Here is a 94,348-nt window from a genome sequence, read left to right on the forward strand (position 1 = left end):
GAATTTTTCAAATCATCAAAATTTAAAATTTCTGCATTTTTAATAATATCATTAAGTTCAATTTTCTGATTCTCTGGCTTTCCACAACTAATAAAAAGAACAACTATAATGACATTAATTTTAATAAATATTTTTTTCATAATTTATTTTATTACACCTAGAATGTTCAAAAAATGGTAATTAAAGAATTACCAAAACAAAAAAGATTATCCTAAATTCTATCAAAAGATTTAAGAATCATCAATTTACTCTGTTCTAGTAAAACCCTCATCAATTCTTTCTTCATTTGTTATGATTCCTCAAAATAAAAATTTCCATATTATTTTCAATTTTATTTAAATTAAATTTACTCAACTTCGATTTGATTATCTTCAATCTTAACTCCATCTTTCGCTAAACTATCATAGAAAAGACTAGTTAATTCTGAAGTAAGATAATCATCATTCAAAAGCTTAATGAATAAATTTTTCGACACACGAGTATCCAAATTAATTTTTGTCATATCTGTATTAAACTTGATTTTTCCTCGTAATGCTGGATGAGTATTACTAAAAACTATTATCTGGCTATTGGGAATATTATTTATGATTACTGGAGAACTACGCCTCACCTTAGTAAGCCTTCTGGCAAAACCAATATCATCTATTAATTCTTCCAAAACTTCTATATTTGATAATACTTCCATATTCCTTATAGCATCTATACCTAATAAAGCCTCGCGTTGTATCACATTTACAATACCAAAATTTCTTTCTATCGTAGTTAGTTTTAAGATTATTATGGCTTGGTTTACTGACAACACTTGAAAACCTGGGCTAATTCTTAGTAGATTATCCCTGAATCTTTCAAATCTTTCGGCTGCTCTTTTTAAAATAAATCCACCTCTACCAATTATCTCAACAGGAGAAAGTTTTTTATATAAACTAACTTGATTTACTTCATTACCCAAAACAATTATTAAAGTATCAATATTTTCAATTGTTTCATCCTTAAAATTAAAAATTGGAATATTATCATTACCTATAACCTTGTCTAAAAAAGTCAATTCTTCTGGAACTTCTAAATCATATTCATAAAAACATTTACCTCTTTCATCTGCAGTAGACAACAATAATACTTCAAAATCATCTTTGTTTATAATCTGACTTTCAATACTATCAAGAAACATTTGTTTAATTGAAGGTAAATCATCGTCGTCAATATTAAGTTTTTTCGGCTCTATTTCGTCTTTAACTACGGCATACACAATAACTTGTATTTCACTATTTGCTTCAAATAGAAATGCTAAATTTTGATTTAGTTCTTGTTTATTCATGATCTAATTTTTTTTGCGTAATAAATTCTTTGATCTAATTTTATATATTTTACTTTATCTGATTTTTGCAATTTCTCTCTTGTAATTAGCACTATATTATTTCGCTTTTCTTCCCGAACAAAATCACCCGAAATTTTATAAATTCTAAACTGTAATATTGCTAATGTTGGATTAGCGTAAAACAAATCTGTACGAATATAGACAACACCAATAATAACCAATAATATAACTAAGACTATTTGATAACGTACACTTTCAAAATTAAAACACACCAAGGGTACTATATATGTTGTTAAAAAAGTTAAATGTTCATAATCTATATTTTCTATTTCAGTGATTATAAATGGGAGTTCCGATGTACCTCGAAATTTATACCAAAAATCACAAAAAGAAAACAGTCCAATTATGGCAGCAAACAAGCATATCAATGGAATAACATTCATTTCTATCAACTCAAAAGTTCCAACATACTTCCAGTTCTTATGAAAATAAATAGGTATCTGTATAGTTATGATGATTATCAAAACAAACATCAGCCATAAAGACAAAAAATACATTCCTACTTTTCTTTTCATTTTGTTGCTTTTATTTATTATTCCGTGTATTTAAAATTCTAAAGCACAAATGTTAACCTTATAAATTAGACTTTTTTACGGAAAACCGTTTTTCAAATTAAAATCAGCATTTATCAAAAAAGAATTAAGAAAATTAGCAAGTAAGCCTAACCTAGCTAACGTCTTTATGCTAAATATTTTTTTGGTGATTAATAATTTCAATCACTCTATGTCTCTTTATTACAACAAAAATTTTTTTTTATTTCAAAAAAAAGACCAAAACCACCCCCAAAATCAAAACAAAACCACGCCTAATAACATTTTCATGTTTTTTACTGAAATTAACTACAAAAAAACTAAATTTACTAATACACACTGATAAACAATTAAATACAACATAAAACACAATGTCAATTTGATTTTTTGTCCTGATAAATAAGCGTTTTATTATTTATAAATATCCCCACATCTAGATAATAATAATTCAACAGAACTTAATTACTATGAAAAAAATTACACTAATTCTCGTTCTAGCAATTTGTTTTGCTCCAACCTACTCTCAATCTAATCCAACTATTGACATCCTTTTTAGAAATAGTTATAAAGTATTTGAACTTCAGAGACTCCCAAACGGCATGTACAGAGATTCGAAACTATTTAGCGGAAATGATTATCATCCGATATCAGCTGCTAATACAGGCATGGGATTGGTCGCTATATCTATTGCCGATGCTATGGGCTGGATTACTAACGGACAGGACTTGGCTTTGGCAACGCTTAAAACCGCAACTGGACATACTCAGGGCTTTACTCCCGACAGAACATCTAATGGATATTACAGGCATTTTATGGATATCGATACGGGGCAACAAGCTTGGGGTTCAGAATACAGTACTATCGATACCGATATTTTAATGTCGGGAGCATTATTTGCGATGAAGTATTTTAAAAATGATGAAATCACAAAGTACACATTAGAAATGTGGAATTCAATTGATTTTGAAGCTGCCATTTCTGATGCTTCAGGAGGAGCTATTTATTTATCAATGAATGCAAACGGAAGTGGTATCTCAGGTTCTGCCTGGCCTTATAATGAGTACATGATTGCTGCTTGGTTAGCCAAAAATGCCTCTCAAACCCCTACTGGACCAGGGAATGTATTGTGGAATAATCATTACAGTTCTCCAACTCAATTACCAAAAGTAAACTATAATTCTATTCCTGTCTTATCCGATAATGCCACACGTTTTATGCCTTCATTTACACATCAGTTCAATTATTACCTCTGTAATTACTTTACGACATCTAGCGACTATATGCTGTTTTTTAAAAATGCACAACAAGCCGATTTAGAATGGTGGAATAATCAGGGAGGAAATACCTATCAATGGGGATGCGGTGCTGGCTCAGCAATTTCGTCCTCCTATCATGCAGATGCAATAAATGATAATCCTGATCAGATTGTATCACCTCATATTATTGCTGGATTTATTCCTGTAAACCCTAATAGTAAAAATGATTTAATTGCATTATGGGACAACAATAAAGGCAAGTATCTTTTACCAAATTCAACCGATCCTATTTTATGGAGACATAGTGTAAGCAATACAACCTGGATACCTAATGAAATCATTGGTGTTGATTTTTCTACCATGCTATTCGGGATTGCTACATTACCAGAATATTTGGGAGCTAGTTTTTTCTCAACCAATAATGCATTTTTCCCTTTACCAACACCATCTCTAAGCGTATCAAGCTTCAATTCTAATACCATAAAACTTTATCCAAATCCGTTTACAAATACTTTTAAAGTAGAGTTAGAAGAAACGCAAGAGAATGTTTCAATAAACATAAATGACTTAACAGGTAAATCAGTTTACAATAAAACTTTTTCGGAATTAAAAGATCTTGATATTCAGCTAAACATGAGTAGTGGTTTATACGTTATCGATGTAAAACAAAATGGAGAATCGAGAAAGTTTAAAGTAGTAAAAAAATAATATTGAATTATATATTTCGTAAAGTTCAACTTTTGCACCTGATCCTTTTTTGCTCTTGATCATAAAAACAAGAAAAATCATAAAAATAAAAAACCCCAAAACTTTCGTTTCGGGGTTTAACTTTTATGGAGAAAAACTCTAAAGTCTTTACTCTTAATCCTAGAAAAAATAAGGATTACAAAATATAATTTAAACGAGGATTGCACCGTTTTTAGCTTCGTAAATCATCATAGGATAAAAAATTGTTTAGCAATTTCTAATACAAGAATCAACTCCCCTATCCAATCACTGCTAAACTTAAAACTACATTTTATTATTTAAAACTTCGAAACTATTTTAATTCTCATTGAGGATATATCCTAAATGTACATTTAAGATTTTAATAATAAATTAACACACAACAAACACATTTCAAAAAGAAACAGGTAATTATACTTATTGTAATGTGTAGCATTTCTTCTAATTTTAAATACACTATAAACAACTCAAATACAGTATTTTAAAATTCATAATCATCTATTTTAAGCAGAGACGGTAAAAATAATTCTAAAGGCAGACTAAGTAAAATTTATGTTCTAAAATTTAAAAAGTAATCTCCTGCTGTTATTTCGGTTTCCCATGGATAAAAATTCGGCATTCATACCATTTTTTTCTTTTAAACTATTGTGTACTAGTAACTTTATTATGAAATAAACCCCAACTGGATTTATTTTCAAAATATGTTTTTTTAATTAATACTTCATAAGTATCAGCCTCACTGTTTTCCCGTAGCTATAAAGTTATGCGTGTTATACTATATCAATAAGAAATAAAAAGTGGAATTCAGAAACCACTTTAATAAACGAGGCGTAACCTGAAAAGCCATATGAGTAGGGAACAAAAAAAATAAAAAAAATGGAAAATTCAATCGACTTAGAACAAAAAACATGCCCTTATCAAGCTCAAAATGCTCTACAAGCTCAACAAGCAAGTACAGTAGCATTAATTCCAGACATTACAACGCCACTTGTATCAACAACTAATCAGCCACCAGTTGTGGGGCCTATTAATCTCGGGCTTTTAAATAATCTTATTGGTACCTGGAACAGTCCTACCGGAGAGGCTGCAACGGGCTATAATGTTATGCCCTTGCCGCAGACAGATGCTCCAAATGGATACATCACTAAAAACTTCCCTTATTTTGAAGAAATTACATTTACGCCTATAGCAGGTGGAGCACCAAATCGCGCGGGAAATTTTACACAAACAAGTGGAGTGTTGTTTTATGAACAACGAGTATACATTGCAAACAATGCCCAGACAACTGGAAGCCAGCCAATTGAAAACACTTTAATTCATGCCGAAAATGGCACTTGGTTATATCATTTTATACGACAACAAATGGAAGGCCCTTATGGTCCTGGCAATGTTCAAAACCCTTCAATTCCTGCACAAGATCCAAAAGTTCAGTATAACAAACAAATTTCGGTACCTCATGGAGTTTCCGTTTTAATGGTAGGAGGTCCAGTTGTTACCGGAACAGGAAATCCGGCTTTCCCAACCGCAAATAGAACTCAATTACCGTTTACAGATCCCAATATTATTGACCCATCAACCTATTTAACTAACCAATTAAAATCACTGAACGACAAAGGCATTACAGTTGTTAGCTATTCTAGTATTAATGTTAGCTCAAATGAAATATTAGGAGGCGGAATAAATAATATCCATTTTGAGGCTTCTTTTGGAAAAGTAGTTTCAATGGATACTACCTGGTATATTGAAACATTGAGTAACGGAACTGTTCAATTACAATACATTCAAAATATTATTTTACAGTTTGAGATTAATGGTTATCCAAAACAGTTTTCACATATTGATGCTAACACTTTACAGCTTGTGGAAACGTATGTACAGGTCGATGCAAAATTACCATGGCAAAATACAGGAATTACTGTACAACCGGGGAAACCAATAAGTATAAATTACGATTCAGGCCTATGGACTGCTGATCCTGCTACAAACAATGGTAATTTATATGACGCAAATGGATACTCAGGCTATAAGATAGATCTACCCTTCTATCCACTTCAAGGTGTAAATATGGGATCGCTTATAGGTCAAGTTGGTACAAATCCTCCATTCTTGATAGGAAACGGCCCTGTTACAACTCCTGCAGGACAAACTGGACTATTAAGTTTATGTATTGACGATGATTTAAATGCTAAAGGCGGAGCTGGATTAGCCGATAACGTTGGTAGTTTACAGGTACGCATAAAAGTTTAAAATACTAAAAAAGGCACTTTAAAATGAAGTATTTATAACCCAAAGATAAATACGTCTCCAAATCTACAATATCAGAAAAATGAAACCTACAAAAGAATTTACAGTGGCAGATTATCTGCTCACGCGTCTCAAGCAATTAAATGTTACCGAAGTTTTCCAAATCCCAGGCGATTATGTAAAACACTTTACGCAGGCCTTAGAAGACTTTGAAGGTATTAAAACCATTGGAGCTTCAAATGAATTAGATGCTTCTTATGCAGCAGATGCTTATGCTCGTACCCGAGGTTTAGCCGCAGTTTCCTTACAATATGGAGTAAGTACTTATAGTGCATTAAACGCTATTGCCGGAGCTTATGTAGAGCGTAGCCCAGTTATTGTAATTAGTGCTACTCCCGGAGCAGATGCCCGGCAAATAGGCAGTATGTACAACGTACTTTATCATCATTCTACAGGTAATCTCAATGCCGATCAGGAAATTTACGAAAGAGTAACTGTTGCAGCCGAGACTCTAAGCAGTTCTGTAAATGCTCCCGAAAGAATCGATAAATTAATCATTGCAGCACTTACACACCAGCGACCAGTGTACATAGCGTGTTTTAAAGAAGTTTGGGGCGAACCTTGCCCTAAACCTTCGAATAAAAAACTAACACCACTGATAATAAAAAGTGAAGTAGCAGCACTTAACAATGCCGTTTCTCAAGCTTGGACTCAAATTAGTCAAGCAAAATCTCCTCTTATTCTTGCAGGTGTAGAAATCTTACGACACGATTTATCAAATCAATTAGAAGAACTTATTAAAGAAAGTGGCATGTTGTACACTACAACTTCACTAGGAAAAACAGTTCTGGATGAGAAAGGAGATAAATTTATAGGAACATATTCTGATCAAGCTTCAATACCCGAAGTTATCAAACTGGTTGAAGCTTCTGATTGTATTCTATCACTGGGAACTATCATTACCGATGATTATTTATGGTTGGTCGAAAATAAATTTTCGGATATGATTCAGGCAACCACTCAAGAAATGAGAGTTGGTTATTTTACGTATAATAATGTAACCCTAAAAGACTTTATCGAAGCATTAATAGAACGTTTTAAAAAAGCCGCAACATATCCTTTAAAAACTGTGGCGCCAGCTCAACCAAAATTCCCAGAACCCTGGATATCCAATTCAGATCCTAAATATGATAAAACACCCGAAGTAATAACGTTTAACCGTTTTTTTGAACATACGGTATCTTTCTTAAAAAAGAACAAAATGTTAGACGATATTGTTATGACTTTTGGTGTAAGTACCTCTATGTATGTGGCAACTAATATCTACGGATTATCTAAGAATGCATATATTTCTTCGGCTGCTTGGCAATGTATTGGTTTTGAAACTGGCGCTGCATCTGGTGCACAACTTGGCAGTGGTAAACAAGCCTGGACTGTAGCAGGCGATGGTGGTTTTATGACGGTAGCACAATCACTTTCGACTCTTGTAAAATACAATATCAACTCAATACTCTTTGTAATGAGTAACGGAGTATATGCCATAGAGCAAGTATATGTAAATATAGATGCATTTAAAGCAGGACCATCTCATAAGTTTGATGCATTTGATATTCTTCCAAAATGGGATTATCAGGCACTAGCCAAAGCATTTGGTGCAAACAGCTACCGAGCCGAAACAGTTACTGAGCTAAACGAAGTACTACTTAATCTCAAAAAGAAAACCCACCTCCCAACCTTAGTCGAAATTGTAATTCCTCAAAAAGATCTGGCACAGCAAATGGCAAGATTGGGTAATGAATAAAAGCAACCACAAAACAATCGAATAAAAATTTTAAAAACATATAATCATGAGTACAAAAACATATTCAATTTTTGGAGCTGGTGCAGCTGGACTCTATACCGCTTGGAGATTACTTGACGGAACTTCCAAAAACAAAAAAAACGAAAAATTACTTGTCAAAGGGGATATATTAGAACTCTATGACTGGGGGAAATATGATTTTTCTAAAAAAAATCCAGGAACCAGAGAACCAGGTGCACGTGTTTGCACATGGCACTATAAAGACAATAAAGATAATTCGTACCTAGAATTGGGTGGTATGAGATATTTGTATTGGGACGGAACCCCTAAAGGACCGGGGCATCGCTTAGTAACTAAAGCCATAGAAAAACTAGATTTAAAGAAAGATTCAATTCCTTTTAATGAATCTGCAGACCCACTAATGTCTTTGCGTTCTAAAAACATGTATATATCAGATGTTACTTCTAACCAGCCAGCTCCTTATGCTGCAAACAATTACGGCGAAGATGCTCCACCAGATGATGGATTTACAGTCATACAATCTGTAGCTATTACTCAAGATTCTGGACCAGTTACCCGAAGAGAGTGGTGCAAATTTTATGAAGATGGAAAAATTAATATTGAAATGCCTGAAAGTTCAATCTTCAAAAAAGGAGATTTGCTAAAAGAAATTGGGTACTGGAATCTCGGTTATGATATGCTTGGACAAGAAGGATTCAGCTATTTATCTGATGGTAATGGCTATAGTTCAAACGTAGTAAACAGCAATAGTGCACAGTCCTTTAATGTCAATGACGAGTTTACTCCAGGAACAGAATACAAAACTTTAATAAAAGGATATTCGAGCTTATTTGATTCCTTATTTGAAGAAGTCGAAAAACTAGCAAAACAAAAAGGGATTACTCTCAATTATTATCCAAATACGCGATTGCGTTCTATTTTACATACCAAGTCAGGAATACATTTTACAACAGCAAAACGTGAATCTCCTGATAAACTTGCAGAAAGTAAAAAATGTGATGCTGCATTTCTTGCAATGCCAAGAGCTGCCATAGAATTAGTAGCTGAAGCAACTAGATATTCCGACACAGAAGGTATGGATGTATTAAATCACGAAAAAGTTCAGTTGTATTTAGAATCTGTAATCATGGAACCTTCATACAAAATAGGTATGTTTTTTAAGACTCCGTGGTGGAGAGAAACGCCAGACGGAGGTCCAACTTATCCTGCCAAACTAACAAGTTACTTTCTAACACTGGAGGGAATAGCTAAATTAAAAAAAGAGAATTTCCCTGCTGAATATCTAAATAAAATAAATAATCCAGCTATTATAGGTATTCCGTTTAACGATAAAGCCAGTTTTATTGCTGCTGTAGAAAATGCAATCCAGGAGCGCCTAACTTTTAAACAAGAAAGCCAAATTTTAACTGTAGCCGAATTAGATACCATTGGGCCGAGTATTACAGATATGCCTATCCGACAAGTAGTTTATTTTGGTGATAATGCCAGAAATGAAAAAGGAGATAAAGTATATGGTATTCTTGCCAGTTATGATGATATCCAATATTCAACATTCTGGAAAGCTTTAGAACTCGGTCCAAAAGCAACACGTAAAATTCCTGAATCCAGAGATTGCCAACCACTCGAAGGACCGAGAAAGGCCACACCTGTAATGGTAAAAATGCTTCGCTCACAATTGGCGGCATTACATTTTGGACCACAGACAGATTATTCTGCTGTACCAGAACCTTTAGAAACTAAGTATATGGATTGGTCGCTCCCTCCTTTTAATGCGGGTTACCATGCCTATAAATCACATTATAATTTAGGTGATGTGCAAAGAAAAATTAGAAAACCATCACAACTTGTTCCAAAAACAGATTGCGATATTTTTATAGTTGGTGAAACGTACTCAAATGATCAGGCTTGGGTAGAAGGTGCTTTTTGTACAGCCGAATCTGTTCTTAATGATTTTTTCGGCATTGAACCAATTATAGATGAAAAATACTATCCATTTATTTCTCCAGAGTAATACTCTAAAAACTGTAACTATGTAAGAAAGCCCAAAAACTTTTTACACTAACAAATGAGGTGACAAAAGAGAATCTCTAAGAGGTAATACAACACCAGATCTAATGGGTTGGAAAAGATCGTTCTTTTCCAACCCATTAAATATAGTTACTATGAATAATTTTTTATAGTCTCAGAAAATGGACAAAAAAGTTAAAATGCCATTACAAGATCTCCAACAATGGATACAACAACTTATACTTGATCCATACCAACAAACAGGAATCATGCCTAGTAGTTTACTTTCTAATGCATCAAATAAATCATGTCTGACAAGACTAAGAGTAGAAATAAGAAAAGTCATAAAAGCAAAAAACCCGAAACTTTCGTTTCGGGTTTTAAAATACTGGCGGAGAAAGAGGGATTCGAACCCCCGGACCTGTTACAGTCAACAGTTTTCAAGACTGCCGCATTCGACCGCTCTGCCATTTCTCCAGTATGTCGCTTTCATTTCCTGATTGCGAGTGCAAATATAAGACGCTTTTTTGATTATAACTAATCGAATTTCCAAATACAATAAAATTAAATCGTTTGCCAGAATTTAAGCTACCTAGAAATCATGTGAAGTAGTAAAAGTTTATCAATCTAAAAGCAATAAGTTCAACATCAAATTTATGTTTAAAAAACTAAGAGACTGCTATTTTACTTATCTATTCTTTGCTTTTACAGATTGTCTTTGGGTTCTAATACACACTAAACTATTATAATTTTCTTTTTGTAATAAATTTTCTTTTTTTTTCTTAATCCCTAACTTTTGAACAAGATTCAAGAAAACTAGAAAAGTCATAAAAACAAAAAACCCGAAACTTTCGTTTCGGGTTTTAAATACTGGCGGAGAAAGAGGGATTCGAACCCCCGGACCTGTTACAGTCAACAGTTTTCAAGACTGCCGCATTCGACCGCTCTGCCATTTCTCCAGTATGTCGCTTTCATTTCCTGATTGCGAGTGCAAATATAAGACGCTTTTTCGGTTCTCAAAACTTTTTTAGAGCTTTTTTGACGATTATTCTAAATTAATTTTCAACTACCTAATTATCAGTATTTCTCTTTTAAAATAATTTTGCGCTAATTTGCAAATTAGTCCATAATCGGGATTGGTTTTTTATTTTCATCAACCGCAACAAACGAAAAAGTACCTGAAACTACCGTCTCGCGAAGTTCAGAGTACATTTGTTCCATGAAAATATCTACATGAATTTTACAACTTGTTCTCCCAACACTATCAACTTTTGCAACTAATTCAATTAATGTTCCAGCCGGAATTGCTTTTTTAAAGTCAATTTGTCCAGTTGAAATCGTTACCACTTTCTTTCGGCTGAATCTGGTAGCACAAATAAAAGCAACTTCATCCATAAGATGAAGAGCAGTTCCCCCAAATAAAGTATCATAATGATTCGTTGTACTCGGAAAAACAGCTTTAAATATACGTGTCTCAGATTTTACAATTCTTTCTTCAAATGTGTCCATATACTTTAATAGCTTACGTATTCTGTTATTTCAAGTCCGTAACCTATCATACCAACACGTTTAGTTTGTTCTGTATTTGATACTAATCTAATTTTAGAGATATCAATATCATGTAGGATCTGTGCTCCTATTCCATAATCTTTACTATCTATAATTACTTTTGGTGCTTTCATCACTCCTTGAGATTGTAATGTCTTAAGCTCAGCAATACGGTTTAATAAATTTACAGCTTGCATATCCTGATTAATAAACAATACTGCACCTTTACCGTTCTCATTAATAACCTTAAACATATCATCCAATTGTTGTTCTGGATTATTAGTTAAAGTACCTAATAAATCATTATTTACTTGAGATGAATTAATTCTGGTAAGGATAGATTCACCCAAACTCCAAGTTCCTTTTGTTAAAGCGATATGAATTTGTTTATTTGTTGTTTGCTCATAAGCTCTTAAACGGAAAGTTCCGAAACGAGTCTCTATATCAAAATCTTCTTTTTTTACAATCAAACTATCGTGTTGCATTCTATATGCTACCAAATCTTCGATAGAAACCAATTTTAAATTGAATTTTTTAGCAACTTCTACAAGTTGAGGTAAACGAGACATAGTTCCGTCTTCATTTAAAATTTCGCAAATTACACCCGCTGGTTTAAATCCTGCTAGTCTTGCAAAATCGATAGCTGCTTCAGTATGTCCTGTTCTTCTTAATACACCACCTTGTTTAGCTACCAAAGGAAAAATATGTCCTGGTCTTGCCAATTCATATGGTTTTGTATTAGGATCTGTTAATGCAAATACAGTCAGAGATCTATCGGCAGCAGAAATTCCTGTAGTTACTCCATTCCCTTTTAAATCAACCGAAACTGTAAAAGCAGTTTCCATATGATCTGTATTATTGGTAACCATTGGTTTTAAATCCAACTCTTTGCAACGACTTTCTGTTAATGGAGCGCAAATTAATCCACGACCGTGCGTTGCCATGAAATTAATCATTTCTGGTGTTACCTTTTCGGCTGCAGCAAGAAAATCACCTTCATTTTCGCGATCTTCATCATCTACTACAATGATTACTTCACCTTGACGAATAGCTTCAATAGCCTCTTCAATGGTGTTGAGTTGTATTTTATTTGTTGACATAATTAGGTTTTGTTTTGAGAAGGAATAAACTTCTCAGAGAGTTTTTTAAATAACTTGTTCAATGGAGCCAAAATAGTATCCATATTAATTAAACCAATATCGTTTGTAGCACGATAAGTTAACAAAACGGCTAATGGTGTAAGTATAAAAGTAGACATCCAAGCTCCCATAAAAGGAGTTAATCCGTCTTCTTGTGAAATTCTTTTTCCAAAAGTATTGATAAAGTGAAAAGTAATAAATATCAAAACTGCAAAAACTATTGGTAATCCAAGTCCTCCTTTTCGGATAATTGCTCCTAGTGGTGCACCAATAAAAAACATTAAAAAACAAGCAAAAGCAATCACGAATTTCTCGTAAAGCGCCGTAAGATGTCGGTTAATATTTCGTTGTTTTTCTTTTAATTCATTTTTTGTAGCGTCAATAGAATACATTGCGCTTGTAAGATTACTACTTGCCACTTTAAGTATTTCCGACTTTTTATCATTGGCATAAAGTGATAAAATATCGTTTGGCAAAGGTTTTTTCTTTTTATCTAATTTAGCAGTTGGTATACCTTTGGCAATACCCACTTTTTGATTGATGTTTTCTGAAAAAGAAAGTATTTCGGTATCTAAATTTTTACTTAATGAATCCAGCGTATAACGCAATTCACTAGCATTTAGCATTCCGTTTGTATTACCTATTTCCTGACTATCATCTACTTTATTTAATTCGGACAAATCGATGTTGATGATTTGCTTTTTAAATTTCCCTTTTATAAAAGGCATTTTACTTCTGTCTTCGTATTTCTTAGGCGTTACATCTTGGTAATAGTAACCATCATTAAGAACTAACTGAAGAATACTAGATTTATCATTACTTATTAATTCACCAGTTTTAGATTTAATAACGGTTTTATTTTCACCACTATTATTTGCTTTTTCATGAATGGTTACTCCTGTAAGCTTATTTCCGTTTTCGCCTGATTTTTTATTTACCTTAATATTATAAAAACCAACATCGCTAAATTGTCCTTCGGCTATAGCCATTGCAGGCTTAGCTTGCGCGATGCTTTTTCTAAAATTAATAAATTTATATTCAGCGTAAGGAATTACATTGTTTGCAAAGAAGAAGGCAACAATACTTAAAAAACAGATAAACACTATTAAGCCTCTCATAGCTCGCTGTAGCGAAATACCCGAAGCTTTCATTGCTGCAAACTCATAGTTTTCAGCCAGATTTCCGAATGTCATAATCGAAGCCAGTAAAACCGATAACGGTAATACCAACGGGATAATTCGAGGCATCGAAAACAATAAGAATTTAACAACTAAAATTAAATCCAAATCTTTACCCGCCAACTCGGCTATAAATAGCCAAACGGTTTGAAGAATGAATATAAAGAATAGAATTACAAATACAGTAGTAAATGTAAGAAGGAAAGTTTTTAGTAAGTATTTGTCTAGTATTTTCAACCCGTAATTAGTCTAGTTTATTGATGTAGTAATTTGGATATTTACTTTGCGCAAAGGTAAACTGATTTTTTGATAATGGCTGATTGGTTTTAAAAGAATTAACGGTTAAAGTAGTTTTTGTTCCGTTTTTACCCATTTCGATTAAATTATAAATATGCTTTGTTTGCACATCAATCCCCAAAAGAATCTCTTTACGCTGGTCTTTAGCGCTTGTTGGATTTAATTTTATGTATTGAATTTTTCTTCCTTTTACGTTCTGAACAATATCCATTGCATACTTATAACCAGAATTAAAAAAAGTCAACATTTTTGAAGGTGTAATTGCATTATCATCTTTTTCGTTAACTTTAGAAATCGTAATTTCCTCGTCTTCAGGAACAATTGTATATGTTTTTTGTCCGTCGAATATTTTGGTAACACCCATAAAATTCAATACAAACTGATTTCCTTTTATAGTTACATTTCCTTTGCTATCCTGATTAATGTTTTCTTTGGCATTATTCAGAGTATATTTAAAATCGATTACGATATTATCGTAGCTTTTTACTTTTGCAGTTACCTGATCCAATAATTCTTTGGCTTTTTTATCTTGGGCCTGAACAGAAAAAGTGACAAGGAATAAAAAAACAATTTGAAAAACCTTTTTCGTAAGGCCGTTTACATTATTTTTTTTGAAGTTTTGAATCGTTGATTTCATGATTTAATTGTTTTGTTCATTGTTAAAAAATTGATCAAGAGAACTTAAATCTAAAATATTTACACTTCTGGCTTTACTACCTTCAAATGGACCTACAATTCCTGCAGCTTCTAATTGATCTATCAATCGACCTGCACGGTTGTAACCCAGCTTTAATTTTCTTTGTAATAATGAGGCCGAACCTTGTTGGGCATTCACAATTATCTCGGCAGCCTCTCTAAATAAAGTATCTCTTTCGGAAATATCCATATCAAGATTAATGCCAGTTTCTTCTCCTACAAACTCTGGGAGCAAATAAGCAGTAGAATATGCTTTTTGTGAACCAATAAAATCAGTAATTTTTTCAACCTCTGGTGTATCGATAAAGGCACATTGTACACGAACAACATCGTTTCCGTTGGTATATAATAAATCTCCACGTCCTATTAACTGATCCGCTCCTTGCGTATCTAAAATAGTTCGCGAGTCGATTTTTGAGGTAACTCTAAAGGCTATTCTCGCAGGAAAATTGGCTTTTATCAAACCTGTAATTACGTTAACCGATGGTCTTTGTGTCGCGATTATTAAGTGTATACCAATAGCACGAGCCAATTGCGCTAAACGAGCAATAGGAACCTCAACTTCTTTTCCTGCTGTCATAATTAAATCGGCAAACTCATCGACTACCAAAATAATATAAGGTAAGAATCTATGTCCTGCTTCTGGATTTAATTTTCTAGCTTTAAATTTATCATTGTATTCTTTGATATTTCTAACCATTGCATCTTTTAATAAAGAATAACGGTTATCCATTTCAACACAAAGTGAATTTAATGTATTTACAACTTTTGCATTATCGGTAATAATTGCATCTTCGGTATCTGGAAGTTTAGCCAGATAATGTCTTTCGATTTTATTAAATAATGTTAACTCCACCTTTTTAGGATCCACCAAAACAAATTTTACTTCGGCTGGGTGTTTCTTATATAGTAATGAAGTAAGAACTGCATTTAATCCAACCGATTTTCCTTGTCCCGTAGCTCCAGCCATCAATAAGTGAGGCATCTTGGCTAAATCGACAACAAATGTTTCATTAGAAATTGTTTTACCCAAAGCAATTGGTAATTCCATTTCGGCTTCTTGAAATTTAGCCGAACCAATAACGCTTTTCATCGAAACCATCGTTGGATTCTTATTAGGAACTTCTATACCAATTGTTCCTTTTCCTGGAATTGGCGCAATAATACGAATCCCTAATGCCGATAATGACAATGCAATATCGTCTTCCAGACTTTTAATTTTCGAAATTCTGATTCCAGCTTCTGGTACAATCTCATACAATGTTACCGATGGACCAACTGTGGCTTTAATCTGTGCAATTTCGATTTTATAGTTTCGAAGTGTATCTACAATTCTATTTTTATTTTCTTCTAATTCTTCCTGATTGATTGTAATTCCTCCAGTAGAATATTCTTTTAATAAATCAATTGTAGGGAATTTATAATTAGATAAATCCAAAGTAGGATCAAACAAACCAAAATCGGCAACTAAACGTGATGCTAAATTTTCTTCGATTATATCTTCTTCCGGAGCTTGTTCTATTACAAAAGATTCATCGTGCGAAGCAACAACTTCAGGTGCTTTAGACGCAACATCCATTTTGATTGGCTTTATAACCGGATCCAAATTTATCTCTGATGAATGAGCAATGGTTGGTTTTAAAGCTTCTTTATTAATTTCGAATTGAGAATCTGGAGTTTTTAAATGGATATTATCTAACTCTTCATTTTCATCAATCGCAAATTCTTCTAAATTATAAGCACCTTTATCTGTATTTAATGAAGATGATGAATTTAAACCTGAACGAAGTTCTTTTTTGGTATTATCAAAAAAGGCTTGAATCTTATCTGGTGATATTTTTATTTTGAAGATTAAATAAATAATCAATCCAAAAAGCAAACTTAACAAAGTTCCTGTTTTACCTATATAATCTTGTAAAAACAAATTAAGCTCATACCCTATCGTTCCGCCTAACTCTGGTGCCGATGTAGCAAAAAAACCAAACAATACCGATATTATAATAATGACAAATAAATCCCAAAACCAGATGTTCTTAAGCTTTCTTAGCGAAAGCTCCAAAATCAGAAACATTCCTGTTAAGAAAAACAAACGAACAAATATAAAAGAGGCTAATCCGAATCCTTGGTAAACCAATAAATCGGCTAAATAAGCCCCGAATTTTCCGAGCCAGTTTTGCACAGGTTCGCTTCGATCAGTAAGTGCTGTTAATGCGCTCTGATCTGATTGTCCGTAGATATAAAAGGAAATAAAAGCAACTAATAATGCAACGGAAAATAATACCAAAAGGCATCCCAAGACAATTTTTTGTTGCTTGGTCATTTTCTTAGACGTAACTGTCTCAGATTTGGATTTATTTTTATTGTCTACAGTTTCTTTTTTTGTTGTTTTTGCCATTCTTATTTTGGGTGCTAACCGCTTAAATATTTTGTATATATGGTATATATATTGTTAATCCGATTGCTATTGCTGTCATTGCTGCAAAAAACACTGCGCCTGCAGCAATATCTTTAATAAAACCTATTCTTTCGTGATAATTAGGATGAATAAAATCGGCTACTTTTTCCACAGCCGTATTCAATCCTTCCACGCTTAATACTAAACCGATGGCTAATATTTGAAAAAGCCATTCGGTATTTGTAATATGAAAATAAAATCCAGCAATTGTCATTATGATTCCTAATGAAAATTGCACCATTACGCTATGCTCTGTGCTTATAAGCTTTGCAGCTCCTTTATAAGCATAGGTAACGCTTTTTAATCTTCCTTTAAAAAAAGAATTATCTTTTTTAAATTCCATTCTTTGGATTTTATAGTGCAGCTAATGCAGCTTCGTAATTAGGCTCATTTGCAATTTCTGCAACTTGTTCTGTATGTGTAACTTTTCCATTTTCATCAACAACAATAATCGCTCTTGAGTGTAAACCTGTTAATGGTCCGTCAACGATTTCTAATCCGTTTGCTTTACCAAAAGCTCCTTCTTGAAAATCTGACAAATTAACTACATTCTCTAATCCTTCTGCACCACAAAAACGTTTTTGAGCAAATGGTAAATCTCTAGAAATACATAAAACTGTAGTGTTCTCAAGATTACTTGCATTCTCATTAAACTTTCTAACTGAAGTTGCACAAGTTCCTGTATCGATACTTGGGAATATATTTAAAACTAATTTTTTACCAGCAAAATTGCTCAATGAAGCAACCGAAAGGTCATTTTGTACTAATTTAAAATCAGCTAGTTGTGAACCTACTTTTGGTAATTCTCCTGATGTATGAATTGGATTTCCTCCTAATGTTATTGATGCCATGTTGTTTGTTTTTTTATGAGGTTCAAAAGTAAGGATTAAAATTTGAATCTAAAAGAATTTGTTATCGGTTTAGGGATTGTTTCCTAGTGTGCGTTTGTCGTTGTATACATAACCTTTATCAAAGTTTTTTCACTTTGACAAAGGCCGAATCAAAACTTTGCGTGATTTTGATTGTGTTGACGCACTGCAGTGTGCCTCTACCTGTGCGCGGGGAAAACTTTGTGTCATTTTGATTGTGGTAGACGCACTGCGGTGCGCCTCTACCTGTGCGCGGGAATCCTTTGTCAAAGTTTTTTTTACTTTGACAAAGGTTACGATGAAACTTTGTGTCATTTTGATTGTGGTAGACGCACTGCGGTGCGCCTCTACCTGTGCGCGGGAATCCTTTGTCAAAGTTTTTTTTACTTTAACAAAAGGTTACGATGAAACTTTGCGTCATTTTGATTGTGGTAGACGCACTGCGGTGCGCCTCTACCTGTGCGCGGGAATCCTTTGTCAAAGTTTTTTTTACTTTGACAAAGGTTACAATGAAACTTTGCGTCATTTTGATTGTGGTAGACGCACTGCGGTGCGCCTCTACAGTTACGATATCATTACTAATTTTATTTAATAGTATATACTCTATTCTAGATATAGCTTATACTCTATTTCTATTCTCTTTCTTCTATTCTCTTTCTTCTATTCTCTTTCTTCTATTCTCTTTCTTCTATTCTCTTTCTTCTATTCTCTTTTCTCCGCGAGAGGGATGGTCGCTGGCTACCGAAGTAGCGCAAACAGCCCGACAGCATTAAGGAAAGGGGCGTATGTAGATTTTGCTTGGTTTGCCCCTTTTTTTAATGGTGGCTCGCCCAAAGCTTGATTATAGGCAATAAAAAAACGCACCCCGTTAAGAATGCGTTTTTAATAATAATTATTTTTTTTAACCTTTTAAGCCTAATAATTATTTATCGATTGATCCTAAAACACGTTTCATAAACGTATTTAATGCTTCTTTTTTATCAGTTCCCTGAACTACCATTTTATGCACTTCTAATGCTCCGTACATATTAGAAATCAATTCGCCGATTACATCTAATTCTTCATCTTTTAATGATGGAATTTCGGTCATTGCCTCCAAAACTTCAATAGTTTCGATGATATAATCCTGATCGTTTTCTTCTATAAACTGCGTTAATTGTTTTATTACTGGTAATTTCATTTTTTTATTGTTTAAAGTTTAAGGTTTTAAAAAGTTTAAGGTTCAAAGTTTGCGAGTAAAAATTGCTCGATGAAGTTTAACTGTTAAGTTCGTCAACTTTAAACATTAAACTAAAAAAACTTTAAAGAATCTCGTTTACTAACTCGATTAATACTTCTTGTTTGTTGGTTTGTGTTTCGTTTACCAATTTACCATTTACAAATGTTGCAAATGTTGGTAAGTTACTCACATTAGCTAATTTTCTTGATTCTGGTGAATTTTCGGCATCTACCAATACAAAAGTTAAGCCTTCGTTTTCTGTAGCTAATTTTTTGAATTTTGGTTTCATTATGCGGCAATTTCCACACCAAGAAGCCGAATATTGCACGACAACTTTCTCATTTTTAGCAACTAAATCTGCTAAAGTATCTTCATTTAATTCGATTAACATTTCTTTTGTTTTTTAAAGGTTCAAAGTCGCAAAGGTTCTAAGGTACTAAGTTTTAGACCTTAGAACCTTGTGACTTTTTATTTTGAGATTGTAATTTATTAAGATTGTATTGTGTTCGAGTTTAAATCTTAGAGACTTTGCAACTCTGAACCTTAGAACCTTAAAAAAAATTAGTTTGCGCTTAAATACTCAGCTGTACTTAATCTATCTGCGCTCATTGCTTCTTTTCCAGCTTCCCAGTTTGCAGGACAAACTTCTCCTTTTTCCTGGATATGTGTGTAAGCATCTACCATACGTAAGTACTCGTTTACGTTACGACCTAATGGCATATCGTTAACACTTTCGTGGAAAATTTTTCCTGTTTCATCAATTAGGTAAGTAGCTCTGTAAGTTACGTTTGAACCTTCGATGATAACTGAATCTGTTTCTTCGCTGTATTCTGTAGAATCAATATCTAAAATTCCTAAAATGTTAGATAAGTTACGGTTTGTATCAGCTAAGATTGGGTAAGTTACCCCTTCAATTCCACCATTATTTTTTGGAGTGTTTAACCAAGCAAAGTGTACTTCGTTTGTATCACATGAAGCTCCGATTACGATTGTATTTCTTTTTTCAAATTCTGGTAATGCAGCTTGAAAAGCGTGTAATTCTGTTGGACATACAAAAGTAAAATCTTTTGGGTACCAAAACAAAAGTACTTTTTTGTTCTTGTTTACTGCTTCTTCAAAAATATTGATTTTTAAATTATCTCCCATTTCTGAGATGGCATCAATTGCAATACTTGGGAATTTTTTTCCTACTAAAGACATATCTTTCGTTTTTAAGTTAATTATTTATTTGATGCAAAAGTAATGTATAAACCCATCCGGAAGCAATAGGATGTGATTATAAAAATTTATCCATTAATAAACTTTAGCTATGATAGAAAAATGTGTTTTTATAATTTATTGAAGCTCAATATTTACCGGTAATTTCCCTATACAATTAGAATTTTCTAAAAGTTGAATTCCTGCATTTTTTTGAAACGTAATAAAATCCTGATATACTTCGATAAGTCCTAACGCTTGTTTTGCATTAGGAATTATTGGTAAAACATACGGGTTCCCGAAAACGTAAAGTATACATTTTTTGGTTTTCAATAATTTCCCTAAAAGTTCTAAAACCGATTCTTCTATATCGAAATTGTTAAGCGGTTTTGCTTTTGGTACAAATAATGAAATGATAATCGTATCGAATGGTTCTAAATCCTGTTCGATTGAAGAAATTGTAGTATTACCTACTTCGATTGTAAATTCTGGACTCGCTAATTGTGTATTTAATGTTTTAAAGAAATCATTGTCTACGCTTTTGTATAAGCTTAATTTGGCAAGTGTATTATTTGCATGTGCTTTAAAAACAGTTTCGGTAGTAGAATTATCTATAATTTTTGTGATACTGTTTTGTGCTATTTTTTCGTTTAATAAAGCTGTTTTTTCAAAATCTAAAATTCCTGAACCTGCTTCTGCCTGATTTAGGATTCCTGCTTTTTCTTTACATTTCCAGATTCTATTAAAACTTTCTTCGATACGTTCTGGCGAAGCATTTTCTAGAATTGCCTGAATTCCTTCGGGTACATTTTCGGCAAAACACAACACATCGTTTCCTGCATTAAATGCCTCCCACTCTAGTTGTCCTTTTACATCATATAATTTTGATACGCTGTGCATATTTAATGCATCCGAAATCACTAATCCGTCATAACCTAATTGTTCTCGTAATAAGGTTTCGATAATAGGTTTTGATAATGTTGCTGAGGTATCTTTTCCTGAATTTAAAGCTGGAACTGCAAGATGTCCTATCATAATAGAATCGACATTATGCTCGATTCCTTTTATAAATGGATATAATTCGTTTTCTAGTAATTCTTCTAAAGTTTCTTTTAGAACTGGTAATCCCAAATGTGAATCTACATTGGTGTTTCCGTGTCCGGGGAAATGTTTTAAACAACCTAAAACTCCAACATCTGACATTCCTCTTAGGTATTCTAAAGCAAAATGGGAAACTTTTTCTTTGTTCTCTCCAAATGAACGATACCCTATAACTGGATTATCTGGATTATTATTTATATCGGCCAATGGTGATAAATTATACTGAATCCCTACCGATTTAAGGTCTTGCCCTATTTGTTTTCCTACTTCGTAAACCAAATCTGATTTGCTCTCTGGCAAAGCTCCAAGGGTAATTGCATAAGGATATTGTGGTGTTTTTTCTACACGCATTGCTAATCCCCACTCGGCATCGATACTTATTAAAAGTGGTGTTGGAGCACATTTCTGGAAACGCTCTATTCTCTCTTTTAACTGTTTGTAACTATCATCGTTAAAAACGATTTTTTTGTTGCCTTCGTAGTTTGTTGCAGCACTGGCTCGACTATGAAAAAACGTCAATCCGCCGATATTATATTCTCGTATTAATCGTTCAGTTTCCTGAATATTTTCTTCGGTATCATTTATAAAAACTGCAGGAAAGAAAAACTGTCCTACTTTTTGTTGCAATGTTTGTGGTATTTTGCTCATTAGTTAATTGTTTTTTTCATGCATACACTATTATCCATAACATCATATGGAGGATAATTTGGTATTATTGAATATTCTGCTTTTTTGTATAACGATATCGCTTCTGGTTGGTTTATGCCAGTTTCTAATATGGTTTGTTTGTATTCTATTTCGGAAGCCCAAAGTTCTAATTCGGCTAGAATTCTATATGCGATTCCTTTTTTGCGATAATCAGGATGCACAAACATTCTCTTAATCTCGACAGTTTGATCGTCATATCTCCTAAAAGCGCCACAACCTGCGGCCACTCCATCTTCATAATACACAACTACATGTTTTATTTTATCGGTTTTATTAAACTGATTATAAAAATCGTGATCATCTCCATCTCTAATTTTTAAATCCTGATCTAGTAAATAAACCAGATTTGTAAAATCGATATTGTCAGATGTTGTTCTTTTTAATGTAATCATGATGATAAAAAACTATAAAATTCTTGTTTTATTTAAGCTTCTTTTTCTTCTGTTTTGCAAGTAGTGCTTTGGTTTGCAATGCTTTTTCTAGTCTGTTTTTAAACCTAAAAAGTTTTGGCATTCCTTCAATTCTATCTTCGAGCGTAATTTCTTCGTAAATTAGAATGGCTTTTTCTAACACTCGAATTTCATTATCTACATCATTTTGGTTTTTATAAATAGTTGCCAATCTATCATAAGAGTGATTTCCTCTAAAACCTTCATTACTATTTTCTTCGTATAACGCAATTGCTTTTTCAATCTCTCCTGCTTTTTCAAATTCAATTGCTTTCAGGTTACGTTCAACCTGTATGTTTTCATTGATTTCCATGGGCGTTATATTCTAATTAAATCTTATTCTATCTTCTTACCAAAGTCTTTTGGAAAGAATAAAAATCGGGAAAGTATTACTCCCGGAATTGTTGCCAAAAATACCCATATAAAGAAATTTCCGTATCCTAAATATTCCTGAATATATCCGCTTACCATTCCTGGTAACATCATTCCTAGTGCCATAAATCCTGTTGCAATAGCATAATGTGACGTTTTTGATTCTCCTTCGGCAACATAAATTAAATACATCATAAAGGCTGCAAATCCGAAACCGTAGCCAAACTGTTCTACAATTACTACAGCATAGATATAATAAATAGAGGATGGATGAAAATAGGCCAACAATATAAAACCAATAATAGGCAAATGCATTGTTAGGATCATAGGAAGCATCCATTTAGTAAGTCCATGCCTTGAGATAGCAATTCCGCCTAAAACCCCACCAAGCATTAATGCAATTAATCCGAAGGTTCCGTAGATTAAACCAATATCTTCGGTATCTAATCCCATTCCGCCTTTTTCAATTGTTTTATTGCTTCCTTTGCTAGCTACTAATTGATTTACAAAATCTATCCTGGGTTTATTTAGGCTTTTATATTCTTTTGCATCTTTATTTTCTACCTCTTGTAATAGATTTTTCGAATTTCTTTTCTCAACCTGAATTGGTAATTTCGAATACACTAATTTTAATTCATCATCAGATAATTTTTCTCCTGTCTTAATTTTTGAATTATAAATTGCTAAAGCTTTACCTTGACTTTCATCTGAACTTGTTTCGACTAATTCATATTTTATTGGATCTACTAAAAATGGCGTTAGCATTTTCATTAATTGAGATTCTCCTAATCTAAATAATAAGATAAATGCAAGTACTAGTACAATTTGTTTTTTTCTGAAGAAACTTGCAAAAACGGAAGCAAAACTTTGATCTGCAATTTCTTTAGCAGTTCCTGCTGCATTAGTTTCTGTTCTTGGTGTCGAGAAATAATTGTATGTCGTTATAAATGTCATCAATAAACCAACAAAAATCATCGTATATGACCATGCTTTGCGATTATCTCCGTATTTGTGCTCCAGATAACCTGCTAAAAGGACTATCAATCCGTTTCCTGCCAACATCGAAAGTCTGTAGAATGTGCTTCGGATTCCGAGAAAAAAAGATTGTTGCTCTTTGGGTAAAACCAATAAATAAAACCCATCGCTCGCAATATCATTAGATGCCGAGGCAAAAGCCGCAACCCAAAATATGGCTAAGGTTAATATGAAGAAATTATTTAGCGGAATGGTGAATCCGACAATTAAAAACGCAATCGATATAATTAATTGCATCGATAAAAACCACTTTCTTTTGGTTCCGTTCAACTCTATAAACGGGCTCCATAATGGCTTAATTACCCAAGGCAGGTATAATAAACTGGTATAAACACCAATATCTTCATTTGTAATCCCTAAGTTTTTGTACATAAGTACCGAAACCGAAATAATTACCGCATAAGGCAATCCAGATGCAAAATTCAAGAATGGAATCCAAAACCAAGGTTTATTTTCTGTTTTCATCTGTTATTTCAGCTACGTTTATTTTAAATCCTTTTTTTAAATCTATAATAGTTGGAGTACTTTCGTTTGCATAATAATCGATAAATGTGATTGCGCAAGCTTTGTACTTTTTCATTGTTCGCTCTGAAAGAACAAAATAAATAGAACCATCAATTTCATGAACTGTCAATTTATCTATAATTTGTGTAGCGTCATTTATATCAAGTTTTGCCTCACTTTCGGCACCATAAACTACAATGTAACGTACTTTGGTATTCAGCGGATAGGTAACTTTAAATGAATAATTAACACTATCTTTTGTAAACTCGCTTACTGTAGGAACATCAGCTACAACCTTTCTAAGATTAGGAACTGCAAGCGGAATTGCAGGATATTTATATTGATTCTCTGCCAAAAGGCGTACTACATCCTGATTTTTGTTTATAAGCAGTTTAGCACTAAAATAAGCACTTCCGGTTACGTTACTAAAACTTCTGGCATAATCAACCTGATTAGGAATTTCTGTTGCAAGATTCCAACTTTTATCACTATCGGCTCTAATTTTATACGGACTATGGCCGATATAAATAGCAACATTATTAGAGTTTTCTGACCACCATTTTACTAGTTTAGAATAATTAGCTCTCGGATTATTCATACTCCAATACAGTTGAGGTATTATGTAATCGATCCATTTGTTATCCATCCATAAAACAGGATCTGCGTATAAATCATCATAATTAGATGTCGATTGTGTATCTGAACCTTTTGGATCTTTAGATTTATTTCGCCAAACCCCAAAAGGGCTGATCCCAAATTGTACCCAAGGTTTACAAGTTTTTATCGTTGTCGAAATAGTATGAACAAAGCTGCTCACATTAGCTCTACGCCAATCGGCTAGACTAACACCATTCCCGTATTTTTTATAAGAAGCTGTATCGTTAAATTGTTTTCCAGGAACTGCATAAGGATAGAAATAATCATCAAAATGTATTGCATCAATATCATAATTCTCTACAACTTCTTCTACAATCGTAGTTAAATGCTTCTGAACTTCGGGCAATGCAGGGTCATAATATATTCTTCCTCCATATTCTATCATCCATTCTGGATGTTTGATTATATCATGATTTGGGCTTAAACTATCTTTTTTTAAGTCGAATGCAGCTCTGTATGGGTTCATCCAGGCATGAAACTCAAATCCTCTTGCATGTGCTTGTTCAATCATCCAAGCCAAAACATCGTAATTTGGTTTTGGTTCCTGACCTTCTTTTCCTGTCAAATAACGTGACCAAGGTGCTAACTCTGAAGGATAAAAAGCATCTCCAACACTTCGTATCTGTACAATTACAGCATTAAAATTTAGTTTTTTGTAAGTATCTAGAATTTCGAGGTAATCAGCTTTTTGTTTTTCTCCTCCATCTATTTTACTTTTAGGCCAGTCAATATTAACAACGGTTGCAATCCAGACTCCTCTAAATTCGTTTTTAGGATGTTGTTCTTTTTTTTGAGCGGTTACACTCCACCCTGAAAATATAAAAAATAAAAAAAATAATATTATGTGCTGATTTTTATGCATTTCAATCTTAATTTATACAGAAACCAAAAATAGTTTTTTTAGTGAAGTTTACAGGATAATTTATTAATAAAAATTTATAACTTACAGAAATGTAAGCATTAATAAACCTAAACAGAATCTACATTTAATTAAACAACTATATATGAACCAAATATAATTGTTTTCGTTAAGAGTTAAATCTGATTTTATAGTCGTACTTCCATTATGGTAAACTCCTGCCCTGACTTAAAAAAGGTTATCTGAGTATCTATTAATCCAAATTTCTCGTAAAAAGACTTTTTGTTTACTCTCGCATTACACCAAACTCGTTTTATACCATTAGTTTTAGCACGTTGCAAAATATATTCTAAAAGCTTTGTTGCATAACCTTGCCCTTGTTGTTCTGTTAAAGTTGCTAGTTTCCTAAATTGCATTTCCTTATTATCCTCAAAACAAGAAACGATAGCAACGAGTTCAGATTCATTATATAACCCAAAATGTACACCTAAATCGTCTTCCTTTAGTTGTACAAATTCAAAAGGCATATCGGGCCACATCACTTTATGCCTGATTCCCCAAGTTTCTGAAGCTTGAATTTCCTTGATTATCATAATTACTTTTCTTTAACTTGGACAAGAACCCAAATTTAGAATTTATTATTACAAGTGAATCTGGTTTGACTCACAAAGCTTTTATAATTTTTTACAGAATTCACCTATATTAAACTTCTAACATATATGTACTTTTACTTTATAAATCATATTAATAAAAAACACATCCTACTATATTTCAAACAAATACAAAACACTTTCTTAAAAAAACCATAAAAAATAAATAAGATATATCTTTCGATTTCAGTTTATAATATTTAATTTTAATGTCTAAATAATAATTACACTAACAATTCACACGTATGAAAAAGTTCTTTTTAATCACACTATTATGTATCAGTGCAAACAGTTTTGCCCAATTAATACAATTTGGCCCTATAGTTTCTTCTAACATAACTTCTATACTAACAGATGATTATAGCTCCGATAGTTCAGGAACTTCGGTAGGTTTTGGAGGATTTGCCAGAGTAAATGTATTAATGCTTTATGGACAAGCTGAATTTGGATATGCACAATCTAAATTTACTGTTTCTGAAACAGGAATTGCCGATACCGATTATAAACTATCAGGAACTGAAGCTACTCTTATTGTAGGTTTTAAAATTGTTCCTCTAGGAAAACTAGGAAACGTAAGGATTTTTGGTGGTTACAATTGGAAAAATTATTCTAATATAGATATGAGTAATGACCTAAACTATATCGACATTGTTAAGAACAACAATAGTTTCCTTGGCGGAGTTGGTGTCGATTTATGGAAATTCACGCTAGATTACAGATATTTAGCAGGAGTTACAGATATTGATGCATCTGGTTTAAAAGCAAAAACAGCTGTTTCAAATATCAGCTTAGGATTCAAATTCTAAAAAGAATAACCTTATCATATAAACGAGAACTTAACTTTAAAATTAGGTTCTCGTTTTTTTTACCCTTTCACAAAAAAAATTAAATATTTTACTGTTTCTCATAATCTCTGGAATAATTTTCTTTTGTATTTTTATAAAATAAAACAACTATTTTTAACCTTAAACCATACTATAATGGGAAAATTTGTAATCACGAAAAGAACTAACGGAGAGTTCCAATTTAATTTAAAAGCTGGTAACGGACAAACAATTCTAGCAAGCGAAGGATATTCGGCAAAAGCAGGTTGTTTAAACGGAATCGAATCAGTAAAAACCAATTCACAAGACGATTCAAAATTTGCCAGAGAAACAGCTAAAAATGGTAAACCTTATTTCAACCTAAAGGCAACCAATGGTCAAATCATCGGAACAAGCGAAATGTACGAAAGCGTGGCTGCAAGAGATAACGGAATCGAATCGGTAAAAACCAATGCACCATCTGCAACTACAGATGATCAAACTAGTTAAAAATAGTTTAAACATATCTCTTAAAATATTAAAACCACTCTTACCGGGTGGTTTTATTTTTAGAACCTACCGAAGTGTTGGGACTACCTCTACGCTATATCTTTCTGTTTTGGCAAGAAAAAAGATGTGACTATGATCTAGGCTAGAGCTTTCGCTTCTGTTAAAAAAATAGTCCAAAAAACTCAATATCAGTCTTAATCCTTAACTAAACGTTAAAATATATAAAATTCTTTTTTAAAATAAAAACTAACTATCAGTTAGTTAAATAATTTTTTAGAGTACATTTACTAATAAAATTAATATAAATTATGAAAACAGGAGTAGTAAAATTTTACAATGAAGCAAAAGGATTTGGATTCATTACAGAAGAAGGTACAGGACAAGACATTTTTGTTCATGCATCAGGCTTAAAAGAACAAATTAGAGAAAGTGACTCTGTTCAATTCGAAGTAGTTGACGGAAAAAAAGGTAAAAACGCAGTTGAGGTTACAGTAGCTTAATACTCACATCAATTACGATTACCTATTGGTTTAAATATGAAGATAAAAGAATAATATTCGATATACTCTCAATAATAAAACCCAACACATTACTCACAACAGTTTGAAAAACAAAAAAATCCTGTAAACATTGTTTACAGGATTTTTTTTGTGGAATAAACACAGGAAGGATATAGCAATTATCCCTTTTTTTATTCTACTGATTTAAAATCTTAACCAAAATCAGTAAAAGTGTGTAACATCTATTTTTTTAAAAGGTCATTTAATAAAGCCGAAACAGAAAATTCGGTTTTATTAAATCCTAAAAATTAAAATTTATGATAAAATTATTTTTATTATTCCTAGTCCTTACCTCTACCCCATTAGTATATTCACAAAATATTGAAATAAATAAAAAACAAGAAAACATAAAATATACTAGCAGCAGTGAAATCACTTTTCCTGTGAAATTAAAAAAGAACACATCCTACTTAATTACTGTTTTTCAAAATAATATTGATGTAAAAGTCGATTTGATCGACCCTGAAAATAATATCGAACAAACAACCGATTTAGCCGATGGAAATTCTGGTTATGATAAAATAGATTTTATAGCCAAACAATCCGGTGATTATAAAATTAGAATAACCGGAATCAATAATAAAGTTGAACCAAGTGGTGAAATCAATGTTTCTATCGCCACATACAGCAAAGCACAGCTTCAAAATAGAAGCGAAATACAAAAAAAGCTTCTGAATGAGAACAACAAAAATATCTATACACTTGACATTAAACAATTTTGGGAAATGTATGATAATTTAAAATTTTGCAAGACAACCAGCGATAGTATCCATACAATACAAACCCAATATCTAGATAGAGCTACAAATGGATTAAAGCAATTTGCAAAAGTTCGGGATTTTTCGGCAGAAATGTTCTTAAAGAGAATCTGGAAATACAAGAATTATTATAATTCGATAAGACAAAATTCATTCATTGTCTATGAGCTAAACAATTCTATTGACAGCATTGCCAACAATTTAAAAAAGATATATCCTAATACTAGTAATTTCAAAGTAGCATTTGTTATAGGTCCAATGCTTGCTGCCGGTACTATCTCATCCAACGTTTTACTAATTGCTGCAGAAATGCAAACTGGCGATAAAACGTCAGATGTCAGGGAGATTACAAATCCTAACCTTAAATCGGATATAGTATCAACCAACAACACAATCGAAATTAAAGCTAAACTTGAGGAAACTATTGCCCATGAACTAATCCATACGCAGCAAAAAGAAAGAAATAAAGAGGCTTGCTCTTGTCCATTATTGGAAAATATAATCAAAGAAGGCGTTGCTTCTTTTATCGCCGAAAAAAATCTGGGACGACCTAATAAAACCACTGAATATGCAATATATGGTCAAAAGAATGAAAAGGCATTATGGTATGAAATGAAAAGCGAACTATGTACAAATAACTATAAAAACTGGTTATTTAATGCTTCTTCCAGCAAGGATAGACCTGGAGATTTAGGGTATTATATTGGTTATAAAATCGTGGAATCTTATTATAATCAAGCTACTAATAAGCAACAAGCTTTCATTGAAATGATAGAAATGGATAATCCTTTACTATTCCTCGATAAAAGTAAATATGATTTAAAATTCCTAACTGCAACAAACTAATCCTAAAGCTAGACAAAATAAGGGAAGTTCTTAAAGAAACTGACTAACTAACAATCGTAAAGCTAATTAAAATAGAATTCTTACTTACTACCATAATTTGCATTTGGAAAAAAAATTATCTAATCAATTTATTTTTCTGACACTGTAAACAAACAATATTTACAGAATTTTTTTGTGGAATTAATTTCATTACACTAACATGCAACGAACACAAATAATTGAAAATCTTTACTTTAAATACAAATAAATTTTTTTTAGAACTAAATTTCAAAAGAAAAGAGGTAAATTTATTCTCCTTAAAAAAATAAAAATTATGAAAGTATTAAAAGTAATCGAAGTTCTTTCTAGTTCAGACACTAGTTGGGAAGATGCAACTCAGAAAGCAGTTAGCAAAGCATCCAAATCTTTAAAAAACATTCGTTCTGCATATGTTCAAGAACAGAGCGTAACAGTATCAGATGGAAAAGTCACTGAGTTTAGAGTAAATCTAAAAATAACATTCGAACTCGAATAGTGCAAATGAATTATTAACACAAAACAATTGAATTAAAGTGCCAACTAAAAACAAAAAAATCCTGTAAATTGTGTTTACAGGATTTTTTATTGGAATTAACAATCAGGCTTCTATAATAATTTCATTTTTAATATTTAGGCATATTATTATTTAACGATATTATCCGTGTTGGCCTGAATTCGTTGGAGGCGTAATTTTTATTTTTTCCTCGTCGGTATCACCTCCAATAATTGCTTTCATATTCTTAAATTCTGCTACTTTAAATTTATCCAAGGATAATTTCTTAACCGTTTTAACTTGTTGCTTTTTCATAGTTTTTAGTATAAGTTTTTTTATTTTAAGTGAATATACTATCTCCTGTAATCAGTTAAAAACTCTTGTAGTCTGAATTTATAAATTTCGCCCATAAATTTCAACAATCTACATACTACAATATATAAGATATTTACCCAAAAGCGCATTATTTATAGTAGTTTGAGAAATCTATAAGATTAAAATAGTTTGTCAACACTTTTAAATATATAAAAGCAATTTTACCAATTATTGCTCTCCATTTTTTATAAAATAAGATGGCTGATATCCTGTTTTCTTAAAAAAGGCTTTTGAAAAAGATTCTGAATTACTAAAACCTACCTCCTCTGCGATAGCTTTTATCGAATAATTTCTAAACTTTTTATCCTCTCTTAATCTTGTAATAGTATCTTCTATTCTTAAATCATTAATATATTGACTGAAGTTTTTATTTTTGTATTGATTAATAGTTTTGGATAAGTAAGTACTATTGGTTTCTAGTCTTTTTGCAAAATCTGCCAGATTTATATTTGGTTCTAAATAACCTTTGTTTTTTTCGAATTCTGCGATTTTTTCCAAAATTTCATTTGCTTTCTCTTTTGGCAAAACAATTGTTTTTTGGGCATTCTCATTTGGCTCAATAACGATATCTGAAACAGGCTTTTCTATTTCGTTACTTTTATTTTCTGTATTATGTATATCGAGTAATTCATTTACTCTTTTTTCATAAAGTTGTTTTTCTTTTTTTGTTTTTAATAAATAAAAAAGAGAAAATCCAAGTCCTATAAGAACGATGAAACCAATACCAATGTAAATTCTTTTTTCCTGATTTATTTTTAAAATTACTTTTTCCTTTTGTAATAATAAATGAGGTGTATCATAATTTTTGTTTATCTGCTCTCCTAAAATAATATCATTTTTGCTTATATAAGAATCTATCTCGAGCAAACGATTCAAATAATATAACTGCTTTTCATTATTTTGTAATTTCTTGTATATTTCAATTAATTGGATACAATTATTGCGTAAATCTGCTGTGTTTAAACCACTCTTAACCAATATGGAATCTGCTGTTTCGAAATCATTTATAGCTTTATCTATGTCTTTTTCATTTTCCAAATTGTTTTTACCTCTGTAATAATAACTAATTGCTAAATTCAATTTATCACTGGTTGGAGTTAGCATTATAATGGCTTTGTCTAATAAAATAGTACTCTCCCGAAATTGCTTTTTGTAACTATAACAAATTCCTTCATACATTATCAAATATTTATAAAATCGATTATCCGACTTTATTTGTTTCTGCAAATCTTTAATGTAATATAGTGCGGTATCTATTTTTTTTAAACGAATATAAATATCTGCTAAAACCCAGGTTGTATATACATAATCGATAGAATGTATGTTCTTAGATTTAAAATGATTATAATTTCTTATTATAAGTGGTAAGGCTTCTTCTGATTTTCCAAGTTCAATTTTAATTAATGCGATTTGCTGATTAACCAATAAATTTTGTTCAATATTTCCTTTCTGTAAAGAATATTTTTCTGCTTCCAGGATATTAGCCAATGAAGACTTTAAATCCATTTTTTTCATCAAAAAATTACTCTTCAATATATATCCTTTAGCAGGATAATTAAAATCATTACTGTTCTTAGTTAATGCAATGATAGTATCAGCGTATTGTAACGCAGCTGTATCATTGGCAGTAGTCATAGCCGCCATATACAATCCATTAGCCCGGATTATTTTATCCCTTTGTAGTTTAGATTTTTTATAATACACATTAGCGTAAAGGGCTTTCGTATTTTTATCTATAAAATAATTCTCAAAACGTTCATCCAATTCTTTAAAAGATATATTCTTGAGTGAATCTGGAATAACAAAAGTTTCTTCCTTTTGAGAGAAAAGCGCAGTTGTAAATAATAGTAAAATAATTAATATAGAATTCTTCATATTCTGGCTGCTATATTTTTATAATATCTGTTCATAAAATCATAACACATCATTTCATAATGTCTTTGTTTTGATCTAAAAATGCGATTGATATTCATATGGATAAGTGATGAAATAAAATCTTCTAAACTAGTTGACGATTTCATACTTATTATTTCTTTTATTACCTCGATTTCTTTTTGGGTTATTTTCACTAAGTCAATTAATCCTTCTAAGTAAACGGGCTCTTGTTTTTCTTGTAAATATAATATGATTTCATTTCTGTAAGTTCGATACAAAAAATCTAACTTCTTATTATTTTCTTTCTCAATGTGTTGTTCGCTCTTATAATCTTCTTGCATTGTCTTTACAAAACTAATTCGATTATTTAAAGGGATATTGAAACATTCTAATAAATCATTAATCATTTGTAATGAAGCAAATATCCTGGCGATTTCATCTTCCTGAGGTGTGGTATTAGTGATTAAATTTACTGTTTTTTCGCTGTGATAATAAAATAATTTTTCAACAAGTTCTATAGTTGATTCACCGTAACGTTCAATCTCTCTTTTATAAGTTGCCGTTACAATATCGCTCACTAAATCTTTTTTGATTAATTCACTAAAATGCGTCTGCATTAACTTTATTATTACTTGAATATTATCTAGATTCTCTATTTGAAAACGCAATCTTAAATGATTATTAGGATCATTATATCGTATAAAAAACCACTGAACGATAAGTCCTTTTTGAACCAATTCATCAACAATTGGCAAGATACTTTCAGCTAAAATAAGGTCTGCCGAATAATGTCCACAATAAATTTTATAGTATAACCATTCTTCTCCCAGAATAAAACTTCTTTTTACTTTTTGCGTATGCATCGTTACTTAGGTTTTATTTTTTATACCAACAATAAATTGATTTGCATAGCTGCCCATTTCCCCCTTAACTACTTTGCCAGAAGGGAATAAAAATTCTTCTAAAATAAATTGTGTTTTATTTTTAACTGTTTCAACTAACATTTCAATACAAGTATCATTTTCAATATTGATTACTAATGTATTGTCTCCATCGATTAATGACAGATATTGAAACCCTTTTATATTCATAGAAAGAATAGCTGAACGAACTAAATCTGGAGTGGAATTTGTTTTATCATTCACTATTTTAAAAAAATCCGGACATCTGTTTTTATTAAAGATCCATTTAGCTTTAGAGATAATACAATTCCCGACCGTTACTCTTGGCAAGTAATCAAAAAGCTTCTCAAATTTATTATTAAATCCTATTACTGATTTACAATTTTCAAATTGCATATCGCACAAAAATTGATAAATGGGTAATGCTTTATACGAATAATTATGAGCATTTGTAAGTCTTGTAATCACTTCTTTGTTATGTTTTTTACTCCACAAAATCAATCTGCCTTTTTTTACAAATACCATTAAATCCTCAATATTTATTTGATTTGAGGGTTGTACGTTTGATTGACCTAAATACGGTATTTCGTAGGTTCTAAAACTTGGTCTTCTTAATATATTTCCAGTTCTAGATTCTGGTAAATGAATTATTTCTGCGATGATTTTATTAGCAAAACTTTCAGATTCAAATTGTGTGATTTCATTTGCCAGACTATTTACTCCTTCATTTCCATAACAAAATCGGGCTAATAAATTTGCTGCACTAGAACCGCCTATACTCTGGATTACAATCCACTCTTTACCTGCCTCTTCAACGATTTCAAAAACAGATGAAAATGTATTTGGCATGTTTTCAGTCGAGAAATCTTCATTTTTAAAATCAGAATACTCTAAAGCAATACTAGTTTTACCGTTCTGTAAGGCATTTTGCAATTTATTGTAGATGATTTTGTCTACTTTATTCAAACTTATTTGATGATTCTCGCTATTTGTTTTTTGTTTTATTTCTATACAATCTAATAGTGGAGTCGAATCAGAATTATTATTTTGTAAATATCCTATTCCCGTTTCTATGTCTAATGCCTTAACCAACGGAATCATTTCATATTCATACCTTTCGATAAAAGCTTTTTTAAAATTTTCTAATGGTGTGTTTTTGGGTCTTTCTGAAATTTTATTCAAAAATTTTATAGCATTATATAATTCAGATGTATATTTTTTTTCTAGTTCAAATCCTTTAGACTCGAGAAATAAATCGGCTTGAAATAAATACTTTTTATCAAAAGAGATTTTTGTTTTGGATAGGCTTTCTTCTATGTCTGTATAATAAGATATATCGTTTCCTAATTTTGTGTCAATATCCTGTAATTGCTTCTCTACTTCATTAATCAAAGTTTCAAATTTAATTGCAGCTTCACTTTCTTTTTTGGCTCCGCTTATTAAATCATTAACAGAAGTGTTTCCTGTAAGTTTAGGTTCTAATTCTGAAACCAAAATCTGATTAGAAATTAATTCTTCAATAAATTCTAAAGCTTCATTTTTGGTGATATCTTCAATCATTAAGTAGTCAGCCAACTCCTCTTTAGATATTCCGTTACTGGCTTTTTGTACAATTAAATCCAGATAATCCGTTCGCTTTAATGCTTCAAGAGAATACTTGCGGTTATTATTTTCTAATGTATATTCTACATATCTGTAAAAATCCCCTAATTGATAAAGCGTGCTATTTGGATAAAAAAGCAATTGATCCTGAATAGTCAAATCTGCGGCTAATTTGCTATATAAATTAGCAACAAATTGCATATCTAAACGTGTCTTTCGATAAAAACAATTTTCCTTATCTACAGAATTACTATCGACACTTATTTTTGTTACGTCGCCAATATTCCCAGAACCACATGCAGCAAAAAGCCCAAATGGTGTACATCGAGTAGACATTCGAATAAGATATTTTAGTACAGAAAGTTTAATTTTTTCACTTTTATAAATAGCATAATCTTCTTGCTTGCACCATTTTTGGATTTCCGAATATAATTCGGGCGATGCGAAATATAGTGCTTCGTTTATCTGAGAATCTTTTACTAATTCTTTTATAACATCAGGTTCAATTGAAAGTTCTTTTGTAAGATTTTTATAAAAATCAATTGAATAAGCTGGCGTACGTATTATTAAAGAAGAAAAAAAGGAAAAATTCATCTGCAATTTTGATATATCAACAATAAAGTAAGAATATTAATAATTAAAATACCGAAATTAAGCATTTATTTTAGACCATCCTCTCATTTTATATTAAAACCTGATTAATATACGCAATAAAACACTTTTAAAACACCCTTTAAAATCAAGCAATTACATTTTTTTATTCCAAAAATTTATAAATCCAGACACGATATTTATAAATGTCGACTACCATAGTTTGCATCTAATAAGTTGTTAATCTAGTTTTGATTACAGAAAATCACAAAAAACAGGATCTAACTTTATGTTTAGAATTACAAGAATACTAATTGCCGCAATCCTGTTTTATAGTCCTTCTTTGTTAGCACAAGTAAAAATAAAGGGGAAAGTGGTAGATATTAAAAATAATCCCATTGAGTTTGCTGAAGTTTTATTGATAGATAATGATTCAACCGCAATAAAAAGCGAAATGACCAATAGTAATGGTGATTTTATACTACTTACAGAAGTTGGTAATTATTTATTACAAATAAAACAAATGGGTACCGTTTTATGGAAAAAGAAGGTAAACATTATAGACAATATCGATTTTAAATCTATTCAGGTAATTGAGAAAGAAGAGAAACTTAGTGAAGTAGTCGTAAAGACCCAAAAAAAGATTATGGTTCGAAAAGTAGACAGATTAGTTTTCAATGTCGAAAATTCTATCTCGGCGATAGGAGGCGATGCTATTGATGCCTTAAAAGTTACTCCTGGAATAAGAGTACAAAACAACTCTATTGCAATGATTGGCAAAAGTGGTATGGCTGTAATGATTGATGATAGGTTAATACAACTTTCTGGAGAGGATTTGATTAATTTTTTAAAATCGATTCCTTCAGATAATATAAAAAGCATTGAGGTTATTTCTACACCACCAGCAAAATATGATGCTCAAGGAAATAGTGGGATTTTAAATATTAAGTTAAAAAAAGTATTAAAAGACAGTTGGAACACAACATTGCGCAGTACATATCTACAACAAACGTATCCGACGGGTAGCCTTGGCGGAAATTTTTCATACAAAAAAAACAAACTGAATTTGTTATTTGATATTAATTATAGAAAAGGAAGTGCATTAGACAAAGAGGATTTAACCTTTTTTTACCCAACAGAGACCTGGAATTCTATAAATAAAAACAAACCTTCTTTTACTTTTTTTAATGCTTCGTTGAATTTAAATTATAAACTCACAAAGAAAACAGATATAGGAGTACAATATTTAGGTGGCCTTGGAAAATTAAAAAAACAGAACTCTAATATTACAACTATCAATGAATCTGTTTCTAATAACTATCTCTATGATATTAATACTATAGGAGATGATACTAAGAAAAACAATAATAGCTCAATAAATATTTACTCAACAACTCTTATTGACACTTTAGGAAAAAAATTCTCGATAGATCTGGATTACTTTAATTTTAAAGAAGATAAAGATAAAAACTTTAATTCGTACAATAATAATCCTTCGCAAAGCTCTTCTCTTATTGGTAATAACCTAAGCAATCAAGATATTAGTAATTATTCGGCTAAAATTGATTTTGATATGCCTTATGGATTTGCTGATTTATCTTTTGGTGGTAAAGTTAGTTTTACGAATAATAATAGTGATGCCTCCTTTTTTAATTTAACCTCTGGTGATGCAATTTTAGATCCATCCCAAAATAACATATTTAATTATAAAGAGAATACTCAGGCTTTATACGCTTTAGCAAGTAAGAAACTAGGCAAAAAATGGGAATCTAAATTTGGTCTACGAATGGAAGCGACCCAAACTATTGGTACTTCTGAAATACTAAACCAGACTAATAAAAACAACTATATCAAATTTTTCCCGAGTGCTTACCTCTCCTATCAACTTAATGAAAAAAACACTTTTAATTTAAGCTATAGCAGAAGAGTTGGAAGACCATCTTATTGGGAAATGAATCCTTTTAGATGGTATGACAATTCAAACCTATTTTCAGAAGGAAATCCATTTCTTCAGCCATCTTTTACAAATAATTTTCAGATATCACATTCCTATAATAACATCTTAAATAGTACTATTTACGTATCTAAAATAGAAAATGGTTTCGGACAACTATCAACTTTTGAAGTAATAGATGGGCAGAAAATTCAAAAATTCTTAAGACTTAACTATTTTGACCAAACCGATTTAGGATTTGACATATCACTAACATATAATTTTACTAGCTGGTGGAACTATTTCGCCGATTTAACGGTGTACTACAGCGAGACCAATACTAAGTCTATTTATGTACAGCCTAAATTTTCTGGCTGGGGATCTAATTTTACAAATACCAATACATTCACTTTAAATAAAAATAAAACTTTTTTTGCAGAGGTAAGTTACTTCTATTTCTACCCTGCACTCTCCGGAATATACACCATTAGTGATTATTCTTCTTTTGATTTTGGGATTAAAATATTGTCGCTTAATAAAAAATTGCAAATTTCAGCCAATGTCTATGATGTATTTAGCAGCAATAGACCTCAATATACATATGTGACAAATGGAATCAAGCAAATTTCTAAGAACTATTATGATGAAAGATATCTTAGAATATCATTAAAATACAATTTTGGGAATAGTGATATCTCTGTTAAAAGTCGTGATTTAGGAAATCAGGATGAAAAAAGCAGAGCTGGAAAATAATAATTGATTTAATTCTCTAAGTATTTTTTCAGTGGCCAATGAAAAGAGAAAGGAAGCTTAAATATCCCCGCTTGCAAGCAAATTAATTAACCATTTAAGAGAATCGTTCTCTTGAATTATTTAACAATTGAAAAACATTAATAAAATGAAAAATTCAAATTTAAAAAATAAGCTTTCAGGTTTAACTACAACTAAATCTTTTGAAATCATCGAATTAAACGATTCTTTAAGAAAAATTATTGGTGGTGCAGTTCCAGCAAACAATGGGTCAGGATGCAACGGATCAGGATGCAATCCAAAAGTAGAAATACTAGTCCGTAAATAATTTCTTAATTAGGGGATAGGCACTGCTTATCCCCTAAAATTAAATTCAACTTATCATGAAATATAAATTATCCTATTATACTATCATTACGGATCCAATTCCTAATACAGATGTTTGTGTTGTTTTCGGAACAAAAACTGCAAAAGCTTATAATCTTGACCAAAAAATTATTGCCCTTTTAAAAGAAGAGGACTTTGATCAGATTCCTTTAGATATAATTAATAATTTAATTATCGCTGAGATCATAGTCCCAAAAGATTTAAATGAGTTAAGCGAATTTTGTGAGAAAGCTAAATTAGATGCTACAGCAGAAGATGGTTATCTACATGTTACCGTAATGAGTTCTGGAAATTGCCAGTTAGGCTGTTCTTATTGTGGACAAGTCCATTCTAAGAAAAAATTGGAAGACGATACTGTCGAGTTGATAGAAAAGAGATTAACACATTTATTTAGCAGTAAACCCTTTTCTGAATTCCGCATAAGTTGGTTCGGAGGAGAGCCACTAATGGCGTTAAATAAAATGAGACTGGTTAATACTTTTGCCAAAAAGATTTCAAAGAGCAATGATGCTATTTATAGATCTCATATTGTTACTAATGGACTCTCTCTTAAAAGTAATATCTATGAAGAATTAGCTCATGAATTTAATTGTACATCTATAGAAATCACATTAGATGGTGTAAAAGAGTTTCATGATACCAGAAGAGATACAAAAGCAAAAGAACCTACGTTTGACCTCATATTTAACAACATTTTATCTATAACAAGTTTAAAGGACTACCCTATTAATGGATGTTATATAAAAATACGCTGCAACGTAGATGACACTAATAAAGAAGGTGTAATTCCTTTAATAGAATTATTAGCCGAAAATAATCTACAAGACAAAGTTATTTTCTATACAGCTCCTGTATATAGCTGGGGCAACGATGCGCATTTAACAAATACTAAAGAAGAATATGCGATTAATGAAATCGATTATTTGTTAAAACTTCATGAAGTAGGATTTGAAATTAACTCCATTCCACAAACAAAAGATGTAGTATGTTCTGCAGTTACGCCAAATTATGAATTAATAGATCCTAACGGAAAAATCTTTAATTGTACAGAAATTCCATTGGTACCTATGTACGGAGACGAATACTTAATAGGAGATTTAAAAACCAGTTTTACCGAGGTTAAAGAATACGCCGAAAGACCTTATACAAAATGGTATGATGAAATTCAGGATAAAAGCAATGGCTATTGGTGTACATCATGCAAAATTTTGCCTTTATGTGGAGGACGATGCCCAAAATCATGGAAAGATGGAATTCCTCCATGTCCAAGTATGAAATTAAACATTGAAGACAGACTAATGCTGGCAAACTATTTAATTCAAGAAGATAATATTACTCAAATAGCATAAACCATGAGAAAAGATGACATCTCCTTATCATTATTAGACATTGTAAATTCTGATTTTGTAAATGATAATCAATCAGGAGCCATAAGTTTTGATGATTTATTCACCTCTTTTGTTTTTAATCAGTTTGAGCTAACTGAAAGAATGGACATCCAATTAATATGGAGTTATTATTCTAAAGCATTAAATGAGTGTAAGCAAAACAGGTTAACAAAAGCAGATTATTTCTATACAAAAGGTTTAGAAGCATTAAATAATTCTGATTTAAATGAAAGAGCAAAACTATATTTAAATGTATATATATACCCTAATCTGGCATTTAGAGTATATAAAGACAAAAACTATGAAAAAGCTTTAGAGTTATTGCTTTTGGCAATTCAGAACATCGAAATTATTGAAAAAGAATATCCAGATATTTATGCTGCCAAAATTCAGCAAATCCATAATGTTATTAGGTTATTTTTAAGAGCGAACAAAAGCAGCGATTATATCGATTTAAACATTGCTATAATAGAACATATTCTTCTGGAAGTAGAACCAATAAAGAATAAATATAATTTAAAAAATTCGATATTAAATCAGACAAAACTTCAATATAAAGAAGAAATGTTAATGCAGATTTTTACTGAATTTTTGGTGACACAAATGACTACAGATACGCAATCATTTGATTTTGATTTTTTCTGTAAATCATTAAATGAAAAAAAACATAATACAGAAAATAAATATCTAAACGATTGGTTAGCTTTAGTTAGCCTAATTAACGATAATTCTCAAGACATAGCTTTACTATTAAAAGATGTTTTAAAGAAAGACTATAAATATGCTTTTTTTAAAATATATGTTTTAAATGCGCTTCAAAATAAAAGTTTCTTGTACTTACAATCTGAAGATTCAATACAGAATGTAAAAGCATTGACAGCTACTTTTACAAACCAAATTCATGATAAAAATATTCTAGAAAAAATTCAAAAAGCATCCAAAATAAACATTAAATGATTTTTATACCCCAACAAGATCAAATGGATTGTGGCCCCGCTTGTTTATGTATGGTCGCAAGTGCTTATAAAAAAAAATATTCTTTACGATACCTAAGAGAACATTCTTTTATTACACGTGAAGGAATTTCTTTATTGGGGGTTAAAGAAGCTGCAACCAAAATAGGTTTTGAAACTCTTACGGCTAAACTAACCATTGAAAAGCTTAATGGAATGCCTATGCCTTGCATTCTTCATTGGAATAAAAATCACTTTGTGGTTCTTAATAAAATAAAAACGAATTTATTTACAAAAAAAAAGTCTTACAAAATTGCTGATCCAGGTCATGGTTTTGTTGCTCTAACAGAAGAAAAATTTAAAAAATCATGGTTATCTGATGGCGATTGTGGAATTGGAGTATTTCTGGAACCTACTGAATCTTTCTATAAATTAACTCCTCCAAAAGAAGACAAATTAAATATTAAATATATTTATAACTACTTAAATCCATACAAAAAACAATTAGCTTTTCTTTTTGTTATGTTATTAATAGGCAGCGCCCTAACTTTAGTTTTTCCGTTTTTAACTCAAAACCTTATTGATAATGGAGTAAGTAAGAAAAACTTAAACATAATAAGTCTTATTCTTTTAGCACAACTGGGCTTATTTTTTGGATCTATAACTATAGAAATAATTCGTAACTGGCTGATGCTCTTTATAGGAACAAAAATTAGTATTCGCATCATATCCGATTTTTTAAAAAAATTATTACAATTACCAATTAGGTTCTTTGATACTAAAATGACTGGAGATTTTAATCAACGAATACAGGATAATGAACGTATAGAAAACTTTTTGACCTCCCAAAGTCTAGTCACTTTTTTTTCGATGATTACCTTTTCGGTATTTTTTGGGGTGCTTTGGTATTATGATGTTACCATTCTTGTCGTTTACCTTATTTTGACTGTAGTATCTATTAGTTGGTCATTCTATTGGCTCAAAAAACGAAAAATACTAGACTATTTTCATTTCCAGCAACGAAGCCAAAACCAGGAATCTATTTTGGAAATCATCAATGGAGTAACTGAAATGAAATTAAACCAGTTTGAAGATTTCAAACGCAACGAATGGGAAGAAATTCAAAAGAAGTTATTTAAAATTAATACCCGAATATTAAAATTAGATCAAATTCAGTTATCTGGTTTTGAATTTCTAAATCAATTCAAAAATATTTTAGTCACTTTTTTAGCTGCATCATTTGTAGTTAAAGGACAAATGACATTAGGACAACTTTTGAGTGTATCCTATATCGTAGGGCAAATGAATAGTCCGATAAATCAGCTTGTTAGTTTTTTCCGTTCTTTTCAGGATGCACGATTAAGTTTAGAACGACTAAACGAGGTGCAAAACCATCCAACAGAAGAAGGAGAAAATAATAATTTTTTAAAAATAAAAGATATTAGTAATTGTTTTCCTTTAGGGATCAAAGGTCAAAATTTAAGTTTTCAATATGAAGGCCCCAAATCTCCATATGTACTAAAAAATATAGATTTTAGTATCCCCGAAGGAAAAATTACTGCCATTGTTGGTGCAAGTGGTAGTGGAAAAACCACTTTATTAAAATTATTATTAAAATTCTACGAACCTACACATGGTGAATTATTGTTTAATGCTAAAAATATTATCGATATTTCTTCCCGAAGTTTACGTGAAAATTGTGGTGTAGTCATGCAAGACGGTTTTATTTTCTCAGATACTATCGAAAGAAACATAGCCACTGGAGATGAAAATATTGATAAACAAAAATTAAAAAGAGCAGTTAAAATTGCAAATATTGAAAGTTTTATCGAGACATTACCTCTTGGATATAATACAAAAATTGGAGCATCAGGAAATGGACTTTCAGGTGGCCAGAAACAGCGTTTATTAATTGCACGGGCAATTTATAAAAATCCGCATTATATCTTTTTTGATGAAGCGACATCTGCACTTGATGCTGAAAACGAAAAAATTATTCATGATAATCTACAAGAATTTTTTAAAGGAAAAACAGTTGTCATTATCGCGCATCGCTTGAGCACTGTAAAAAATGCTGACAATATCATAGTACTTAAAAATGGTGAAATTGTAGAACAAGGAAATCATTCTGAATTGGTTTACAACAAAGCTGACTATTTTAAATTAGTTAAAAACCAATTGGAATTAGGAAATTAAACGCTTTAGTAATGAATTGACGAACAAGAAATTTTACCTATTTATTTTTTGATTAAAATACTTTTAAATGCTTACTTTTAGAAAATATAATAAAAAATCCTGTAAATAATCTTTACAGGTTTTTTTTTAGAGTCTGGTTAATTACAATTGTACTGCTTATTTCCCTATTAATGTTCTCTCTCAGGCACAATAAATTATTAAATAACACATTAATGTCAATATTATCTAATCATTTAAAAAGGAAGATAAAATTATATTTAATTATTATGAATAGTATTATTTATAGACTTACGATTTTAAGTTTATTTATTTTTTTTGGATGTAAAAACGATTCAAAGATAAAAGAGAATAGTAATGATTTCAATATTAAAAGTATAAAATTGATTACTGTTAAAGATACTTTATTTCTCAAAGATGATAATGAGCAGTTTGGAGAAGAATGGAGAGATTATGTAAAGGATAAAGAAAAATATAATCAAATATTCGTAAATAACAAGAAATTTGATAAAGAGACTGAACAACGATTTAAGAAATCTCATTTCCTAACTAAAGAATCGATTGAGTACTTAATTATTAAGCGAAGAATCAATTTGCATTCAGATTTCAATACATTAATTGTTACTACCCCAGAAACTTTTATATTATTAAATTATAATTCAAAAGACGAACTAATAGACTTTCTAGATTTATCAAAATTCAATCAACAAATCTGTCAATGTACATCCAAAGTGTATATAGACAAAAAGGGAGTTATTCACTGCCAAATAGAGTCAGGAAAACCTTTTCATCCTTATGTTAATTATAAGGTTAATGATAAAGGGAAATTTGAAATTGTCGATCAGTTTACCCCTCCTAATGAAGAAAAAATGTCATCTACAGATAGACTCGAATATATTATTAAAAAAACAATTCCAGTCAGTGACAATGTAAATTTAAAATCATACTTAGAATCAGATGAGTTTACTACTTCAAACACTACATTTATTGATGAAAAGGATGTGGAAAATATCTTATTTTCTAAAAGCCATTCAAGCGATGTGTACAAATTGTTTCATGACTCAATTGGAGAATATACTGATGATGATAAAGGCATAAATGTTTTAGGTAAAGTTTCAAATGGAAGTAGTTTACTACTAATTTGTAATTTAAGTAGGGCTGACCAAATTGGTATTATATTTATACTAAACAAAAATCACGAAATTACAGATTATAAAATTTTTAGTAGTGATCATCCGTCTGCTGATGAAAGTATATCAGGTTTGGTAAAAGAATAAAACACTACTTGATTATTTTTAAAGAAAAACATAGTTCAAAAATGTTACCACGAAATATTATGTTTCTAAGAAATTCTGAAAAGATCACATTTAAATATTATAACTCTAGAAAAACTAAAAAATCCTGTAAACACTATTTACAGGATTTTTTAGTTTTGGATTGAATGAGTTACAAGCAAATACCGTATTTTTCAGATTCGATTTTCAGGTTTACCAATAAACATTTGAAAAAAATAGAGATCTACAATTGATTCTTTTCCTTCAAATGGTAAATCACGATTAATAATTAGATACTTTAACAAGATTTACATCTTATTGTCATACTAATCCTATTTTTTATTTAAATTTGAAATTCATCTTTAGCATTTTTATATTATGATGGCACGACTCTTTCCCTTGTTTTTTCTTTTTCTTTCTATTAATATTCATTCTCAGTCTTCAACACAAGAACTGATTGATAATTTAAATAGCATTAACGATAATCAGAAAAAAGTAGAGTTGTGCCGCAAAATAGCACTAAACCTTCAAAATTCTGATTGGGACAGAGCTATTAAGTATATCGAATTAGCCGAAGCAGAGGCAAAAAAAGCTAAAGAATCAGAACTCACTTTGGCTTCTGTTTATACTACAGCAGGCAAAATGTATTCTTCTAAAGAGGTCTTAGATATTGCTTTACAATACTACTTAAAAGCGTATGAGATTTATAAAAATAACGGTAATCATGAGGAAGTATCTAAAGTAGAAAACAATCTTGCGATTATTTATGCGCAAGGAAAAAACAAAGAAAAAGCATTAAAATACTTTTTAAATGTATATCGCTATCAAAAGACTAAGAACGATCCTGTTAAGCTTGTAAAAATTTTAAATAATATAGGTACTACTTACTTAAGTAAAAATTTAGACTCTTCTTTGTATTACTATCACAAAGCCGATTTAATAAATGCGACCATAAAAGATAATGTTTTAAAAGTCTATGTCAACACCAATTTAGCCCGAACTTATGTTTTAAAAAATGATAAAACACATGCTGACTATTATTTTGATCGCGCTTTTTCTCTATTAAAAGAGCCTGTTGATAATTTAATACAAGCTTTTGTCTATGAATCTTATTCTGATTATAAGTTAAAAGAAAAAAATTATGATGCTGCAATTGTAAATGCAAAAAAGGCATTAGAATTATGTAGTGAAAATGAATATACTTTTTCGGTTTTAAACCTCAACAAAATGCTTTATCAAGTATATGTAAGTAAACAGGGTTATAAAAATGCTGTCCATTATTTTGAAAAATATAATGCGATAAATGATAGTATACATGTAGAAGAAAAGGCAGTAAACCTAGAAAAAATAAAGCTAGAACAGGACTACAAAGTACGCGCCCAAATAAAAACACTTATTGAAGAAAAGAAATTATTTAAGTACTCTGTAGTTGGATTGATATTAGTTGTCGGCATATTGATTTTAATTATTTTTTTGATAAAATACAGAAACAGGAATATCAAAAATCAACTCGAAAAAGAGAAATTAAAAACAAAGATGCAAGCCTTAAAGCAAAACCTGGATGCCAAAAATAAGGTTCTCATAGGGAAAGCTATGGCAGAAATACATCGCACAGATAGCATTAACGAAATCCTTACCGACCTTAAACAGATTAAACTCAAAACTATTAATAAAGAAATGCAGCAAGCTATCGATATAGTATTAAAGCGTTTGGAAAAGAATTTGAATATCGATATCTGGAAAGAATTTGAAATCAGTTTCGAGCAGGTTCATCAATCCTTTTTTGACAAATTAACTGTCGATTATCCCACACTTACTCCAAAAGACCGCAGATTGTGTGCCCTTTTATATCTGGATTTAAGCACAAAAGAAATTTCTCAAATAACGGGGCAATCTTTCAAATCTATCGAAAATGCCCGTACAAGACTTCGCAAAAAGTTTGAATTAACCAATGAAAAGGTAAATCTTTCTACTTATCTCAATACATTTTAATCTGATTTAATGAAATATTAAATCAGAACTAACTTCATGACTTACTTATACTTATAAATTTATGAGTGTTTTTTTAGTGACTGTTTTTTACCTCAGAGTGTTTTTGTAATAGTCCTTTTTTATCAAAAACACCTACCTCCGTTCTACATTTACGAAAGCGATGTAAATAAATCTAGTAATGAATCGGAAGAAGAAAAATGTCCCTCCTAAAAGTTTAGAAGAGCTTTTAGAAGAAACAAAAGCAAAAAAGAAAATCCTCTTAAAGATTCTGAAGAAAATAACGAATGAAGATTCTGAAAATCAACCCCAAAATTGATGCTTCAGAAAATGCTTTTTATGGTTTGCTATTAACCATAGAAGCATAATGACTATTAACCAAACAAACTCTAAGTATTAATTTTAAATTTAAAAGAATGAATCAAATTTACTTCAAAACCAGGTATTTGTTTATTTTGTTAAGTTTCTTGGCCTGTTCCGTCGGAATGGCCCAGTCACCTCTTCAAAATATCAAAAATGATGGCGTGAAAACCGCCTTGGGAGCACCTGACGAAACAAAGGAACAAGTTTCTAAAAAAACTAGCGATCCTAATTCTAATCAGGATAAAGATGCCAATAATCTCTTCATGCCAAAAGAAGAAATTATAAATGGCAAAGAACTTTCTGCTACAGAAAGTGAAGCTGTGACAAAACAAGTACAACAGAGCCAAAAGTTATTTGTGGAAAAACTAACTAATGCTACTGAGAAAACAAATCCGCAAGACACAGTTCGCACAAAAGTTAAGTCTTTTGCAAAATCTTCAAATTTAACTGTGAAAAATTTATTTGAAGTTAAAAAAGGAGATTTTGATTTATCTACTTCTGATAAAATGCAATTAAAATCAATTTCTGATAATCATGGAAGAACTCTCGCCACTTATCAGCAATTGCATAACTCTGTTCCTGTTGAAGGTGCAATATATAAGGTTAGAGAAAATAAAACTAAGATTGATGCATTTGGTTATACAGCTAAAAAATTGTCTGCAAACAGCAATTATAAAATAAATGCCGCAACAGCTTTAGAAAATGCGCTTAGAACCGTAAATGCTAAACAATATATTTGGGAAAGTAAAAAATTAGGTGCTTTACTGGACAAAAAGATAAGCGCTAAACCACAAGGGGAATTAGTTTATGTTGGGCCTAACTTTTCTTCTGAACTAAAGGAATATTACCTAGCTTGGAAATACGATATTTTTGCTACCAATCCGCAATCTAGCCAGACAATTTATGTTGATGCAAATACTGGAAAAATAATCCTTACTATAGATTTAAGTCGAGATGCTAACATTACAAATCAAAGCCAAACCCAAAGCTTGGGTAAAGGTAAATCACGATATGCCGGAGAAGTAAGTTTTAATACCAAGCAATATGCTGATGGATACAGATTAGAAGGGTTGCAAGGGAAATACAATGTTCCGATGTATACTATGAACATGAATCATGCAAATCAGGCTTCAGATGAAGTGATTACTGATTTTATTGACGAAGATAACATTTGGAATGAACTGCATAATAAAGATAATGATGAGGTTGCATTAGATATTCATTGGGGTATGCAAAAAACCATAGAATATTATGGTGACAGATTTAACCGAAATAGTATCGATGACAAAGGAATGACAATTATTGGTCTTGCCCATTTAGGCACTAATGTAGATAATGCTTCCTGGACTGGTGGTTGGGCACAATTTGGAGATGGTTATAACACACCTTATGTTGGTTTAGGGATTACTGCACATGAATTAACTCATGGAGTAACACGTTTCACGGCTGGATTAATCTACCAAGGTGAATCGGGTGCTATGAATGAATCTTTCAGTGATATCTTCGGTGTAGCTGTTGAATTTTATGTTGGAAAAGACAAAAAAGAAGATATTTGGATGTTGGGTAATGAACTTTACACACATGGCAGTATGAGAAGCATGTCTAACCCTAAAGCTCAAGGGCAACCTGACACTTACGGAGGGGTAAATTGGGCAAATCCATTAGCAGTTAATTACGATAATGGAGGTGTACATATTAATAGCGGAATTACTAATTACTGGTTTTACCTTTTAAGTGAAGGTGGCCAAGGCGTAAATGACCTTAATAACAGTTACGATGTTAAAGCAATTGGTCTTGCCAAAGCAGAAAAAATTGCATACATAACTCTTACGGAGTATTTATCTCCTTCTTCAAACTTTAACGATATGCGCCAAGCAACTTTAATGGTTACTGAAGATTTGTACGGATTAGGTTCTGAAGAATACAAGCAAGTTACTAATGCTTGGTACGCTATTGGTATTGGAGCAGCATATGCAGATACACAAATAGCTCTTGTAGCGGTTGAAAAACCTTCTGTTGCTTGTGGTTCCTTAAAAGGGGATGAGCCATTTTATATTAAAATAAAAAATACAGGGACTACAGTAATTAAAGCAAGTGACCCCTTAAATTATAAATTAAGATTAATGACTACGGGTTTTGGCGGAAGGTTTAATACTATTTACACCAACAATAATGCTATTAATCTTGATAAAGATCTGGGAATTGGTGAAGAAACAACTATAAAAATTCAAGATAAACTTCCTTACATAATAAGTGCGACTACCGTAAATTATGTAGAAATTAAACTAGATTTTAAACCTATTGCAGAGTTTGGTACAAAAGACGGCATATCTTTTATTGCAAGTTTAGTCGTTCCTCCAGCGCAAAAAGATTTCGACCTTAAACTTGTAGGATTAAATCTTCCAGCGTATTCAGGCGAAGCATTATCAGCAAGTCATCCATTAGCTATTACTATTTACAATTTAGGCTGCCTGGATATACCTGCTGGGGCTCAGCTAAAAGTAGGATATCTTAATACACTTTCAGGAAATCAAACTATCTGGAAAGATATTACACTAGCTACTGCTTTTAAAGGGAACTCAGAAATGACAATTTCTTTTGATAGTACTATCGATTTATCTGCAGCTGGATTGCATACGTATGAAGCTTTTGTGACCTACAGTCAAGATCCAGTAACAACTAATAACAGTACGACAAATGCAGTTTACAATGGACTTGTAACTCAATTACCATATTATCAGGATTTCGAAAAAACACCAGGAGGTTGGTTTTCAAAATCAATACTTACAAATCAAAAATTTGTATGGCAACAGACGTCTGTTATTTCATTTAGAGATACAAAATCGAAATATTTGTGGGGTACTGTAACTTATGGTACATCTGAAAGAATACCTACAAATGCTGATTTTACTTTAGAATCTCCAATATTTGATTTTACAAATATTATCTCTCCGTATGTTGAGTTTGATATGATCCATTTGTTTTCTAAAGGATATGACGGACTAATTGTGGAGTATTCTGAAGATAAAGGTCAAAACTGGAAAAAAGTGACCGGTATTGATTATCCAGAAAATTTACACTACAATGATTTAGTAACAGGACCATGGTTTAGCGGAATTAATAATGCTACTGATAAAAAACCATATGCTATCCGTTTAAATGAACTTGCTGGTAAAAAAGCTGCAATCCGTTTTAGAGTAGTTACAGATAAATATAATAGCAATTATTTAGGTGCTTTTATAGACAATATTCGTGTGAGTAATGCCCCTTATGATTTAGAAGTTATAGCTGCAAACTTAGATGCTGGTACCTGTACTATTAACAATGATAACATAACCATAAAGACTAAGATCATTAACAATTTCATGACTACTAATGAACAGGTTAATGTTACAGTAAAAATTCTTGATAATGAAAAAAATGAAGTTTTTTCAAAAACCGAAAAAACAACATTAGCATTTACTAAATATAGAGATACACTAACCTATTCTATTTCAAATATTAATTTAAAAAGCATAGGCCAAAATACTGTTACAGTTTCAGTTTTTCCTGAAGATATGACTCTGGATGATAAACCTGAAAATAATTCTATCACATTTGGCTACGACAATTGGAACAATGAAGATATGAAAGTAGCAGTACTTCCATATACAATGGATTTTGAAGATGCAACCAAATATAAAGGCTGGAGAACTTCTGAAAATAAAAATGCTACAGGTTGGCAACATGGATTAGGTAAAGATTTACGTTCTCCAGCGTGGCAAGTAGCAGACCATACAAATTTTATGGCGAGTAACGATGATAAATGCAATTGTGACTCTTCAAATGATATGTTGATCTCACCTGTGTTCGATTTAAGTAATTACAAAGAAGCACATTTAATATTTGATGGCTTTGGAGATGGGCTAAGAGATTCTGACGGATATGTAAAAGTAAGTACAGATGGAGGTGGAACTTGGGAAACAATATTTAAAATGCCTTATGTTGCTAATTGGATAGAATATCATGTGAATTTAAGCCCTTATGCAGGAAATCCTTGTGTTCTTGTAGCATTTGTACATGATGATAACGGATTATTTGCTAATGGTTTTGCAGTAGATAATATTAAAATTAAAGAAACAGCAGATTATTTAGAGCTGTCAAATTTAAGTGTAGCCGAAAATGTTTACGAAGATGCACCTTCACATGAATTTTATATAAGTGCAAGAAATTCATCATACGCTAATATTGGCAACGTTTCTATCGAATATCAAATTACCAAAGACGGTGCTGCAGTGGGAGAACCAATTCTGTTGGAAAAAAATAGCCCGCTATTGCAATATCAAACTCTTGTTTATAAAATAAATGGTATTCCGCAGCTTGCTGCTGGAAATTATGAAATTAACGTAAAAGTATTTACAGACGGACAACCAAAGGCTCTGATAGAAAGTCTTACAAAAGCTTTTGAAGTTATTGCAAAGGCTCCAGACTTAAACATTGAAACTTTCTCAACTATACCTGAAGGAGTGTTATTTGGAACAAAAGGATTTGTTTCAAGTCAAAGTGATAGAACTTTTCCATGGGGAGTAGTAGTTAAACCTGATAATAAATACTTAGGTATTCCTGTTAAAGATCATACAGGAGATGCTGCTGCAAAAATGCTTTACCACCCGTTAGAAAATGGATCTAACTATGGAGATTTAATCCTCCCTATGTATAAGTTACCTGAAAGTGCAACTGCTATGGAGTTTTATTACGCAATCGAAAGTAATGCCAACAATACCTTTATTGTAGATGTTAAAACTGTAGGAGGCGAATGGAATGAAGCATGGAAAACTACTAAAGAAGTAATGAATTCAGATAAAGAATGGCAAAAAGGAGTTGTGAATTTAGATAAATATAAAGGAAAATCTATCATGCTACGATTTAGACATTCATTGACAAGCGGTTATTCTTATATGGTGCTTGATGATTTAAAAGTAATCACTAACCCTATTCTAGATGTATCAGTACAAATATTGTCTCCAAAAGATGTATGTGGTGGATCTGAAGTTAAACTGAAGTTAACCAATGAAGGGCAAACTCCAATTAATGGAAATGCAATTCAACTAAATTTAGAATATATCAATACGCTTGAAAGTATTTCAGAATTTGTTGAAGCAGGAATCCCTGTTGGCGAAAGCATCGAATATATTTTCAAAAAACAGCCTAAACTTGATACAAGCGGTGACTCTCATGTATTCAATATTAATGCTAAATTAGATAATGATGCTATTCCACAAAACAACGAAATAAAAAATTATATATATCAGGAGGTATCATCAGATTTCAAAATATTTAACACCTCAACAATACATGGATATGCTGGTAAAAAGCTGTACATCGATGCTCAAACTAATTTTAATGCCAATAAACTAAATGTTACTTCCTACAAATGGAACACAGGGGATGTTACTAATGGTATTGAGATAAATAAAGCGGGTGATTATACCGTAACAGCAGTAATGAAAAATGGATGTACACTTACAGAAACTATAACTGCAACATTTGATACTTTCAAATCTGATTTAGCAAGTGGAAATGTTTGTGGTCCTGAAGTTGTATTATCTCCGGGAGATTACAAATCGTACGAATGGTTTGATGGCTCAACAGAACCAACTTACACTACAACTAAAAGTGGAGAATATTATGTAACTGTTTATAATGAAAATGGCATTGGTAAAACTTTTAGTACTACCATCTCAATTCTTGAAAACATTACACCTGAAATTCAGGTAGTTGCTGATAAAAAGTTAACCGCTTCAGCCGATGCTGTTTCGTACCAATGGTTCTTAAACGGAAGACCTATACCAAATGCAACTGAAAAATCTATAGTTACAATTTGGGAAGGAGATTATAGCCTACAAGTGACCAATAATAATGGATGTAATAGTATTTCAGCACCATTTGATTCAAAAGGTATGCTTGTTGGAAAAATAACAAATGCTTTTAGAGTATTCCCTAACCCAGCAATTGATATTGTAAATATCTTCTTGGCAGATAAAGTTGAAGGAGAAGCCCAAATCAATATTTATGCAATCGATGGTAAAGCTGTATGGAGTAAAACATATACAAGTATTCCGTCTAATATAAATGTAAGCGGATTAACTCCTGGAGTTTATGTTTTAGACTGCAATGTACAGGGTAAGAAATATACCGCCAAGGTTGTTAAGAACTAACAAATTTACAGATAAAACGATGGTAACTCTCCCATTGAGAGTTACCATTCTTAAAACAACAAATATGAAAAAATATATGTTAATTATATGTACACTTTTTTTGGGTGTGCCTATTATGGCTCAAAGTCAAAAAGTTAAATTAGGCGTAAAAGCAGGTTTAAATATCGCTAGTCTTAATTTTGATGAAAGCGAATTGAACTCATCTAGTAAAACAGGATTTACAGGAGGGATTATGGTTGAAGTTCCTATATCGAAAAACTTTTCGCTTCAACCAGAATTATTATACAGTCAGCAAGGAACAAAGGTTTCTTTTTCTGATAGCGATGTAACAAATTCTAACTATAAAAGCACTATTAAATTGAACTATTTAAATATTCCGCTTATCCTAAAATATTATGTCCTAGAAGGATTAAGCATACAAGCTGGTCCTCAGATAGGAATACTCTTAAAAGCAAATAATAAATACCAAGATAATTTTTTAGGCTATGAGAATCATGACAATTTTAACTTAAAAGGATATTCAAGTGGTGTAGATACTTCTTTAAATTTTGGTTTGGGTTATCAATTTAAAGATAAATTCTATGCCGATGCGAGATATAATATTTCTTATTCTAATGTCTTTAAAGAAAGTGATGTAAATTATTTCATTAACAATGACATGAAAAATAGAGTTTTTCAAATATCGATTGGTTATTTTTTTAAATAGAATTAGTATTCTTTATGCCTTTCTAAAAGCCACTCCCGCAAAGAGTGGCTTTTTATATAACTATATGTAAATATTTTGAGACCAAGATAGATTCTATCTAAAAACAAAAAAATCCTGTAAACAATGTTTACAGGATTTTTTGTTTGTGGAGTCGATAGGACTAAAATCGAACACCTCATCCCCTTTCAACTTTTTTTGATAGCTTCAAATATTGCATTAAAAAATAAAACGGGTAATTCTACGTGGATGTAAGATTATATTTTGGGCTAGATTTATTACTTAAACCAAAAAAGTCTTCAAATCATGCAAAACAATGAAAATTCACCCATTCCAATCGGATGGGTTGGCGGATTTCCACCAGCGGGTTCACCTATGTTATATCCAACCCGAGATCTTACCTCTTTACCGATGTTAGGTAATATGGATAATATTAATTTTTTACAACGTCAGCTCGGTGTAAAGTGGCCAGAGTTTAGTTGGGAAACACAAAAAGGCAGTCCTAATCCGAAAAGATGTTATCAGCAATTTGCGCCATATATTTCCAGAGCCGGTTATACTGATGAAGGAAGAGTATATTCTGTTATCTGTCCTCAGCAAGGAGTCTGGCTTAAAGATGAAATTTGTATAAATGTAGAGGTTACTGTTACCGGACAAAGAGGTTGGGTTAACGAAGTGACAAAAGAAATTGCAATAGACATGACAGTTGAAGGCAAAATTTGGTTAACACCAAATGAAAAACAAGGCGATAAGATAAAAGACGTTTGGCCTCTGCTGGAGTATAGTTTTCCGAAATTCCCATTGAATAAAGAAAATGCAATAAGAGTTACTACGCACAAACAGAATGATCCTAATCAGCCTATTTTTGAAGTGATACACGGATTAAATCCTGAATTCTCTAATCCGACGTTTGCATTACATAATGATGAAGCATTTGCTACAGCCTACCTTGCAGTTGAAATTGGAGATATTAAGTTAACTAAAGATAAAATAGTTGATGATTTTAATCAATTAATAATGAAAGCATTTAATCTTGGTTCAGGAAATATGCTTCAGGCAGGAAATACTTTGTCATGGAATCTTTGGTTCACAGAACCGGCTTTGGTAAATAAGGAGGAGTGGAAAAATCACGCTGAATTTTGGAGAAAATCTATCGATGTACATCATCGTTCTCCTACCGGAAATGGTGGTGATGCCAAATATTTTGACGGAACTTTATTTAACCCTGAAGCAAATGCAGTAGACGAAATAATTATAGATATTATCAACTATATTGAAAAAAATCTTTAGGCCGTTATAATTTGTTTAATAGTCTCTGTTATTATACCTAAATCAAACACTTTACAAAAAAAGGAATTTATAAATATGGTATTCGATAGCAATTTATACAATCAAAACAACATCTGTCGAACACCTACAATGAGAAGCGTTCTTAATCATTACTCATTGATAGTAAAAAATACCTGGTATAAAAAAAGGGAAGATATATTTAAATATCTTCCCTTTTTTGTGGAGTCGCCGAGAATCGAACTCGGGTCCAAACAAGCAACTAAAGAGCTTTCTACACGTTTATTTCCTGATTGGATTTTCGTTGTTAAGCTAGGTCAGGAACAACCACTCAACACTTATCTTCTTAATTTCGAAATCCACCCGAAGCTCATGGAAATCTAGGTTTATTTTTACGGTTCCCCTGTACTGACCGCCACAAACCAAGGCTTTCAAGGAGAATCCAGCTTTCCTATCTGATAGGAACGTGGCTTAATCTTACTATAATTCGGATTATGCAGCTAAAGCGTAGTTATTTTCGCCGTGTAAAATTGTAAGATCTTATATTTACGAGCAAGGTCTCAATGCTCGACGTGCTTACTGTTCAATTCGACTTGCTGTCAAAACCAGTCGACCCCATTTCTTTTTCAATAAAAAATTGAGATTGCAAAATTACGCTTTTTGAACCATCATTTGACATTAATTATCAAAAATATTTATTACAATTTTTATGCCAAATCTATTATTACAATTTATTATTCTATGTCCTTAAAAACAAAAGGATAATCTCCAAAAATTGGTGCCAATTTACGAACCGCATATGTTTTACGAGTAAACTTATTAGACAATGCTATAATCGTAACATTCTCTTTTTGCAATGTTATATACGATGAGGTATTACCATGCCACCAGCCATTATGAAAATAAAAGTGTTGTCCTGAGTACCAATTGATCATTCGGATACCAAGTCCATAGTTTTTCTCGCCTTTACGCTCATTACTATATCCTTCGTAAACTTGCTTAAGTAATGCTGGTTTTAAGAAACCTAGCGCATTTCTGGCTCTATCAAATTTTAATAAATCACGAGGTGTAGAATAAATGTTTTTATCTCCGTAAACGGCATCCAGATAATCTATTCCTATTTCGACATTATTTCCTTTATAAGATGGAACAGCAGTTTTTCTATCTTTATCAATATCAAAAACATAAGTATGCGTCATTCCTAACGGTTTGAAAATCATCTGAGACATTGCATCTTTATAATTAAGTCCTGTGATTTTTTCTATAATTAAAGCCAACATAGCATAATTGGTATTACAGTATGTAAAACGTGTATCGGTTTTATACTCTAAACCAATATCTTTTGTAGCCATTATATTTAGGATGTCCTGATTGGTTAACTGGTTGTGTCTGTCCCAAATCGATTTATCTCTATCTGTAAAATAAGCATAATTACGCATTCCGCTTCTGTGGTTTAACAGCATTCTTACTGTTACATCTGGATAAGGAAATGTTTTTAAGATTGTATTTACTTTCTGATCCAAGTCAATTTTCCCCGCGTTAACCAATTTTAAAACTGCAGTTGCTGTAAGTACTTTACTTACCGAAGCAATATGCAACGGCGTATCTTTATCTATCTCTGTCTTTTCGTTTTTATTTGCGTAACCCTCGTATTTTTCATAAATAATCTCGCCATTTCTTGCTACCAAAAAACTTCCGTTCATGGTATTGTTTGGCCAGTTTCTATTATAAAAATAATCGACTCTGTTTTTTATAGCTGTTACATAATTTGCAGGCAGTTTTTTTTCCTGAAGCATTGGCTTCATTTTAGGGAGTGTATCTTCTACTGTATCGGCTGTGGTTGCATTTGTATTTTTATCTTTTCCGCAAGAGCTTAAAACTAAAATAAGGAAAAGGATTTGTGGTATATTTGCTTTTTTAATGAAATTCATGTGTGGGATTCTAGGAAAACAAATATATAGAATTGAATACTTTTGTTTATTTGTGTTTTTGAAGCAAATTTCAAGATTTTAACACAGTTTTAAGCTTGATTTTCGTCAGGCTATTGAACATCAGGTTTTAATAAATTTGATTTCATTTTTTTTCAAAAAAAACAACAAAATTTTAACTATATTTGTTATATTTAAAACAAATTTAGGTAAAAAAGTTATATTAATACAATATTTAAACAGTAATAAATGAAGTTTGGAATTATAAAAGAAAGAAAAAACCCACCAGACAGGAGAGTTGTATTTACTCCAAGTGAGCTGGTTCGACTTAAACAACTTTATCCTGAAGCTACTGTAGCAGTAGAAAGTTCAGATATTAGAATTTTTACAGACGTTCAATACCAAAGTTTAGGTATAACAGTTACCGATGATGTTTCGGACTGTGATGTACTATTTGGAGTAAAAGAGGTTCCTATTGAGAGTTTAATTCCAAATAAAGCTTATTTTTTCTTTTCGCATACTATAAAAAAGTCACCTGGCAATCGAAAATTATTGCAAGCTATTTTAGAAAAAAATATCGAATTATATGACCATGAAACAATAGTAAATTCTCAGAACAACAGACTTATTGGGTTTGGAAGATATGCCGGAATTGTTGGTGTATATAATGGTATTCGTGCATTTGGGATTAAATTTGAATTGTTTAAATTACCAAAAGCGGAAACTTTATCTGGAAAAGAAGCACTAATTGCTCATTTAAAACGCATTACTTTACCACCTTTAAAATTTGTAATTACCGGATCTGGAAAAGTAGGTAATGGTGCTAAAGAAATTCTTGATGCCATTAAAATAAAAGAGGTAACTATAGATAATTACTTAACCAAAAATTATACTCAGGCTGTTTATGTACAACTTAACGTATTGGATTATAACAAGCGTAAAGATGGACAAGTTTTAGATTATACCGATTTTTACGAACACCCTGAAGAATACGTTTCTGATTTTGAAAAATACACCAAAGTAACTGATGTTTATTTCACAGGACATTTTCATTCGCCTGCCGCTCCAATAATATTAACTAGAGAAATGCTTCAATCTAAAGATTGCAAGATAAAAGTGGTTGCCGATATTTCATGTGATGTAAATGGGCCTATTGCCTGTACGCTTCGTGCATCGACAATTGCGGAACCTATATATGGTTATTTCCCTGGAGAAGACAAAGAAGTTGATGTTTTTCATCCTGCTGCAATTGTAGTAATGGCTGTAGATAATTTACCGTCTGAGATTCCTAAAGATGCTAGTGAAGGCTTTGGTGAACAATTTATGGAACACGTAATCCCTGCCTTTTTTAACGGCGATAAAGATGGTATCCTACAAAGAGCCAAAATGACCGAAAACGGAAAGCTTACGCCACGTTTTAGTTATTTACAGGATTATGTGGACGGAAAATAATTGTGAATTATAAATTGTGAATTGTTAATTATCCTTTGTTTGTCTAGAGAATAACCCAATATTGTCACCCTGACGAAGGAAGGGTCTCTACAAGTAGCTCCACAATTAAAACCCACTGTTCAAGATGCATTATAGAGAGATCCCATTCTTCGGAGTGTCAATTTTAAAAGAAATACTGTATCTAAATAAACATAAGTTGCCCTTCGACTCCGCTCAGGGTGACAGAAAAACAAAACCCCTGCAATCAGATTGCAGGGGTTTATTTTTACATAAAAGTTGTAGAGTTACTTGCGGAGACCCTTCCTTCGTCAGGGAGACAACATTGCGGTTATCATCCTTGGCAGAGTAGAGACCTAATTAACAATTCATAATTAACAATTCATTATTTAAGGCTTCCAACCATATCTTCTGGTTTTACCCAAGCATCAAAATCTTCTGGTGTTACATAACCTAAACGAACTGCTTCTTCTTTAAGTGTTGTTCCGTTTTTGTGTGCTGTTTGAGCAATTTCTGCCGATTTGTAGTATCCGATTTTAGTATTTAAAGCTGTTACTAGCATTAATGAATTGTCTACTAATTCTTTGATACGTTTGTAATTTGGTTCGATTCCTTGTGCACAATGCTCATCAAACGAGATACAAGCATCTCCTAATAAACGAGCCGATTGCAAGAAGTTTGCAGCCATTACTGGTTTAAAAACATTCAATTCGTAGTGTCCTTGCATTCCTCCTACCGAAATCGCAACATCGTTACCCATAACCTGAGCACAAACCATTGTTAATGCTTCGCATTGTGTTGGGTTTACTTTTCCTGGCATGATAGATGAACCTGGTTCGTTTTCTGGAATGATGATTTCTCCAATTCCTGAACGTGGTCCTGAAGCTAGCATACGTACATCATTTGCAATTTTATTTAATGAAACTGCTAATTGTTTTAATGCTCCATGAGATTCTACAATTGCATCGTGCGCTGCAAGTGCTTCAAATTTATTCTCAGCAGTTACAAATGGATGTCCTGTAAACTCTGCAATATATGCTGCTACTTTTACATCGTATCCTGCTGGTGTATTTAATCCTGTTCCTACTGCTGTTCCTCCTAAAGCAACTTCTGATAAGTGTGCTAAAGTGTTTTTAACGGCTTTTATACCATAAGTTAACTGTGCAGCATATCCTGAAAGTTCTTGCCCTAAAGTAAGTGGTGTTGCATCCATAAGGTGTGTACGACCAATTTTTACAACACTTTTATATTCTACCGCTTTTGCGTGAAGTGTATCTCTTAATTTCTCAACTCCTGGAATAGTAATTTCAACTACTGCTTTGTAAGCTGCAATGTGCATTCCTGTTGGGAAAGTATCGTTTGATGATTGTGATTTATTTACATCATCATTAGCTTTGATGAATTGCTCTCCTTCGCCAATTTCAAATCCTTTTAAAACTTGTGCGCGGTTTGCAATTACTTCGTTTACGTTCATGTTACTTTGTGTACCTGAACCTGTTTGCCAGATTACCAACGGAAATTGGTCGTCTAGTTTACCTGCTAAGATTTCGTCGCAAACTGCTGCGATTGCATCTCTTTTTTCGACTGGTAAAACACCTAAATCATGGTTTGCATAAGCAGCTGCTTTTTTTAAGTAAGCAAATCCTTCTACGATTTCTTTTGGCATCGATGCTGATGCGCCAATTTTAAAATTGTTTCTAGAACGTTCTGTTTGTGCTCCCCAATATTTTTCTGCAGGAACTTGCACCTCTCCCATGGTGTCTTTTTCTATTCTGAATTTCATTTTAATGTATTTATGTGTGTTATTATATAAAAATTCGTGTAAACTGTAAAACTATCACTTAAAACTATTATCGCAAACCTAGGTTTCTAGCCCAGATGGAAGCGGCATCCTTTTTTGGGTCTTTTTTCGGACCAAAAAAGATATAGCGGACAGCTGGAAATAGCTCCTAAACCAAATTATGAGCTTATCTTTTTAAAACTGACCTCAAAAATACGGATAATTACTTTTTTATAAAAATTGATTTAGTTTTTTATTGGTAAGAAAAAATATTAGACCTACATTTGTGGCTACATTCAAAAATTCCGGAAAACATGTTTGAATTTTCACAGTATTTAGGCTTTTTACTTTTCTTAACCATTCTAACTATAGGGTTTTGGTTAATGTTCTTCTTGGTAGGTTTCGTTCAATATTGGATTGGTGGAGCGCTATGGGAAATGTACAAAGAAAGAAAAGCAAAGAAAGAGCAATCAATTTAAAATTAATTTGATTACTACATAAAAAAAGGACCCGTTTACACGAGTCCTTTTTTTTATTTACGAGGTTTCCTTATCCAGGAAACTCTCCTCCTCCATCATTACCTTCATTTTTAGGCCCTTGTTTTTCTCTTTCGTTTTTAGGCTTATTGAATCTATATGTAAATGAAAGATTGAACTGTCGCTTACGAAATTGCATTTCGCTATATGAATTTACATTATCTAGATATGTTTCTGTTTTCATAATTCTTGAATTGAATACATCACTTACATTAAAAGCAATTGTTCCTTTATCTTTCAAGACATCTTTACTAAAAGCTAAATTTAATCCAAACTGCCCTAAGTTTTTACCTTGTGCTGTTTTTTGCGCTCCATTATACATAGCCGTAGTTTGCCAATCGATTTTGTATGGTAAAGTTATTCTTGAACTTATACGGGCAAACCATGATGTTGCCTCGTTATCAAAATTTTCTGTGATGGCTAAATTGTTGACATCTGTATAAGTATAATCTCCTGTTGTATTAAGATTATAAAGATTAAAATTGGTATTTAATTTCCACCATTTAAAAGGGGTATAGTTTACCGTGAATTCATAACCAATCTTTTGCTGTTTTCCTAAGTTAATCGGAGTACTTAAAATAACTGGAATTCCATCAACATTATCTCCTGTTTGTAATCTTACGAATGTAAATACATCGGTTGTGTTTTCATAATACAAGGAAGTATTAAAAGTTACTTTATCCCAACGTTTTATATAACCTACATCATATTTATCGGTAAGCGAAGGATCTAAATCTGGATTTCCTCTAAAGATATTGATATTACTGGCATAATTTGTAGCTGGATTCATGAAACGTCCTCTTGGTCTGGAAATACGCTTACTGTAACTTACAGAAAGGCTACTGTTATCTGATATTTCATAATTAAGAAATGCACTTGGAAAAAGATTATTATATTTCTTATTATTAAAATTATTGGTGTCCAATAAATTTACATCAATATTACTGTCTTCCCAACGTAATCCTAAAAGGTAGGAGAATTTAGTCTCTTTAATTTTAGACCCAAATTGTGTATAAAGCGCATTTATTTTCTCTTTATAAACTAATGTATTCGACAAGAAACCTTGGATTGGATTTCCTTGATCATCAGTATTTACATTGTATACGTTATCTAAATCATTGAAATTTCCTTTATAACCAGCCTCAAACTGACTTCCTTCTCCAAATGGCAATACATAATCTGCCTGGATCTGAAATTGTTTCTGAACCTGATTGTTTAATGTTGTATTAAAATTTGGCGAACCTGTGATTGTACCATTGCTATCATCATTGTTTTTAGAAATAGATATATCTGCAGTCAATTTATGCCCTTTATCATTAAAGTTTTTAATCAAATTTGATGTAAACTCGACATTATCACTAGCTATATTAGTATTACTTAATCTATAAGATGATCCTGTATAATCATGATTTACATCAAAATTATTGTAGTCAATCAGGTCTTTATCTTCTCCGCTATTTTTTTGATAATTAACAGCGTTTGTCCAAAATATTGTTGGAGTAATTTCCCACTCTGCCCCCACTCTGGCATTAAAGCCTTTTCTTAATCTTTTGGTATCTCTTAGTTCATCAAGATAACTTTTAATAGATCCGTCTGGATTTAGATACTCAGAATTTGTTGAACCACCACCTTCAGTTGTTCTGTAACTGTATCCTGCAGTTGTAAAATAATTTATTTTTTTAGTTTTATAATTTGCATTTGCACTTACTCCGTAGGTTTCTGGGATTCCTGTTGAAGCTATAAAAGTTCCGTTAAACCCTTGATTTTTCCCTTTTTTAAGAATAATATTTATTAATCCTGAACCTCCTTCGGCATCATATCGTGCTGATGGATTTGTGATTACCTCAACTTTATCAATTGCATCGGCTGGGATTTGACGCAAAGCTTCGGCTACATTTATAGCATTTGAAGGTCTTCCGTCTATTAAAATTCTAATATTATCACTTCCTCTTAAACTTACATTTCCTTCGGTATCTACAGAAACTGATGGTACGTTATCCAGAACATCACTTACTGTTCCTCCTTTTACAATCATGTCCTGACCTACATTATATACTTTTTTGTCTAGTTTAATTTCTACTGTAGATTTCTCGGCACGAACCACAACTTCATTAAGTTGGTTGGCATCTTCGGATAAAGCAAATTGTCCTAAATTGGTATTCTCAGCAATATTTTTCTGTTTAATTTCTATTACCTTAAATGAAATAAACTCAATTTTAATATCATAAACCCCAGGAACAGCATCTACGCTAAATTCTCCTTTGTTATTGGTGATTCCTCCTGCAAGTGCTTTTGGATTTTTGGTATTTACCAAAGTAATTGTAGCATATTCTAGCGGTTGGTTTGTCGTTTTCTCGACAACTTTACCAGTAACTTTTACTTTTGCTCTTTGCCCTTCTGGTTGTTGGGCAAAGCTGAGCATGCTTGTAAAAAGACATACAAGCATGATGATTAATTGATTTTTTTTCATTTTTGGTAGTTTCTATTTGGCTTTTAGACTGCAAATGTAACTGTAGGTTTAAAATGAAAAATCATAAAAATATGTTAACAACCCTCTTTATAATGTTTCTAAAAAAGGTTTTAGCAATTCTAAATCTCTACCAATAATAGCTTTCCCGTCTTTAACAACAATTGGTCTTTCGATTAAGATAGGATTATCGACCATAGCTTGTATAACTTCAGTATCGGTCATTGTTTTATTCTTGAAGTTCTCTATCCAGATTTTTTCTTTAGTTCGAACCAACTCTATCGGTTTTAAATCTAGTTTTTGAAGCAATTCTTTTAATGCATCAAACGAAGGTGTTTCGGTAAGATATGGGATTATCTCAAAGTCTTCTTTTGTATTCTCGATAAAAGCCAGACAATTTCTTGATTTCCCGCAACGTGGGTTGTGATATATTTGTATCATTTTTATTTTTTTAAAGAAGTAAACGTATTTGAAATAAAAAAAAGTAAATTAGTGCTAGCAAAAATAAGATTTATGCAATAAATCGAAGTACTATTTTAAATTAAAAATACATGTTTCTAGAACAAGGAGTTAAAGAAGAAAACAAATTTTGGAAATATTTATTAGGTTCCGTCTTTATAATAACCGCATCATTTGTTGGTCAAATTCCGCTTACACTCGCCATACTATACCAAACTCTTATAAACAAAATACCTTACCCTACGAATGAAGCTGGTATTATGAAGATTTTTGAATCGAATATTACCTTGTTTCTTATATTGATTTCGTTTGCATTTGCCTTAGCAGGAATTTACTTTGTGGTACGATATATACATCATCAAACTTTTTTATCGGTAACTACATCCAGACCTAAAGTAGACTGGAATCGTATCTTATTTTCATTCCTTTTATGGGGAACTATTACTGCTGTACTAACTGTTTTATTTTATTATCTAAGTCCTGAAGATTTTGTAATTAATTTTAAACCTATTCCGTTTGCCATTTTATTCATAATAGGAACTCTTTTAATTCCTATTCAGACTAGTACCGAAGAATATGTTTTTCGTGGATATTTAATGCAGGGATTTGCAAATCTAGCCCGAAACAAATGGTTCCCGTTACTAATGACTTCAACCATATTTGGGGTAATGCATATTTTTAATCCCGAAGTGTCTAAGATGGGTTATATCGTTATGGTATATTACATTGGGACAGGATTATTTTTAGGAATTATTACTTTAATGGATGAAGGTATAGAACTGGCATTAGGTTTTCATGCTGCCAATAATCTAGTAGGTGCACTATTGGTTACTTCGGATTGGTCAGTATTCCAAACGCATTCAGTTTTTAAAGATATCTCAGAACCATCTGCTGGTGCAGATATTATCTTGCCAGTAATTGTTATTTATCCTATCATGCTATATATTTTTAGCAAAAAATACAACTGGACGAATTGGAAAGAAAAATTAACGGGTGAAATCGTTACTGAAAATAAGTCTGAAACTATTAAACTATAACCAAACTCAAATGTCAAAAATAACATATAAAAACGTCCACAATTTCTTCAAATTAAATGGAGACCATTTTAATGGAGAAGACTTATCTCAAATAGCCTATAGTTTCGTTAAAGAAGGCGAAGCTTATGAAAGAGCTATTGGTGAGTTTATCTTAGATTGGTTTGATGAGAAATCTTATATCGAGATAACTACTTCGGGAACAACTGGAGCTCCAAAAGTGATTCAGTTAGAGAAACAAGCCATGATTGAGTCGGCACTTGCAACGGGTGATTTCTTTGATTTACATCCCGGAGATAAAGCATTACATTGCTTGCCTACTCAATATATTGCTGGAAAAATGATGATTGTAAGGAGTTTAATTCTTGGACTAGATGTCGATTTTGTTGCTCCTAGCCTGCACCCTCTTACAAACAACAATACCAAATACGATTTTGTAGCAATGGTTCCTTTACAGGTTCAAAATTCATTACCTGCGCTTAAAAATGTAAAAAAACTTATTGTAGGTGGCGCTGCGATGGATGCTACACTTATAAAAAGTGTATCTAAGCTAAAAACTAAGGTGTACGAAACTTACGGCATGACCGAAACGATTACTCATATTGCTGCCAAACAAGTTGGCGAAAAAGCTTTTACCGTTTTACCTCATGTACAAATATCGCAAGATGATAGAAATTGTCTTGTTATAAATGCACCTACAATTTCTAGCGAAACAATTGTAACCAATGATATAGTCGAGCTAATAAATGACCATCAGTTTGTCTTTTTAGGAAGAATTGATAACGTTATCAATAGTGGTGGAATAAAATTAATTCCTGAGCAAATAGAAGAAAAACTTTCGGGTAAAATAGATACCCGATATTTTGTAATTGGTGTTCCTGATACGGCTTTGGGCGAAAAATTAGTTTTGGTTATTGAAGGCGAAAAACATACTATCGACAATGCAATCTTTGACAGTCTGGATAAATATCAAAAACCAAAAGAAATCATTTTTGTTCCTAAATTTAAAGAGACTGAAAACGGTAAAATAATCAGGAAGAAAAGTTATCTGTATAATTTATAACCCAAGAAAGCGATTAACAAAAAATAACATTTTAGTTTAACCATATAAGTTATGTAAGTCCATTTAAGTTTTTAAAACTTATATTTTCTTATATAACTTATATGGTTTTCTTTTAAAATACAGTTTAGCTTTTCACTTCTCCCATTTCACATTCAACACAATTCAATAATTAAGCGTCAAGCCAAATCCCCAACCCATATCACTATCATAATGTGTAGAGATTCCTGCGTTTTTGGTCAGAATATATTTTAAACCTCCCATATATTCTTTGTCTGTATTTACCATAAAAGCCATTCGTATTCTTGGCGAAATCGGAATATCTTCTCGGGATAATTGCAATCGGACATTACCGTCTGTAAAAACTTCGGCTTGAGCAATAACCAACCACGGCAATGTATAATCGGCACCAATACTTAATACGGAACGATTGTCTTTGGTATTCTTTTGTCCGAAGATATTTTTCTCAACCTCATCATGTCCAAATTTTCTATAACGCCAATCGAATCCTATAAATGGCATAAACCACTGATTTTTGCCAATATAACGTCCGATATGAGTTTCAGTTTCATAACCATGCCTATCATTATATCCTAATCTCCACTCAGTACCAAAACTCCAACGTGCATTTTGAACCATTGCACGACCATCGTTTCCGTTTGTAGCAAAATCATTCTCGGCCATAATATGACTCATATTACTTTCTTTTTGCAATTCTCTGTACGCCCATTCTTTATCTGGTAATAACGGATTTGGTGGGGAGTTCTCATAACTAAAAACACGATTCATTCCAGCCATCATGTGATACAAAATATGGCAATGAAAAAACCAATCTCCGTCGGCATTGGCACTAAACTCAATCGTATCGGTTTCCATTGGCATAATGTCCAGTACATTTTTTAATGGAGAATATTCGCCTTGTCCATTTAATACTCTAAAATCATGACCGTGTAAATGCATTGGATGTCGCATCATCGAATTATTGTACAATACAATTCGTAATGTCTCTCCTTTTTTAATTAATATTTTATCCGACTCAGACAATACTTTATTATCCATACTCCATAAATAGCGATTCATGTTTCCTGTTAACTCAAAACGTAATTCTCTAACGGGAGCATCTTTGGGTAATGTTGTTACCGTAGGCGATTTAAGCATGCTGTAATTTAATGTTACAATGTCTGTAGAACTCGCTTCCATTTGATGGGCAGAATGATCCATTTTTTCTCCGTCAGCCATCTTCATCGGTTCTTCGGGAGTATGTTTCATTTCTTTAGATGCACTTCCTGTAATTTCGGGATACATTACGGCGTTCATATCCATCTTTTGTAAACTCATCCCCATTCCCATCTCGTTCATGGTTCCGTCCATGTTCATCATGCCGTTCATCATTTTCATCCCCTCAAAATAATCGAGTTTTGGCAAAGGGCTTGTCAATTGTTTTATTCCTTTTCCTAAATAAATCGAAGTCGATTTTGTTCGGTCTTCTGGCGTAGCCAAAAATTCAGATGCCGTATCATCGGATGGAATTGTAACCACAACATCATAAGTTTCGGATACTCCAATAATTAGTCTGTCTACCTCAACAGGAACTACGTCGTTTCCATCATTGGCTACGACCGTAATTTTTCCTCCAGCGTATGTAAGCCAGAAATAAGATGAAGCTCCACCATTAGAAATTCTCAACCGTACTTTATCTCCCGCTTTAAATGGTTGGGGAAATTCATTTTCTTTTTTTCCGTTAGTTAAAAATGCATCATAATACACATCGCTTACATCCATTGCCATCATACGTTTCCATTCGTTATTGACTTTGGTTTTAAAATGACCTGCTTTTATGGCTTCAGTATAACTTTGGGTTGTTCCTTTTTTAATCGCAAACCAATCCGAAGCATTATGCAACATCCTATGCACATTATCCGGATTATAATCTGTCCATTCGCTTAACATAACAGGAATTGTAGGCAAATCATCAATCCCTTTTCTAAAATCAGGGTCATCTGTTTTTTTCTTCATTATTAATGAACCATACATCCCGATTTGCTCTTGCATTCCGCTATGGCTATGATACCAATGTGTTCCGTTTTGAATAACAGGAAATTTATACACATAAGTTTCCCCTGGCTTTATAGGCATTTGTGTAAGAAAAGGAACTCCATCTTCCTGATTTGGCAAAAAGATACCATGCCAATGCAAAGATGTACTTTCCTTTAACTGATTATGTACGTGAATTTCGGCAATATCTCCCTCGGTAAAAGTAAGTGTCGGCATCGGGATTTGTCCATTTACTACAATTGCTCTTTTGGACTTTCCTGTAAAATTCACCAACGTATCTTTTACGTATAAATCATACCTCACAATTTTTTGTGCAGTCGTGCTTATCGCAAAAAGCAACAATATGAGTATTGAATAAATTTTCATTTTTTAGTTTTTAAAGTTTTAAACTTCTCAATCGCAATGCATTCACAATAACTGATACAGAACTAAAACTCATTGCCAAAGCAGCAATCATAGGAGAAAGCAATATTCCGAAAAACGGATATAAAACTCCCGCAGCAACAGGCACACCTAATACGTTGTATATAAAAGCAAAAAATAGATTTTGTTTGATGTTTGCCATTACAGCGTGGCTCAGGTTTTTTGCTTTTACAATTCCTTGCAAATCTCCTTTTACCAAAGTAATCTTGGCACTTTCTATCGCAACATCGGTTCCTGTTCCCATCGCAATCCCAATATCCGATTGTGCCAGAGCAGGCGCATCATTGATACCATCTCCCGCCATGGCTACAATTTTTCCTTCGGCTTGTAATTTCTCAATTACTTTTAGTTTATCTTCTGGCAAACAACCTGCCTGAAATGAAGTTAAGTGCAATTCGTCGGCAACCGCTTTAGCAGTATTTATATTATCTCCCGTAAGCATAATTACCTCAACTCCTTGTCGCATTAATTCTTTTATAGCGGCAGCACTGGTCGCTTTTATAGCATCGGTTATAGTTACAAATCCTACTACATTTTTATCTACAGCGATATAAGAAACTGTTTTTCCTAGTTTCTGTTCAGCAATAATTTTCTCTTCGATAGCTCCAGAAACAGTTACTCCTACTTGCTCCATTAATTTTTTATTCCCTAATGCAACCTTTTTATCAATCGCAGTTCCAATAACTCCTTTTCCTGCAATGTTTTCAAAATCATCTACTTTTGTTAAAGAGATATTTTTAGCTTTTGCAAATTTTACTACGGCTTCCGCCAAAGGATGTTCGCTATACTGATTTAAAGAAGCAATGTATTGTAACAATTCATCCTCTGAATATTGCAGCGCAACAATTTTTTCTACCGAAGGTTTTCCCTCTGTAATAGTTCCCGTTTTATCAGTAATCAGAACATTTACTTTGTCCATTTTTTCTAAAGCTTCTGCATTTTTTATCAGAATTCCCGATTGTGCACCTTTTCCAACTCCTACCATTACAGACATTGGTGTGGCTAAACCTAATGCACACGGACAAGCAATTATCAATACTGCAATTGCATTAATAAAGCCGTAAACCATTGCTGGTTCTGGACCAAATTTTGCCCAGATAAAAAAGGTAAGTACAGAAATAATAACAACAATTGGCACAAAGTATTTAGCAATACTATCCGCTAGTTTCTGGATTGGTGCTCTGGAACGACTGGCATTATTTACCATTTGTATAATTTGCGAAAGCAAAGTTTCTGAACCTACTTTTTCGGCAATCATAACAAATGATTTGTTTCCATTTATAGTTCCCGAAGACACCACATCACCTACTTTTTTATCAACAGGAATAGGCTCTCCAGTAATCATCGATTCGTCTATCGTACTCTCCCCATCGGTAATTTTTCCGTCTACAGGAATTTTATCTCCGGGTTTTACTCTAAGTAAATCTCCTTTTTTAATATCGTGAATTGCAATTACTTTATCGACTCCGTCAATTACCAGAGTCGCTTCTGTAGGAGCGAGTTTTAATAATTCTTTTATCGCACCACTAGTCTGGCTATGTGCTCTTGCTTCTAGCAATTGCCCTAATAAAACCAGTGTAATAATTACTGTTGCTGCTTCAAAATAAAGATGAATTGTTCCGTGTCCCGATTTAAATTCTTCTGGAAATATATCAGGAAAAAACATTCCTACGATACTAAATAAAAATGCCATCCCAGTACCAATCGCGATAAGGGTAAACATATTTAAGTTCCAAGTCACAATTGATTTCCATCCGCGAACGAAAAACATCCAACCTGCATAAAAAATTACAGGAAGCGAGAAAAGCAGTTGCATCCAATTCCATTTCCCAACATCCATTATTTTTAGCAAAGGATTGTCATGCATCATTTCTATCATGGCAATAAAAAAGATAGGAACAGTAAAGAGTATTGCAATTTTCATTTTTCGCAATAACTCTTTATAGACCTTATTCTCTTCGCTATCTGTTGGTTCCATTGGCACTAAATCCATACCGCAAATTGGGCATGAACCTGGTATATTACTTATAACCTCTGGATGCATTGGGCATGTATATTGCTGAACCTGAATAGCTGCTGGCTCTTGTATTAAATCCATTCCGCACACAGGACAATCTCCAGCTTTATCATACATTTTATCGCCTTCACAATGCATCGGGCAATAGTATTTTCCTCCTGCATGATTATGCGGTACAACTTCTTTTTTATGCTCATGTTTATGTCCGTCAGCACTGCAACACGATTTCTCGGCTGGCTTTTCGTGTGCCTGAACTGTTACTGGTTCTTGTACTAAATGCATTCCGCACACAGGACAATCTCCAGCTTTGTCATACATTTTATCCCCTTCGCAATGCATCGGACAATAGTATTTTCCTCCAGCATGATTATGCGGTACAGCTTCTTTTTTATGCTCATGTTTATGTCCGTCAGCACTACAGCATGATTTCTCGGCTGGCTTTTCGTGTCCATGATTCATAGTCATTTCAATGGTGTACTTTCCAACCGCAGTTAATGCTTCTTGCAGTTGCTCCGTCGGAATATGCTTTTCCATCGTAATCGTTGCCAATGGTGGTTCCAAAGTAACACGTGCCTCGATTCCATCGATAGCATTTAATGTTTTTTCTACTTTAGTACGACATCCATCGCAAGTCATTCCTGTGATTGTATAAGTATGAGTCATTGCTTTATTTTTTTTATGAATTTTTCTTTAACAAATTTCTAAAATAACGCTTCAATAAGCTTGTACAATTTTGGTTATGATTTATAAGATTTACAAATCCTCTATTTGTTTTCGCTTTTTGTCTTTCAACTTTTTATAATAACTTGGTGAAAATCCTGTTACTTTTTTAAACTGATTACTCAAATGTGCCACACTACTATATTGAAGCTGATAAGCAATTTCGCTCAGACTTAATTCATCGTATATAAGTAACTCTTTTACCTTTTCTATTTTCTGAGAGATAAAATATTTTTCAATAGTTGTCCCTTCTACTTCCGTAAAAAGATTACTTAACGAGTTATAATCATGTTGTAAATTAGTCGATAAATAATGGGATAAATTAGTGCTGAGGTCGTTATTTTTATAATGAACCAATTCGATGATTAAGGTTTTAGTTTTCTCAATAGTCAAACTTTTTTTATCATCTATAAGTTCAAAACCCAAAGAATGCAAGACATTTACTAAATCTTCTTTTAAAGAATTTATCTCTTTTTCTTCTATTTCTACCTCACCCAGTTCTACTGCAATCGGATGAAGCCCGAGTTTTTCCAACTCCGACTTCACGACCATTTTACAGCGACTGCAAACCATGTTTTTAATGTATAGCTTCATTTACTTGATAGTTTCTACAGTACTACCACAGCTCAACATTTTCGAACCATAATATGGGTTTTTAATGGTACTTTCTTTACTCAACCAGTTTGCACCTTTTCCGTTATTTGCCATTGGGCAAAACTGATAATATGTTGGTGTATCCCCTTTTGAAACTTTTAATAACGCATATACATTTTTAGATAATGTCCCAAAATGATCTCTTTGGTGTATTGCATCTTTTGTATCAGCAATATGTTCGGCATCTTCTTTTAAGTCTTTCAAAACTTTCATCCAAACCATGTGAACATCCATTGGTAAACTTTCCATTTTTACTCCATCAATGGCTGTTACTAATGTTTTGGCTTTCGCCGAAGCAGTAGCACCGTCTGTTTTTACCAATGCATCTTTGATTCCGAAATATGCATCAAAAACTGGTTTTAGAATATTTGCTTTTTGATCCACATCCGAAGAAGCCATTTCGTGACCAGAATGCGCTTCATGGTTCATTTTCTCAGCAGGAACAACCATTGCCATTTTTTTATTATTTCGCTCATATTGGCAACATTCTGGAAGTTTAGCATACACATCATTTGGCGCTAAAAACTCATTGCTATCATATCCCGCTAAAGCAATACGTTTTAATATCTCCTCTTTGTTTGTTTTGGTGGCATCATAAGTAAGCGTTGCCATTTTAGAATCTTTATTCCAATCTACTTCGGCACTGTTTTTTAAGTTACCTGCTTTCTCGATTGTTTTTTTACACATTTCGCAATTACCAAATATTTTTACAGTTTCGGTTTTTGCGTTTTTTATTTTTGCATCACATGCAGTGAATGATAACAATGCAACGATTGCTACCAATAAAGTTTTTATCGATTTCATTTTTTATAGATTATCTGTCAAGAATGTAAAACTCCTGAACGTTATTTGATCTTATTTTTTTGAATACTTAAAGTTAACATTTTCTATTAGACGCACTTATGGCTATAACAGAAAACTTTTAGCTTATTTTTGGCGGAGACCAGATACTATAAAAGCCTGAAGATAAAGCGGCTTCATGAGAGTGAAAGAATTGTTTTTTATTCGAAAAATTAAAACAATTTAATGTAGTTTCATTCCATTTTTCGGAAGTAAGCATCGAAATAACTGTAACACAACGGCAATTAGAATGATTGCATTTATCGGCACAACCATCTTTTCCTTTTTTATTAGGGCTTGAATCACAACAACCATCAGTTGATTTTGTTTGTGCTTTTTCGGTTATATGCTTCTTTTTTTCAGATTTCATACCGCACGCATCTGCATGCGTTGGCATCAAAAAGAAACCAAGCAAGAAAACAAAAAATAATATGTGCGTTTTTGAAATCATCTAAAATTTTGAAATTCAAAGATACAATATATTTTTTTTAATGATAAAATTATGTGGCTGTTGTGAAAATGGAACGCAGATGACGCGGATTTACTAAAGTAAAGACGCGGATAAAAACGGATTTTTAAAGTAATCCGTAAAGAAAAAAATCCGTTTTAATCCGTGTTTTCGCGATAGCGAATCCGTATCATCCGTGTTCCTTTTTTTTTAGACAATCAGAAGAAAAAACACAATATGGTTCGTGGAAATTAGCGCGATTCGTGGCTAAAAATATTAAACCTCTATCGTAATAACATCTTTAAGTTTTGTAGAGAATTTGGGAGATAATCGTTCTTGTTTCATTTTCCATTGTCGCCCTAATGATTGCACTCCGAATTTGACTTTGTTATCACCATAACTTAAATTCATCTTATCAATAACACTCATCAATGGCTGATGTTTCGGGTTGGAAGTACTGAATAAATTAAGTTGCGTTTCGTCATTTGGCGTTAAGCCCATAACAACAACTCCGGCTCTTTTATAGGAATATCCGGTTTTATAAATTTCCTTTAATCCTCTTTGTGCGGCTTGATTTAGCTCGATTGTGGAGTTGGTCGGGAAGTCGGTATTTATAGTAATACTACGCGAATATTGTGATTGGTCGTTTGCTAAATAATTCGTCTGGATAAAAACTGTTACCATATTGCAATGGCAACCTTGGCGTCTTAATTTTTCGGCACACGAAGCTGTAAAGGTGCTTACTCGTTCCGAAATCTCATCGTAAGTAGCATATTTAGTTTCGAATGAGCGTGTAGTCGCAATCATTTTTTTATTTCGAGGTGCTTCCAAATCTAATGTTGGTTTTCCCTCTAACTCATGTTTTAGTCGAAGTCCCACAACAGCCATTTCTTTACGCACCCAGGCATCAGATAATTGTGTAAACTGATAAGCAGTCAGGATATTTTTTTGCTTCAGACGTTTGGCATGCTTTCTTCCTATTCCCCAAACATCTTCTATTTTTGTCCATTTTAGTGCTTTGATTCTTTTCTCATCGGTATCAATCGAATACACATTCTGAGTTCGTTCAGAAAATTTCCTGGCAATTTTATTTGCCACTTTTGCCAAAGCTTTCGTTGGAGCAAAACCCACACTTACTGGAATTCCTGTACCTCTTGTAATCTTTTTTCGCATGTCGAGTCCCAAATTATGTAAATCGAATAATTCAAAACCTGAGAATTTCAAAAAAGCTTCGTCGATACTATACAGTTCAATATCGGGAGTATAAGTTCTAAGCATATTCATTACCCGATTGCTCATATCGCCATACAAAGCATAATTAGAAGAATACACATAAATATTCTTTTCTTTAAACAATGCTTCAAATTTAAATGCGGGCGCTCCCATCGGAACTCCTGCTAACTTTGCTTCATCAGAACGCGCAATAACGCAACCATCATTATTAGAAAGGATAACGACTGGTTTTCCTATCAAATGTGGTTCGAAGACTCTTTGGCAAGAGGCATAAAAATTATTACAATCGACTAAAGCAAACATTGTTTATTTATTTTTGAAACTATTCTTTCTCTCTGTGTGTTGAGACACACTGCGGTGCGCCTCTACGATTCCTGGATTGCGGAGATTTTAACTACACCTATAAATGACACGCGGATTAAACAGATTCGCTATCGCGAAAGCGCTGAAAAAAACGGATTTTATTAATATTGTAAAAAAATCAGTTTTTTTCAGCGTTTTTACGGAGTAAATCCGTTTAATCCGCGTTCTATTTCAATACAATTAAAAAGATTTTATCGAATGAACTACAATTCCCCAAATCAAAAGTTCATTTTCGGCTGTCACTTTTATAGGTTCGTAATCTTCATTTTCGGCGATAAGCCAAACAATATCTTTTTCTATTTTAATACGTTTTACTGTGAATTTACCATCGACTTGACAAACTGCAATTTTGTTATTTTGGGGTTCTAAACTTTTATCAATAATCAACAAATCACCATCATTTATTCCGACATCTTTCATGGAATGCCCTTTTACTTTGGCAAAAAAAGTAGTGTCTTTATTTTTAATAAATTCTTTGTTGAGGTCTATCGTTAGCTCGATAAAATCATCGGCTGGAGATGGAAATCCCGCGCTAATTCCCACATCAAAAAAAGGAATTTCTAATTTTGATGAGTAATCCGGAATATAAAATTCTAGGGGTGTGTCGTCGTTATTTAAACTTCGTAATTTCATAGTTTCACAAAATTACGGAAGTTATATTTTCGCTGTTAGTATTTAACACTAAATAGTTATCAACGATACCGATCTTTAATTATTTGGAGATGTTTTCTTGCTTAATCTTCTTCGGAATTTATGATACGTATTATGGTATTTATTATGACTTGGATATTTACGATATGAAGTAAGATTATTAAATATCAAAGCTATAATAAGCAATACTGTAACTCCTGTTAATACTGGCGAAATAACATACCAATACCCCAAATCTTTTATCTGGCTGGAACCTGTAACGGCGATAAGTGCAGTTGCTCCTCCTGGTGGATGTAATGTTTTGGTTACTTGCATACAAACAATAGAAAGTGATACTGCCAATGGTGCTGTAATCCAGATAATATCTGGTGCTAGTTGTTGTACTGTTACTCCTATAATTGCCGAAATAACATGTCCTCCTACAAGGTTACGAGGTTGTGAGAACGGACTTCTAACTTCTCCATAAACCAAAACACTCGAAGCTCCAAACGAACCAATTAAGTACACTAAATCTGATCCTGTAAAATGTTGGGTTTGGGTATAAGCAATCAATCCGATACCTACAAATGAGCCTAAGAATGACCAGAATATCTCTTTAGAATTAACTAAAGTTTCTTTGTAAAGTATATATCTTGTTTTGCGGTAGCTTCTTTTTATTTTGGTAACACCCCCCATAAATTATTTTATTTTGATATGCTTGGTAAAAATGTATAAACTGTATGCGGATAAATCATTTTTGCTGTGTACTTAGAAATCAAGCAAACAACTAAGATTGGCAAAAATAAAGTGTAATCATTCGTTAGCCCGCAAACTAAGAATATTGCTGTAAATGGTGCATGAATACTAGCGCTTAAAACGGCTGCCATACCAATTACCATAAAGTTTAACGGAATTACTTGTGCATTAAAAAACGTATTTAAAACTGATGCCAAAAGCAATCCCAAAAATGCCCCGATAAAAAGACTTGGTGCAAAAACACCTCCGTCGCCACCAGAAGCCAATGTTATAGAAGTTACAATAGGTTTTAAAAGTAAAATCCCGATAAAGGTGAAAGTTAATGTAAGTGTTAACGGAATTGCCGAATTTGTAAAAATTCCATTTATTGCATGATATCCTTCTCCATAAAGTTGTGGAAATATAAATAAGGAAACGCTAAGAACAATCGAACCTAAAATGATTTTATAATAATGTGTTTCTATCTTAGAGAACTGACCTTTAAAAAACAAAACGCAACGAGTTAAATAAACTGAATTTATTCCTGCTAGAATACCTAAAAGGATAAAATACGGAATCGCCTTTAAATGCCAAGTTGTAATATTTACAGCAAATAATGGTCCTTCGTTTAAAATTGTAATTAGTCCGAAAGCTATAGAAACTGCAATTAAATTAGAGATTATAAAAGCTCGTGTTACTTTTCTTGAAATTACTTCGATTGCAAATAAAATCCCCGCAATCGGGCTGCTAAATAATGCCGTAACTCCTGCCGCAACTCCTGCACAAATTAATTCGGTTTTATATTGGCGAAAGATATTTTCTTTTTGTTGTGCTACCGAGCCAATCGTTGCTGTTGCTACAACGGTAGAAACTTCGATTCCTGTAGAACCTCCAAAAATAACCGTCAATAATCCATTAATAAAATGGGATGGAATTTTATAATTAGGTAAGTTTTTAGATTTCGACTGGGTACTTTCAAAAACTTCTTTGATTCCTTTATTTTCTTTTTTCTTGAATAAATACTGACGCAAGAAATAAATTACCGAAAGTCCAAAAACAGGGAAAATCACATAAAAAATCGGATTTACCGTAGCTTGATGAAAAAATATTTCTTCATAATACTCCGTTATTTTCTTGAGAGAAATTCCTAAAAATGCCGAGAGAAAACCAATTAAAACAGAAACAATAACTAATTTTCGAAATTTAATAAATTGATGATTCTTTTTGATTTGCGCCGTTTTGTTCATCAGAAGTTTGAAGTTTAAACTCACTTTTTATAAGTGGTTTGCAAATTTAGAGAAACAGAACCATATTCGATTTAAAACATACGAATATTGCATTTTTTTAACAGTAAAGTAAGAAAATTACCTTTCATAAAATTCTAACGGTAAATCATCTGGGTCGGCGATAAAAGTAAATCTTTTTTGGGTAGTTTCGTCAATTCGTATTGCTTCATAAGCGACATTCTTTGATGCTAAAAACGCAATTGTTTCGTCTAGATCAGACACCTCAAAAGCCAAATGTCGTAAGCCTGCTCCTTCTGGTCGAGAAGTCCTTGCTGGCGGATTTGGGAACGAAAATAACTCGACAATATACTCTCCATTTAATGCCAAATCAAGTTTATACGACTGGCGTTCTTCGCGGTAAATTTCTCTGATTATAGTTAAACCCATAATCTCGGTATAAAACAATTTGGACTTATTATAATCACTACAAATAATAGCGATATGGTGTACTTTATTTAATGAAAGCATTATTTATTATTTTCTGATTCTTGATTTAATTTTCGGATAACTTTTGCCGGATTCCCTACTGCAAGCGAATTATCAGGAATGTTTTTTGTAACAACCGATCCCGCTCCTATTACGCAACCTTTCCCGATGGTTACTCCCGGACATATTACAGAGTTCCCTCCAATCCAGCAGTCATCTCCTATAGAAATTGGCAACGCATTTTCGAGTGTTTTTCTTAATTCTGCGTCAAGCGGATGTGTAGCCGTATAAATTTGAACATTGGGTGCAAAAAACACATTCGACCCTATAGTTACCGGAGCACAATCCAGAACAACACAATTTACATTAAAGTAAACATTATCGCCACAAGTAATATTGTATCCATAATCGCAATGAAACGGTGGTTCTATATAAAAACTCTTACCTGTATTGGGGATTAATTCTTCTAAAATTAGTTTGGCTTTTTTAGTCAAACGGTATTCTGTTACATTTAAACGATGCAGTAAATTTTTAGCTCTTCTACGATCTTTTACTAAAATTGAATCACCAGCTAAGTAGTAATCTCCTGCAATCATTTTTTCTTTTTCATTTTTCATAAATAGTATTACATTTTTTTCTTGGCGATTTTTTCATGAATCTTTAATGTTTCCTGCAAAGCTGCAGTTGCGTACCAAGGTATTAATTCGGCTTCAAGCAAATTTGCATTTATTGCGGGATCTGTTGCTACAAGTGCTTTTGCCTCTTCGATAGTTGCTACATTAAAAATATAAATCCCTCTATAATTTTTATCGTTCTTCATAAAAGGCCCAGCTACAACTAATTTTCCTTCTTTGGCTAATTTGCCAATATTAGCCATATGTCCTTCAAATAATTTCTTGGTTTCTTCTTTTGAAGCTGTTGTATTTGTTCCTGATTTTAAAAGACAGAATACGTATTTCTTCATTCCGTAATCGTCCGCGTTAAGGGATTTTGCTAAATTCTCATCAAACTTAACTTCCGTTTCCTGCGAAAATACGATAACATTCATAAATAAAAACACGAGTAATACTATTGCTTTTTTCATAAAGTGGATTATAACGTTTTGAGCATTTTTTTAAGAATAACAATTTGACCTAAATGATAAACGTCATGCTGAATGATTCCATGAATATGCTCATAATAGGTATGATTATTATTGACATATATTTTATCTAAATCGGCATCATCTAAATCATCTAAAAATGAATTCCATAATTCTTGCGATTTTGCCAGACTTTGAAGTGATTGCTCCCAAGCTGCTTCAGATGAATCTAAAACAGGTACAAAATAATTATGATCAGGAGTAGTGACTGTTTCTCCCTGAACGCGTCTTAAAATGTTTCTTCTCCATTGTATAAGATGATTGACAATTTCCCAAATCGTATTTAAATTAGGATTTATTTTCCTGTATGCCTGATCTGCACTTACATCTTTTAATGTATTTGCTAAATTAACTTCTAGCCAAGGATTTCCATTATAAATAGACTGATATAGATTTGAAATTCTTTTATTTTCTGACATAATAAATCGTTTTTTGAAATACAGAAGCTAAGATACAAATAAGTATTTTACAACTCATCCTCAAAATTCTACAATTGGGTTACTTAATATTTTAATGTTAAAATTAACAAAATATATTTGTCTCATCAAAATCAAAAAACATGAAAACCAAGTGTCTAGAATTAAATAAAAACGGAATAGGATTAAAAATCAAATCCCTTTTTACAATCTTATTTTTAGTAATAAGTTCAGTTATTTTTGCCCAAAATACACTTTCGGGAAAAGTAGTTGACGGAAAAGGAAAGCCAATCGCTGGGGCAAACATATATATAGATGGTACTTACGATGGTGCTACAAGTGCCGAAAATGGAGAGTTTTCATTTACAACCGAAACTTCAGGAAATCAAATATTAATAGTAAGTTTTTTAATTTATGAAACGTCAACTACATCAATAGATCCTGCCAATTTTAAAAATCAAATTATAAAGCTAAAGGAAAACGTAAATTCATTAGATGCCGTTGTTATTACTGCCGGAACTATGGAATCTGGCGATAAAGCCAGGGTTTCGGTTTTAAAACCTCTGGACATTGTTACCACTGCTGGTTCTGCAGGAAATATTATTGCTGCTCTACAAACCTTACCGGGAACTCAAAGTGTGGGCGAAGATGGGCGTTTATTCGTTCGTGGTGGAGAAGCCAACGAAACACAAACATTTGTTGATGGTATTAGAGTTTCTCAGCCTTATGGCGCAACGGTTCAGAACTTACCTACTCGTGGTCGTTTTTCTCCTTTCTTATTTAGCGGAATTGCTTTTTCTACAGGAGGTTATTCGGCTGAATATGGCGAAGCTTTATCTAGTGTATTATTACTAAATACTCAGGATGAACCTGACCAAAATAAAACAGACATCGCTATGATGACTGTAGGATTAGGAGTTGGACATACAAAAAAATGGGATAAAAGCTCTTTAAGCGTAAATGTGAGCTACATCAATCTGGCACCTTATCAGGCGGTTATAAAACAAGATGTCGATTGGAACCAACCCTATCAATCTATATCTGGAGAAAGTGTATATCGTTACCATTTTGCTAACGGAACTCTGAAATTATATGCCGCTTTTGATACCGAAAAAATCGACCTTAACCAGAAAAACATCAATTTTGAAGATAAAATAAGAGTCAATTTAGTAAACAACAACTTTTACTTAAACACGGTATATAATGGAACATTTGGTAGTAACTGGCAAATTACTTCGGGATTGAGTTATGGATATAGCAACAATAAAAAAGATATTGATATTGATCATTTAAACGATGATGAAAATGCTGCTCATCTTAAATTAAAATTAAAAAAGAGCCTTTCGAACAGAGTGAAACTATCATTTGGTGCTGATTATTTTATTACTAAATACAGCGAAGATTTTCAGGATAATGTAACGCCTACAATTACTAATGGTTACGACTCTAACATTGCTGCTATTTATGCCGAAACTGAAATTTCGTTCTCTAGCAAACTAGCTGCAAAAGTTGGACTTAGAGCTTCTAACAACAGTTTACTTGATGAAACTGCATTAGCTCCAAGAATTTCATTAGGATATAAAGTGGCAAAAAACAGTCAGTTTTCACTTGCTTATGGAGACTTTACACAAACTCCAGTTGTTGATTACATCAAATATTCAAAATACCATCAGTTTGAAAGCGAAAAAGCAGCGCATTATATTTTAAACTTTCAATACAATAAAACAGGACGCACTTTTAGAGCCGAAGCCTATTACAAAGATTACAGCAATCTGGTAAAATACGACACGCAAAACATTCAATACAATTCGGTTTTTAATAACAATGGTTCTGGTTATGCTAAAGGAATCGATATATTCTGGAGAGATAGTAAATTATACAAAAATCTGGAATACTGGATTTCCTACTCCTACATTGACACCAAAAGAGATTATAAAAATTTCCCAACTAGTGTAACTCCCGATTTTGTTGCCGACCAAAACTTATCGGTTGTAACTAAATATTTTATTACCGATTGGAAATCGCAAGTTGGCTTAACAAACAGTTTTAGCACAGGAAGACCTTACAACAACCCAAATGAAACAAAATTCATGAACGGAAAAACAAAATCATACAATAGTTTAAGTCTTAGCTGGGCGTATTTATTAACCACTCAAAAGATTTTATACTTCTCGGTTTCGAATGTATTAGGAACTCAAAATGTATTTGGATACGATTATGCCAAAAATCCCGATGCAACCGGAGTATATAACCGACAAGCCGTAACGCCTACAGCAGACCGTTTTTTCTTTATTGGTTTCTTCTGGACTATTAGTGATAATAAAAATGAGAATCAGTTGAAGAATCTTTAGAGGAAAGGTACTGAGGTTCTGAGTGACAAAGGTTCAAAGGTTTTACCAATATTGTTTAGAAGAGGTTCTGAGGTTCTGAGAAACTAAGTAACTAAGTTTCTCAGAATCTAAAAAAACTCAGTACCTCAGAACCTTAGCCACTTAGAACCTTAAAGAAAACCTTTGAACCTTTGAACCTCTTTTAAAAAACCTTTGAACCTTCCTCAAACAACTCATCCCTAAAAATCAACAACTCAGTAACATAAAATTTAAAGAGAATAAATTCTATAATACTTTTGAAGTATAAATTAACAAACGTTTCAATCATCAAAAAATAACTAAACCTTAAAACAAGAAATCATGACAAAATTTATTACCGCGATTACATTATTTATTTGCAGTTTTTTATCTGCTCAAACTCAATTTGAACAAGGAATGGGAAAAGCTTTTGGGCTTTGGAAAGAAGGAAAAAATACGGAAGCATCAGATTTGTTTGAAAGAATCGCTGCTGCCGAAAAAACAAGCTGGTTACCTAATTATTATGTTGCATTAGTAAATACAACATCGGCTTTTAAAACTCAAGATAAAACACAAATAGATTTATTACTTACAAAAGCGCAAAATGCATTGAATATCGAAATGATAAAAAATCAAAACAATGCGGAACTTTACGTTTTACAAGCTTTAATTTACACTGCTTGGGTTGTAGCTGATCCTATGACTAACGGAATGAAATATTCGGCTAAAACGATGGAAACATATAACAAAGCTGAAGCATTGGCTCCAGATAATCCTAGAGTTGTTTTTGGCAAAGCCGATTTTCAATTGGGTGGTGCAAAATGGACAGGAGTTGACACGAAACCTTTGTGTGCTCAGGTTGAAAAAGCTATCGGACTTTTTGCTACTTTTAAACCTGAAACTCCTTTTTCTCCAAAATGGGGTTTAGACAGAGCTCTTGAAGTTCAAAAAACTTGTAAATAAAATATTGGGAAGGAAGTTAATCTGTTCGCTATTCTTCCTTCCAAATTTATTAAAAAAACAAAATGAATAAAATATATAAAGACTTCCCCAGAGTACTGTACTTATCAATTGCAATTTTTGTAGTTGTTCAATTTATAGGTTTCCTATCTGGTCAAACTATTCATTTTGATTTACAATTGTTCATTTACTTTCTGTTTACCTTTCTTTATACGCTCTCATTATATATTGCAAACACAACCTTATTCAGTTATTTAGATGTAGTATTTGAAAAAAACAGATTCTCAGCAAAAAGGATAATAATTGGTTTTATTGGCTCTTTTCTAGTCACTTTATTTGTAATTTTTTTACTTCGAATTCTAGAAGAGGTTATTATCAATAAAAAGTCTTTTGAAGTTTTCTTAACAAATGAAAACCTCTCCAATTATATCGGTTCTATTATTATTACTTTTTTTATAACCTTATCATTATACGCCTTTTATTTTTACAAATTATATAATGAAAATAGAGTTAAGGAACAGAAAATTATTGCGGGAACAGCTTCTGCAAAATTCGAAAGCTTAAAGAATCAAATCGATCCCCATTTTCTTTTTAATAGTTTAAATGTACTAAGTTCTCTGATAGAAGAAAACCCAGATAATGCGCAACGTTTTACGACATCATTGTCTAAAATTTATCGTTACGTTTTAGAACAAAAAGACAAAGAACTGGTATCGGTAGAAGATGAATTGGTTTTTGCCAAAACGTATATGAATTTGTTAAAAATGCGTTTTGAGAACAGTTTGTTTTATGAACTACCAACTAAAGATATTAATCCAGAAGCAAAAGTAGTTCCGCTATCCTTACAACTTTTACTAGAAAACACGGTAAAACATAATGTGGTAAGTGAACAGAGACCGTTACATATTCGGATATTCATTGAGAAAGATTATTTAGTCGTTCAAAATGATTTTCAAAAGAAAGAAGTATTGCAAGACCGCCAAGGTGTAGGATTGCAAAATATTGTAAACCGCTACGGCATTATTACCAATCGAAAAGTATTGATTGAGCAAAATGCAGCAACATTTACCGTTAGAATACCAATTTTAACAAAACAAATTACTGTTATGGAAACAACATCCGATTATAGCGAAAATAGTGCTTATTACAGAGCAAAAAAAAGAGTGGAACAACTTAAAGGTTTTTATGGAAACTTGATTTCCTATTGTTGTGTAATCCCTTTTCTAATTTTTATAAACTTACAGTTTTCACCAGGATTTCAATGGTTTTGGTTCTCTGCCTTAGGTTGGGGATTTGGATTACTTATGCATGCTTTTAAAGTATTTGGATATAGTACTAATTGGGAAGAAAGAAAAATTCAGGAGATTCTAAGAAAACAAGAGAACAAACAAAACTGGAAATAATGAAAGATAATAATCAATTTGACGACCGTTATCTAAAAGCTAAAAAAAGAGTTGAAGCCATTAAAGGATTCTATAGTAATCTGGCTTCATTTATAATAGTCAACCTTATTTTACTTTTTATTAATTTAAACTACAGCCCTAATCATTTATGGTTTTATTGGCCCTTATTATGGTGGGGATTGGGAGTATTATTTCACGGATTAAAAGTTTTTAATTGTTTTCCTGTTTTTGGTAAAGAATGGGAAAAACAAAAAATAAAAGAATTAATGGATAAAGAAAAATCCAAAAATGAAAAATGGCAATAACATTAAATTAGATCAAGATGGGACGATTTAGAAAACGCATGTTTGAAGATTACGATGATTATGACGGAAACATAACAAATGACGAACGTTATAATTTAGCATACAAAAGAATGAAAAGGATAAAGGGTTTTTACTCTCACTTAATGATATATGTTCTGGTAAATATATTCATTCTTATCGCTAGTGCAAATCGAGGTATTATAGGTAATGAAGAGTTCTGGAGATGGGAAACATTCTCTACAGCAATATTTTGGGGTATCGGTCTGGTAATTCATGCTTTTACAGTATTTGGAAGAAACATATTCTTTAGCATAGACTGGGAAGAACGAAAAATAAAAGAATTTATGAAAAAAGAAGCCAACCAAAAATGGGAATAATTCTCATTTAAATAAAAAGATAAAAATATTTTCTGATTAAATTTTAACTACTACTTTTAACCAACCAAAACTTTTGCCAAACCAAAAAATGAGAACAATAATTATAGAAGACGAAAAGCCAGCCGCGCGGTTATTACAACGTAAGCTTGATAAAATAAATGTTCCCGTAGCTGTAATGCTTCACTCAGTTGTAGAGGCAATTGATTGGTTTTCGCAAAACGAACATCCAGATTTAATATTTCTTGATATTCAGTTATCCGATGGATTATCGTTTGAAATTTTTGAAAAGATTGATATCAAAAGTGCCGTCATTTTTACAACTGCTTATGATGAATATGCCTTAAAAGCTTTTAAACTCAATAGTATTGATTATCTCTTGAAACCAATAGACGAAGATGATTTAGAAGTGGCAGTTTCTAAATTTAAATCTCGGTTGCCAAAAGTAGAAAACACTACCCAAAACCTTGAAATAGATTTTGAGCAAATTAAAAAAATGCTTTCGAATCCATTCGAGAAAATCTATAAAAAGAGGTTTACTGTTAAAATTGGACAGCATTTAAAAGTAATAGGAACTGATGAAGTAGAATGTTTTTTTAGCGAAAACAAAGGCACTTATTTACATACTACAGATAATAGAAATTACTTAATCGATTCTACTCTAGAAATTCTGGAACAAGAACTTGACCCAAAAGATTTTTATCGCGTAAGCCGTAAGTTTATTATTCCGCTTCCGGCAATCAAAGAAATTGTATTGTATAGTAATTCACGTCTTAAAATAATTTTACCTACTTATAAAGACGATGAGGTAATTGTAAGCCGCGAGAAAGTTTCTGATTTTAAAAACTGGATTGGGTAGTTTTTTCTTGCTACAGATTTAAAAGGTACAGAGGTTCATAGCTACAAAGGTTCAAAGGATAAAACTTTGCTCCCGACGCTTCGGGATTGCGTATCCCTTTGCGCTCTTTGCGGTTAAATTACTACGCCACAGGATAAAAATATTTTCTAATTCCTATCATTACAAAAATCAAGATAGAATATCCAATGAAAAAAGGTGCGATATATTCAATGCCGTCCATTGCCAGCATAAGTGCGATGAGCAATAACTGAAAACCTAAACCGTATAAAGAAACAAAGGTCATAAACCAGTTCGGAAATGTTTTAACCTTATAAGCGTCGCTATCAAGTGCGTGGATTATTTTATCAAAAAGTCCATATACAATAATATAAACCTGATGCAAAAAAACGACCGATTTTTGATTTTCACCTGGTAATGCTTTAGGGATTTTATCTTCAAAAATCTTACTAGTTCTATCTCCTCCTACCGATTTATTTCGCAGAATCACATAGTAATAGTTATATAATGTACCTTGTAGTTGTATGCATAAAAAGGCAAGGATTGTAATAGGCAGAGTCGTTTTAGAAACGTAACATATACTTATTAAGAACAAAAAATTCAAAATAATATCAAATATACTATCGAGATATCTTCCTGTGTAGGATGGTGTATTTTTTATACGTGCTAATTCTCCGTCGGCAGCATCAATAATAGATTTTAATATTATAAAAAATCCTGCCCAATAAAAGTGTTTTTCCAGAATACAATAAATCGCAACCAACCCCGAAATTCCAAAAAGCAAGGTTACATCTATAGGTGTAAATCGTGTATTTTGTAACTTTTTCGCAAAAAACCTTCCAAAAGGTCTTCCATAATCTGATAAATCATAAAATTTATCTTGTGCTGCAAGTTTAGACATCTATGTTATTATAAACAAAAGAGTTGCGACAATATAGTCAGTGTAATTTACGAAAAAAATATTATTTATTAATCTATTGATTACAAATAAATAATGATTCTAATTTTTTTAATCTGTGACAGGAAAATTAACCGCAAAGAGCACAAAGAGATTCGCAAAGTTTTAACCCTTTGTAACTTTGAGCCTCTGTACCTTTGTAGCTATAAACTATTCTGCTGGAGTAATCTCTATTGCTCCAAATTTCCAATCAGGATTTAATTTCTGAGAATCTGCGGGTTTAATAAAAACTATCGATTCTATTTTTTCAATTTTATTATTGATTGTATTTGTATCAATATACCTCAACAATTCATCATAAGTCTGATTCTTACTCTTTGGTTTATCTGATACAACTCCTATTTTTGATAGATATTCAGCTGATGGAATTTCTAATTTCAGTGGAGAATTTTCGATATTGTTTTTATAAAAAGTATCCAGAATAAATTTCTTGGTGGTGATTATAATAACTCCAGAATCTGACCCGTATTTCTTTGAATTAGCATCTTTATATACTGTCATTGTCGAAATATCATTTGGATTTATTGGTTCCAAAATATTTTGTACCTCATTCATATAGCCTATTTTTTTTGCATCCAAAATAACTAAAGGCTGAGGTTTCTTTTGAGCATATGCAAAACACACAAAAACAAGAGAAAGGAATAGATATACTTTTTTCATGAGATCGAATATTGGGCTATTACTTACTTAATCTATGTAAAGTATAAGTCATCGCGCTTAAAAGGAAAAATGCCATTATTTGGTGAATCAAACCTAATGCAATTGGCACATGATATAAAAGTGTAAAAACACCTAAAATAAACTGTAAAAACACAAAGACAACTAAGGTTTTAATTCCATTTGATTGTGTTTTGCTAAGAGCAAATTGTGTGCTTTTAAAATATAAGAAAAGAATAATAGCAACAACTACATAAGCAAATGTTCTGTGTACAAACTGTACACCACTTTTACCTTCTATTAAATTTTTCACAAGTGTAGATTGTTCGATAAAAACTGAATCATGAATAAATTGTCCGTCGCTCATTAATGGCCAATGATTGTGAATTAACCCAGCGTTTAAACCTGCTACAAATCCTCCATAAATAATTTGTATTAAAAGGAGAACCAAGGCAATCCTTGCAATATTACGAAGGGTAACATTAATGGTAATTTTATTTCTTTCAGGATAAATTAAATCTAATGCAACCCATAATGTATAAGCAAAGGTTACAAAAGCAAAAGTTAAATGCAGCGAAAGTCTAAAATGGCTTACATCTGGATTATCAATTAATCCGCTTCGTACCATAAACCATCCCAAGAAACCCTGAAAAGCTCCCATTGCCAGAAGAACAATACACTTTTTTATTGTCGAACTGTCTAATCTCTTCTTTATTAAAAAATAAACAAACGGAATAAAGAAAACCAAACCAATGATACGACCGATAAAGCGGTGAAACCATTCCCAGAAATAAATCATTTTATAATCTGAAAGTTGGAAATCATTATGAATATTAATTTTTTGATATTCTGGAAACTTCTTGTATTGCTCAAAAGCTTCATTCCATTTTGCCTCACTCATAGGCGGAAAAGTATCTGTTACCAAATGCCAATCGGTCATTGATAATCCAGAGTTTGTTAGTCGGGTAATCCCTCCTACTACAACCATTAAAAACAATAAAAAACATCCTGACAAAAGCCAAATGATTACTGATTTATTTTCTCTTTTCATTTTATTTCTTTGAGGTACAAAATTGCAAAAACGCAAAGTTGCAGAGTCTCCAATTTTGGGTTAATAATTCTCTAATATATTTTAATTAAGGTTCTAAGATGCTAAGGCATGAGATATTAAGTTTTTTATTTCTTTACAAAGACGCACTGCTGTGCGCCTCTACAGAAAACCTTTGAACCTCTGCTACTTTGAATCTTTATTCCTTTTCAACTTTAACCAATCCAAGCTTTTCTCCTCTTTTGAGCATGAAATCATAAGCCGCTTGATATTCATTTGGAATTTCACCTTCTAGAATAGCTTCTTTAATGGCTTCTTTTAAAACTCCTATTTCTCTGGAAGGTTTTAGGTTATAAATTTCCATAATCTCTTCTCCCGAAATTGGTGGCTGAAAATTACGAACGTGATCACGCTCTTCTACCTCAACGATTTTCTTTCGTACAACCTCAAAATTCTTATGGTATTTCTTGAATTTACTTGGATTTTTGGTGGTGATATCGGCTTCACATAAAATCATTAAATTTTCGACATCTTCTCCCGCATCAAAAACCAAACGACGAACGGCGCTATCTGTCACAATATCTTGTGATAAAACAATAGGTCGCGAACTCATTATTACCATCTTTTGCACAAATTTCATTTTGTGATTTAATGGCATATGCAAACGTTCGAATATCTTCTTGGCCATTTTTCCTCCTAAAAACTCATGTCCGTGAAACGTCCATCCTTGTTTTTTACTGAAACGTTTTGTTGGAGCTTTCCCAATATCATGCAATAAAGCAGACCAACGCAACCAAACATCATCAGTATTTGGGCAAATATTATCGACAACCTCTAAGGTGTGGTAAAAATTATTCTTGTGTGTATGTCCTTCTATTTCTTCTACTTGATTTAATGCCGTTAATTCGGGCAAAATAATATCAAGAAGTCCTGTTTGAAATAACAATAAAAACCCAACTGAAGGTTTATCTGTAGAAAGGATTTTGTTTAATTCATCGACAATACGCTCACCCGAAATAATATTAATTCGCTCTGCGTTTTTGGTAATTGCCTGCAATGATTTTTCTTCAATTTCAAATCCTAATTGGTTTGCAAAACGAATAGCACGCAACATACGCAATGGATCATCAGAATAAGTAATATCTGGATCTAAAGGAGTTTTGATAATTTTATTTTCTAAATCACTCAATCCATCAAAGGGATCTGACAAATCTCCGAAAGTAGCAGGATTTAAAGATAATGCCAATGCATTTATAGTAAAGTCACGACGATTCTGGTCATCTTCTAGCGTTCCGTTTTCTACAACAGGATTACGGCTATCAAAATGATAGGATTCTTTTCTTGCACCAACGAATTCAATGTCTGTATCTTCAAAACGCAACATTGCGGTTCCGTAAGTTTTAAAAACCTGTACTTTGGGTTGTTTTGGAAGTAATTCTGAAACTTTTAATGCCAATTCGATTCCGCTTCCTACGGCAACGACATCAATATCTTTTTTAAAATCTCGTTTTAAAAGTAAGTCTCTTACGAAACCTCCAATTACGTAACTATCTACATTAAGTTCTTGAGAGGCTTGCGAAATAATTTCGAAGATTTTATTTTGCAAAGCACCTTTATAATTTGTTTTTTTAGCCACGAATTCTCTAATTTTTATAAAATAACAGTAAAATAATATATTGATAATTTTACCGTGCGCAAATTTACAACATACTGTACGCCTTTTACAATCTAGAGCGTATTTTTTTTAGTATTTAGCATTTTCAACTTCATAATTTCGTCAAAAACTATCCGTTATCGATAGCAAACTACTTTTCAGATATAAATTCCCACTAATTAATCTATCCACGAGGCAAAAAAACAGCTATCAATATGATGTCTTTATGATAGTATCAAACAAATCAATCTGTATCTGTTATTCTTTTGATTTCAATTTGTACTTTTGAATCTGTACAAAAAAGTAGAAAATGAAAATTGTTATATCGCCTGCAAAGTCTTTAAATTTCGAAAAAGAATTACCAACTTCTCAATATACCGAAGCTAGCTTACTAAAAGAAGCCAGACAAGTTCATAAAGTTTTAAAACACAAAAACCCTGCTGAATTATCTGAATTAATGGATATTTCAGACAAATTAGCTCAGTTAAACTGGCAACGCAATCAGGATTGGAAAACTCCTTTTACACCCGAAAATGCACGCCCAGCTGTATTTACTTTTGATGGTGATGTATATACTGGTTTAGATGCTTATACAATTCCGATAGAGAAACTAGATGTTTTGCAAGATAAATTACGCATCCTATCTGGTTTATATGGAATTTTAAAACCATTGGATTTAATTCAGGCTTACCGATTAGAAATGGGAACTAAATTACCTATTGGTGAAGCAAAAAACCTATATGAATTCTGGAAAGAAACGGTTACTAAAACATTAAACAAGGAACTTAAAAAAGGTGAATTGTTTGTAAATCTTGCCAGTAATGAATATTTCTCGGCTGTAGATGTTAAGGCTTTAAAAGTGCCTGTAATTACTCCTGACTTTAAAGATTATAAAAACGGAAAACTAAAAATAATTAGTTTCTTCGCCAAGAAAGCAAGAGGAATGATGGTGCGTTATATTATAGATACTAATGCCGAAACTATTGATGATTTAAAAGGTTTTAATTACGAAGGATATCAATTTGATGCTAATCTTTCTAAAGGAAATCATTTGGTTTTTACCCGATAAAAAAGAAAAATTATAAAACAAAACCGTCTCATTCTATAAAGGAAAGAGACGGTTTTTTATTTTCTGGTCTTAAAATTATCTTTTTGAGTATAATAAATTTTAACACATAGAAACATAGACTTTATGTGTAAAAAAGAAGGTATAAAGAAATACATTTCTTTCACATAGCCAATAGCTCTGTGTATTTTAAATTAAGTGAAACGTCTTTTTTGAGAATACAAAACCTATGTTTCTATGTGTTAAATAAAATTTTACAAAACGCTCATTGCAAAATTATTATTTAACTGACCAAGTATTATTTTTTGGTGTTGCATCTACAAAAATTCCACCATCTATAGTTACAGATTTTACTTCTTTGGTTGTATTAAAATTGACAGAAGTTTTCTTTTGGTTACTTTTCCATGTTGCAGGAGTTTCATGTAATGTTTCTTTTGTACCATCTGCATACACAACATTTACATCAAAAGGGATTGCAAATCCTCCTTTATTTTTAATATAAACCACTGTATTTTTAGCTTTTACATCAACTTTATCAATTGAGATATCAATATAATTATTTGTAAAGAACCAATTATCAAAAAACCAATTCAGATTTTTACCCGAAGCTGTATTAAATGAATTAAAATAATCCCACGGAATAGGATGTTTACCATTCCAATTATCCATATAAGCATGTAGTGATTTCTTAAAAAGATCATCTCCCAGTAAATCTTTTAAGGCAATATAGGATAATGATGCTTTACCATAAGAATTGTTTCCATATCCTGCACCCGAAACTTGTGTAGACATGGAGATTATCGGCTGATCTTCTTCTGTAGATGGATCATTTATATAATTATTTACTCTAAATTTTTTATAAAATTCATCGGCTGCTTCTTTACCGTGTTGCGAAATACCTATTAAATATTCGAATGTGGTTGCCCAACCTTCATCCATAAATGCATAACGTGTTTCGTTTATTCCCATATAAAAAGGGAAATAAGTGTGCGCTACTTCATGATCCTGTACCAATTGTGCAAAAATAGGATCTCCCATTTGAGAATCATTACACATCATTGGGTATTCCATATCGGCAAAACCTTGAAACGCTGTCATTTTAGAAAATGGATATGGAACTCCTGGCCAATTGTTAGAAAACCAATCCAGCGCATATCTGTTATTTTTTACAGAAACTACAAAATCAGTTCCTTTTATATCGTAAGCCGCCTGAACGCTTGCACGACGATTTGTTTTTTTATCTACAACAACGCTACTTGCATCCCATAAATAATGATCACTTAAACCGAAACATACATCTGAGATATTTTTGGCTTCAAATTTCCAGATATTCCAATCGTTTTGTTTGGTAACAGAACCGCTTTTCATTTCTTGTTCATTTGCTATATGCAAAATCTCATCTGTAGTATATGATTTTTTTAATCGTGCCGAAAATTCTGGTTGCAAAACCTCATCAGGATTTAATAAATCTCCTGTTCCGTAAACCACATAATTTTTGGGTGCTTTTACTGAATATACATAATCATTAAAATCATTGTAAAATTCCTGACGATCAGTATGTGGCAATCTATCCCAATTGTTGTAATCATCAAAAACTGTAACACGAGGATAACTATATGCAACAAAGAATGTTGTATTATCTATTTGTCCTTCTCTCCCGCTTTCTTTAGATAAAGGATAGTTCCAATCGATATTAATTGTGATTTTAGAACGAGGAAGCATTGGCTTATTCATTTTTACATTCCCTACTGTTCCCCAACTTCTTCCATCTTCTTTATATATTTCTCCTTCTATTTTTAAAGATGTAATTGTTAATCCATCACTCAAGAAATCATTACTAACGTCTCCGCTTCTTGGCGAAGATGGTTTATGAAGATTATTTACAAACCTAATTGGTAAATTCTGCAATGTATCATTACTATTGTTTTCGTAAATAATAGTTTCTGTACCGCTTACAATTTTAGTATCAGCATTTACTGTTATATCAATTGTATATTTTCCATGATTCTGCCAATAGTTTTTCCCAGGTTTCCCATCCATAGAACGAGTTCCTTTTGCGTAAGCTTCTTTTATATTTCTTGGCATATATAGTTCTTGTGCAAAACTATATTGTACCATACCTATAAATGCAAATAGCAGTAATTGAGATATTTTTCTTTTCATAGTTGGTTATTTTTGATGATTATCAATAGTATTCTTGATTAGTTATGAATAGCATAAAGTTGTTACAATTATTCTTCAAATTTATTCTATTATCTTATACTTTAACCAAATAATTATCTTAAATCACTCAAATAAAACAGCTTACAACTCTTTTTTTTTACTGAATAAAAAAACCGTCTTATTCCAAATGGATTAAGACGGTTTAAAATACTATCGTTTATTTTGTATCCTGATTGATTCGCTCATAATATATTTCTTCATTATCTAAATCAATTTTAGCTTTACCCGAATCTGTTATTTTTCCAGTATTAATAGCTCTGAGATTTTTTGAATATTCATCTATATAATAACTCCATAATCGCTTATCCGAAGTCAACATTTCTGTTATGTGATTGTTTTTTTCAAAAGAATCATAAAAAATAATCTCTTCTGTTTTAATCAATTTCATTTCTTTCGTACTCTTATTCTGTAAATAATACGAAATTTTATCGGCATCAATAATCATCAACTCATTTTCAATCTTATCACTTTTTAAATTCCTATGTGACCAACTCGGAATATTTCCGTTCATTTTCCATGTTCCAACCAATTTATCGATTAGTTTTTTTCTGATAACTGGTTTTAACGAATCAAATTTATTTTTAGAAATTTTCCCTAATTCAGAATCTGGTTTTATTTTATAAGCAAATAAAAAAAAGTCTGCCGCTGCAGCAAATTCATTTTTATCAAAATAAGAAATAGCCGAATCATATTTATTCTTTTGAAGCCACATTTTTTGATCTGACTGTGACCAAGACTGAAATGAAAATAAAA

Annotated in this window: 75 protein-coding genes, 2 tRNA genes and 1 other RNA gene; 30 read left to right on the forward strand and 48 right to left on the reverse strand. The window is 32.1% G+C overall.

All coding sequences use genetic code 11. The annotated features are described in order from the left end of the window. Positions 1 to 346: 346 nt before the first annotated feature. Both kwaB and kwaA read right to left on the reverse strand, forming a co-directional pair. A complete protein-coding gene (gene kwaB, locus B8T70_RS01765) occupies positions 347 to 1,315 on the reverse strand; it encodes an anti-phage protein KwaB (RefSeq protein ID WP_086893703.1) in 969 nt (322 codons plus the stop codon). Next, positions 1,312 to 1,890: an anti-phage protein KwaA gene (kwaA, locus tag B8T70_RS01770; RefSeq protein ID WP_086893704.1), complete on the reverse strand. Its 579-nt coding sequence runs from the start codon at positions 1,888 to 1,890 to the stop codon at positions 1,312 to 1,314. The genes kwaB and kwaA overlap by 4 nt, the downstream gene beginning before the upstream one ends. Before the next feature lie 482 nt (positions 1,891 to 2,372). Here kwaA and B8T70_RS01775 point away from each other — a divergent pair, with 482 nt between their 5' ends. From B8T70_RS01775 to B8T70_RS01790, 4 genes are all read left to right on the forward strand, one after another. Continuing rightward, complete coding sequence (locus B8T70_RS01775; protein WP_086893705.1) at positions 2,373 to 3,869, forward strand: T9SS type A sorting domain-containing protein; 1,497 nt, start codon at positions 2,373 to 2,375, stop codon at positions 3,867 to 3,869. A gap of 894 nt (positions 3,870 to 4,763) precedes the next feature. Continuing rightward, positions 4,764 to 6,134 (forward strand): heme-binding protein, encoded by a 1,371-nt coding sequence (locus B8T70_RS01780; protein ID WP_086893706.1) that lies wholly within the window; start codon positions 4,764 to 4,766, stop codon positions 6,132 to 6,134. Positions 6,135 to 6,213: 79 nt separating this feature from the next. Next, positions 6,214 to 7,932 carry an alpha-keto acid decarboxylase family protein gene (locus B8T70_RS01785; RefSeq protein WP_039113888.1) on the forward strand — a complete coding sequence of 573 codons (1,719 nt, stop codon included), beginning with the start codon at positions 6,214 to 6,216 and terminating at the stop codon, positions 7,930 to 7,932. A 46-nt stretch (positions 7,933 to 7,978) separates the two neighbouring features. Continuing rightward, positions 7,979 to 9,964, forward strand: coding sequence for an FAD-dependent oxidoreductase (locus tag B8T70_RS01790; protein WP_086893707.1), 1,986 nt, complete (start codon positions 7,979 to 7,981; stop codon positions 9,962 to 9,964). Positions 9,965 to 10,349: 385 nt separating this feature from the next. Here B8T70_RS01790 and B8T70_RS01795 read toward each other — a convergent pair. The 18 genes from B8T70_RS01795 to B8T70_RS01880 all read right to left on the reverse strand — a co-directional run bounded on the left by B8T70_RS01795 (position 10,350) and on the right by B8T70_RS01880 (position 26,836). Further along, positions 10,350 to 10,437: transfer RNA gene (locus B8T70_RS01795), tRNA-Ser, on the reverse strand. 394 nt (positions 10,438 to 10,831) lie between these two features. Further along, positions 10,832 to 10,919, reverse strand: a tRNA-Ser gene (locus tag B8T70_RS01800). A gap of 160 nt (positions 10,920 to 11,079) precedes the next feature. Continuing rightward, a complete protein-coding gene (locus tag B8T70_RS01805; RefSeq protein ID WP_039113884.1) occupies positions 11,080 to 11,469 on the reverse strand; it encodes an acyl-CoA thioesterase in 390 nt (129 codons plus the stop codon). A gap of 5 nt (positions 11,470 to 11,474) precedes the next feature. Next, positions 11,475 to 12,608 (reverse strand): 3,4-dihydroxy-2-butanone-4-phosphate synthase, encoded by a 1,134-nt coding sequence (ribB, locus tag B8T70_RS01810; RefSeq protein ID WP_035624622.1) that lies wholly within the window; start codon positions 12,606 to 12,608, stop codon positions 11,475 to 11,477. Positions 12,609 to 12,610: 2 nt separating this feature from the next. Next, on the reverse strand, positions 12,611 to 14,062 hold the full coding sequence (locus B8T70_RS01815) for an LptF/LptG family permease (RefSeq protein ID WP_039119651.1): 1,452 nt from the start codon (positions 14,060 to 14,062) through the stop codon (positions 12,611 to 12,613). A 7-nt stretch (positions 14,063 to 14,069) separates the two neighbouring features. After that, positions 14,070 to 14,759, reverse strand: coding sequence for an outer membrane lipoprotein carrier protein LolA (locus B8T70_RS01820; RefSeq protein WP_039113882.1), 690 nt, complete (start codon positions 14,757 to 14,759; stop codon positions 14,070 to 14,072). A 3-nt stretch (positions 14,760 to 14,762) separates the two neighbouring features. Beyond that, complete coding sequence (locus B8T70_RS01825; protein WP_039113881.1) at positions 14,763 to 17,213, reverse strand: DNA translocase FtsK; 2,451 nt, start codon at positions 17,211 to 17,213, stop codon at positions 14,763 to 14,765. 22 nt (positions 17,214 to 17,235) lie between these two features. Further along, positions 17,236 to 17,616 (reverse strand): diacylglycerol kinase, encoded by a 381-nt coding sequence (locus B8T70_RS01830; protein WP_039113880.1) that lies wholly within the window; start codon positions 17,614 to 17,616, stop codon positions 17,236 to 17,238. 10 nt (positions 17,617 to 17,626) lie between these two features. Continuing rightward, a complete protein-coding gene (gene tpx / locus B8T70_RS01835; protein ID WP_039113879.1) occupies positions 17,627 to 18,124 on the reverse strand; it encodes a thiol peroxidase in 498 nt (165 codons plus the stop codon). Positions 18,125 to 19,064: 940 nt separating this feature from the next. Next, complete coding sequence (locus B8T70_RS01840; RefSeq protein ID WP_035621165.1) at positions 19,065 to 19,322, reverse strand: hypothetical protein; 258 nt, start codon at positions 19,320 to 19,322, stop codon at positions 19,065 to 19,067. 121 nt (positions 19,323 to 19,443) lie between these two features. Further along, the gene (locus B8T70_RS01845; RefSeq protein ID WP_086893709.1) at positions 19,444 to 19,752 is read right to left on the reverse strand and encodes a co-chaperone YbbN; all 309 of its coding nucleotides are present in this window, start codon (positions 19,750 to 19,752) and stop codon (positions 19,444 to 19,446) included. A 170-nt stretch (positions 19,753 to 19,922) separates the two neighbouring features. Continuing rightward, the gene (locus B8T70_RS01850) at positions 19,923 to 20,561 is read right to left on the reverse strand and encodes a peroxiredoxin (RefSeq protein ID WP_039113877.1); all 639 of its coding nucleotides are present in this window, start codon (positions 20,559 to 20,561) and stop codon (positions 19,923 to 19,925) included. Positions 20,562 to 20,696: 135 nt separating this feature from the next. Next, on the reverse strand, positions 20,697 to 22,307 hold the full coding sequence (locus B8T70_RS01855; protein WP_086893710.1) for a glycoside hydrolase family 3 protein: 1,611 nt from the start codon (positions 22,305 to 22,307) through the stop codon (positions 20,697 to 20,699). After that, positions 22,307 to 22,759: a GNAT family N-acetyltransferase gene (locus B8T70_RS01860; RefSeq protein WP_039113875.1), complete on the reverse strand. Its 453-nt coding sequence runs from the start codon at positions 22,757 to 22,759 to the stop codon at positions 22,307 to 22,309. The genes B8T70_RS01855 and B8T70_RS01860 overlap by 1 nt, the downstream gene beginning before the upstream one ends. A gap of 28 nt (positions 22,760 to 22,787) precedes the next feature. After that, positions 22,788 to 23,129: a hypothetical protein gene (locus B8T70_RS01865; protein WP_039113874.1), complete on the reverse strand. Its 342-nt coding sequence runs from the start codon at positions 23,127 to 23,129 to the stop codon at positions 22,788 to 22,790. Between the two features lie 23 nt (positions 23,130 to 23,152). After that, complete coding sequence (locus B8T70_RS01870; RefSeq protein ID WP_086893711.1) at positions 23,153 to 24,688, reverse strand: MFS transporter; 1,536 nt, start codon at positions 24,686 to 24,688, stop codon at positions 23,153 to 23,155. After that, positions 24,672 to 26,246, reverse strand: a complete 1,575-nt coding sequence (locus B8T70_RS01875) for a glycoside hydrolase family 10 protein (RefSeq protein ID WP_086893712.1) — start codon at positions 26,244 to 26,246, stop codon at positions 24,672 to 24,674. The genes B8T70_RS01870 and B8T70_RS01875 overlap by 17 nt, the downstream gene beginning before the upstream one ends. Positions 26,247 to 26,431: 185 nt before the next feature. Further along, the gene (locus B8T70_RS01880; RefSeq protein WP_086893713.1) at positions 26,432 to 26,836 is read right to left on the reverse strand and encodes a GNAT family N-acetyltransferase; all 405 of its coding nucleotides are present in this window, start codon (positions 26,834 to 26,836) and stop codon (positions 26,432 to 26,434) included. A 302-nt stretch (positions 26,837 to 27,138) separates the two neighbouring features. On the opposite strand from B8T70_RS01880, the gene B8T70_RS01885 reads away from it, so the two are divergent. The 5 genes from B8T70_RS01885 (at position 27,139) to B8T70_RS01905 (ending at position 30,884) form a co-directional block, all read left to right on the forward strand. Further along, on the forward strand, positions 27,139 to 27,699 hold the full coding sequence (locus B8T70_RS01885; RefSeq protein ID WP_039113870.1) for an outer membrane beta-barrel protein: 561 nt from the start codon (positions 27,139 to 27,141) through the stop codon (positions 27,697 to 27,699). A 174-nt stretch (positions 27,700 to 27,873) separates the two neighbouring features. After that, a complete protein-coding gene (locus B8T70_RS01890; RefSeq protein ID WP_086893714.1) occupies positions 27,874 to 28,206 on the forward strand; it encodes a YegP family protein in 333 nt (110 codons plus the stop codon). Positions 28,207 to 28,514: 308 nt separating this feature from the next. Then, the gene (locus tag B8T70_RS01895) at positions 28,515 to 28,706 is read left to right on the forward strand and encodes a cold-shock protein (RefSeq protein WP_035621148.1); all 192 of its coding nucleotides are present in this window, start codon (positions 28,515 to 28,517) and stop codon (positions 28,704 to 28,706) included. 317 nt (positions 28,707 to 29,023) lie between these two features. After that, positions 29,024 to 30,370: a DUF2268 domain-containing putative Zn-dependent protease gene (locus B8T70_RS01900; RefSeq protein ID WP_086893715.1), complete on the forward strand. Its 1,347-nt coding sequence runs from the start codon at positions 29,024 to 29,026 to the stop codon at positions 30,368 to 30,370. A gap of 313 nt (positions 30,371 to 30,683) precedes the next feature. Next, positions 30,684 to 30,884, forward strand: coding sequence for a dodecin family protein (locus B8T70_RS01905; RefSeq protein ID WP_039113868.1), 201 nt, complete (start codon positions 30,684 to 30,686; stop codon positions 30,882 to 30,884). A 159-nt stretch (positions 30,885 to 31,043) separates the two neighbouring features. On the opposite strand, the gene B8T70_RS23740 is transcribed toward B8T70_RS01905, so the two are convergent. The 4 genes from B8T70_RS23740 to B8T70_RS01920 all read right to left on the reverse strand — a co-directional run bounded on the left by B8T70_RS23740 (position 31,044) and on the right by B8T70_RS01920 (position 36,229). Next, positions 31,044 to 31,196, reverse strand: a complete 153-nt coding sequence (locus B8T70_RS23740) for a hypothetical protein (protein ID WP_165572111.1) — start codon at positions 31,194 to 31,196, stop codon at positions 31,044 to 31,046. A 228-nt stretch (positions 31,197 to 31,424) separates the two neighbouring features. Continuing rightward, the gene (locus B8T70_RS01910) at positions 31,425 to 33,131 is read right to left on the reverse strand and encodes an AraC family transcriptional regulator (RefSeq protein ID WP_086893716.1); all 1,707 of its coding nucleotides are present in this window, start codon (positions 33,129 to 33,131) and stop codon (positions 31,425 to 31,427) included. Further along, positions 33,128 to 33,994, reverse strand: a complete 867-nt coding sequence (locus B8T70_RS01915; protein ID WP_086893717.1) for a thiopeptide-type bacteriocin biosynthesis protein — start codon at positions 33,992 to 33,994, stop codon at positions 33,128 to 33,130. Before B8T70_RS01915 ends, B8T70_RS01910 begins: the two co-directional genes overlap by 4 nt. A gap of 6 nt (positions 33,995 to 34,000) precedes the next feature. Continuing rightward, positions 34,001 to 36,229, reverse strand: a complete 2,229-nt coding sequence (locus B8T70_RS01920; protein WP_086893718.1) for a lantibiotic dehydratase family protein — start codon at positions 36,227 to 36,229, stop codon at positions 34,001 to 34,003. 286 nt (positions 36,230 to 36,515) lie between these two features. Between B8T70_RS01920 and B8T70_RS01925 the strand changes: the two genes are divergently transcribed. The 10 genes from B8T70_RS01925 (at position 36,516) to B8T70_RS01970 (ending at position 55,646) form a co-directional block, all read left to right on the forward strand. Continuing rightward, the gene (locus tag B8T70_RS01925; protein ID WP_086893719.1) at positions 36,516 to 38,912 is read left to right on the forward strand and encodes a TonB-dependent receptor domain-containing protein; all 2,397 of its coding nucleotides are present in this window, start codon (positions 36,516 to 36,518) and stop codon (positions 38,910 to 38,912) included. 145 nt (positions 38,913 to 39,057) lie between these two features. Beyond that, entirely contained in the window at positions 39,058 to 39,237 is a 180-nt protein-coding gene (locus tag B8T70_RS01930) for a hypothetical protein (RefSeq protein WP_035621134.1), read from the forward strand. Between the two features lie 55 nt (positions 39,238 to 39,292). Continuing rightward, a complete protein-coding gene (locus B8T70_RS01935; RefSeq protein ID WP_086893720.1) occupies positions 39,293 to 40,645 on the forward strand; it encodes a radical SAM protein in 1,353 nt (450 codons plus the stop codon). A 3-nt stretch (positions 40,646 to 40,648) separates the two neighbouring features. Continuing rightward, complete coding sequence (locus B8T70_RS01940) at positions 40,649 to 41,641, forward strand: hypothetical protein (RefSeq protein WP_086893721.1); 993 nt, start codon at positions 40,649 to 40,651, stop codon at positions 41,639 to 41,641. Further along, positions 41,638 to 43,833: a peptidase domain-containing ABC transporter gene (locus tag B8T70_RS01945; protein ID WP_086893722.1), complete on the forward strand. Its 2,196-nt coding sequence runs from the start codon at positions 41,638 to 41,640 to the stop codon at positions 43,831 to 43,833. The genes B8T70_RS01940 and B8T70_RS01945 overlap by 4 nt, the downstream gene beginning before the upstream one ends. 266 nt (positions 43,834 to 44,099) lie before the next feature. Next, the gene (locus B8T70_RS01950; protein WP_086893723.1) at positions 44,100 to 45,107 is read left to right on the forward strand and encodes a hypothetical protein; all 1,008 of its coding nucleotides are present in this window, start codon (positions 44,100 to 44,102) and stop codon (positions 45,105 to 45,107) included. 375 nt (positions 45,108 to 45,482) lie between these two features. Then, positions 45,483 to 47,096 carry a tetratricopeptide repeat protein gene (locus B8T70_RS01955; protein ID WP_086893724.1) on the forward strand — a complete coding sequence of 538 codons (1,614 nt, stop codon included), beginning with the start codon at positions 45,483 to 45,485 and terminating at the stop codon, positions 47,094 to 47,096. Between the two features lie 413 nt (positions 47,097 to 47,509). After that, positions 47,510 to 53,653, forward strand: a complete 6,144-nt coding sequence (locus tag B8T70_RS01960) for a M4 family metallopeptidase (protein ID WP_086893725.1) — start codon at positions 47,510 to 47,512, stop codon at positions 53,651 to 53,653. 64 nt (positions 53,654 to 53,717) lie between these two features. Continuing rightward, on the forward strand, positions 53,718 to 54,359 hold the full coding sequence (locus B8T70_RS01965) for a porin family protein (protein ID WP_165763178.1): 642 nt from the start codon (positions 53,718 to 53,720) through the stop codon (positions 54,357 to 54,359). A gap of 303 nt (positions 54,360 to 54,662) precedes the next feature. Next, positions 54,663 to 55,646 (forward strand): hypothetical protein, encoded by a 984-nt coding sequence (locus B8T70_RS01970; RefSeq protein WP_086893727.1) that lies wholly within the window; start codon positions 54,663 to 54,665, stop codon positions 55,644 to 55,646. Between the two features lie 217 nt (positions 55,647 to 55,863). On the opposite strand, the gene ssrA is transcribed toward B8T70_RS01970, so the two are convergent. Together ssrA and B8T70_RS01980 are read right to left on the reverse strand one after the other, a co-directional pair. Further along, positions 55,864 to 56,260, reverse strand: a transfer-messenger RNA (tmRNA) gene (ssrA, locus tag B8T70_RS01975). 117 nt (positions 56,261 to 56,377) lie between these two features. Beyond that, the gene (locus tag B8T70_RS01980; protein WP_039115984.1) at positions 56,378 to 57,574 is read right to left on the reverse strand and encodes a serine hydrolase; all 1,197 of its coding nucleotides are present in this window, start codon (positions 57,572 to 57,574) and stop codon (positions 56,378 to 56,380) included. Positions 57,575 to 57,820: 246 nt separating this feature from the next. Here B8T70_RS01980 and B8T70_RS01985 point away from each other — a divergent pair, with 246 nt between their 5' ends. Then, the gene (locus B8T70_RS01985; protein WP_039115985.1) at positions 57,821 to 59,023 is read left to right on the forward strand and encodes an NAD(P)-dependent oxidoreductase; all 1,203 of its coding nucleotides are present in this window, start codon (positions 57,821 to 57,823) and stop codon (positions 59,021 to 59,023) included. Between the two features lie 382 nt (positions 59,024 to 59,405). Here B8T70_RS01985 and fumC read toward each other — a convergent pair whose 3' ends face one another. Then, positions 59,406 to 60,803: a class II fumarate hydratase gene (gene fumC, locus B8T70_RS01990; protein ID WP_039115986.1), complete on the reverse strand. Its 1,398-nt coding sequence runs from the start codon at positions 60,801 to 60,803 to the stop codon at positions 59,406 to 59,408. A 311-nt stretch (positions 60,804 to 61,114) separates the two neighbouring features. Here fumC and B8T70_RS01995 point away from each other — a divergent pair, with 311 nt between their 5' ends. Beyond that, a complete protein-coding gene (locus B8T70_RS01995; protein ID WP_035621077.1) occupies positions 61,115 to 61,279 on the forward strand; it encodes a hypothetical protein in 165 nt (54 codons plus the stop codon). Positions 61,280 to 61,349: 70 nt separating this feature from the next. Here the strand turns inward: B8T70_RS01995 and B8T70_RS02000 are convergent, their stop codons facing one another. Next, positions 61,350 to 63,806, reverse strand: a complete 2,457-nt coding sequence (locus tag B8T70_RS02000) for an outer membrane beta-barrel family protein (RefSeq protein ID WP_086893728.1) — start codon at positions 63,804 to 63,806, stop codon at positions 61,350 to 61,352. Positions 63,807 to 63,893: 87 nt separating this feature from the next. Further along, positions 63,894 to 64,244 carry an arsenate reductase (glutaredoxin) gene (gene arsC / locus B8T70_RS02005; protein ID WP_086893729.1) on the reverse strand — a complete coding sequence of 117 codons (351 nt, stop codon included), beginning with the start codon at positions 64,242 to 64,244 and terminating at the stop codon, positions 63,894 to 63,896. Between the two features lie 110 nt (positions 64,245 to 64,354). Here arsC and B8T70_RS02010 point away from each other — a divergent pair, with 110 nt between their 5' ends. Together B8T70_RS02010 and B8T70_RS02015 are read left to right on the forward strand one after the other, a co-directional pair. Further along, positions 64,355 to 65,299, forward strand: coding sequence for a CPBP family intramembrane glutamic endopeptidase (locus B8T70_RS02010; RefSeq protein WP_086893730.1), 945 nt, complete (start codon positions 64,355 to 64,357; stop codon positions 65,297 to 65,299). A gap of 10 nt (positions 65,300 to 65,309) precedes the next feature. Further along, the gene (locus tag B8T70_RS02015; protein ID WP_086893731.1) at positions 65,310 to 66,359 is read left to right on the forward strand and encodes an AMP-binding protein; all 1,050 of its coding nucleotides are present in this window, start codon (positions 65,310 to 65,312) and stop codon (positions 66,357 to 66,359) included. A 162-nt stretch (positions 66,360 to 66,521) separates the two neighbouring features. Here B8T70_RS02015 and B8T70_RS02020 read toward each other — a convergent pair whose 3' ends face one another. The 13 genes from B8T70_RS02020 to B8T70_RS02075 all read right to left on the reverse strand — a co-directional run bounded on the left by B8T70_RS02020 (position 66,522) and on the right by B8T70_RS02075 (position 79,746). After that, entirely contained in the window at positions 66,522 to 68,777 is a 2,256-nt protein-coding gene (locus tag B8T70_RS02020; protein ID WP_086893732.1) for a multicopper oxidase domain-containing protein, read from the reverse strand. A gap of 10 nt (positions 68,778 to 68,787) precedes the next feature. After that, positions 68,788 to 71,514: a heavy metal translocating P-type ATPase gene (locus B8T70_RS02025; RefSeq protein ID WP_123912055.1), complete on the reverse strand. Its 2,727-nt coding sequence runs from the start codon at positions 71,512 to 71,514 to the stop codon at positions 68,788 to 68,790. Between the two features lie 90 nt (positions 71,515 to 71,604). Then, positions 71,605 to 72,165, reverse strand: coding sequence for an AraC family transcriptional regulator (locus B8T70_RS24070; RefSeq protein ID WP_039115993.1), 561 nt, complete (start codon positions 72,163 to 72,165; stop codon positions 71,605 to 71,607). Further along, positions 72,166 to 73,029, reverse strand: a complete 864-nt coding sequence (locus tag B8T70_RS24075) for a DUF3347 domain-containing protein (protein WP_207621514.1) — start codon at positions 73,027 to 73,029, stop codon at positions 72,166 to 72,168. A gap of 118 nt (positions 73,030 to 73,147) precedes the next feature. After that, positions 73,148 to 73,516: a hypothetical protein gene (locus B8T70_RS02035; RefSeq protein ID WP_086893733.1), complete on the reverse strand. Its 369-nt coding sequence runs from the start codon at positions 73,514 to 73,516 to the stop codon at positions 73,148 to 73,150. Between the two features lie 273 nt (positions 73,517 to 73,789). Next, positions 73,790 to 75,049 (reverse strand): Y-family DNA polymerase, encoded by a 1,260-nt coding sequence (locus tag B8T70_RS02040; RefSeq protein WP_039115996.1) that lies wholly within the window; start codon positions 75,047 to 75,049, stop codon positions 73,790 to 73,792. 240 nt (positions 75,050 to 75,289) lie between these two features. Then, positions 75,290 to 75,742 carry a LexA family transcriptional regulator gene (locus tag B8T70_RS02045; RefSeq protein WP_039115998.1) on the reverse strand — a complete coding sequence of 151 codons (453 nt, stop codon included), beginning with the start codon at positions 75,740 to 75,742 and terminating at the stop codon, positions 75,290 to 75,292. A 75-nt stretch (positions 75,743 to 75,817) separates the two neighbouring features. Then, on the reverse strand, positions 75,818 to 76,435 hold the full coding sequence (locus B8T70_RS02050) for an HPP family protein (RefSeq protein WP_039115999.1): 618 nt from the start codon (positions 76,433 to 76,435) through the stop codon (positions 75,818 to 75,820). Between the two features lie 8 nt (positions 76,436 to 76,443). Further along, positions 76,444 to 77,721, reverse strand: a complete 1,278-nt coding sequence (locus B8T70_RS02055; protein WP_052259557.1) for a chloride channel protein — start codon at positions 77,719 to 77,721, stop codon at positions 76,444 to 76,446. Positions 77,722 to 77,838: 117 nt separating this feature from the next. Continuing rightward, on the reverse strand, positions 77,839 to 78,228 hold the full coding sequence (locus B8T70_RS02060; protein WP_039116000.1) for a VOC family protein: 390 nt from the start codon (positions 78,226 to 78,228) through the stop codon (positions 77,839 to 77,841). After that, entirely contained in the window at positions 78,228 to 78,803 is a 576-nt protein-coding gene (locus B8T70_RS02065; RefSeq protein WP_086893734.1) for a sugar O-acetyltransferase, read from the reverse strand. Before B8T70_RS02065 ends, B8T70_RS02060 begins: the two co-directional genes overlap by 1 nt. An 8-nt stretch (positions 78,804 to 78,811) precedes the next feature. After that, the gene (locus tag B8T70_RS02070; RefSeq protein ID WP_039116002.1) at positions 78,812 to 79,270 is read right to left on the reverse strand and encodes a YciI family protein; all 459 of its coding nucleotides are present in this window, start codon (positions 79,268 to 79,270) and stop codon (positions 78,812 to 78,814) included. A gap of 8 nt (positions 79,271 to 79,278) precedes the next feature. After that, positions 79,279 to 79,746: a DinB family protein gene (locus tag B8T70_RS02075; RefSeq protein ID WP_086893735.1), complete on the reverse strand. Its 468-nt coding sequence runs from the start codon at positions 79,744 to 79,746 to the stop codon at positions 79,279 to 79,281. Positions 79,747 to 79,886: 140 nt separating this feature from the next. Here B8T70_RS02075 and B8T70_RS02080 point away from each other — a divergent pair, with 140 nt between their 5' ends. The 6 genes from B8T70_RS02080 (at position 79,887) to B8T70_RS02105 (ending at position 85,992) form a co-directional block, all read left to right on the forward strand. Beyond that, the gene (locus B8T70_RS02080; protein ID WP_086893736.1) at positions 79,887 to 82,094 is read left to right on the forward strand and encodes a TonB-dependent receptor; all 2,208 of its coding nucleotides are present in this window, start codon (positions 79,887 to 79,889) and stop codon (positions 82,092 to 82,094) included. 339 nt (positions 82,095 to 82,433) lie between these two features. Further along, on the forward strand, positions 82,434 to 83,054 hold the full coding sequence (locus B8T70_RS02085; protein WP_086893737.1) for a hypothetical protein: 621 nt from the start codon (positions 82,434 to 82,436) through the stop codon (positions 83,052 to 83,054). Between the two features lie 62 nt (positions 83,055 to 83,116). Next, positions 83,117 to 84,454: a 2TM domain-containing protein gene (locus tag B8T70_RS02090; RefSeq protein WP_086893738.1), complete on the forward strand. Its 1,338-nt coding sequence runs from the start codon at positions 83,117 to 83,119 to the stop codon at positions 84,452 to 84,454. Further along, the gene (locus B8T70_RS02095; protein WP_086893746.1) at positions 84,454 to 84,759 is read left to right on the forward strand and encodes a 2TM domain-containing protein; all 306 of its coding nucleotides are present in this window, start codon (positions 84,454 to 84,456) and stop codon (positions 84,757 to 84,759) included. Before B8T70_RS02090 ends, B8T70_RS02095 begins: the two co-directional genes overlap by 1 nt. A 17-nt stretch (positions 84,760 to 84,776) precedes the next feature. Next, positions 84,777 to 85,136 carry a 2TM domain-containing protein gene (locus B8T70_RS02100; RefSeq protein ID WP_039116007.1) on the forward strand — a complete coding sequence of 120 codons (360 nt, stop codon included), beginning with the start codon at positions 84,777 to 84,779 and terminating at the stop codon, positions 85,134 to 85,136. A gap of 88 nt (positions 85,137 to 85,224) precedes the next feature. Then, complete coding sequence (locus B8T70_RS02105) at positions 85,225 to 85,992, forward strand: LytTR family DNA-binding domain-containing protein (protein ID WP_039117809.1); 768 nt, start codon at positions 85,225 to 85,227, stop codon at positions 85,990 to 85,992. 121 nt (positions 85,993 to 86,113) lie between these two features. Here B8T70_RS02105 and B8T70_RS02110 read toward each other — a convergent pair whose 3' ends face one another. The 4 genes from B8T70_RS02110 to B8T70_RS02125 form a co-directional block, all read right to left on the reverse strand. Next, positions 86,114 to 86,890, reverse strand: coding sequence for a CDP-alcohol phosphatidyltransferase family protein (locus tag B8T70_RS02110; RefSeq protein ID WP_086893739.1), 777 nt, complete (start codon positions 86,888 to 86,890; stop codon positions 86,114 to 86,116). A gap of 207 nt (positions 86,891 to 87,097) precedes the next feature. Beyond that, positions 87,098 to 87,607, reverse strand: coding sequence for a TonB-dependent receptor (locus tag B8T70_RS02115; RefSeq protein ID WP_086893740.1), 510 nt, complete (start codon positions 87,605 to 87,607; stop codon positions 87,098 to 87,100). Between the two features lie 19 nt (positions 87,608 to 87,626). Next, positions 87,627 to 88,655, reverse strand: a complete 1,029-nt coding sequence (locus B8T70_RS02120) for a COX15/CtaA family protein (protein ID WP_035621041.1) — start codon at positions 88,653 to 88,655, stop codon at positions 87,627 to 87,629. A 196-nt stretch (positions 88,656 to 88,851) separates the two neighbouring features. After that, positions 88,852 to 90,288: a CCA tRNA nucleotidyltransferase gene (locus tag B8T70_RS02125; protein ID WP_086893741.1), complete on the reverse strand. Its 1,437-nt coding sequence runs from the start codon at positions 90,286 to 90,288 to the stop codon at positions 88,852 to 88,854. 328 nt (positions 90,289 to 90,616) lie between these two features. Here B8T70_RS02125 and yaaA point away from each other — a divergent pair, with 328 nt between their 5' ends. After that, positions 90,617 to 91,375, forward strand: a complete 759-nt coding sequence (gene yaaA / locus B8T70_RS02130) for a peroxide stress protein YaaA (RefSeq protein ID WP_086893742.1) — start codon at positions 90,617 to 90,619, stop codon at positions 91,373 to 91,375. Positions 91,376 to 91,651: 276 nt separating this feature from the next. Here the strand turns inward: yaaA and B8T70_RS02135 are convergent, their stop codons facing one another. After that, complete coding sequence (locus B8T70_RS02135) at positions 91,652 to 93,535, reverse strand: M1 family metallopeptidase (protein ID WP_086893743.1); 1,884 nt, start codon at positions 93,533 to 93,535, stop codon at positions 91,652 to 91,654. A 217-nt stretch (positions 93,536 to 93,752) separates the two neighbouring features. Then, on the reverse strand, positions 93,753 to 94,348 hold a 596-nt coding region (locus tag B8T70_RS02140), incomplete at its 5' end, for a hypothetical protein (protein ID WP_207621515.1).

Source organism: Flavobacterium sp. AJR (assembly GCF_002156885.1).
Classification (GTDB): Bacteria; Bacteroidota; Bacteroidia; order Flavobacteriales; family Flavobacteriaceae; genus Flavobacterium.

Bases quoted from the DNA above. Each gene is read 5' to 3' on its own strand.
- B8T70_RS02010 (WP_086893730.1), top strand. From the start codon at position 64,355: ATGTTTCTAGAACAAGGAGTTAAAGAAGAAAACAAATTTTGGAAATAT.
- yaaA (WP_086893742.1), top strand. From the start codon at position 90,617: ATGAAAATTGTTATATCGCCTGCAAAGTCTTTAAATTTCGAAAAAGAA.
- B8T70_RS01925 (WP_086893719.1), top strand. From the start codon at position 36,516: ATGTTTAGAATTACAAGAATACTAATTGCCGCAATCCTGTTTTATAGT.
- B8T70_RS02085 (WP_086893737.1), top strand. From the start codon at position 82,434: ATGACAAAATTTATTACCGCGATTACATTATTTATTTGCAGTTTTTTA.
- B8T70_RS02110 (WP_086893739.1), bottom strand. From the start codon at position 86,890: ATGTCTAAACTTGCAGCACAAGATAAATTTTATGATTTATCAGATTAT.
- B8T70_RS02065 (WP_086893734.1), bottom strand. From the start codon at position 78,803: ATGAAAAATGAAAAAGAAAAAATGATTGCAGGAGATTACTACTTAGCT.
- B8T70_RS01865 (WP_039113874.1), bottom strand. From the start codon at position 23,129: ATGGAAATCAATGAAAACATACAGGTTGAACGTAACCTGAAAGCAATT.
- tpx (WP_039113879.1), bottom strand. From the start codon at position 18,124: ATGGCATCAATAACATTAGGAGGAAATCCAATTCATACATCAGGAGAA.
- B8T70_RS01930 (WP_035621134.1), top strand. From the start codon at position 39,058: ATGAAAAATTCAAATTTAAAAAATAAGCTTTCAGGTTTAACTACAACT.
- B8T70_RS02055 (WP_052259557.1), bottom strand. From the start codon at position 77,721: ATGAACAAAACGGCGCAAATCAAAAAGAATCATCAATTTATTAAATTT.
- fumC (WP_039115986.1), bottom strand. From the start codon at position 60,803: ATGAAATTCAGAATAGAAAAAGACACCATGGGAGAGGTGCAAGTTCCT.
- B8T70_RS02090 (WP_086893738.1), top strand. From the start codon at position 83,117: ATGAATAAAATATATAAAGACTTCCCCAGAGTACTGTACTTATCAATT.
- B8T70_RS01895 (WP_035621148.1), top strand. From the start codon at position 28,515: ATGAAAACAGGAGTAGTAAAATTTTACAATGAAGCAAAAGGATTTGGA.
- B8T70_RS01825 (WP_039113881.1), bottom strand. From the start codon at position 17,213: ATGGCAAAAACAACAAAAAAAGAAACTGTAGACAATAAAAATAAATCC.
- B8T70_RS02015 (WP_086893731.1), top strand. From the start codon at position 65,310: ATGTCAAAAATAACATATAAAAACGTCCACAATTTCTTCAAATTAAAT.
- B8T70_RS02080 (WP_086893736.1), top strand. From the start codon at position 79,887: ATGAAAACCAAGTGTCTAGAATTAAATAAAAACGGAATAGGATTAAAA.
- B8T70_RS01880 (WP_086893713.1), bottom strand. From the start codon at position 26,836: ATGATAATCAAGGAAATTCAAGCTTCAGAAACTTGGGGAATCAGGCAT.
- B8T70_RS02000 (WP_086893728.1), bottom strand. From the start codon at position 63,806: ATGAAAAAAAATCAATTAATCATCATGCTTGTATGTCTTTTTACAAGC.
- B8T70_RS01805 (WP_039113884.1), bottom strand. From the start codon at position 11,469: ATGGACACATTTGAAGAAAGAATTGTAAAATCTGAGACACGTATATTT.
- B8T70_RS02075 (WP_086893735.1), bottom strand. From the start codon at position 79,746: ATGTCAGAAAATAAAAGAATTTCAAATCTATATCAGTCTATTTATAAT.
- B8T70_RS01855 (WP_086893710.1), bottom strand. From the start codon at position 22,307: ATGAGCAAAATACCACAAACATTGCAACAAAAAGTAGGACAGTTTTTC.
- B8T70_RS02020 (WP_086893732.1), bottom strand. From the start codon at position 68,777: ATGAAAATTTATTCAATACTCATATTGTTGCTTTTTGCGATAAGCACG.
- B8T70_RS01860 (WP_039113875.1), bottom strand. From the start codon at position 22,759: ATGATTACATTAAAAAGAACAACATCTGACAATATCGATTTTACAAAT.
- B8T70_RS02045 (WP_039115998.1), bottom strand. From the start codon at position 75,742: ATGAAATTACGAAGTTTAAATAACGACGACACACCCCTAGAATTTTAT.
- B8T70_RS01875 (WP_086893712.1), bottom strand. From the start codon at position 26,246: ATGCATAAAAATCAGCACATAATATTATTTTTTTTATTTTTTATATTT.
- arsC (WP_086893729.1), bottom strand. From the start codon at position 64,244: ATGATACAAATATATCACAACCCACGTTGCGGGAAATCAAGAAATTGT.
- B8T70_RS01965 (WP_165763178.1), top strand. From the start codon at position 53,718: ATGAAAAAATATATGTTAATTATATGTACACTTTTTTTGGGTGTGCCT.
- B8T70_RS01850 (WP_039113877.1), bottom strand. From the start codon at position 20,561: ATGTCTTTAGTAGGAAAAAAATTCCCAAGTATTGCAATTGATGCCATC.
- B8T70_RS01980 (WP_039115984.1), bottom strand. From the start codon at position 57,574: ATGAATTTCATTAAAAAAGCAAATATACCACAAATCCTTTTCCTTATT.
- B8T70_RS02060 (WP_039116000.1), bottom strand. From the start codon at position 78,228: ATGCTTTCATTAAATAAAGTACACCATATCGCTATTATTTGTAGTGAT.
- B8T70_RS01830 (WP_039113880.1), bottom strand. From the start codon at position 17,616: ATGGAATTTAAAAAAGATAATTCTTTTTTTAAAGGAAGATTAAAAAGC.
- ribB (WP_035624622.1), bottom strand. From the start codon at position 12,608: ATGTCAACAAATAAAATACAACTCAACACCATTGAAGAGGCTATTGAA.
- B8T70_RS01935 (WP_086893720.1), top strand. From the start codon at position 39,293: ATGAAATATAAATTATCCTATTATACTATCATTACGGATCCAATTCCT.
- B8T70_RS01890 (WP_086893714.1), top strand. From the start codon at position 27,874: ATGGGAAAATTTGTAATCACGAAAAGAACTAACGGAGAGTTCCAATTT.
- B8T70_RS01820 (WP_039113882.1), bottom strand. From the start codon at position 14,759: ATGAAATCAACGATTCAAAACTTCAAAAAAAATAATGTAAACGGCCTT.
- B8T70_RS01790 (WP_086893707.1), top strand. From the start codon at position 7,979: ATGAGTACAAAAACATATTCAATTTTTGGAGCTGGTGCAGCTGGACTC.
- B8T70_RS24070 (WP_039115993.1), bottom strand. From the start codon at position 72,165: ATGAAGCTATACATTAAAAACATGGTTTGCAGTCGCTGTAAAATGGTC.
- B8T70_RS02100 (WP_039116007.1), top strand. From the start codon at position 84,777: ATGGGACGATTTAGAAAACGCATGTTTGAAGATTACGATGATTATGAC.
- kwaB (WP_086893703.1), bottom strand. From the start codon at position 1,315: ATGAATAAACAAGAACTAAATCAAAATTTAGCATTTCTATTTGAAGCA.
- kwaA (WP_086893704.1), bottom strand. From the start codon at position 1,890: ATGAAAAGAAAAGTAGGAATGTATTTTTTGTCTTTATGGCTGATGTTT.
- B8T70_RS01905 (WP_039113868.1), top strand. From the start codon at position 30,684: ATGAAAGTATTAAAAGTAATCGAAGTTCTTTCTAGTTCAGACACTAGT.
- B8T70_RS02105 (WP_039117809.1), top strand. From the start codon at position 85,225: ATGAGAACAATAATTATAGAAGACGAAAAGCCAGCCGCGCGGTTATTA.
- B8T70_RS01780 (WP_086893706.1), top strand. From the start codon at position 4,764: ATGGAAAATTCAATCGACTTAGAACAAAAAACATGCCCTTATCAAGCT.
- B8T70_RS01945 (WP_086893722.1), top strand. From the start codon at position 41,638: ATGATTTTTATACCCCAACAAGATCAAATGGATTGTGGCCCCGCTTGT.
- B8T70_RS01910 (WP_086893716.1), bottom strand. From the start codon at position 33,131: ATGAAGAATTCTATATTAATTATTTTACTATTATTTACAACTGCGCTT.
- B8T70_RS02120 (WP_035621041.1), bottom strand. From the start codon at position 88,655: ATGAAAAGAGAAAATAAATCAGTAATCATTTGGCTTTTGTCAGGATGT.
- B8T70_RS01775 (WP_086893705.1), top strand. From the start codon at position 2,373: ATGAAAAAAATTACACTAATTCTCGTTCTAGCAATTTGTTTTGCTCCA.
- B8T70_RS01920 (WP_086893718.1), bottom strand. From the start codon at position 36,229: ATGAATTTTTCCTTTTTTTCTTCTTTAATAATACGTACGCCAGCTTAT.
- B8T70_RS02035 (WP_086893733.1), bottom strand. From the start codon at position 73,516: ATGATTTCAAAAACGCACATATTATTTTTTGTTTTCTTGCTTGGTTTC.
- B8T70_RS01950 (WP_086893723.1), top strand. From the start codon at position 44,100: ATGAATAGTATTATTTATAGACTTACGATTTTAAGTTTATTTATTTTT.
- B8T70_RS01885 (WP_039113870.1), top strand. From the start codon at position 27,139: ATGAAAAAGTTCTTTTTAATCACACTATTATGTATCAGTGCAAACAGT.
- B8T70_RS02095 (WP_086893746.1), top strand. From the start codon at position 84,454: ATGAAAGATAATAATCAATTTGACGACCGTTATCTAAAAGCTAAAAAA.
- B8T70_RS01940 (WP_086893721.1), top strand. From the start codon at position 40,649: ATGAGAAAAGATGACATCTCCTTATCATTATTAGACATTGTAAATTCT.
- B8T70_RS01985 (WP_039115985.1), top strand. From the start codon at position 57,821: ATGAAGTTTGGAATTATAAAAGAAAGAAAAAACCCACCAGACAGGAGA.
- B8T70_RS01840 (WP_035621165.1), bottom strand. From the start codon at position 19,322: ATGAAATTACCAGTAATAAAACAATTAACGCAGTTTATAGAAGAAAAC.
- B8T70_RS01970 (WP_086893727.1), top strand. From the start codon at position 54,663: ATGCAAAACAATGAAAATTCACCCATTCCAATCGGATGGGTTGGCGGA.
- B8T70_RS02115 (WP_086893740.1), bottom strand. From the start codon at position 87,607: ATGAAAAAAGTATATCTATTCCTTTCTCTTGTTTTTGTGTGTTTTGCA.
- B8T70_RS24075 (WP_207621514.1), bottom strand. From the start codon at position 73,029: ATGAAATCGATAAAAACTTTATTGGTAGCAATCGTTGCATTGTTATCA.
- B8T70_RS02040 (WP_039115996.1), bottom strand. From the start codon at position 75,049: ATGTTTGCTTTAGTCGATTGTAATAATTTTTATGCCTCTTGCCAAAGA.
- B8T70_RS01870 (WP_086893711.1), bottom strand. From the start codon at position 24,688: ATGAAAACAGAAAATAAACCTTGGTTTTGGATTCCATTCTTGAATTTT.
- B8T70_RS02135 (WP_086893743.1), bottom strand. From the start codon at position 93,535: ATGAAAAGAAAAATATCTCAATTACTGCTATTTGCATTTATAGGTATG.
- B8T70_RS01915 (WP_086893717.1), bottom strand. From the start codon at position 33,994: ATGCATACGCAAAAAGTAAAAAGAAGTTTTATTCTGGGAGAAGAATGG.
- B8T70_RS02050 (WP_039115999.1), bottom strand. From the start codon at position 76,435: ATGGGGGGTGTTACCAAAATAAAAAGAAGCTACCGCAAAACAAGATAT.
- B8T70_RS23740 (WP_165572111.1), bottom strand. From the start codon at position 31,196: ATGAAAAAGCAACAAGTTAAAACGGTTAAGAAATTATCCTTGGATAAA.
- B8T70_RS01900 (WP_086893715.1), top strand. From the start codon at position 29,024: ATGATAAAATTATTTTTATTATTCCTAGTCCTTACCTCTACCCCATTA.
- B8T70_RS02025 (WP_123912055.1), bottom strand. From the start codon at position 71,514: ATGACTCATACTTATACAATCACAGGAATGACTTGCGATGGATGTCGT.
- B8T70_RS01995 (WP_035621077.1), top strand. From the start codon at position 61,115: ATGTTTGAATTTTCACAGTATTTAGGCTTTTTACTTTTCTTAACCATT.
- B8T70_RS01955 (WP_086893724.1), top strand. From the start codon at position 45,483: ATGATGGCACGACTCTTTCCCTTGTTTTTTCTTTTTCTTTCTATTAAT.
- B8T70_RS01960 (WP_086893725.1), top strand. From the start codon at position 47,510: ATGAATCAAATTTACTTCAAAACCAGGTATTTGTTTATTTTGTTAAGT.
- B8T70_RS01845 (WP_086893709.1), bottom strand. From the start codon at position 19,752: ATGTTAATCGAATTAAATGAAGATACTTTAGCAGATTTAGTTGCTAAA.
- B8T70_RS02070 (WP_039116002.1), bottom strand. From the start codon at position 79,270: ATGAAAAAAGCAATAGTATTACTCGTGTTTTTATTTATGAATGTTATC.
- B8T70_RS01785 (WP_039113888.1), top strand. From the start codon at position 6,214: ATGAAACCTACAAAAGAATTTACAGTGGCAGATTATCTGCTCACGCGT.